General features: G+C 29.6%; 122 protein-coding genes, 2 tRNA genes and 1 other RNA gene (1 of these 125 running past the window's edge). 68 read left to right on the plus strand and 57 right to left on the minus strand.

Going from position 1 to position 115,343, the window contains the following annotated elements:
• Together L8T90_RS03915 and L8T90_RS03920 are read left to right on the plus strand one after the other, a co-directional pair.
• Positions 1-957, plus strand: a 957-nt coding sequence (locus tag L8T90_RS03915) for a hypothetical protein (RefSeq protein ID WP_263736783.1), incomplete at its 5' end; no start/stop codon positions are given.
• Positions 958-1,091: 134 nt separating this feature from the next.
• A complete protein-coding gene (locus L8T90_RS03920) occupies positions 1,092-1,364 on the plus strand; it encodes a hypothetical protein (RefSeq protein ID WP_263708419.1) in 273 nt (90 codons plus the stop codon).
• Positions 1,365-1,432: 68 nt separating this feature from the next.
• On the opposite strand, the gene L8T90_RS03925 is transcribed toward L8T90_RS03920, so the two are convergent.
• Positions 1,433-1,519 (minus strand) — tRNA-Leu (locus tag L8T90_RS03925).
• A gap of 156 nt (positions 1,520-1,675) precedes the next feature.
• On the opposite strand from L8T90_RS03925, the gene flgL reads away from it, so the two are divergent.
• The gene (flgL, locus tag L8T90_RS03930) at positions 1,676-3,910 is read left to right on the plus strand and encodes a flagellar hook-associated protein FlgL (protein ID WP_263736784.1); all 2,235 of its coding nucleotides are present in this window, start codon (positions 1,676-1,678) and stop codon (positions 3,908-3,910) included.
• Positions 3,911-4,263: 353 nt separating this feature from the next.
• Entirely contained in the window at positions 4,264-6,792 is a 2,529-nt protein-coding gene (locus L8T90_RS03935; RefSeq protein WP_412174998.1) for a DNA translocase FtsK, read from the plus strand.
• Here the strand turns inward: L8T90_RS03935 and mltG are convergent, their stop codons facing one another.
• Positions 6,793-7,746, minus strand: a complete 954-nt coding sequence (mltG, locus tag L8T90_RS03940; RefSeq protein ID WP_263736785.1) for an endolytic transglycosylase MltG — start codon at positions 7,744-7,746, stop codon at positions 6,793-6,795.
• On the opposite strand from mltG, the gene L8T90_RS03945 reads away from it, so the two are divergent.
• The 10 genes from L8T90_RS03945 to L8T90_RS03990 all read left to right on the plus strand — a co-directional run bounded on the left by L8T90_RS03945 (position 7,733) and on the right by L8T90_RS03990 (position 17,599).
• Positions 7,733-10,234: an AsmA-like C-terminal domain-containing protein gene (locus tag L8T90_RS03945; RefSeq protein ID WP_263736786.1), complete on the plus strand. Its 2,502-nt coding sequence runs from the start codon at positions 7,733-7,735 to the stop codon at positions 10,232-10,234. The two genes, mltG and L8T90_RS03945, sit on opposite strands and share 14 nt — an antisense overlap.
• Positions 10,235-10,252: 18 nt before the next feature.
• Positions 10,253-11,149: a malate dehydrogenase gene (locus L8T90_RS03950; protein WP_263736787.1), complete on the plus strand. Its 897-nt coding sequence runs from the start codon at positions 10,253-10,255 to the stop codon at positions 11,147-11,149.
• A gap of 171 nt (positions 11,150-11,320) precedes the next feature.
• Positions 11,321-11,635: a 2-oxoglutarate:acceptor oxidoreductase, delta subunit gene (locus L8T90_RS03955; protein ID WP_039668439.1), complete on the plus strand. Its 315-nt coding sequence runs from the start codon at positions 11,321-11,323 to the stop codon at positions 11,633-11,635.
• Between the two features lie 8 nt (positions 11,636-11,643).
• Positions 11,644-12,768, plus strand: coding sequence for a 2-oxoglutarate synthase subunit alpha (locus L8T90_RS03960; protein WP_263736788.1), 1,125 nt, complete (start codon positions 11,644-11,646; stop codon positions 12,766-12,768).
• A 1-nt stretch (position 12,769) separates the two neighbouring features.
• Positions 12,770-13,615 (plus strand): 2-oxoglutarate ferredoxin oxidoreductase subunit beta, encoded by an 846-nt coding sequence (locus tag L8T90_RS03965; RefSeq protein WP_263736789.1) that lies wholly within the window; start codon positions 12,770-12,772, stop codon positions 13,613-13,615.
• Complete coding sequence (locus tag L8T90_RS03970; RefSeq protein WP_039626146.1) at positions 13,612-14,169, plus strand: 2-oxoglutarate:acceptor oxidoreductase, gamma subunit; 558 nt, start codon at positions 13,612-13,614, stop codon at positions 14,167-14,169. The genes L8T90_RS03965 and L8T90_RS03970 overlap by 4 nt, the downstream gene beginning before the upstream one ends.
• Positions 14,170-14,252: 83 nt before the next feature.
• Entirely contained in the window at positions 14,253-15,962 is a 1,710-nt protein-coding gene (locus tag L8T90_RS03975) for an acetolactate synthase large subunit (RefSeq protein WP_263736790.1), read from the plus strand.
• Complete coding sequence (gene ilvN / locus L8T90_RS03980) at positions 15,959-16,426, plus strand: acetolactate synthase small subunit (protein ID WP_263736791.1); 468 nt, start codon at positions 15,959-15,961, stop codon at positions 16,424-16,426. Before L8T90_RS03975 ends, ilvN begins: the two co-directional genes overlap by 4 nt.
• The gene (lpxD, locus tag L8T90_RS03985) at positions 16,423-17,382 is read left to right on the plus strand and encodes a UDP-3-O-(3-hydroxymyristoyl)glucosamine N-acyltransferase (RefSeq protein WP_263663279.1); all 960 of its coding nucleotides are present in this window, start codon (positions 16,423-16,425) and stop codon (positions 17,380-17,382) included. Before ilvN ends, lpxD begins: the two co-directional genes overlap by 4 nt.
• Positions 17,375-17,599 carry a hypothetical protein gene (locus L8T90_RS03990; RefSeq protein ID WP_039618362.1) on the plus strand — a complete coding sequence of 75 codons (225 nt, stop codon included), beginning with the start codon at positions 17,375-17,377 and terminating at the stop codon, positions 17,597-17,599. The genes lpxD and L8T90_RS03990 overlap by 8 nt, the downstream gene beginning before the upstream one ends.
• A 1-nt stretch (position 17,600) precedes the next feature.
• Here the strand turns inward: L8T90_RS03990 and ccsA are convergent, their stop codons facing one another.
• The 8 genes from ccsA to L8T90_RS04030 all read right to left on the minus strand — a co-directional run bounded on the left by ccsA (position 17,601) and on the right by L8T90_RS04030 (position 28,454).
• The gene (ccsA, locus tag L8T90_RS03995) at positions 17,601-20,300 is read right to left on the minus strand and encodes a cytochrome c biogenesis protein (RefSeq protein ID WP_263736792.1); all 2,700 of its coding nucleotides are present in this window, start codon (positions 20,298-20,300) and stop codon (positions 17,601-17,603) included.
• A gap of 9 nt (positions 20,301-20,309) precedes the next feature.
• Positions 20,310-20,909: a SoxW family protein gene (locus tag L8T90_RS04000; protein WP_263736793.1), complete on the minus strand. Its 600-nt coding sequence runs from the start codon at positions 20,907-20,909 to the stop codon at positions 20,310-20,312.
• Between the two features lie 56 nt (positions 20,910-20,965).
• Positions 20,966-22,984 (minus strand): rhodanese-like domain-containing protein, encoded by a 2,019-nt coding sequence (locus tag L8T90_RS04005; RefSeq protein WP_412174999.1) that lies wholly within the window; start codon positions 22,982-22,984, stop codon positions 20,966-20,968.
• Between the two features lie 95 nt (positions 22,985-23,079).
• Positions 23,080-25,017, minus strand: a complete 1,938-nt coding sequence (locus L8T90_RS04010; protein ID WP_263736795.1) for a cytochrome c family protein — start codon at positions 25,015-25,017, stop codon at positions 23,080-23,082.
• 181 nt (positions 25,018-25,198) lie between these two features.
• Positions 25,199-25,834 carry a helix-turn-helix transcriptional regulator gene (locus L8T90_RS04015; protein WP_263736796.1) on the minus strand — a complete coding sequence of 212 codons (636 nt, stop codon included), beginning with the start codon at positions 25,832-25,834 and terminating at the stop codon, positions 25,199-25,201.
• Positions 25,835-25,939: 105 nt separating this feature from the next.
• A complete protein-coding gene (gene ftnA / locus L8T90_RS04020) occupies positions 25,940-26,434 on the minus strand; it encodes a non-heme ferritin (protein WP_012661514.1) in 495 nt (164 codons plus the stop codon).
• Between the two features lie 77 nt (positions 26,435-26,511).
• On the minus strand, positions 26,512-27,738 hold the full coding sequence (locus tag L8T90_RS04025) for a sensor histidine kinase (protein WP_263736797.1): 1,227 nt from the start codon (positions 27,736-27,738) through the stop codon (positions 26,512-26,514).
• A 56-nt stretch (positions 27,739-27,794) separates the two neighbouring features.
• Entirely contained in the window at positions 27,795-28,454 is a 660-nt protein-coding gene (locus tag L8T90_RS04030) for a response regulator transcription factor (RefSeq protein ID WP_263736798.1), read from the minus strand.
• Between the two features lie 85 nt (positions 28,455-28,539).
• On the opposite strand from L8T90_RS04030, the gene L8T90_RS04035 reads away from it, so the two are divergent.
• From L8T90_RS04035 to msrA, 17 genes are all read left to right on the plus strand, one after another.
• A complete protein-coding gene (locus L8T90_RS04035; protein WP_263736799.1) occupies positions 28,540-29,523 on the plus strand; it encodes a substrate-binding domain-containing protein in 984 nt (327 codons plus the stop codon).
• 14 nt (positions 29,524-29,537) lie between these two features.
• Entirely contained in the window at positions 29,538-30,452 is a 915-nt protein-coding gene (pstC, locus tag L8T90_RS04040; RefSeq protein ID WP_263706195.1) for a phosphate ABC transporter permease subunit PstC, read from the plus strand.
• Positions 30,449-31,537, plus strand: coding sequence for a phosphate ABC transporter permease PstA (gene pstA / locus L8T90_RS04045; RefSeq protein ID WP_263736800.1), 1,089 nt, complete (start codon positions 30,449-30,451; stop codon positions 31,535-31,537). Before pstC ends, pstA begins: the two co-directional genes overlap by 4 nt.
• Complete coding sequence (gene pstB, locus L8T90_RS04050; protein WP_263736801.1) at positions 31,534-32,274, plus strand: phosphate ABC transporter ATP-binding protein PstB; 741 nt, start codon at positions 31,534-31,536, stop codon at positions 32,272-32,274. The genes pstA and pstB overlap by 4 nt, the downstream gene beginning before the upstream one ends.
• A gap of 59 nt (positions 32,275-32,333) precedes the next feature.
• Complete coding sequence (locus tag L8T90_RS07880) at positions 32,334-32,876, plus strand: DUF2920 family protein (protein ID WP_318529933.1); 543 nt, start codon at positions 32,334-32,336, stop codon at positions 32,874-32,876.
• Between the two features lie 5 nt (positions 32,877-32,881).
• Positions 32,882-33,529, plus strand: coding sequence for a DUF2920 family protein (locus tag L8T90_RS07885; protein ID WP_318529936.1), 648 nt, complete (start codon positions 32,882-32,884; stop codon positions 33,527-33,529).
• 79 nt (positions 33,530-33,608) lie between these two features.
• On the plus strand, positions 33,609-34,925 hold the full coding sequence (locus L8T90_RS04060) for an MATE family efflux transporter (RefSeq protein ID WP_263736802.1): 1,317 nt from the start codon (positions 33,609-33,611) through the stop codon (positions 34,923-34,925).
• Complete coding sequence (locus L8T90_RS04065) at positions 34,901-35,566, plus strand: M48 family metallopeptidase (protein WP_263736803.1); 666 nt, start codon at positions 34,901-34,903, stop codon at positions 35,564-35,566. The genes L8T90_RS04060 and L8T90_RS04065 overlap by 25 nt, the downstream gene beginning before the upstream one ends.
• 73 nt (positions 35,567-35,639) lie before the next feature.
• The gene (gene pepE / locus L8T90_RS04070) at positions 35,640-36,461 is read left to right on the plus strand and encodes a dipeptidase PepE (protein ID WP_263736804.1); all 822 of its coding nucleotides are present in this window, start codon (positions 35,640-35,642) and stop codon (positions 36,459-36,461) included.
• A gap of 101 nt (positions 36,462-36,562) precedes the next feature.
• Complete coding sequence (locus tag L8T90_RS04075; protein ID WP_263736805.1) at positions 36,563-38,077, plus strand: hypothetical protein; 1,515 nt, start codon at positions 36,563-36,565, stop codon at positions 38,075-38,077.
• Positions 38,058-40,256, plus strand: coding sequence for a carbamoyltransferase HypF (gene hypF, locus L8T90_RS04080; RefSeq protein ID WP_263736806.1), 2,199 nt, complete (start codon positions 38,058-38,060; stop codon positions 40,254-40,256). The genes L8T90_RS04075 and hypF overlap by 20 nt, the downstream gene beginning before the upstream one ends.
• 63 nt (positions 40,257-40,319) lie before the next feature.
• Positions 40,320-41,054 carry a hydrogenase nickel incorporation protein HypB gene (gene hypB, locus L8T90_RS04085; protein ID WP_039628341.1) on the plus strand — a complete coding sequence of 245 codons (735 nt, stop codon included), beginning with the start codon at positions 40,320-40,322 and terminating at the stop codon, positions 41,052-41,054.
• Entirely contained in the window at positions 41,054-41,335 is a 282-nt protein-coding gene (locus tag L8T90_RS04090; protein WP_039618343.1) for a HypC/HybG/HupF family hydrogenase formation chaperone, read from the plus strand. Before hypB ends, L8T90_RS04090 begins: the two co-directional genes overlap by 1 nt.
• Complete coding sequence (gene hypD, locus L8T90_RS04095) at positions 41,322-42,413, plus strand: hydrogenase formation protein HypD (RefSeq protein ID WP_263736807.1); 1,092 nt, start codon at positions 41,322-41,324, stop codon at positions 42,411-42,413. The genes L8T90_RS04090 and hypD overlap by 14 nt, the downstream gene beginning before the upstream one ends.
• 1 nt (position 42,414) lies before the next feature.
• A complete protein-coding gene (gene hypE, locus L8T90_RS04100) occupies positions 42,415-43,386 on the plus strand; it encodes a hydrogenase expression/formation protein HypE (protein ID WP_263736808.1) in 972 nt (323 codons plus the stop codon).
• Positions 43,386-43,751, plus strand: a complete 366-nt coding sequence (locus tag L8T90_RS04105; RefSeq protein ID WP_039641489.1) for a hydrogenase maturation nickel metallochaperone HypA — start codon at positions 43,386-43,388, stop codon at positions 43,749-43,751. Before hypE ends, L8T90_RS04105 begins: the two co-directional genes overlap by 1 nt.
• Entirely contained in the window at positions 43,741-44,247 is a 507-nt protein-coding gene (gene msrA, locus L8T90_RS04110; protein ID WP_263736809.1) for a peptide-methionine (S)-S-oxide reductase MsrA, read from the plus strand. The genes L8T90_RS04105 and msrA overlap by 11 nt, the downstream gene beginning before the upstream one ends.
• Here msrA and L8T90_RS04115 read toward each other — a convergent pair.
• From L8T90_RS04115 to L8T90_RS04145, 7 genes are read right to left on the minus strand one after another with little or no spacing between them, the layout of a single operon-like run.
• Positions 44,244-44,444, minus strand: a complete 201-nt coding sequence (locus L8T90_RS04115; RefSeq protein WP_012661495.1) for a DUF2892 domain-containing protein — start codon at positions 44,442-44,444, stop codon at positions 44,244-44,246. The two genes, msrA and L8T90_RS04115, sit on opposite strands and share 4 nt — an antisense overlap.
• A 57-nt stretch (positions 44,445-44,501) precedes the next feature.
• A complete protein-coding gene (locus L8T90_RS04120) occupies positions 44,502-45,107 on the minus strand; it encodes a Crp/Fnr family transcriptional regulator (RefSeq protein ID WP_039628336.1) in 606 nt (201 codons plus the stop codon).
• 39 nt (positions 45,108-45,146) lie between these two features.
• The gene (gene tpx, locus L8T90_RS04125) at positions 45,147-45,671 is read right to left on the minus strand and encodes a thiol peroxidase (RefSeq protein ID WP_263736810.1); all 525 of its coding nucleotides are present in this window, start codon (positions 45,669-45,671) and stop codon (positions 45,147-45,149) included.
• 55 nt (positions 45,672-45,726) lie between these two features.
• On the minus strand, positions 45,727-47,754 hold the full coding sequence (locus L8T90_RS04130) for an ATP-dependent helicase (RefSeq protein WP_263736811.1): 2,028 nt from the start codon (positions 47,752-47,754) through the stop codon (positions 45,727-45,729).
• 7 nt (positions 47,755-47,761) lie between these two features.
• Positions 47,762-49,003: an ArsS family sensor histidine kinase gene (locus L8T90_RS04135; protein WP_087700579.1), complete on the minus strand. Its 1,242-nt coding sequence runs from the start codon at positions 49,001-49,003 to the stop codon at positions 47,762-47,764.
• Entirely contained in the window at positions 49,000-49,674 is a 675-nt protein-coding gene (locus L8T90_RS04140) for a response regulator transcription factor (RefSeq protein WP_039626094.1), read from the minus strand. Before L8T90_RS04140 ends, L8T90_RS04135 begins: the two co-directional genes overlap by 4 nt.
• Before the next feature lie 12 nt (positions 49,675-49,686).
• Positions 49,687-51,105, minus strand: coding sequence for a DegQ family serine endoprotease (locus tag L8T90_RS04145; protein WP_263736812.1), 1,419 nt, complete (start codon positions 51,103-51,105; stop codon positions 49,687-49,689).
• A 149-nt stretch (positions 51,106-51,254) separates the two neighbouring features.
• On the opposite strand from L8T90_RS04145, the gene L8T90_RS04150 reads away from it, so the two are divergent.
• The 17 genes from L8T90_RS04150 (at position 51,255) to L8T90_RS04230 (ending at position 66,223) form a co-directional block, all read left to right on the plus strand.
• Positions 51,255-52,127 (plus strand): J domain-containing protein, encoded by an 873-nt coding sequence (locus L8T90_RS04150; protein ID WP_263736813.1) that lies wholly within the window; start codon positions 51,255-51,257, stop codon positions 52,125-52,127.
• A 12-nt stretch (positions 52,128-52,139) separates the two neighbouring features.
• On the plus strand, positions 52,140-52,514 hold the full coding sequence (locus L8T90_RS04155) for a heat shock protein transcriptional repressor HspR (protein ID WP_039668403.1): 375 nt from the start codon (positions 52,140-52,142) through the stop codon (positions 52,512-52,514).
• 24 nt (positions 52,515-52,538) lie between these two features.
• Complete coding sequence (locus L8T90_RS04160) at positions 52,539-54,164, plus strand: cation:proton antiporter (RefSeq protein WP_263682260.1); 1,626 nt, start codon at positions 52,539-52,541, stop codon at positions 54,162-54,164.
• On the plus strand, positions 54,161-54,493 hold the full coding sequence (locus L8T90_RS04165) for a hypothetical protein (RefSeq protein ID WP_257396833.1): 333 nt from the start codon (positions 54,161-54,163) through the stop codon (positions 54,491-54,493). Before L8T90_RS04160 ends, L8T90_RS04165 begins: the two co-directional genes overlap by 4 nt.
• Positions 54,490-55,116: an HAD family hydrolase gene (locus L8T90_RS04170; protein WP_263679424.1), complete on the plus strand. Its 627-nt coding sequence runs from the start codon at positions 54,490-54,492 to the stop codon at positions 55,114-55,116. Before L8T90_RS04165 ends, L8T90_RS04170 begins: the two co-directional genes overlap by 4 nt.
• Positions 55,117-55,120: 4 nt before the next feature.
• Positions 55,121-55,384 (plus strand): DUF2018 family protein, encoded by a 264-nt coding sequence (locus L8T90_RS04175; protein WP_039618310.1) that lies wholly within the window; start codon positions 55,121-55,123, stop codon positions 55,382-55,384.
• A 29-nt stretch (positions 55,385-55,413) separates the two neighbouring features.
• Positions 55,414-55,821, plus strand: coding sequence for an exporting protein (locus L8T90_RS04180; RefSeq protein ID WP_263679458.1), 408 nt, complete (start codon positions 55,414-55,416; stop codon positions 55,819-55,821).
• A gap of 47 nt (positions 55,822-55,868) precedes the next feature.
• Positions 55,869-56,762 (plus strand): polyprenyl synthetase family protein, encoded by an 894-nt coding sequence (locus tag L8T90_RS04185; RefSeq protein ID WP_263736814.1) that lies wholly within the window; start codon positions 55,869-55,871, stop codon positions 56,760-56,762.
• Complete coding sequence (gene hemA / locus L8T90_RS04190; RefSeq protein ID WP_263736815.1) at positions 56,762-58,069, plus strand: glutamyl-tRNA reductase; 1,308 nt, start codon at positions 56,762-56,764, stop codon at positions 58,067-58,069. The genes L8T90_RS04185 and hemA overlap by 1 nt, the downstream gene beginning before the upstream one ends.
• A complete protein-coding gene (locus L8T90_RS04195; protein WP_263736861.1) occupies positions 58,056-59,756 on the plus strand; it encodes a proline--tRNA ligase in 1,701 nt (566 codons plus the stop codon). Before hemA ends, L8T90_RS04195 begins: the two co-directional genes overlap by 14 nt.
• Positions 59,753-60,148 (plus strand): FxsA family protein, encoded by a 396-nt coding sequence (locus L8T90_RS04200; RefSeq protein WP_263706168.1) that lies wholly within the window; start codon positions 59,753-59,755, stop codon positions 60,146-60,148. Before L8T90_RS04195 ends, L8T90_RS04200 begins: the two co-directional genes overlap by 4 nt.
• Positions 60,139-61,065, plus strand: coding sequence for a hydroxymethylbilane synthase (gene hemC / locus L8T90_RS04205; protein WP_263736816.1), 927 nt, complete (start codon positions 60,139-60,141; stop codon positions 61,063-61,065). Before L8T90_RS04200 ends, hemC begins: the two co-directional genes overlap by 10 nt.
• Positions 61,066-62,859 carry a menaquinone biosynthesis decarboxylase gene (locus tag L8T90_RS04210; RefSeq protein ID WP_263736817.1) on the plus strand — a complete coding sequence of 598 codons (1,794 nt, stop codon included), beginning with the start codon at positions 61,066-61,068 and terminating at the stop codon, positions 62,857-62,859.
• A 121-nt stretch (positions 62,860-62,980) separates the two neighbouring features.
• A complete protein-coding gene (locus tag L8T90_RS04215; protein ID WP_263736818.1) occupies positions 62,981-63,322 on the plus strand; it encodes a FlaG family protein in 342 nt (113 codons plus the stop codon).
• A 2-nt stretch (positions 63,323-63,324) separates the two neighbouring features.
• Positions 63,325-65,622, plus strand: coding sequence for a flagellar filament capping protein FliD (gene fliD, locus L8T90_RS04220; RefSeq protein WP_263736819.1), 2,298 nt, complete (start codon positions 63,325-63,327; stop codon positions 65,620-65,622).
• 17 nt (positions 65,623-65,639) lie between these two features.
• Positions 65,640-66,011: a flagellar export chaperone FliS gene (fliS, locus tag L8T90_RS04225; protein ID WP_263736820.1), complete on the plus strand. Its 372-nt coding sequence runs from the start codon at positions 65,640-65,642 to the stop codon at positions 66,009-66,011.
• On the plus strand, positions 65,987-66,223 hold the full coding sequence (locus L8T90_RS04230; protein WP_263679417.1) for a hypothetical protein: 237 nt from the start codon (positions 65,987-65,989) through the stop codon (positions 66,221-66,223). The genes fliS and L8T90_RS04230 overlap by 25 nt, the downstream gene beginning before the upstream one ends.
• Here the strand turns inward: L8T90_RS04230 and rnpB are convergent.
• From rnpB to L8T90_RS04270, 8 genes are all read right to left on the minus strand, one after another.
• An RNA gene (gene rnpB / locus L8T90_RS04235) (RNase P RNA component class A) lies at positions 66,218-66,542 on the minus strand. The genes L8T90_RS04230 and rnpB overlap by 6 nt on opposite strands.
• A 26-nt stretch (positions 66,543-66,568) precedes the next feature.
• Positions 66,569-67,108 (minus strand): hypothetical protein, encoded by a 540-nt coding sequence (locus L8T90_RS04240; protein WP_263736821.1) that lies wholly within the window; start codon positions 67,106-67,108, stop codon positions 66,569-66,571.
• A complete protein-coding gene (locus tag L8T90_RS04245; RefSeq protein WP_263736822.1) occupies positions 67,071-68,081 on the minus strand; it encodes a hypothetical protein in 1,011 nt (336 codons plus the stop codon). Before L8T90_RS04245 ends, L8T90_RS04240 begins: the two co-directional genes overlap by 38 nt.
• Positions 68,071-68,943, minus strand: coding sequence for a GTPase Era (era, locus tag L8T90_RS04250; RefSeq protein ID WP_263682272.1), 873 nt, complete (start codon positions 68,941-68,943; stop codon positions 68,071-68,073). Before era ends, L8T90_RS04245 begins: the two co-directional genes overlap by 11 nt.
• On the minus strand, positions 68,940-70,259 hold the full coding sequence (gene hslU, locus L8T90_RS04255; protein ID WP_039618284.1) for an ATP-dependent protease ATPase subunit HslU: 1,320 nt from the start codon (positions 70,257-70,259) through the stop codon (positions 68,940-68,942). Before hslU ends, era begins: the two co-directional genes overlap by 4 nt.
• Complete coding sequence (gene hslV, locus L8T90_RS04260) at positions 70,256-70,798, minus strand: ATP-dependent protease subunit HslV (RefSeq protein ID WP_039618282.1); 543 nt, start codon at positions 70,796-70,798, stop codon at positions 70,256-70,258. Before hslV ends, hslU begins: the two co-directional genes overlap by 4 nt.
• Positions 70,798-71,241, minus strand: a complete 444-nt coding sequence (rplI, locus tag L8T90_RS04265; RefSeq protein WP_263736823.1) for a 50S ribosomal protein L9 — start codon at positions 71,239-71,241, stop codon at positions 70,798-70,800. The genes hslV and rplI overlap by 1 nt, the downstream gene beginning before the upstream one ends.
• An 11-nt stretch (positions 71,242-71,252) precedes the next feature.
• Positions 71,253-72,473, minus strand: a complete 1,221-nt coding sequence (locus L8T90_RS04270) for an argininosuccinate synthase (RefSeq protein ID WP_263736824.1) — start codon at positions 72,471-72,473, stop codon at positions 71,253-71,255.
• A gap of 113 nt (positions 72,474-72,586) precedes the next feature.
• On the opposite strand from L8T90_RS04270, the gene L8T90_RS04275 reads away from it, so the two are divergent.
• The 5 genes from L8T90_RS04275 to L8T90_RS04295 are packed head-to-tail and all read left to right on the plus strand — an operon-like array spanning position 72,587 to position 75,828.
• Positions 72,587-72,835 (plus strand): RNA-binding S4 domain-containing protein, encoded by a 249-nt coding sequence (locus L8T90_RS04275; protein WP_263663320.1) that lies wholly within the window; start codon positions 72,587-72,589, stop codon positions 72,833-72,835.
• Positions 72,832-73,239, plus strand: a complete 408-nt coding sequence (gene tsaE, locus L8T90_RS04280; protein ID WP_263736825.1) for a tRNA (adenosine(37)-N6)-threonylcarbamoyltransferase complex ATPase subunit type 1 TsaE — start codon at positions 72,832-72,834, stop codon at positions 73,237-73,239. The genes L8T90_RS04275 and tsaE overlap by 4 nt, the downstream gene beginning before the upstream one ends.
• Positions 73,232-73,957 carry an LPS export ABC transporter ATP-binding protein gene (gene lptB, locus L8T90_RS04285; RefSeq protein ID WP_039618272.1) on the plus strand — a complete coding sequence of 242 codons (726 nt, stop codon included), beginning with the start codon at positions 73,232-73,234 and terminating at the stop codon, positions 73,955-73,957. Before tsaE ends, lptB begins: the two co-directional genes overlap by 8 nt.
• Entirely contained in the window at positions 73,957-75,204 is a 1,248-nt protein-coding gene (locus tag L8T90_RS04290; protein WP_263736826.1) for an RNA polymerase factor sigma-54, read from the plus strand. The genes lptB and L8T90_RS04290 overlap by 1 nt, the downstream gene beginning before the upstream one ends.
• 6 nt (positions 75,205-75,210) lie before the next feature.
• Positions 75,211-75,828: a YggS family pyridoxal phosphate-dependent enzyme gene (locus tag L8T90_RS04295; protein ID WP_263675273.1), complete on the plus strand. Its 618-nt coding sequence runs from the start codon at positions 75,211-75,213 to the stop codon at positions 75,826-75,828.
• Here L8T90_RS04295 and murG read toward each other — a convergent pair.
• The 9 genes from murG to L8T90_RS04340 all read right to left on the minus strand — a co-directional run bounded on the left by murG (position 75,821) and on the right by L8T90_RS04340 (position 82,936).
• On the minus strand, positions 75,821-76,852 hold the full coding sequence (gene murG, locus L8T90_RS04300) for an undecaprenyldiphospho-muramoylpentapeptide beta-N-acetylglucosaminyltransferase (protein WP_263736827.1): 1,032 nt from the start codon (positions 76,850-76,852) through the stop codon (positions 75,821-75,823). The genes L8T90_RS04295 and murG overlap by 8 nt on opposite strands.
• Positions 76,849-77,451 (minus strand): serine O-acetyltransferase, encoded by a 603-nt coding sequence (cysE, locus tag L8T90_RS04305; RefSeq protein WP_263736828.1) that lies wholly within the window; start codon positions 77,449-77,451, stop codon positions 76,849-76,851. The genes murG and cysE overlap by 4 nt, the downstream gene beginning before the upstream one ends.
• Entirely contained in the window at positions 77,448-79,277 is a 1,830-nt protein-coding gene (speA, locus tag L8T90_RS04310) for a biosynthetic arginine decarboxylase (RefSeq protein WP_263736829.1), read from the minus strand. The genes cysE and speA overlap by 4 nt, the downstream gene beginning before the upstream one ends.
• Complete coding sequence (gene hisS / locus L8T90_RS04315; RefSeq protein ID WP_263736830.1) at positions 79,274-80,500, minus strand: histidine--tRNA ligase; 1,227 nt, start codon at positions 80,498-80,500, stop codon at positions 79,274-79,276. Before hisS ends, speA begins: the two co-directional genes overlap by 4 nt.
• Complete coding sequence (tmk, locus tag L8T90_RS04320) at positions 80,493-81,077, minus strand: dTMP kinase (protein WP_263736831.1); 585 nt, start codon at positions 81,075-81,077, stop codon at positions 80,493-80,495. The genes hisS and tmk overlap by 8 nt, the downstream gene beginning before the upstream one ends.
• A complete protein-coding gene (gene coaD / locus L8T90_RS04325; RefSeq protein WP_263736832.1) occupies positions 81,068-81,547 on the minus strand; it encodes a pantetheine-phosphate adenylyltransferase in 480 nt (159 codons plus the stop codon). Before coaD ends, tmk begins: the two co-directional genes overlap by 10 nt.
• A complete protein-coding gene (locus tag L8T90_RS04330) occupies positions 81,547-82,125 on the minus strand; it encodes a UbiX family flavin prenyltransferase (protein WP_263663328.1) in 579 nt (192 codons plus the stop codon). The genes coaD and L8T90_RS04330 overlap by 1 nt, the downstream gene beginning before the upstream one ends.
• Positions 82,122-82,790 carry a flagellar basal body P-ring formation chaperone FlgA gene (gene flgA, locus L8T90_RS04335; RefSeq protein WP_263736833.1) on the minus strand — a complete coding sequence of 223 codons (669 nt, stop codon included), beginning with the start codon at positions 82,788-82,790 and terminating at the stop codon, positions 82,122-82,124. The genes L8T90_RS04330 and flgA overlap by 4 nt, the downstream gene beginning before the upstream one ends.
• Before the next feature lie 71 nt (positions 82,791-82,861).
• Positions 82,862-82,936, minus strand: a tRNA-Gly gene (locus L8T90_RS04340).
• 107 nt (positions 82,937-83,043) lie between these two features.
• On the opposite strand from L8T90_RS04340, the gene L8T90_RS04345 reads away from it, so the two are divergent.
• Entirely contained in the window at positions 83,044-83,340 is a 297-nt protein-coding gene (locus tag L8T90_RS04345) for an invasion antigen C (RefSeq protein WP_039668370.1), read from the plus strand.
• Positions 83,341-83,370: 30 nt separating this feature from the next.
• Here L8T90_RS04345 and L8T90_RS04350 read toward each other — a convergent pair whose 3' ends face one another.
• Complete coding sequence (locus L8T90_RS04350) at positions 83,371-84,531, minus strand: molybdopterin molybdotransferase MoeA (protein WP_263736834.1); 1,161 nt, start codon at positions 84,529-84,531, stop codon at positions 83,371-83,373.
• Positions 84,528-85,784, minus strand: coding sequence for a UDP-N-acetylglucosamine 1-carboxyvinyltransferase (murA, locus tag L8T90_RS04355; protein WP_039618249.1), 1,257 nt, complete (start codon positions 85,782-85,784; stop codon positions 84,528-84,530). Before murA ends, L8T90_RS04350 begins: the two co-directional genes overlap by 4 nt.
• Before the next feature lie 84 nt (positions 85,785-85,868).
• On the opposite strand from murA, the gene L8T90_RS04360 reads away from it, so the two are divergent.
• Positions 85,869-86,726 (plus strand): DMT family transporter, encoded by an 858-nt coding sequence (locus L8T90_RS04360; protein ID WP_263736835.1) that lies wholly within the window; start codon positions 85,869-85,871, stop codon positions 86,724-86,726.
• 2 nt (positions 86,727-86,728) lie between these two features.
• Here the strand turns inward: L8T90_RS04360 and L8T90_RS04365 are convergent, their stop codons facing one another.
• The 3 genes from L8T90_RS04365 to L8T90_RS04375 are packed head-to-tail and all read right to left on the minus strand — an operon-like array spanning position 86,729 to position 88,893.
• Positions 86,729-87,097 (minus strand): hypothetical protein, encoded by a 369-nt coding sequence (locus L8T90_RS04365; RefSeq protein ID WP_263736836.1) that lies wholly within the window; start codon positions 87,095-87,097, stop codon positions 86,729-86,731.
• Between the two features lie 45 nt (positions 87,098-87,142).
• Positions 87,143-88,210 carry a tyrosine-type recombinase/integrase gene (locus L8T90_RS04370; protein WP_263736837.1) on the minus strand — a complete coding sequence of 356 codons (1,068 nt, stop codon included), beginning with the start codon at positions 88,208-88,210 and terminating at the stop codon, positions 87,143-87,145.
• Entirely contained in the window at positions 88,210-88,893 is a 684-nt protein-coding gene (locus tag L8T90_RS04375; RefSeq protein WP_263679394.1) for an aspartate/glutamate racemase family protein, read from the minus strand. The genes L8T90_RS04370 and L8T90_RS04375 overlap by 1 nt, the downstream gene beginning before the upstream one ends.
• 94 nt (positions 88,894-88,987) lie before the next feature.
• Between L8T90_RS04375 and L8T90_RS04380 the strand changes: the two genes are divergently transcribed.
• Positions 88,988-89,185, plus strand: coding sequence for a molybdenum cofactor biosynthesis protein (locus tag L8T90_RS04380; RefSeq protein WP_263679393.1), 198 nt, complete (start codon positions 88,988-88,990; stop codon positions 89,183-89,185).
• A 421-nt stretch (positions 89,186-89,606) separates the two neighbouring features.
• Here L8T90_RS04380 and L8T90_RS04385 read toward each other — a convergent pair whose 3' ends face one another.
• Positions 89,607-90,098 (minus strand): SixA phosphatase family protein, encoded by a 492-nt coding sequence (locus tag L8T90_RS04385; RefSeq protein WP_263679392.1) that lies wholly within the window; start codon positions 90,096-90,098, stop codon positions 89,607-89,609.
• Positions 90,095-90,625 carry a rhomboid family intramembrane serine protease gene (locus L8T90_RS04390; protein WP_263736838.1) on the minus strand — a complete coding sequence of 177 codons (531 nt, stop codon included), beginning with the start codon at positions 90,623-90,625 and terminating at the stop codon, positions 90,095-90,097. Before L8T90_RS04390 ends, L8T90_RS04385 begins: the two co-directional genes overlap by 4 nt.
• A gap of 114 nt (positions 90,626-90,739) precedes the next feature.
• Here L8T90_RS04390 and L8T90_RS04395 point away from each other — a divergent pair, with 114 nt between their 5' ends.
• Positions 90,740-91,150, plus strand: a complete 411-nt coding sequence (locus L8T90_RS04395; protein WP_263663340.1) for a PepSY-like domain-containing protein — start codon at positions 90,740-90,742, stop codon at positions 91,148-91,150.
• 4 nt (positions 91,151-91,154) lie between these two features.
• On the opposite strand, the gene L8T90_RS04400 is transcribed toward L8T90_RS04395, so the two are convergent.
• On the minus strand, positions 91,155-92,123 hold the full coding sequence (locus tag L8T90_RS04400) for a DUF3298 and DUF4163 domain-containing protein (protein ID WP_263736839.1): 969 nt from the start codon (positions 92,121-92,123) through the stop codon (positions 91,155-91,157).
• A complete protein-coding gene (ybeY, locus tag L8T90_RS04405) occupies positions 92,124-92,537 on the minus strand; it encodes an rRNA maturation RNase YbeY (protein ID WP_257404513.1) in 414 nt (137 codons plus the stop codon). It abuts the gene before it with no gap.
• A 52-nt stretch (positions 92,538-92,589) separates the two neighbouring features.
• On the opposite strand from ybeY, the gene queC reads away from it, so the two are divergent.
• Complete coding sequence (gene queC, locus L8T90_RS04410) at positions 92,590-93,255, plus strand: 7-cyano-7-deazaguanine synthase QueC (RefSeq protein ID WP_263736840.1); 666 nt, start codon at positions 92,590-92,592, stop codon at positions 93,253-93,255.
• 62 nt (positions 93,256-93,317) lie between these two features.
• A complete protein-coding gene (locus L8T90_RS04415) occupies positions 93,318-93,890 on the plus strand; it encodes a YceI family protein (protein WP_263736841.1) in 573 nt (190 codons plus the stop codon).
• A 43-nt stretch (positions 93,891-93,933) separates the two neighbouring features.
• On the opposite strand, the gene L8T90_RS04420 is transcribed toward L8T90_RS04415, so the two are convergent.
• From L8T90_RS04420 to mobB, 6 genes are all read right to left on the minus strand, one after another.
• Positions 93,934-94,677, minus strand: coding sequence for a substrate-binding domain-containing protein (locus L8T90_RS04420; protein ID WP_263736842.1), 744 nt, complete (start codon positions 94,675-94,677; stop codon positions 93,934-93,936).
• Positions 94,678-94,739: 62 nt separating this feature from the next.
• Positions 94,740-95,681: a hypothetical protein gene (locus tag L8T90_RS04425; RefSeq protein WP_263736843.1), complete on the minus strand. Its 942-nt coding sequence runs from the start codon at positions 95,679-95,681 to the stop codon at positions 94,740-94,742.
• The gene (gene metG, locus L8T90_RS04430) at positions 95,682-97,568 is read right to left on the minus strand and encodes a methionine--tRNA ligase (protein WP_263736844.1); all 1,887 of its coding nucleotides are present in this window, start codon (positions 97,566-97,568) and stop codon (positions 95,682-95,684) included.
• Positions 97,569-97,581: 13 nt separating this feature from the next.
• Positions 97,582-97,776, minus strand: a complete 195-nt coding sequence (locus L8T90_RS04435; RefSeq protein WP_258108659.1) for a hypothetical protein — start codon at positions 97,774-97,776, stop codon at positions 97,582-97,584.
• A complete protein-coding gene (locus L8T90_RS04440; RefSeq protein ID WP_263736845.1) occupies positions 97,776-98,624 on the minus strand; it encodes a class 1 fructose-bisphosphatase in 849 nt (282 codons plus the stop codon). Before L8T90_RS04440 ends, L8T90_RS04435 begins: the two co-directional genes overlap by 1 nt.
• Positions 98,625-98,633: 9 nt before the next feature.
• Positions 98,634-99,113, minus strand: coding sequence for a molybdopterin-guanine dinucleotide biosynthesis protein B (gene mobB, locus L8T90_RS04445; RefSeq protein ID WP_220566249.1), 480 nt, complete (start codon positions 99,111-99,113; stop codon positions 98,634-98,636).
• 86 nt (positions 99,114-99,199) lie between these two features.
• Here mobB and L8T90_RS04450 point away from each other — a divergent pair, with 86 nt between their 5' ends.
• The gene (locus L8T90_RS04450) at positions 99,200-99,694 is read left to right on the plus strand and encodes a hypothetical protein (RefSeq protein WP_263736846.1); all 495 of its coding nucleotides are present in this window, start codon (positions 99,200-99,202) and stop codon (positions 99,692-99,694) included.
• Here L8T90_RS04450 and L8T90_RS04455 read toward each other — a convergent pair.
• Genes L8T90_RS04455 through gltX form a run of 3 tightly spaced genes read right to left on the minus strand, consistent with a single transcriptional unit; the run spans position 99,582 to position 102,804 of the window.
• Positions 99,582-101,219 carry a lytic transglycosylase domain-containing protein gene (locus L8T90_RS04455; RefSeq protein ID WP_263736847.1) on the minus strand — a complete coding sequence of 546 codons (1,638 nt, stop codon included), beginning with the start codon at positions 101,217-101,219 and terminating at the stop codon, positions 99,582-99,584. The genes L8T90_RS04450 and L8T90_RS04455 overlap by 113 nt on opposite strands.
• Positions 101,220-101,507: a YggT family protein gene (locus L8T90_RS04460; protein WP_012661430.1), complete on the minus strand. Its 288-nt coding sequence runs from the start codon at positions 101,505-101,507 to the stop codon at positions 101,220-101,222.
• A gap of 1 nt (position 101,508) precedes the next feature.
• Positions 101,509-102,804, minus strand: a complete 1,296-nt coding sequence (gene gltX, locus L8T90_RS04465) for a glutamate--tRNA ligase (RefSeq protein WP_263736848.1) — start codon at positions 102,802-102,804, stop codon at positions 101,509-101,511.
• A gap of 133 nt (positions 102,805-102,937) precedes the next feature.
• Here gltX and L8T90_RS04470 point away from each other — a divergent pair, with 133 nt between their 5' ends.
• The gene (locus L8T90_RS04470; protein ID WP_263736849.1) at positions 102,938-103,360 is read left to right on the plus strand and encodes a PepSY-like domain-containing protein; all 423 of its coding nucleotides are present in this window, start codon (positions 102,938-102,940) and stop codon (positions 103,358-103,360) included.
• 20 nt (positions 103,361-103,380) lie between these two features.
• Here the strand turns inward: L8T90_RS04470 and L8T90_RS04475 are convergent, their stop codons facing one another.
• From L8T90_RS04475 to L8T90_RS04495, 5 genes are all read right to left on the minus strand, one after another.
• Positions 103,381-103,914 carry a [NiFe] hydrogenase maturation protease HydD gene (locus L8T90_RS04475; protein WP_039625977.1) on the minus strand — a complete coding sequence of 178 codons (534 nt, stop codon included), beginning with the start codon at positions 103,912-103,914 and terminating at the stop codon, positions 103,381-103,383.
• Entirely contained in the window at positions 103,911-104,603 is a 693-nt protein-coding gene (cybH, locus tag L8T90_RS04480; protein ID WP_263736850.1) for a Ni/Fe-hydrogenase, b-type cytochrome subunit, read from the minus strand. The genes L8T90_RS04475 and cybH overlap by 4 nt, the downstream gene beginning before the upstream one ends.
• A gap of 15 nt (positions 104,604-104,618) precedes the next feature.
• Positions 104,619-106,334, minus strand: coding sequence for a nickel-dependent hydrogenase large subunit (locus L8T90_RS04485; protein WP_263736851.1), 1,716 nt, complete (start codon positions 106,332-106,334; stop codon positions 104,619-104,621).
• A 2-nt stretch (positions 106,335-106,336) separates the two neighbouring features.
• A complete protein-coding gene (locus L8T90_RS04490) occupies positions 106,337-107,476 on the minus strand; it encodes a hydrogenase small subunit (protein ID WP_263736852.1) in 1,140 nt (379 codons plus the stop codon).
• A 159-nt stretch (positions 107,477-107,635) separates the two neighbouring features.
• Positions 107,636-110,209 carry an ATP-dependent Clp protease ATP-binding subunit gene (locus tag L8T90_RS04495; protein ID WP_263736853.1) on the minus strand — a complete coding sequence of 858 codons (2,574 nt, stop codon included), beginning with the start codon at positions 110,207-110,209 and terminating at the stop codon, positions 107,636-107,638.
• Positions 110,210-110,416: 207 nt separating this feature from the next.
• Between L8T90_RS04495 and L8T90_RS04500 the strand changes: the two genes are divergently transcribed.
• The 7 genes in view from L8T90_RS04500 to crcB are tightly spaced (at most 8 nt apart) and all read left to right on the plus strand, a layout consistent with a single transcriptional unit that may run on beyond the window.
• Entirely contained in the window at positions 110,417-111,733 is a 1,317-nt protein-coding gene (locus tag L8T90_RS04500; RefSeq protein WP_318529934.1) for a S41 family peptidase, read from the plus strand.
• Position 111,734: 1 nt separating this feature from the next.
• Positions 111,735-112,448 (plus strand): phosphoribosylaminoimidazolesuccinocarboxamide synthase, encoded by a 714-nt coding sequence (gene purC, locus L8T90_RS04505; RefSeq protein WP_149062286.1) that lies wholly within the window; start codon positions 111,735-111,737, stop codon positions 112,446-112,448.
• An 8-nt stretch (positions 112,449-112,456) separates the two neighbouring features.
• A complete protein-coding gene (gene purS, locus L8T90_RS04510; protein WP_263682301.1) occupies positions 112,457-112,693 on the plus strand; it encodes a phosphoribosylformylglycinamidine synthase subunit PurS in 237 nt (78 codons plus the stop codon).
• A complete protein-coding gene (gene purQ / locus L8T90_RS04515) occupies positions 112,690-113,340 on the plus strand; it encodes a phosphoribosylformylglycinamidine synthase subunit PurQ (protein ID WP_257396888.1) in 651 nt (216 codons plus the stop codon). The genes purS and purQ overlap by 4 nt, the downstream gene beginning before the upstream one ends.
• Positions 113,334-114,539: an SH3 domain-containing protein gene (locus L8T90_RS04520; RefSeq protein WP_263736854.1), complete on the plus strand. Its 1,206-nt coding sequence runs from the start codon at positions 113,334-113,336 to the stop codon at positions 114,537-114,539. The genes purQ and L8T90_RS04520 overlap by 7 nt, the downstream gene beginning before the upstream one ends.
• On the plus strand, positions 114,517-115,206 hold the full coding sequence (locus L8T90_RS04525) for a lysophospholipid acyltransferase family protein (RefSeq protein WP_263736855.1): 690 nt from the start codon (positions 114,517-114,519) through the stop codon (positions 115,204-115,206). Before L8T90_RS04520 ends, L8T90_RS04525 begins: the two co-directional genes overlap by 23 nt.
• Positions 115,203-115,343: the start of a fluoride efflux transporter CrcB gene (gene crcB, locus L8T90_RS04530; RefSeq protein ID WP_039668336.1), read on the plus strand. 228 nt of this gene lie beyond the right edge of the window; 141 of the gene's 369 nt are visible here — the first part of the coding sequence; its start codon is at positions 115,203-115,205; the stop codon falls past the right edge of the window. The genes L8T90_RS04525 and crcB overlap by 4 nt, the downstream gene beginning before the upstream one ends.

A 115,343-nucleotide genomic window follows, 5' to 3' on the forward strand; every position in this document is an offset into this window, starting at 1 on the left:
GAATATCCGAGTTTTAAAGCTCAAGCAAAAACTATAGATTATATAGATGATTTTAGCATTAAAGTAAGTGGCTTATTACCAAATTCCACTATTGATAAAATTACTGGAAGTAATGGAGTAAAAGCTAAAAAAGACAGCTTTAATGTTAATGAAAATGGTGAAGTTGTTTTAGAGTTTAGTAGTATTGGTGATTTTAGTGTTAAAGAAACTAATATAAGTTTTTATTATGTTGAGCATGTTGGAGAACAAAAAGTAGAATTTAAATTAGATCCTATTAGGTTTTTTGAGTATAAAATAGAGATAGAAGCTCCAGAACAAGTTGTAGAAGAAGGTTTTTTTGATGTTACTTTAAAAAATGGAAAGCCAAAGGCTGAGATAGAGTGGTTGAGTAGTCCTTTAATAACGCCTACTTCGCCACGAGATAATTATTTTAATGATAAAGGTGAAGCTCATGCTAAATATCATGTACTAGAAAACACAAATAATATTCAACAAATAATAGTTAAAACTTTAGGAGGAGATTTTAGAAAAAATGTGCGAGCTGTTTATAAAAAGCGCATTCGATTGCTTTTTGCTATGCCTTATAAAAATCCATATTTGGTTGGATTTTATCAAGGAAACGATAAATATGTCATACAAAGAAAAGCCATTCCAGAAGGTGGACATAATAATTTTGAAATTTATTTTGATGGTTTTGAGGATAAATTTATAGGAAATGAAATAACTGTAGAATGGGAAGGGTTTCTCCATGGTGGAATTTGTTACGGAAGAATACATAAAAGTATTACAGGACTATTTTACGATTTAGAGGATGCACATGATATTCATACTTTGGGTAATAGTATTGATTGTTATACTTCGTCTCCAATTCAAGTTGAAGATCCTCCGAAACATTCAAAAATTGTTATAAAATACGCTGGTCATGTTCAAGAAATTTCGGTGGAAAGATGGTATTAGGTTTTTATGGATAAATGAGTGGCTTTGGAGTTCTTATTTAGTGTTGGAAATGTTATAAGAAAAGAGTAGATGATATAAATAAGGCTTTTTCTTAAATGAAGTTAACAATATAGATACGCAAAAAAAGGATTATTTTGCCATTTTACAATTTTATGCAATTTCTATCTCTGTTAGCCCAGCTTTCAGAGGTAGATATTAAAACTCTTATGGAATATAAAGATTTATTATTAAAAGCATTATCATCTTTAAATGAATTAAAAACATTTGATATAAAAGAATGCACACGACTTATTAACACTCTTGAAGAAACTTTTTTAGATAAGCTTCAAATAGAAGAAAGCAAAAAGAAAGAAATTTGCAAAAATATCATCAAAATACTAAAAAATCATTGGAAAATGTTTTTTTGAAAATCAAGCTGTAATGCAAAACTAATAAGAAATAATAAAATTAAAATAAATATAAAATAATAATTAAATGGTGCCCGAGGTCGGACTCGAACCGACACAAGGTTGCCCTTACCAGATTTTGAGTCTGGCGCGTCTACCAGTTTCACCACTCGGGCTTTTTAAGATTTTAAATTAAAAATATAGAATGTGAAATTATACTAAAAAAAAAATTAAAGCAATATAAAAATATTTATATAGTAAATTAAAATATCTTTAAAATTGGAACTTTTTTTGCTTGTAAATAATTAAAAATTTATTTGCGGAGCAAGATAATGAGAATTAGTAACCAGTATACTTACTACACTTCTATACAAAACTACACGGATGGTCAGTCTTTACTTAATAAATATAATTTGCAATTACAAACAGGTCAACTTATACAGCACTCTTGGGAAAATGCCAATACTTATATCAATGGTTCAAGATTAGAATATGAGCTAGCTAATATAGGTCAGGTGATTGAAGGAACTCAATCAGCTATGGAAATGGCAAAAAACACTGATACGGCCTTGAAAAACATCACAGAACTTTTGGAAAAATTTAAAACACTTTTGGTAAAAGCTTCTAGTGATGGAAATTCTGAAACTTCAAGAGAGGCTATAGCAAAAGAGCTTAAGCTTATAAGAGATTCTATTGTGAATATCGCAAATACTAGTATTAATGGACAATATCTATTTGCAGGATCTAATACAGCTACAAAGCCTTTTGATAAATTTGGAAATTATACAGGCAATAAAGATAATATTTTTGTAGTAAGTGGTGCTGGCACGCAAATTCCTTATAATGTGCCTGGTTGGGATTTATTTTTTAAACCTGATTCAAATATAAGTAAAATTATCTCAACAAATGTTTCTATGATTGATGGAAGATATGATGTTAATTCTAACCCTGAGCAAAAAAAATATTTAGATGAAGAATCTAAATTTTCTTATCTTATAGGACAAAATTATGTACAAAATGGTGGGCTTGATCCAGATAAAGATTTTGATTATGCGGATAGTAAATTGCCTTTTCCAAGTTCATCAATGTATATTCAAGGTGTTAGACCTGATGGGACAAGTTTTAAGGCAACGATTAACATTGGTCCCGAAGATAAAATAGGTGATGTTTTAGAAAATATTGGTAAACTATATGGCAATACAGATGCAAACAAAGTTGTTGAAGTAACTATGAATGATAGTGGCCAAATTGAAATAAAAAATTTACAAGAAGGTAATAGTTCTTTAGATTTTCATGCAGTTGCCATGACACCACAACTTCAAGACGCAGAGCAAATCAAAGCCTTAAGTGAAGCTGCTCAAAGAGAAGGTATCAGCATGGATGAAGTTACCAACCGTATTATGCAAGCAGCGCATAATGGGGATTTAAATAACACTAGAAGTCCAGTAACTGTGGAAGTTGGTGGTGAGCAATTTACTGTTGATATTTACAAAACAGACTTTATAAAAAGCAATATCAATGGTAATAAAACCAATGGAGCTGATTTTGATGTACCTTTTGAAAAAGATGGCAATACTGTTTTTGGAAATGTTTCTCAAGTGATTAAAGGCACTAGTGAGTATGCTACTGATAGTACAAAATTAAGTGAAGTCGTTGCAAATGCTAATGGTAGCATGGATGGCCAACAACTTCAAATGGAAATCACTTCTAGAAGTGGTCAAAAATATAATGTAACTATTGATTTAGAAAATTCTACTGTAAGTTATCCTGATCCAAATAATCCGGGTCAAACCATAAGTTTTCCTATTACTCATTCTCAATATAATGAAGCAACTGGAACCTCAGTGGGCATGCAAACAAGACCTGAAGATATTACTTATGGTCAGTTAAATGATATTATAGGTATGTTTGCAAGCGATAATGTTCCTACAGCAACTATTACTCCAAATGCAAACGGAACTATTAATAATAATGATTTTCAAACTATCCAACAAGACATAGCTGATTCCAAGGGTTTTGTTGAAGTTAATATGGACTATAAAGGTCGTATAAGTATTACTGATAAATTTTCAACTAATACAAATATAGGTCTTACCATCAAAGATTCAAATTCAAATAGCGGCTTTCCCCCAGCAGGAGAAGTAAGTAATGGTTCAGGTTTTGTATTTAGTGCAAATAATTCTTTAACTATCGATGATCCAAATATTGATTTGATTAAAGATTTGGACGAGATGATAGATGCAGTTTTAAATGGTAGTATGAGGGCTGATTCAGAAGGAAGTGATCCTAGAAATACAGGTTTACAAGGCGCATTAGAAAGGATTGATCATTTACAAGATCATGTTAGAAAAATGCAAACAACCATAGGAGCTTATACTAACAATATAGAAGAAACAAACAAAAGAATGACTTTTTTAAATGTTAATGTTGCTTCTATAAAAAGCGGAGTGACTGATGCTGATTATGGGCAAACATATATGATGTTTATGCAAACTATGGTTTCTTATCAAGCTATGCTTTCAGCTACTTCTAAAATTTCTCAAATGAGTTTATTAAACTACTTATAATTTTTGATATAATAGCTTTTTTCTTTATAAAAGGATGTGTTATAAAAAAAGAAGCTATTTTTATCATTTCTAATGTTTTTATTTTTTATTTTTGTTTAAGTGCTTTGATACCTGATCAAGCTTTAGTAAGTATTATAGGATACTCTTTAGCAAAACTTAGTTATTTTTTATTTGGCTCATTGACTAAATTTTATCCTTTTGTCTTTTTTTGGTTTAATTATCTTTTATATAAAAATGATTATAACTTTGAACTTATTGAGCGTAGATTTAGTGTAGCTATCTTTACTTGCATTTTTGCTTCGCTTATTTTTGCTTCAGCATTTTTGCAAGATAAAGGTTATATAGCTTCTGCTATGTTTGTGATTTTAGATGGACTTTTTGGAAAAATAGGTAGCTTAATCTTGGTGATTTTGCTTTTAGCTTTTGCTTTTAGTATTTCTTTTCCGCAAATTATCAAAGAAGTGTTTAAAATAGATCTTGATTTTGATTTTTATTTAAAACTCGAAACTTTAATTAAAAATAAAATTTTTGGCTTTTTTGGTGGTGATAAGTATGAAAATGAAACCAAAGAAGAGCAAGAAAAACTTAAGCAAGAGCTTTTAATTAAAGAAAAAAAAGAAGAACTCGTTGAGAAAGAAGAGTTGCCAAAACAAGAGGTTCAAGAAAATAAAAAATTCAATCTTGAAGATTTGAAAAATCAAGAATTAGAAGAAGTGATAATTAGTGAAGAGGATAAAAAATTAAGCTCAAGTTATATTCATGAGCTTTCAGAGCCTATTGCAAGTTTTGCTCAAAAAGCTAGTCAAATAAATATAAAGGAAGATGAAATGACCCCTGAAGAGTATTTGTCAAAATATAAAAATAATAGTGAAGATATTTATACTCAAACTTTAAAAAGTAAAAATTTAGATGAGCCAAGTTATAAAAGACGTAATATGGACTTAAATGAAAACAAAGAAGAAGTGATAGAAGAAAATTCTTTATTTGCCAAAGAGCTTAAAGAGCGTGAGCAAATGCTGCAAAAAGCTAAATTGCTAGAAGAGTATAAAGCTTTACAAAAAGAAAAAATTTTAGAAGAACTTAATGAGGATTTTAAAAAAATTGAAGAATTAAATGCTATAGAAGCACAAAAAGAAGCTGAGTTTAAAAAAATTCAAAATAAAACTAGCTTTTTAGGGGTGAAAGATTTTAAAGATGAAGATTTTATTCCGCAAAATGAAGTAAAAGAACTTGATTTTAGTGAAGATGATTTTGCTAAGCCTGTTAGTATAGAAGAACTAAGAGGTAAAAGAAACTATGAAAGTCCTTTTGTGGTAGAAGAAGTACAAATTGAAGTTAAAGAAGAAAAAGTTCCATTTGAGATTACCCAAGAGCCTATAGTGGAAGTAATAGAAAACAAAACACACCATTCTATCGCTAATGAAGTGAGTGAAAATAAAGCCTTGTTGAAAGATCTTGACTTTGGAAATTTTGAAAAACCAAAAGATTTTTCTTTACCACCTTTAGATTTTTTAACCATGCCAAAAGAAGGTAAAAGTGAGATAAATGAAGAAGAGATTGATAGAAAAATTTATGATTTATTGGAAAAATTAAGACGTTTTAAAATAGGTGGTGATGTAGTTAGAACCTATACAGGTCCTGTTGTAACTACTTTTGAATTTCGTCCAGCAGCAGATGTTAAAGTAAGTAAAATTTTATCATTACAAGATGATTTAGCTATGGCTTTAAAAGCTCAAACTATAAGAATTCAAGCTCCGATTCCAGGTAAAGATGTAGTAGGGATTGAAGTACCAAATGAAAAAATTGATACGATTTACTTAAGGGAAATTTTAGAAAGTGAGGTATTTAAAAATTCTAGCTCACCTTTAACTATAGCTTTGGGTAAAGATATAGTAGGTGATCCTTTCATCACAGATCTAAAAAAACTTCCTCATCTTTTGATAGCAGGAACTACAGGAAGTGGTAAAAGTGTGGGTATAAATTCTATGCTTTTATCTTTGCTTTATAGAAATTCGCCAAAAACCTTAAGACTTATGATGATAGATCCTAAAATGCTTGAATTTAGTATTTATAATGATATTCCACATTTACTTACACCGGTAATTACTGATCCTAAAAAGGCGGTAAATGCTTTATCAAATATGGTAGCTGAAATGGAACGCAGGTATCGTTTGATGGCTGAAGCAAAAACTAAAAATATAGAAAATTACAATGAAAAAATCAAAGAACAAGGTGGAGAAATCTTACCATTTATTGTAGTGATTATCGATGAATTGGCTGATTTAATGATGACTGCGGGTAAGGATGTGGAGTTTTATATAGGTCGTTTAGCGCAAATGGCAAGAGCAAGTGGAATTCACTTAATCGTAGCTACACAACGCCCTTCAGTGGATGTTGTTACTGGGGTTGTAAAAGCAAATTTACCAAGTAGAATTTCTTATAAAGTAGGGCAAAAGATAGACTCTAAGGTTATTTTAGATTCTATGGGTGCTGAAAGCTTACTAGGGCGCGGGGATTGTTTATTTACCCCTCCTGGTATGAGTGGTTTAGTGCGTTTGCATGCACCTTTTGCAAGCGAAAATGAAATTGAAAATATAGTAGAGTTTTTAAAAGCTCAACAAGTAGTAGAATATGATGAGAGTTTTTTAAAAGATGACAGTCAAGATGGAGTTTATAAAAGAAGTGAATTTGATGATGGGGATTTAGATGAGCTTTATGAAGAAGCAAAGGCTGTGATTTTAGAAGATAGAAAAACTAGTATTTCTTATTTGCAAAGACGTTTGAAAATAGGCTACAACCGCGCAGCAAATATCATAGAACAACTTTCACAAACAGGTGTTTTAAGCGAACCTGATGCAAAAGGCCAAAGAGAAATTTTATAATCAATTTCTTATTGCCTTGTTATGATCTTTTAAAGTAGAGGTAAAAATATGCTTATTGGTTTTTTTATCTCTTACAAAGTATAAATATTCTGTTTTAGCAGGAAAAATAGCTGCCTTAATAGCTTCAAATGAAACATTACATACAGCTTCTTTTGGTATGCCATTAAATTTATAAGTATTGTAAGAACTATTATCTGATCTTATTCTTTGTGGAGTGATTTTTTCATGAGAGTATTTTCCATAATTTAATGTTCCATCCATTTGAAGCTTCATACCTTTTCTTAAACGATTTCTAATTACAGATGAAACTATAGGCATTTCTTCATTATTTGCTGCTTCTTTTTGTATAATGGAAGCTATGATGATATACTCATGCCATTTTTTTTCATTATATTCTCTAAAAATTTTATAAGAAAGTTTTTTAAATTCACTTACAGAGTAAGCCAAAAGATATTTTACCAAAAGCTCTTCTGTGATACCTTTTGGAATTTTATAAGTTTCAGGAAAAAGCATACCTTCTTTAAAAGGACTTTGTTTGTAAAATTCCTGCATTAAGATTTTAACATTTAAATTTAACTTCGGTGCTAATTCTTCAAAGAAAATTTCAGTCGTTTCTCCAGGAATTAAAGTAATAGTTTCAAGCGCTGCCTTAGCGACGGTAAGCTTATGTAAAAATTCAGCTCTATTTAGTTCTTTTGTGCCTATATTTATCCAGCCAGATTGTGGATGGCCCAAAAAATATAAAGTATATTTATCAATACTGCTCATTTTATAGTTATTTTTATCTAATTGCGTTATAATCTTGCTAACAGAACCTTGTGGTATAAAAACTACAGAGTTTGTTTTTATAGGTAAAAGTAGATAATAAAAAATGGATAAAAGAAAAATTAAAATCAAGTCACAACATATTAAAAAAATTCTTAAATTTTTAGCATTACCTATGATACTTTTCATTGCTTTGTTTATTTACCTCAAAAATGGAATTTATATAGAAAAATTAGAATTTTCTTCTATTAATTTAGAGAAATTATATATTAAATTAGATAAAAAACTCATTTTAAATGCTAAAAAAGTCGTAGTAAATTCTCAAAGTCAAAGTGCTCAAAATGAAACTAGCGCAAGTAAAGCTGTGCAGCTTACTAAAGATGTAAAATATATTTATTGGTTTTTTCAAGAAATCAATATTGATGAAATGTTTGTCAATAACTATCCTGTGGAGTTAATTTATAAAAATAATTTATTTTTTGTAAACAGCAAAAATCTTTTAGTAAAAGTGAATTTAAAAATTAGTGATAAAAATATACAAGCTAATATTGATAATTTTCTTTTAAAAGATCATAATCTTAGCATAATTGGCTCCTTGCTTATTAATCCTAAGACAAAATTTTATACTTTTAAAGGTAAAATCGATAGTGATTTTTTAAAAAGTGATGTTAAATTTTCACTCAAAAGAGAAGAGATTGCTTATGAATTAGAAAATATCAGTTCAAATAATATTTCGCAAATTTTTGATATTTTAGTAGAAAATGGAGTACATTTGCCTTCTAATCTTGCTCTTTGGGTGGGTGGTAAGGTAAAGGCTGATTTTTATTTTATAGAAAAATTAAGCGGTTTTGCAGACTTTGGAAAGCATAGATATTATTTAAACGATATCAATGCCAAAGGTTATGTAAATAATTTAAAAGTAGTTTTAGATAAAGGCATAGATCCTATCGTAAGTCCTTTTGTAAGACTTGAATTTACTAAACAAAGACTTGATTTTATTTATGATGATTTGCGTTTTAATAATTATGATTTAACTCAAAGTCAAATTTATATAGATAATATGTTAAATGAAAAAGCAGGAATTTATATACGTATTAAAAGTGATAATGCTAGAGCTGATTATAGGGTTAATAAAATTTTGCTTCTATATGATATAAAATTACCATTTTTACAAAATAATGGTGTCGCAAAGACTGATTTAACACTGAAAATTCCTTTTGATCATCCTGAGAAAATTACTTATAATGGTAGTTTTAATATTATTAATTCAAATATAAATATAAGTGATTTTAAGATAACTCAAGCAAATCTTACTTTAAAAAAAGATAAGCTAGATATACAAAATGTAAGCGTGCAAAGTAGTATGATTAATGGTGATTTTAATGCAAGTGTTGATTTGAAGCAAAAAAAAGGTGATTTTAAAACCTTTATAACAAACTTAGAACTACCACAAGAGAGCTTAAAAATGGAAAATAAATTTCTTGATTTAAGCCTTGATTTTGATAAAAATATTAGTTTATATAATAAAGAATTTACCACAACTTTAAATTTTGATCAAGGTATGTCTGTTTATGTTGAAAAACTTGCAAAATATAAAAATTATTCTAAATTAATGCAAAAAAATAAAGTGCATGATGGGGAATTATCTTTAAATACTTTAAATTTCCAAGATTTTAATGTAGATATTAATAATACTACTTTTGAATCATTTTTGCTCTATAAAGATAATAATCCTTATGAATATGATAGTTTTAATATAAAAATAAAAGGTAATGATTTTAATTTAACTAGTGTAAGTGGTAGTATTTTTGCACAAAAAGACAATGATGATGTAAATATTACTTTAAATAATATTAATTTATTGATTTCTCAGCAAGATACAGAAAATACTTTAGATACTCTTGAAAATTCAACTTATAATATTAGTGGTAAAAATATAGATTTGATTTTAAAAGATTTTAATAAAACCTTAGATTTTGATCAATTTGACGCTAAAATTAAAAAAGATTCCGTAAAAGCTTGGGCAAATAGAAATGAATCTAGATTTGATTTTTTGTTTAAAGAAAATCAAATGCAAATTAGAGCTTTAAAAATGGATGATGATTTTCTAAACACCTTTATGCGCCAAAATGTTTTTGAAAAAGGTGAGTTTAATCTTTATGTAGATGGCAATAGTACTGATTTTTTCAAAGGTAAGTTCTTATTTAAAGATACTTATTTAAAAGATTTGAAATTTCATCAACAGCTTTTAAGTTTTATTGATACCATACCTAGTTTAATTTTATTTAAGGCGCCTACCTTTAATGAAAAAGGCTTTAGTGTTGAAAATGCTGGTATAAGTTTTAATCGTAAAAAAGATCTTTTTGAAATAGACGCACTTAATTTTAATGGTGATAGTGCAGATGTGTTAGGTCAAGTTAAAATCAATTTAAGAAGCAATCAAGTGGATGGTTTATTAGAACTTAGAACGCTAAAATCAGCCAGTTCGGTTATTTCCAAAGTTCCAATTATCAATCAAATTATATTAGGTAAAGATAGGCAAATTAGTACACAAATTAAATTAAGCGGAACAGTGGATGAACCTGAATTTAAGACCCAGCTTATTGCACAAAGCTTGCAACTTCCTTATCATTTAATTAAAAATATTTTTGAATTACCAGCTAATTTAGTGAAATAAACGCAAAAAGGAGAAAAAATGAAAATCACTATCATAGGCGCAGGAAATGTTGGTGTAAGTACTGCTTATGCTTTGATTTTAAGAGAGTTGGTTGATGAGCTTGTTTTGATTGATATTAATAAAGATTTGCTTTTTGCTAGAGAATTGGAATTAAGTCAGAGCATAGCTGCTTTTAATTTTGATATTAAAATAACTTGCACGGATGATTATGCGCACTCAAAAGATTCTCAAGTGGTTGTTTTTAGTGCGGGAGTAGCTAGAAAAGAAGGTCAAAGTAGGGATGAGCTTTTTGCTATTAATGCTAAAATTATGCTTGAGTGTGCCAATAATATTAAAAAATTTAACAACGATCCTTTGTTTATTATAGTAAGCAATCCTGTAGATTTTTTACTGGATGCTCTTTATGAAAGTAAATTATTTTCATCAAAGAAAATCATTGCTATGGCAGGCGTTTTGGATAATGCTAGATTTAAATATGAAGTGGGTAAAAAACTAAATATAAAAACTTCTTATATAGATACTAAGCTTATAGGTTTTCACAATGATAGCATGGTTTTAGTAAAATCTCAAAGTAAAGTTCAAAACAAAGCATTAAATGAGGTTTTAAATGAATATGATCTTGCTCAAATAGAACAAGAAGTTAAAACAGGTGGTGCTAAAATTATAAAATATTTAAAAACTTCAGCATATTTAGCCCCTGCAAGTGCTTGTGTGAGGATGATAGAGGCTTTAAAAAGTGGAGAATTTTTACCAATATGTGTGATTTTAGATGGAGAATACGGCATAAAAGAAAAAGCTTTTGGTGCTATGGCAAGGATAAGTCTTGATGGGGTGCTTGAAATTTTGGAGTTAAAATTAGACGATCAAGAACAAATTGCATTAGAAAATTCTCTCATTCAATATAATTATAAATAATTTTTAGGAGTTTTTTACTCCTAATGTTACTTTGCGTTATAAATACCTATTTGTTTTACTTTATATCTTAAATAATATTTACTCATGCTATAAATTCGCTATAATAAAAAGTTTGTTTTAAAAATAACTTTTGATAAAAAATCATTAAAAATAACAAAAAATTAGAAAGGAATTTTAATGGTAGCCCCAGAAAATACACCGGTTTGGGTTGATGAAGCAAGATGTAAAGCTTGTAATATCTGTGTTAGCTATTGTCCAGCTGGAGTTTTAGCAATGAGAGATGAAATCAGTGCAGTTTTAGGACAGATGATAGAAGTGGTTCATCCTGATTCTTGTATAGGCTGTAGTGAATGTGAAAGTCACTGCCCTGATTTTGCAATTTTTGTTGCAAAAAGAGATGAGTTTAAATTTGCAAAGCTTACGCCAGAAGCCAAAGAAAGAGCACAAGCTGTTAAAGAAAATAAATATAAAAAATTAAACGCATAGGAAAAACAATGAGAGAAGTGATATCAACAGGTAATGTTTTAGTAGCAAAAGCTGCGATTGATTGTGGCTGTAAATTTTTTGGTGGTTATCCAATTACCCCAAGTTCTGAAATAGCACATGAATTAAGCCATATGCTACCAAAAAATGATGGTACTTTTATACAAATGGAAGATGAAATTTCAGGTATTAGTGTGGCTTTGGGTGCTTCTATGAGTGGTGTTAAGTCTATGACAGCAAGTAGTGGACCTGGAATTTCTTTAAAAGCTGAGCAAATTGGTTTGGGTTTTATAGCTGAAATTCCACTAGTAATTGTAAATGTTATGAGAGGTGGTCCATCAACTGGTCTTCCAACAAGAGTTGCACAAGGAGATTTATTTCAAGCAAAAGCTCCAACACACGGAGATTATGCAAGTATAGCTTTAGCTCCTGCTTCATTGGAAGAAGCTTACACTGAAACTATTAGAGCTTTTAATTTAGCTGAAAAATACATGACTCCGGTATTTTTGCTTTTAGATGAAACCATAGGACATATGAATGGTAAGGCTAAATTACCTGATTTAGAAGAATTAGAAATTATTAACCGTAAAAAATTTACAGGAGATAAAAAAGATTATAAACCTTATGCGGCAGGGGAAAATGAAGCTGCTACACTAAATCCTTTCTTTGAAGGTTATCGTTATCATATCACAGGACTTCATCATGGAGATATAGGTTTTCCAACCGAAGATGGAGCGATAGTAGATAAAAATATGAAAAGATTGTTTGGTAAGATTAAAAATAATACCGATGAAATTTGTACTTATGAAGAGTTTATGTGTGATGATGCGCAGTTTTTAATCATTGCTTATGGAAGCGTTGCAAGATCTGCTAAAGAAGCTATCTTAAGACTTAGAGAAGAGGGTTTAAAAGTAGGGCTTTTTAGACCTATCACACTTTATCCAGTAGCTGAGAAAAAAATAGCTCAAGTGGTATCTAAATTTGAAAAAGTTATGGTAAGTGAGCTTAATATGGGGCAATATTTAGAAGAAATTCAAAGAGCAAGCAAAAGAGATGATTTTATTAGCTTACACCGTGCAAATGGTCGCCCTATAACCCCAAGTGAAATTATTGCTAAAGTAAAGGAGAATATGTAAAATGGCTTTTAATTACGATGAATATTTAAGAGTGGATAAACTTCCAACACAATGGTGCTGGGGTTGTGGGGATGGAGTTGTTTTAAAAGCTATTATTAGGGCCATTCAAAAACTTGGCTGGAATATGGATGATGTTTGCTTAGTTTCAGGTATAGGTTGTAGTGGTAGAATGAGTTCTTATGTAAATTGTAATACAGTGCATACTACCCATGGTAGAGCTATTGCTTATGCAACAGGGATTAAACTGGCAAACCCTAAAAAACATGTAATCGTAGTAAGTGGAGATGGTGATACTTTAGCAATTGGTGGAAATCACACTATCCATGGATGTAGAAGAAATATAGATTTAACTCATATTTTAATTAATAATTTTATTTATGGTCTTACAAATTCACAAACTTCACCAACTACTCCACAAGGCTTTTACACTGTTACTGCTCAAGCGGGTAATATAGATCCAAATTTTGACGCTTGTGAGCTTACTAAAGCTGCTGGGGCTTCTTTTGTAGCAAGAACAAATGTTATTGAGGCAAATAAACTTGAAAATATCATTTTTAAAGCTTTATCACACAAAGGTTATAGTTTTGTAGATGTATTTTCAAACTGCCATATTAATCTTGGTAGAAAAAATAAAATGGGTGAAGTTGTAAGCATGCTTGATTGGATTAAAAATCGTTGTGTGGATAAGTCTAAATTTGAACAATTAGACTATGAGCAAAGAGCAGATAAATTCCCTACAGGAATTTTGCATCAAGATGAAAGCAAGGCAGAATATTGTGAGGCTTATGAAGAAGTTAGAAGAGCCTTGAAAGAAAAAAGAATGGTTGATTTAGGAGCATTAAAATGAAATATCAATTAAGATTTTGCGGTGAAGGTGGACAAGGGGTTATCACTGCAGGTGAAATTCTAGCTAAAGCCGCCATTAAAGAAGGGCGCAATGCTTTTAAAGCTTCTACTTATACTTCTCAAGTTAGAGGTGGACCAACTAAGGTTGATATTATCATTGATGAAAGTGAAATCTTTTTTCCTTATGCAGTAGAAGGTGAAGTTAGTTTTATGCTTTCAACTGCTGATAAGGGTTATCATAGTTTCAAAGATGGTGTTTGTGATGGTGGAGTTATAGTTGTAGAGCCAAATTTAGTTCACCCAAGCAAAGAAGATTATGCTAGATGGAAAATTTTTGAAATTCCTATTATTACTATAGCTAAAGAAGAAGTAGGTAATGTAGCCACTCAATCAGTTGTTGCTTTAGCTATAGCTGCTTATATGAGCAAATGTATTGATATTGATGCATTAAAACAAACTATGCTTGATATGGTACCTGCAAAAACTAAAGAAGCAAATGCAAAAGCTTTTGATTTAGGTATAGAATACGCTAAAAAAGCACAAGTAGTTTCTTGATTTTTCAAGAAACTCTCCTTATAAAATAATATTTATTAAATTATCGTTATAATATTTTCCATTTTAAGCAAAAAGGTAAAATAATGAAAGAGCTAAATGGCTCGCAAATGATTTGTGAAGCATTAAAAGAAGAAAATGTTAAAGTAGTTTTTGGTTATCCTGGTGGTGCGGCTTTAAATATATATGATGAAATTTATAAGCAAACTCATTTTAAACACATTCTAGTTAGACACGAGCAAGCAGCCTTGCATAGTGCTGATGCTTATGCTAGAATGAGTGGTGAGGTTGGTGTGGCAGTAGTTACAAGTGGACCTGGTTTTACCAATACAGTTACAGGCTTGGCTACTGCTTATAGTGATTCTATACCTTTAGTTTTAATTTCAGCTCAAGTTGCAAATTCTTTAATAGGAACCGATGCTTTTCAAGAAATCGATGCTATAGGTATTTCAAGGCCTTGCGTAAAACATAATTATTTAGTAAAAAATATTGAAGAATTACCTAAAATTTTAAAAGAAGCTTTTTATATTGCAACCACAGGTAGAAAAGGGCCTGTGCATATTGATATACCTAAAGATGTTACTGCAGCTATAGGTAAATGGCATTATCCTAAAGAAATTTCTATGAAAACTTACAAGCCAACCTATAAAGGAAATATTAAGCAAATTAAAAAATTGGTAAGTTTGATTAAAAATGCTCAAAAACCTTTATTTTACCTAGGTGGAGGTTGTGTAGCTTCTAATGCTAGTGATGATTTAAGAGAATTAATTCATTTTTGTCAAATTCCTGCAGTTGAAACCTTGATGGCTTTAGGGACTTTAAGAAGTGATGATGAGCTTAATTTAAAAATGGCAGGTATGCATGGGAGCTATTGTGCAAATATTGCTTTAAGTGAGTGTGATTTGCTCATTGCTGTGGGTGCTAGGTTTGATGATAGGATTACTGGTAAAACAAGTGAGTTTGCCAAGGGTGCAAAAATCGTTCATATTGATATAGATCCAAGCTCTATTTCTAAAATCATCGAAGCGCATTTTCCTATAGTTGGGGATATTAAAAGTGTTATTTTAGATACCTTAGAAGAATTAAAAAAAGAAAGTTTTGATAATACAAAATACCAAGAATGGTTTAAAACTTTACAAAGATATCAGCAGTTATATCCTTTAATCTATGAAGATAGTGATGAAGTTTTAAAACCTCAATGGGTTATAGAAGAATGCGCTAGATTAGCTCCTGATGCAAGGATAATTACTGATGTAGGACAACATCAAATGTGGGTAGCGCAATTTTATCCTTTTAATTATGCAAGACAACTTGCAACAAGCGGTGGGCAAGGAACTATGGGTTATTCTTTACCAGCTGCACTTGGAGCTAAATTAGCTGTGGGTGAAGAAGTGGTGGTAAATTTCGTAGGCGATGGTTCTTTTTTAATGAATATACAAGAGCTAATGACAGCAAGTGCTTATGGAATTAAAGTGATTAATATCATTTTAAATAATTCTTTTTTAGGCATGGTAAGACAATGGCAAAGTATGTTTTATAAAGAAAGATTTTCTAATACAGATTTAACAAGTCAACCTGATTTTATTACTATTGCTAAAGGTTTTCATTGCGAGGGTTGCAATGTCTCTAACAAAGAAGAATTTCAAAAAGCTTTCAAAGCAGCCTTAGAATCTAAAAAAACTTGTGTTTTAAATGTAGCTATAGATCGTTATGAAGATGTATTGCCTATGGTACCTGCAGGTGGAGCTATTTATAATATGATTTTACCTAGCTATAAAAACAAGGATAAAAAATGAAAAGAAGAGTAATTTCTGTCATTGTGTTAAATGAGCATGGGGTATTATCACGCGTTGTTGGACTTTTTTCGGGGCGTGGTTATAATATAGAATCTCTTACAGTTGCACCACTTGATGATAAAGAATTCTCAAGGATAAATATCGTTACTTTAGGCGGTGAAAAAGTTTTTGAGCAAATCATAAAACAACTTCACAAACTCATACCTACTTATAAGGTAATTGATTCTAGTGATTTTATAGAAAAAGAAACAGCTTTGGTAAAGATTGCTTTAAATGAAAATTTTGCAGGCTTAGATGCCATATTAAAAGCTTATAATGGCAGTGTAACTTATAGTGATGATGAGTTTATTATAGTAATGGCAAGTGATGATGCAAAAAATATCGATAACTTTTTAAAAACTATGAAAAAGTATAATCCTATTAGTGTAGTTAGAAGTGGTTCTATTTTAATGGAGGTAAAATGAAAATTAGTGAAATTGCTAAATTTTTAGGTATAGAATATTGTGGAGAAGATATAGAAATTACAGCTTTAAATTCATTAAATAATGCAAGTTTTACTGAACTTAGTTATTGTGATGGAGAAAAAAACTCTAAAAAAATCGCAAGTAGTGGAGCTGGGGCTATATTAATCTCAAAAGAATTTGAAAATTTAGTTTCAAAAGATTGCATTAAGTTAGTCGTTGATAATCCACATTTATCTTTTGCACTTTTAAGTAAGCTTTTTGCTAAACCTTTAATTTCTAGTGAAAAAAAACAATCAAATATTGCCAAAAGTGCTAAGATTATGCCAAATGTTTATATAGGCGAAAATGTCCAAATAGCTGATCATGTAGTGATAATGGCAGGTGCTTATATAGGCGATAATGTAAGTATAGGTGAATATACTATAATCCATCCAAATGTTGTGATTTATAATGACACTAAAATAGGTAAAAAATGCCATTTGCTGGCAAATTGTGTTATAGGTAGTGATGGTTTTGGTTATGCGCATACAAAAAATGGCGAGCATTATAAGATTTATCATAATGGAAATGTTATTTTAGAAGATTTTGTAGAAGTTGGAGCTTGCACGACTATTGATAGAGCAGTTTTTGAAAGTACTATCATAAAGCAAGGTACAAAGATTGATAACCTCGTTCAAGTAGGACATAATTGTGAAATAGGGGAGAATTGTCTTATAGTAGCTCAAAGTGGAATTTCAGGCTCAAGTATTTTAGGTAAAAATGTTACTATGGGTGGACAAAGTGCTACAAGCGGGCATTTAGAAATAGGAGATTTTGCTACCATAGCCGCAAGAGGCGGGGTCACTAAAAATTTAGAAGGTGCTAGGGTTTATGGTGGTTTTCCTATCATGCTTCAAAAAGATTGGCTAAAATTTCAAGCAAAAATTATCACAGCTTTTAGGGATAAACATGAGTAAAAAAGTATTTAAAACTATAGAATTACATGGTAGTAAAAGTGGAGAAATAAGCCTTTGTAATCTTTCTAATCCTTATGGTATAGGAAGCAATGATGTCTTAAGTATAGGTGTGGCTTTAAAAAAGGAAAATGGAATAGATTGGAAAGTTCATATTCCTTATGAAAATTTAAAAGATCTTATCCTAGCACTTCAAGAAATAGAAAAAAGCAAAGCCTAGTTTAGAAACTAGGCGTATTTAAATCCCGTTTTCTTCCTGCGCTAATAATTAAAACAAAATTAAGCACAATCAAAACATATATAAAAGTTGGTATAGGGAAGGCGTCGCCATTTGCATAAGAATGAAGTCCAGAAAGGTAAAAATTTACTCCAAAATAAGTCATTAATATACTATAAAAGGCTAAAACGCTAGCACTTGCAAAAACAAAAATAAAATAAGTTTTGAAAATAAATCTTAAGTGTAATACCATGGTATAAACTACAATAGAAATCAAAGCCCAAGTTTCTTTTGGATCCCAACCCCAATATCTTCCCCAGCTTTCATTAGCCCAAACTCCGCCTAAAAAATTTCCTATTGTAAGCATTGCAAGCCCTATTATCATAGACATTTCATTAACGCAGTGTAGTTTGGTGATATTTAAATCTATATTTTTATTTTTACTTCTTAAAGTAAAAAGAATTAAACTCAAAATCCCTATAATAAAACAAAGTGCTAAAAATCCATAGCTTGCTGTTATAATCGATACATGAATATTAAGCCAATATGATTTTAAAACAGGTATTAGATTTCCAATTTGAGGATCCATAAAGCCAAGATGAGCTACAAAAAGTGAAATACCTGCTAAAAAGCTCGCACTACATAAAGCCAAAAGTGATTTTTTAAAAAATATCACAGCGCTTATCGCACAAGCAAAAGCTATGTAAATCATACTTTCATAAGCATTACTCCAAGGAGCATGCCCACCTACATACCAACGAATGATTAAAGCTAGCGCATGTATGATTACACACATACTTAAAATGATGTAAAAAAATCTATACACAAAGGCAGATAAAGAAATATTTTTTAATATAGTATAAAAACTTAAAAAGAAAAAAACTAACGCAAAGCTAATATAAACAAAAGTTAGATTATCAAAGATATTATAATGATTAAGCAGTATTTCAAGATCTAATCTTTCTTTTGGTGGTAAAACACTGCTTCCATAATGATTTTGAAAGTCTTTTAAGGATTGTAAAATTTCATTTGCATCTTGCCATTGATTATTTTCAACACCATTACGAACTTGTAAAAAATAGCTAACTAAAAGCATTTGTAAACGCTCTACATCTTCTTTTGCAAAAGGTAAAATTTGCACCGGAGAATACCACTTTAAACTTTGCTCATTAATATCAGGAAAAATAGTTAAAGCTTGACCACTATAAATATAATATGTATGATTTATTTTTTCATCTAAGGCTAGCAAATCTTTATCAAAGCTAGTTCTTAGTGAGGGCTTTTTGCGGTTAGCTTCCTCAACATAATTACTCAGTTTATATATCCCATTATCAAACACATCATCAAATGCTATGTATTTTTCGTTTATATCTGTGCCTATTAATTCTCTTAGCTTGCTTGTTTTTGTAGCTATCATTTTGATTTTTCTAAATTCTTTAGGATAAATCATCATTGCAAGAAAAATTTGATCATAGTGAAGATTTAAAAATTTTTCTTTTTGAGTGATTTTATAAACAAATTCCATTGCCAAAGTATCTAAAGGTTTGATTCTACCATTATGATCTTGTACAAGTAATTTTGCAAAATTTAAAGAATGTTCATAGGAATTTTTTTGCAAATTTGAGATTAAATTTAAAATTTCATTTTTATTTTCTTGTGCAAAAAGTGGAGTTTGTAAATTTGCAAAAAGCAAAATAAACAATACAAAACTTTGGCCTTTTTTTAAATAAACACTTAAACGATGAAATCTTGAGTTTTTGTCAAATAAAACCCATAAAAATCCTAAAATTAATAAAGTATAACCTATATAAGTAGGAATTTTACCAGGATCTTTATTGACTGAAAGTATGGTGCCTTTCTCATCTTGATCATAAGAGCTTTGAAAAAATCTATATCCACCATAATCAAGAACATTATTCATAAAAATATCATAATCTAACTCAATATTGTTTTGCTTATCTATGATTTGAATTTTTGAAGTATAAGAAGATGGACTCATAGAGCCTAAATAACGCTCTAGTATAAAATCTTTTAAGTGTAATGCAAAAGGAAGTTTGATTTCTTTGGGCCCCCAATTGATAGTAAAATCTTTTCCCTGTAAGTTAAAATGCACTACTTGTTTGTTTGTAAAATTTGGATTTAAGATTATTTGTGTATTTGCTTTTTGATAATTAATGTTTAATTTTAAGCTAGCAGGTGTGATAGAGTCTTTTTGTGGAGTGTATTTGATAGAGCTTATGATTAATTTTTCGCCATTTAAGTCTATAGTTTTTTCAAAATGCTTTTGAGTTAGTGGGGTAAAGCTAATAGGAAATTCAAAACTAGCATTAGTATCAAAATCAGTAATTTTTATAAATTCTTCTCTAGTAACTATGGTGTTAGAATTTTGATTTTCTCTTATATGCATTCCACCTTCTAAGCCAAAATATCTAGTAAGTCCAGCACCGATTAAAATCACTATAAAAGATAAATGCAAAAGCAAGATAGAGTATTTTTTCTTTTGAAAAAGCTTGTTATAAAATATCACTCCGATTAAATTTAAACCTAGTAATAAATGCAACATATCAAACCAAGCATTATTATAAATCAAAGCTTTAGCTGCGCTAATACCAAAATCATTTTCTATAAAGGTCGCCACAGCACAAGCTATGGCGTATATGCTCATTAGTAAAAAACTCATCGCAAAAGAAAAAAAATACTGCATTTTTAACCTTTAAATATTATTTTCTTTATAAAAATGTATAAGTTTTTGCGCTATGGCTGCTTCGTCTAAATTTTGATTTTCTTTTTGGTTTAAAAACTCCATTGTAGCGCTTAATCTTTTTGCGCTAATAAAACCAGGATAATTTAGCAAAGTTTGACTGTTTTTGTTTAAAATTACAATAGTAGGGGTGGCTACTATATCATAAATACTAGAAAGTTCAGCTGTACTTAAGTCGCTTTTGTGGTTTTTATAAAATGTATGAATTTTTTTATAGCTTATATTTATATAATATGAGCTGTATTTTTCTTTTATAAGTTCTTGTATTTTTTTATCATTTTTAATCTCTTCTTTTAATTTATCACAATAAAGACAATGATTTGCGCTGAAAATGATTAAAATATTTTTATCACCACTTTTTATATTTGTATTATCTTTAAATAAATGAGCTATTTCTTCATAAGATTTTTTATCTAAATCATTTGCTTTTTGTAAATTTTCTTTAGAAAATTGTGTACCGCTTGAGATTAAATTAGAATCAAGTTTTTCTTCATTAGAACATGCTATAAAAAAAATACTTAAAAAACTAAGTGTGAGTATTGTTTTAAACATTTAAAATCCTTGAAAAAGTTAGGAAAAGTCCTTATTCGCTATTATAGCGAATAAGGTTATAAGATAGTGTTAAAGAAAGTATAAAGCATTAAAAATAAAAACACCAAACCAGTGATTAGCATTGCAAATCCTGCAAGTTTAGCTAGCCATTGATATGCTTTAAAATTACTTTTATTTTCATATAAAGTGTTTAATTTTCCACTTTCTTTTAAGCGTTTATACCATACGCTTCTTTCTTGTTTAATCTCTTCTTCACTAACATTTCCTGAGAAAATCACCATATCCATAGGGAAGCGATCTGCTCTAAAATGTGTATTAAAGAAGTGAATTGCAAAAATAAATCCTGTAGCAAGTAAAGCTTCGTCAGAGTGAAGTAGGGTTGCTAAGTTGATTGCTTCACCTGGTAAAAATTTACCAAAGAAAGCAGGAAACCATAAAATAAGCCCTGAAATACCAATGATAAACATACCCCAAAATACTGCTAGATAATCAAATTTTTCCCAATAAGTCCAGCGGTCAAATTGTGGTCTTGGCCCAAAACCAAAGAACCATTTAAAATGATCTTTCATATCTTTAAAATCTTGCCAATTTGGCATTAAAGAATCAGGCCCAAAAGTAGCTTTTAAAACTTTCATAAAGCTTATTTTACCAGTGATTGGATCCCTTGCTACATCACGGCGTTTCCAATTTACAATGATGATTTCTCCAATGTGAGAGAAAAATACTGCAAACATTACTATGGCTGAAATATGATGTATGGTTGCTGCATTAATGATATCTCCACCCATTAAATCAATCATAGGTTTAGCCCACGCTGAATCATAGAATTTTTGCGGTAAGCCTGAGAATGCAAGACCCAAAAAGCTAGCTGCCATAAAGAAATGCTGAATTCTATGGAAAGTACTGAATCTTCTTACTCTTACTTTATCTTCATGTGCTGCTTTTCTTGCTTCTTTCCATTCTTTAGGATATTTTATACGCATAGCAATTAAGCGCAAGCACCAAAGTATAGTATGAGCTCCAAAGAAAACAAACACAGAAATCACTAAAATAGTCATAAATATATAAGCACCATGTAATCCAGGATATTTTTCGCCATCGCTATGATCAGCATGTGCCATCCAATTTGCGAAATTTTCATTTGCATTTGGGTGACATGTTTTACAAGTTTGAACACGGTTAATTGGCGAGAGGGTTGAGCTTCTTTCGCTTGATTTTAAAATATTGTGTTTGCCATGACAATCAGAGCAAGTAGCAACACTTGGAGTTTCACCTGGAGTGCTTAAAAACATACCTTTACCATGGAAAGTCATATGAAAAGTCATGCTTTTTTGTTTATGACATTGTGCGCATTTTTGATCGACTAATTGTTTTTGTGAATAAATTCCTGAATGTTTTGGAGTAATATGAATAGAGTGACAAGTCGCACAAGATGGTTTTTCTTTTTTCTTTTGCATATCTTGAGCAGGTAAGAATTTTTCTACCCCATGAGCGCTTTTTGCTAAAGCATTGCTTGCTTTTTCATGGCAAGTTGCGCATTTTTGATTGATTAAGTTTTTACTTGCTGCAATATCAACTCTAATGCCTTTGCCTTTTTGAGCATGACAATCACGACAAGATGGGGTATTGCTAAATTTAAATCTTGAGTGAATAGTATCTTTAAATTCGATAATTTCTTTAGCTTTTTCCCATTTAACTGTGTCTATTTTTTCAACTTTTCTACCTGAAGTTATCCATGATTCAATGCCATCAAGCATTACAACAGAGTTCTTATAGCCAAGTTCTATAGCAACTGCAGCAGCTTGAGAAGCTTCAAATCTAAAACGATTTAAACCATAAAATACTAAATTTGCATTTTTATCATTAGGTAGTAAATTTTGCCAATTTTCCACATAGGTTGATATGGAATTAGGTATATAGCCATTAGCTTGTCTATCTTGCTCTGAATTGACATCAAAAAAATAAGTATTGTTTTGATCTAGCATTTCTTGAGCTTGCGCTAAGCTAATGCTTTTTACACCTTCTATTGAGCCTATTTCTCCATTAGCCTCAGCAAAAATAAATCCTGATGGCATAAAAAGAGTAAAAAGGACAATAAAAAGTCGAGTGATTAAATTTTTCAAGACTAGCTCCTTATTTTAAGGAAGAATTTTTCATTCTTCCTTTGTTTTTATTTACCATTTAGGATATTTTGTGCTTCTTGGATATAAATTAAAGCTTCTTCTATGATTTTCTTAGAATAAGCAGGTCCATGAACACCCCAAGAACCATCTTTTTCTAGTCTATCAGCTATGGCTTGAGCTTGATTAGTTAAGATTAGCACTTTTGATTTTTGCTCTACTGAAAGTTTGGTTTTTTCAGCAAAAGTTTTATCAATATTTGCTATGCCTTTTCTAATTTTCTCATAGCCTTCTTTAACAGGGTTTTGCCACTGCATTACTTTATCATAAATCATTTCTTGATTGCTAAAGTGAAGTTTTTCAGGCAAGGTTGATTGCACAGGGCTATGACAACCACTTGCACCAGGACCCATTAGATTAATATCACTAAAACTAGTTCTACCACAACTCCACATTAAATCAAGGAAAAATCTACCTTCATCATCTCTAGCTATAGTCCAACCACCAACTTTAGGTGATCTTTCTTTGCCTTCTGGTGGGTTAAGTGTTTTTGCGGTTTTGTCTACTTTGATATTCCATATATGAGAGGCTCTAACATTATCAAATCCACCTTTGTCAGGGTTTTGAACTGCTCCAAAATTTTCACAACTCATCATATTTGGCATGTGACAAGCTGTACAGCTATCTTTTGCGTGAATTCCACCTTTTTTAAAAAAGCTAGCTTGGGTTTCATGGCAATCTTTGCAAGTTTTTTTAAGTTTTGTTTTAGTATAACCGCTTTTCCAATCATTAAAAGTTACTTCATGTGGATCATGACAAGTATTACATCTCATACCCTTATCATAGTGCGCTGAAGAATACATTTGAGCACCTTCTGTTCCACATGCAGGACAACTTGATTTAAAATACGCATTGAAAGGTTTTCTAGGATTGATTTTAGCCTCGGTTTCATTATATGAAAATCTTTGATGACATCTTTCGCAATTTGATGGCATACCCGCACCTCTTGCTCCATAAAGATGCGCTCCAGCCCCGTGGCATTCCTCGCAAGTAATACCTTTTGAGATGGTATGTTTTTGAAGTTCTTTTGGATTACCTAGTGCTTTGTAAAATTCTTCCTTATTTTTAAAGTCAAATTTAAAAGTATGACAGGTTTCACAATATGCAGTTGCAGGCTGGAAAACTGCTTTTTCTTTATAAGTTGCAGCATAAGAGTTTGTTCCCCATACTTGAGAACCATTTCCTCCAAAATCTTCCATTTTGGTAGGAAAACCAGGTGCAAATGCAGCTATCTTTTGTGCCATTTCAGGGGTTAAAAACTCACTCCAAAGTCTTGAAAATTGATTGCCTCCAGCGGTTAATTTACCACTTAAATCACTCAAATTTCCATCTTCAACATGGTATGTTCCACGCACAAGCCATCTATCTATAAAACCATATTTTGTTCTTGGTGTTCCAATGAGAGCATAAACATCATTTGGATAAATTCCATCAGGTAAAATAGTAGCTTGAGAGTTATACATAGGTTTTTTCAAGCCTTCAGCTCCACCAACTTCTTCCATTTCATGCGGAAAACGCACGGTTTTTGCATGGCGAGAACGCTTCCAAGAAGCATATTGAGCAGGATGGCATTCGCCACATTTTTTTGGACCCACAAATTTGTTTGGAAAATCCAAAAAAGATTCATAAGGCAAGCGATAAGTAATAGAAGCTTGTTTTAAATCATGCTCAGTAGCAAATTTAGCCCCATTTTGATTTAAAACCCAGTTTTCTGTTCTATCACTATGAGTAAATTTACCTACCAAACGCCCTTCTTTTTCATATTTAAAAATAGGGTGATGTTTGTAAAGATAGTCAAAAAATGCATCCTCTTGAGCTACATAACCATCAAGAGTTCTAGGCTCTGAAGAAGCAAAAGCTTGCGAACTTAAACTTATACCTAAGGCTAAACAGGCATAGGTAGCAACCTTAGCTAATTTGTGTTTCATAACTTCCCTTTCGCGTGTTTTGTTAAAAGATAAAAATACTCTTATTTATTATCTATTAACTATTAAAGTATAATTGTGACTATTTTTTAATAAAAATTAACTTAAAATATATTTATATTTATTTTTTATTAATTTAAATAATAAAAATTATCATATAGAAAAAGAAGTTATTTGCTAAATACTAAATTCTACTTATAGTCCCCACTACCTTACCCACGATTAAAAAATCGCCATTTTGATAATGTACATCTGCATAACTTAGATTAAAAGAGTGTAGATAAACCCCGCCTTTATTACTTTTAAAAATTTGTTTGATAAATAAACCATCTCGAGTATTTACTGCAAAAACTCCGCCTTCTTTAAAGCTTTTACTTTTATCTACTAAACACAAAGAATCATCTTTGATTTCAGGCTCCATACTATCGCCTATACAAGGGATGATATCACAATCTTTTGAGTCAAAAAAATCACTTAGTTTTTCATCTATAATCACTTCTGAAAAACTCACATTATCATTTAAAGCTCCACCTCCCATAGAAGCATTAACATCATAATATTTTAAGACATTATAGTTTAAATCAAGTGCTGGAGTATTGCTCTCAAGGGAATCTTCATAAAAAAATGCATTGATATTGATATTTCTTTCATTTAAAAAATGAAGTATTTGCTTATAAGGTATGGAATTTCTAAATTTCATACTATAAAAGGTATCAGGATTGATATTTAGCATTTTAGCCACATCAGAATCTTTGGCGTTTTTTATACCTTCTTTTTGGAGTATAAATTTAAGTTTATCAGTAATTTCATTCATTTGCATAAAAATCCTTTTAAATAAAAAGTATTTTAGCAAATTTACTTTTATTTTGCAAGAATTCTTTTAAATTAAAAGATATTTAGCTTCCAAATTTACGGAAGCTAAATATTATTTATTAATTAAGCTTTTGATGTATTGATCTACCATATATAAGCCATTGCCATTATCGCTTATGAGTTTGATTTTATCTACTATACCTCTAAAAAGCGCTTCTTCTTCGTGCTGTTCGCTTACGTACCATTGCAAGAAATTAAAAGTTGAATAATCTTTACTTGAAAGCATAAAATCTACAAGATTATTAATAGAAGCGGTAATGCTTTGCTCATGCTCGAAAGTTTTTTCAAATACATCAAGTAATGATTTAAAATCACTATCAGGTTTTTTAACTTCTTTTAATTCTACTTTAGAATCAGTTTCATTTAAATAAGTGATGAGTTTTCTTGCATGATCACTTTCTTCTCTTGCATGCTCAAATAAAAACGCCCCAGCACCATCAAAACTATGCTCATAGCACCATGAACTCATACTCAAATACAAATTTGCTGCATACATTTCTTTATTGATTTGCTCGTTTAATAAAGCCACTACTTCTTTAGATAGCATTTTTTCTCCTTATGAATTATTTTTGTTATATTAGTTAGAACTACATTAAAAATACATTAATAAGCGTATTCATAAAATTATAAATTAATACTAAAAGAAAAAACACTACCTTTTTGCGGGTTAGATTGAATTTTTAAAGAACTTTTGTGTAAAGTGAGTATTTTTTTAACTAAAAATAATCCTAGTCCAAAAGAGTTGTTGTGTGTTGAGTTTGCTTTGTAGAATTTTTTTGTTATAAATTTAAGGTGTTTTTCTTCTATGCCTATACCTTGGTCTATGATAGTAAAATTTTGATTTTTTATGATGATTAGTACCTCTTTTTTACTGTATTTTAGAGCATTATCTATTAGATTAATGATAACTTGTTCTATGAGAAATTTATCCGCTTTGATAAAGCTTGTTTGGCCTTGAAATTTCAACCTATCATCTCTAAAACTTTCTAATAAATTTTTACTTAAAGCATATAGATCGAATTTTTCTAAATTTAAAGAATCAAAATTAAGATTAAAAACAAAATTGAGTTTATGTGTTAGTTGGTTGATTTTTACGCTTTGTTTGTGAATTTTTTCAAGTAAAAATAATTTCATATTTCCATCATTAGTTTCTTTTAAAGATTGCAAGCTCAAATCTATAACGCTTATAGGGTTTTTAAGCTCATGTGATATAGCGCTGATTACATTGCTTAATTGGGTGTTTTTGGTTTGAATTTTCTTAGCTTGTTTTTTGTTTTTTAATTCTTGCTTGATGAGTAATTTTTTAATTTTCAATAAGCGTAAATTTAAATTTTTTAATTCATAAACGAAATTATATTTTAAAATGAAATTAGTATTTGATTTTATACTTTTAACAAACAATAATAATTCTTGAAAATAATTTTTGAAAAAATAAAACACAATAAAATAAAACACAACAAGTACAAGTAAAAAGAAAGAAAAAATAATAATATTTTTAATCCAAAAATTTTGCACCAAAGAATGTATTTTAGGATATACAATAATGATGTATTGATAGTTTTTATAAGCATAAGCTTTAAAATAAATTTCTTTTTGCTTATAAAAATCATGGGTAAAATTAGACTTAAAATGTTTTAGAAAATAAGAATAATCTTTTAATGATGAAAAAATATCATCATTTTGTTTAATGATAAAATCTGCTCTAGTATTTTGAGCAAATTGCTTGATATTATTGGAATTTAGTGTATCTAATAACTGAAATTGTAAAACATCATTGAGTGTTTTTAGTTTTTGCTCATAAGTATTTTTTACCGTAGTATTGATATAGCTTTCATTGAAAAAATAAAACAATATAAAAAAAGCAATACAAAAAAATCCAAGTGTAAAAAGGAAAAATGTTTTTATTTTTAGCACAATTTATAACCCACCGAGCGCACTGAAATGATATTTTCCTTAATTTGTGGAATTTTTTGTTTTAATCTTAAAATAGCTGTATTGATTGTCTTATCGCTTGTTGTGTCATTTTTCCATACTTGCTCACTTAAAAATTGACGGCTTAGAAGTTGATTTTTGTGATTAAAAAAACACTTGAGTAATTCCACATCTAGGGTTGATAAATTTTCAAATGTATTTGTTTTATAGGTTAATTTTCTCTCTTCTATATATAAGGTAAAATCTTGATAAGAAATTTGTTCTTTTGGAATTTTATTTCTTTTAGTTACAGCTTTAATTCTAAATAAAAGCTCATTAAAATCAAAGGGTTTACATATATAATCATCACAGCCTTGCTCAAAACCTTCTAAAATATCTTTTTGTAAAGTCTTTGCGCTAAGAAAAATCACAGGCTCCATATAACCTTTTTTTCTTAATTGTTTTATCATCTCTACACTATCACCACTTGGTAAATTTCTATCCATGATGATTAAGTCTATTTCGTTTGTATCTAGAAAATATTCTAAGTCAAAAAAATCAAAATAACTATAAATTTTTATATTTTCTTGGCTAAGTCTTAGTGTGATTAATTCGTTTAAGTCTTTATCATCTTCTATCAAAATAATATTTAACATATAAAAATTATATCAAAAAATACATGTATCCAAAATGTTTCCAAGTTTTTTTAAATTTTCATTACTTTTTAACTAAGGAGAAAAAATGAAAAAACTTTTAGCTTTAAGTATGGCTTGCTTTGTTAGTTTAGAAGCAGTAGAATTAAAAATAGCAGGTTCATCTACTGTCTATCCTTTTACTTCTTTTGTTGCTGAAGAATATGCTGTTATAAAAAATACAAAAACACCTATAGTTGAAAGTCTTGGCACAGGCGGTGGTTTTAAAGTGTTTTGCGAGGGAATTACTGATATTTCTAATGCTTCAAGAGCAATTAAGCCAAGTGAATTTGAAACTTGTAAAAAATCAGGTGTGAGTGATATAGTCGGGATTATGATAGGTTATGATGGCATAGTTTTAGCTCAAAATAAAATCAATGCTCCGTTAAATATAAGCTTACATGAGTTATTTTTAGCTTTGGCTAAAGAAATTCCGCAAGATGGAAAATTAGTCCCAAATCCTTATACAAATTGGCAACAAATCAATAAAAATCTACCAAATAGAAAAATTACAATCTATGGTCCCCCATCAAGTTCAGGAACAAGAGATAGTATAGAAGAGCTTGTAATGGTAGATATTTCTAAAAAAATTCCTGAATATAAAGGTGCATATAAAACTATACGCCAAGATGGAGCATTTATACCAAGCGGTGAAAATGATAATTTAATTGTTTCAAAACTTTCTGTTGATAAAGAAGCTTTTGGGCTTTTTGGATACGGATTTTTAGCTAGCAATGATGATAAGATTAATGCTGCTTACATTGATGGTGTAAAAGCTGATGAGAAGAATATTTCCGAAGGAAAATATAAACTAGCTCGTTCTTTGTTTATATATATGAATGCTAAGAAAAATCCAGAAGTATTTGAATTTGCAAAAATTTACATGAGTGGTGATTTAGCTAAAAGCGGAGCAGAATTAGAAAAAATAGGATTAGTTCCTTTGGATGAAAAAACTTTAGAACAAACCCAAAAACATATAGAAGAAAAAGGTTTATTAACTGATGAGCTTGTTAAAGCAGGGAAAGTTTTTTGATTTAGGATGAAAAATTGATAAAAGAAAAAATAATAAAATTAACACTTTTTCTTTGTGCTTTTGTTAGTGTAGTAGTAAGCTTTGCTATTATGCTAACGATTTTAATCGAGGCATTAAAATTTTTTCAAAAAGAAAGTGTATTAACTTTTTTATTCTCAAGTCAGTGGGCAGCAGATGCTGCATTTGTAGGTGCTGATGGAAGTAGTAAGCATGGGGTTTTTGGTGCTTTGAGTTTATTTTGGGGAACTTTTTATATTTCATTAATAGCAATGCTAACAGCCTTACCTTTAGGTGTAATGTGTGCTATTTATCTTGGAGTATTTGCAGGTAAAAAATCTAAAAACTATTTAAAACCTATTTTGGAAATCATAGCAGGAATTCCTACTGTAGTTTTTGGATTTTTCGCAGCCATAGTTGTAGCTCCTTTTATAGTGTGGTTTTTTTCTCTTTTTGGTATCAAAGCTAGTTTTCAAAGCGCCCTAGGTGCAGGTTTTATCATGGGTATTATGATAGTTCCTATAGTAGCTTCACTCTCACAAGATTGCATTGAAGCTGTAAGTTCAAAAAGGATAAATGGAGCTTATGCTTTAGGTATGACTAAAAAAGAAGTCGTATTTGCAGTAATTTTACCAGAAGCAATGCCAGGTATAGTTGCAGCTTGTCTTTTAGGACTTTCAAGAGCTTTAGGTGAAACGATGATTGTTGTTATGGCTGCTTCATTGCGTCCAAATTTAACAATGAATTTTTTAGAAGATATGACAACAGTGACTGTAAAAATAGTAGAAGCATTAAGTGGTGATCAAGCTTTTGATAGTTCTTTAGCTTTAAGTGCATTTTCTTTAGGGCTTGTGCTTTTTATTATCACATTAATCATTAATATTTTTAGCGTTTATTTGATAAATCGCTTCCATAAAAGGAAAAATTTATGAAAAAACTTTTTAAACAAAGAAAAAAAGCTTCAAAAAATTTCAAAAGATTCTGTAAAATGGGGCTTTATATAAACCTTATTTTTCTTTGTATTTTTTTATCAAGTGTAGGGTATCTTGGGATAGGAGCTTTTAAGCAAACTTACATTTATGCCCAGGCTGATAGAAATAGCCCTTCATATGAGCTTTTATCGCGTGCTGAACAAAGGAAAATAAGAACGGGTCAAATCAAAGAAAAATCTTGGCTTTTAGCAAATTCTGAAGTTGATCAATATATGAAAAAAAACTACAATAAACTAAGCGATGAACAAAAAACTTTAGTTGATGAATTAGTTCAAAAGCAAGAAATCAAACTAAGTTTTAACACAAATTTTTTCCTTAATGGAGATTCTAAATCACCTGAAAATTCAGGAATCTTTGCTTCTGTGGTTGGAACTTTACTTGTGATGATAGTTTGTATGGTTGTAAGTATCCCAATAGGAGTTGGAGCAGCTATTTATTTAGAAGAATTTGCTCCGCAAAATGTATTTACGCATTTTATAGAAGTGTGTATTAATAACCTTGCAAGTATTCCTAGTATTTTATTTGGACTTTTAGGACTTGGGGTGTTTATTAATCTTTTTGGGATGCCTCGTTCTAGTGCTTTAGTTGGAGGATTAACTTTGGCTATTATGAGCTTGCCTATTATTATTGTTTCAACTAAAGCTGCCTTAAAAAGTGTGGATATTAATATGAAAAATGCAGCATATGCTTTAGGCATGACTAAAATTCAAATGATAAAAGGCATTATGCTACCTTTGGCAATGCCTATGATTTTAACAGGTTCTATTTTAACTTTAGCTCAAGCTATTGGCGAAACCGCACCTTTGATGATTATAGGTATGATAGCTTTTATACCTGATGTGGCAAATAGTGTTTTTGCGCCAACAAGTGTTTTACCTGCTCAAATTTTTTCATGGTCAGCTATGCCAGAGCGTGCATTTTTAGAAAGAACAGCAGCAGGGATTATAGTACTTTTATCTCTTTTGGTGATTTTAAATTTAGCAGTAATACTTTTAAGAAGATATTTTCAAGGAAAATTAAAATGATAGCAAAAACAACAAATCTAAATTTATTTTATGGTAAAAAACAAGCTTTATTTGATATTAATATGGAAATTCAAAAAAATAAAATCACAGCTTTAATAGGTGCTTCAGGCTGTGGAAAATCCACATTTTTGCGTTGTTTTAATAGGATGAATGACAAAATAGCAAAAGTAGATGGACTTGTTGAGATTGATGGCAAAGATGTTAAAAATCAAGATTTAGTTGTGCTTAGAAAAAAAGTCGGAATGGTATTTCAACAACCTAATGTTTTTGTAAAAAGCATTTATGATAATATTTCTTATGCACCAAAACTCCATGGGATGATCAAAAACAAAGATGAAGAAGATGCTTTGGTGGAAGATTGTCTTAAAAAAGTAGGGCTTTTTGAAGAGGTTAAAGATAAACTAAAACAAAATGCTCTAGCACTTTCAGGTGGTCAGCAGCAACGCCTTTGTATTGCAAGAGCTTTGGCTATAAAGCCAAAATTATTACTTTTAGATGAACCAACTTCTGCACTTGATCCTATATCTTCAAGTGTTATAGAAGAGCTTATTAAAGAATTAAGTCATAATCTTTCCATGATCATGGTAACACATAACATGCAACAAGCTAAGCGCGTGGCTGATTATACTGCGTTTTTTCATTTAGGAGAGCTTGTAGAATTTGGAGAGAGTAAAGAATTTTTTGAAAATCCTAAAGAAGAAAAAACAAAAGCTTATTTAAATGGAGCTTTTGGATAATTTTTATTTATTTAGAAATTTTGATGATATAATTAATCAAAATTTCTAAAAGGCTTAATATGCTTAAAAATGAAACTTATTTCATAGACACTTGTGATGATGTAGAACTTGGTATAAAAAGAGAAAGTAAATTAGAATACAAAATCACTTATGATGATAGTAAGCAAATGAAAGCTATTGTTTGTATTATTTCTGGATTTGGAGATGATGCAAATAGTGATTATAGAAGACATTTAGCTGAAACCATTTGTAGTAATTTTGATGTAATTGTGCTTAGTGTTGAATATCATTGTATTGGTTCAAGATTAAATAACGGTGCAAAAATAGTATTTGATAATATAGATGAATTTATACTAGAGCATTCATGCAAAGCTTTTGGTGTAAAATGGAAAGATTTTTCCTATGATGGTTTAAAATATATAGACCAGCAGATGATTGAATTAAAATCAACAAACAAAATTCACAATCAAAGTAAAATTCAACTTAGTGCCACTTTAAAACCAACTAAAAATGAGTATCAAAATTTTGGCATCATGCAAGCAATAGATATATCTAATGCTATATTACATGTGGAAAAAAATATGGGGGGGGTGTACCAGTAATTTTAATTGGTAGTTCTCATGGGGGATATTTAGCAAATTTATGTGCTAAAATAAGTCCTTGGGTTGTAGATGCCATAATAGATAATTCCTCTTATACTCTTACACCTCTTGCATATTTGGGTTTTGCCAAGGAAATTGATTATGTTAAGAATTATGAAAATTATATAAATTATTCTGAAAATATTGATTTGTTTTTATTTACTAAAAGTTTTTGGACATCCAATCAATACTCTCCTTGTTATTTTTCTAATGCAAGAAAAAATATTAGAGATATTTTAAATTATGAACATTTAAAACTTCAATCAAGTTATAGAAAAATTCCTTATATTAGTTATCATAGTATATATGATACTATAGCTCCATTTAAAGATAAGAAAGAATTATATGGGTTTTTAGGTGAATTAGGATTTGATGTTTGTTTATATGAAATTAATTGTGAAAAACAAATAGATGGTAGATTGATTAAAAATTTAAATCACGGATTAGGAATGTCAATAAAAACTTTAGTCAAAAAACACTTACCACAAATTCTACAAGAACCTTTAAAAGATAAAACTTGTAAAAAAGAAATCTCATATAAGTGTGATGATTTAATATATACTTTTAAAGAGGAAAATGAGCAGATTGTTTTAAGTATATTAAATTCAAATTAATATTATTTATTTTGTAAAAAGTAATTTTTAAGTAAAATTACTTTTTACTTTCAAAAGATTATTATCAAAAAGAGTATTCATGGCAAGCAAACAACTTTCACTCAAGCATCTTAGTATGCCTATATTACTTGAAATGTTTTTAAGATATTTTTCTTTGATTATCAACACTGTGATGGTTTCGCAGTATTCTAACTTTTTAGTTGGAGCCATGGGTGCGGGTAATCAAGTAGCAGATTTATTTATCATTATTTTTAGTTTTTTAAGTGTAGGTTGTAGTGTAGTGATTGCTCAAGCTTTAGGAGCTAAAGATTACACTTTAGCAAGAAAAGCAATTCATCAAAGTTTATTTTTAAATGCCTTGCTTGGTTTTGTCTGTGGAAGTTTGATTTTATGGCATGGAGAGTTTTTACTCTATCTTTTGCAAATTCCAAATGAGCTTTTAAAAGATAGTGCGATTTACTTGCACATGCTTGGAATTTGTCTGTTTTTTGACGCTATGGGTATAGTTTTGGCTGCTATTATTAGGGTGTATAATATGGCTTATTGGGTTATGTTTACTACCTTATTGATGAATGTTGTGATATTTATAGGAAATTTTTATGTATTACATTTTACAAAGTTAGAGCTTTTTGGAGTAGGGCTTAGTAATATACTTGGGCGTTTGGTAGCCTTTAGTATGCTTATAGCAATACTTAGTTTTAAGCTCAAAATTCATCTTAAAATCAAAGAGATGATAAACCTTGAAAAAGTAGTACTTAAAAAGATTTTTAATATCGGTGGTTTTGCAGCAGGAGAGCATTTGATATGGTTTATACAATACACCATAGCTTTTGCTTTTGTAGCAAGTTTAGGTAAAGAAAACTTAAGTGTTCAAACAATTTATTTTCAAATTTCTTTACTTATCATGCTAGTAGGACAAGCCATAAGCGTGGCAAATGAAATTATCATAGGTAAATTAGTCGGCGCAAAATACTTAAATGTAGCCTATAAACATACTTGGATAGCTTTATATTTTAGCGTGATAGCAAGTGCTTTTGTAGCTTTGCTTAATTATGTTTTGCAAGATTTTACCATGGGTGTGGTAAAGCTTGAAGAAAGTTTAAAAGAACTTATGATACCACTTTTTACTCTTTCAATTTTCTTAGAAATCTCAAGAACTTTTAATATAGTCATGGTGAATTCGCTAAGAGCAAGTGGTGATGCGAGATTTCCGTTTTTAAGTGGAGTGGTGTTTATGCTCGGGGTTTCTTTACCGGTTGGTTACGTGCTTTGTTTTTATGCTGGACTTGGAATTTTAGGAGTTTGGATAGGTTTTTGTGCAGATGAGTTTTTGCGCGGTATTGTAAATTCATATAGATGGAAAAGTAAAAAATGGCAAGGCAAATCACTAGTATAAAAGGAATTTTAGAATTTAAAGAATTTCGTTTTGCTTTTGAAAAGAAAAAACTTAAATATCTAAGACTTAGGATAGATAGGGATTTAAATTTCAAACTTAGCATACCGCTATATTATGAACAAAGAGATGTTTTAAGATTTTTAGAAAAAAATGAAAGCTGGATTAGAGCTAAAGAAAAAGAACTTTCTTTAAAAAGAGTAGTTTTAGCAAGTGATGAATTGTATTTTTTAGGTAAAAAATACAAGCTAGTTTTTAATGAAAATCATAAAAAAGTTCTCATAAAAAAAGATAAAATCTTTGCAAAAAATCAAAAAGCCTTAGATCTTTTTTTAAGGCGTAGTGCTAGGGTGATTTTTGAATATCTTATAAAAAAATGGCAATTTATCCACAAGAGAAAGGTGCAAAGAATTTGTATTAAAGAAATGATTTCAAGATGGGGTTCTTGCAATCATCAAAAAGCATATATAAACTTAAATTTAAAACTCATGCAAAAACCTATAAAAGCTATAGAATATGTGATTTTACATGAACTTACACATTTAATCTACCCACATCATCAAAAAGAATTTTATGATTTTTTACATAAATTAATGCCTGATTACAAGACAAGAGAGGTTTTTCTAAAAAGTCTTATTTTTTAACAAAAATTTATTTTAATTTAAAAAATCATTTATTAAAATAAATTGTTTTTAAATATCTTTTAAAGGAAAAACAATGAAAAGAAGAAATTTGTTAAAAGTAGGTGCTCTTGGTTTAGCTGCTATGCTTTTTAGCGGTGTGGCTTTAAATGCTAATGATGTGGTTAATTTTCCAAAAGATAAGCAAAAAGCTTTATTGCTCTCAAGTTCAGGCTATAAAGACACTGGGTATTTAAACCATGCTTTACCTTGGCTTAAAGAATTTGTTGAAAAAAATAACTTAAAAGGCAAAAAAGTAGCATTTATACCTTATGCAGGTGTTAGAAAAACTTATGAACAATATGAAGCACAAGTTGCTAAAGCTTTAGAAAGTTTAGGACTTCAAATAATTAGTGTACATAGAGGTAATGCTGTTGATATTGTTAAAAGTGCTGATGCTATTTTTGTAGGAGGCGGAAATACTTTTGAACTTGTAAATCAACTTTACAATAATAACCTAGTTGAACTCATCGCAAAAAGAGTAAGTGAGGGTGTGCCTTATGTTGGTTGGTCAGCAGGCTCAAACGTAGCAGGTGTAACTATGATGACAACTAATGATATGCCTATAGTCGAACCAAAATCATTCAATACTTTTAATATCTTCCCTCATCAAATCAACCCACATTTTATCTCAGGCAAACCAGTAGGACACAATGGTGAAAGTCGTGAGGAAAGATTAGAAGAGTTTTTGATTGTTAATCCTAAAGTAGTTGTTTATGCTTTGCCTGAAGGTGTTGCATTATTACTTGATGGCAAAAAAGCAAAAGTTTTAGGTATGGATAAAAATACTCCACTTTTAAAACTTGAAAACAAAAAAGAAATTCAAAAAATCGCTATCGGTTCTGAATTTAACTACTAAAATAACAAGCTATCTATATTTTAGATAGCTTGTTTAAGCTTTCCTTAGAATTAAAATTGTTATATTTATGCTTTAAAAAATTTAATTTTAAGGTTTTTAACTTGCTTTTAGAAATTACTTTTGATTATAAATCTAAAAACGATATTTTTGAATATTTGTTAGCTTATTATGCTAAAGATTATGTGTATGATTATGAGCAAAAAGATGAAAAAATCATCATTAAGATTAAAGGCGAAAAAGATGAAATTCAAGCCTTTTGTTCTAATTTAGAAAATATCAGCCATAGTGTTTTTTTAAACAAATTTGACTTAAAAGTTATAGAAGAAGATTTTACACCTATAAAAAAAGAAAAAACCTTCACCAAAAGAAGTTTTTTAACAAGACTCAATGCAAATGCTTATACTAATGGCGAGCTTGTAGAAAATGAATGGGATGTTTTTGTAGAAGAAGAGTTTAAGATAGAAGAGGATTTTATAAAAATCACTAAAGAAAATTTCTGCGATAATTTAAAAAAAGCCTTGGAAAAATTAAAAAACAAAGAAAAAATATATTTTAAAAGCTCAAAAGGAGTATATGCTTTTGAAATTTTTAATGAAGCATTAGATGATTTTTTAATGCCAAGTGATCCAAAACATATCAATGCATTTTTTTCCTGCAATAACGAGCAGTTTAAAATCTTAGCAGGGGTTGAAAAGCCTCTAATAAAGCTTAAATTTAATGCTATTTTTAGGCAAAATCATCAATTAAATCATGAGTATTTTAAAATAAAAATATACGATAATCTTTTCTTGTTTGCCTTATGTTTTGAGCTTGAAAAAGAGGGAATTAAGTTTTTAAATTTTAAAAAGTTAGAACATTTTGAAGATGATTTTGAAGTGGCTTTAATCGAAAATGAGCTAGTAGTTTGTAGGGGTTATGATTATATTTTACCTGAGTTTAAAAATTTGATTTTTCAAAAAGAAGATAAAAATTTTGCAAGAATTTCTTGTATATTGTCTGATTTTAAAGACAAAAAGCCTTTGCTTTTAGAACTTAGTAAAAAATATGATGATATTATTTTACTCGATAAAGAAATCAATCTTTTAAAACTTTGCTTGCCAAAAAGCTTTGATGAGTTTTATGAAACTATAAGTCAAGATGATGTTGCTAAGAGATTATTAGCTAATTATGAAAAAGAATTTATCCTAGTGCGAAAAGAACTAAACATGGCTAATAATTTTTTTAATCTTTTTGGCATGGTAGGGATGATTTTAGAGCTTGGTGAAGACGAGAAAAAAGCAGCATTAGCGCTTTTAGCTTTAGCAGATGAGAGTAAAATGGCAAAAGGTGTTAGGATAGATTTTAAGCTTAATGAGCAAAAAGAATTTGATTATACTAAGACCTTAAGAAGCGTGATGAGTTTTAAGCTTGCTGGAGTAGAAAATCAAATCATAGCCTTAGGTGTTGTTGAGAGTTTGGCGTATTTTTTAAGAGATTTATTTGATGATTTAAAGGCTAAAGAACAAGTTGATTGTGCCGTGCTTAGTGGGAGCTTGTTTGAACATAAAAGCCTTAGTAAAAATGTATTTAAACACATACCATTTTTTAAGTTAAGCGATGTCCCACTTTGGATATGAAATTCATATTAAAGGGTTAGTGCAAGGCGTTGGCTTTCGTCCTTTTGTTTTTAATATAGCTAAAGAACTTAATTTAAAAGGTGAAGTTTATAATAATAGCTTAGGTGTTGTTATAATCCTTGAGTGTAGTAATGATGAATTAGAAATTTTTAAAGAAAAACTTTTTGCTAATTTACCACCTTTAGCTAGGATAGATGATTTTAATTTTTCTTATAAAAAACTTCAAAAAACTTATAATGAATTTAGTATAAGTACTTCACAAGATAGTGAAAAATTTAGCCCGATTTTAAGCGATTTTGCTCTTTGTGAGGATTGTTATAATGAATTTTATGATGAGAAAAATCCGCGTTTTAAATACCCTTTCATCACTTGCACAAATTGCGGGCCAAGATTTTCTATTATAAAAAAACTTCCATATGATAGAGTTAATACGACTATGGATGAGTTTAAAATGTGTTCTTTTTGTCAAAGCGAGTATGAAGATCCTGTTAATCGTCGCTTTCATGCTCAGCCACTCTCATGTCCAAAATGCAAAATTACTATTTTTTTAAAAGATAAAAATCAAAATATTTTAGCCAAAGATGAAAAAGCTTTTATCTTGCTTGCAAAGCTTTTAGAAGAAGGTAAAATCATAGCTTTTAAAGGTATGGGTGGGTTTCATTTAATTTGTGATAGTACAAATGAAAATGCTATAAATGAACTTAGAATACGCAAAAATCGCCCTAAAAAGCCTTTTGCTATCATGGTAAAAGATCTTAAAATGGCTCAAGAATTAGCTTTTATTAATGAAGCTGAAGCAAAACTTTTAACTTCAAATTTAAAACCCATAGTTATTTTAAATAGCAAAAATATCCATAAAAGCTTAGCACCAGATACCAATAAAATAGGTATTATGTTAGCTTATATGGGAACACATTTAATGCTTTTTGAACATTTTAAAAAACCTATCATTGCAACAAGTGCTAATTTAAGCTCACAAAGCATTATTTATGAAGAAACAAAACTTTTAGAGCAACTTAGTGATGTATTTGATTTTTATCTTGATTATGATAGAGCAATACACAATTCAAGCGATGATAGCATTGCTCAAGTTATTGGTAAAGAAGTAATGTTTTTAAGGACTTCAAAGGGTCTTAACCCACTTTATATCAATACAGCAGATATTTTTAATGCAAAAGAAAATATTCTAGCTCTAGGAAGTGAGTTAAAAAACGAATTTGCATGTTTTTTTAAAAATCAAATTTTTATTTCTCCTTATATAGGCGATATGAAAAGTTTAGACATACAAGAGAGATTTTTTAAAATTTTAACTTTCTTTCAAAACTCTTATAAACTAAATTTTGATCATATTTTAAGCGATAAACACCCACAATTTAACTATGTAAAAGAATTTAAAGATTATAAAAATTTTCGCGTGCAACATCACTATGCACATTTGTGTGCTTGTTTATTTGAACACAAAATTTACAAAAATAATGTTTTAGCCTTTGTTTTTGATGGAACAGGTTATGGAGATGATGGAAAAATTTGGGGTGGGGAGATTTTTAGAGCGAATTTAAAAAGCTATGAAAGGCTAAATCATTTTAAAAATTTCAAACTAATTAATGCAGATATTAAAAATATCGCAAATTTAGCTTTAGCTTTGATTTTTGATTTTAATTTAGAAAATAAAGCTAGCGAGTTTTTAGCTAAATTTTCTCAAGTAAAATTAAACAATCTTAAAAAAATTCACACTCAAAGCTCTTTATATACGAGTTCTCTTGGTAGGATCATCGATGCTTTTGGCGCTTTTGCTTTTGATATACAAAAGCTTGATTATGAAGCACAAATTGGACTTTTGATGGAAAAATACTATGATAAAAATCTTGATTATAGTTACAAATTTGACATCAAAGAAAAAGAAATTTGCTTTAAAAATGCTTTTTTACAAGCTTTAGAAGATAAAGATAAGGTTAAAATTAGCACAGGTTTGCTTAATGGCATTGCAAATTTAATTATAGAATATTCAAAAGATTTTAAAGAAGAAGTGCTTTTGTGTGGTGGGGTATTTCAAAATAAAACCTTACTTGAAATTTTAGATCGAAAAAAATTCACTTATAAAACTTCTTTACAATTTCCTTGTAATGATAGCTCTATTGCACTTGGGCAACTTGTGCATTATTTATCTTTAAAAACTTAATAAAACTCATATTTTTTTAATACTTTTTTATATACAATAAAATAAAAATATAAAGGAAAGATTATGTGTAAAGATTGTGGCTGTTCTATTAATGGACATGAACATCATCATGATCACCATCATGAAAATCCAGCTTTAAAAGATGAAAAAACTATTAATGTTATTAGTAAAATTTTATCAAAAAATGATCATCAAGCAGCTCATAATAGAGAGCATTTTAATGAGTATAATACTCTTTGTATTAATCTAATGAGTTCTCCAGGAAGCGGTAAAACAACACTTTTAGAAGAAACTATAAAAACTTTAAAAGATGATTTAAAAATAGCCGTGGTTGAAGGGGATTTAGAAACTAATAATGATGCAAATCGCATTATCAAAGCAGGAGGCTTAGCTCATCAAATTACCACAGGACAAACTTGCCATTTAGATGCTTTTATGGTGCATGAAGCTTTACATCATTTCAAACTTAGTGAGCTTGATATAGTATTTGTTGAAAATGTGGGAAATTTAGTATGTCCTGCAAGTTATGATTTAGGCGAGCATTTAAATGTAGTTTTACTTTCAGTAACAGAAGGTAGCGATAAGGTAGAAAAATATCCAGTGATGTTTAGAAAGGCTGATTTATTAGTCATTACTAAAGCCGATTTAGCTCAGCATTTTGACTTTGATTTTAAAGCAGCTTCTATGGCTGCTAAAAGGCTAAATCCTAAAATAGATATTATGATTTTAGATAGCAAAACAAAAACAGGGTTTGATCTTTGGATAAATTATCTAAAAATGAAAAAGGAGCTTAACTAATGTGTCTTTCTATACCTTCTAAAATTTTAGAAATTGATGAGCTAAATTCAGCCATAGTAGAAACTTTAGGGGTTAAAAGAAGGGTGAGTTTAGACTTGATAAGCGAGCCTTTAAAGGTAGGCGATTATGTGCTTATACATGTGGGTTTTGCTATGGAAAAAATCGACACTCAAGCTGCGCAAGAGAGTTTAAAAATTTATACAGATATAGCAGAGAAAATGCAAAATGGGCAAATCGATGAAAATGAAGGCGATATGGGGCTAAAAAATGGATTTAATTAATGATTTTAGAGATAAAGAAAGAATTTTAGCCCTAAAAGAACTTATTGCTTCTAAAATTACTAAGCCTATTAATATCATGGAAATTTGCGGTGGACATACGCATAGTATTATGAAATTTGGTTTGCCTGATTTATTACCAAAAGAAATTAATTTTGTTCATGGCCCAGGCTGTCCCGTGTGTGTTATGCCAAGAGAGCGTATTGATGTAGCTTTAAAGCTTGCAAGTATGCCAAATACTATCTTTTGTGTATTAGGCGATATGCTTAAAGTGCCAGGAAGTTATGAAAGCTTAATTGATCTTAGAGCCAAAGGAGCTGATATTAGAGCACTTTATACACCTTTGGATGTGATAGATATAGCCATAAAAAATCCTGAAAAAAATATAATCTTTTTTGCCATAGGTTTTGAGACAACTACGCCTATGAGTGGGGTGATTATAGAAAAAAGTATAGCCTTAAATTTAAAAAATTTATTTTTTCATATTAATCATGTATTAGTTCCACCCGCAGTAGAAACTATCATGCAAGATGAAAATGTAAAAATTGATGCCTTTTTAGGACCTTCTCATGTAAGTGTTATCACAGGATCAAACATTTATGAACCTATTGCTAAAAAATACCAAACACCTATAGCAGTGAGTGGTTTTGAGCCAGTTGATATAATGCTTAGTGTGTTAAATATAGTAGAGCAAATGAATACAAATACTTTTGAAGTTTATAATGAATATCACAGAGTAGTTAACAAAGAAGGAAATTTAAAAGCTAAGGCTTTAGTAGAAAAATACTTTGAACCTTGTGATTTTGAATTTAGAGGTCTTGGAGTGATTGTAAATGGTGGGCTTTGCTTAAAAGATGAATTTGTACACTTAGATGCTAGCAAAGTGTTTGATTGTAAAGTGCAAAGTAAAGATGAAAGCAAGGCTTGTATTTGTGGTCAAATTTTAAGAGGCTTAGCTAAACCTTATGATTGTAAGGTGTTTGCAAAAGCTTGCACTCCAAAAAATCCCATAGGTAGCTGTATGGTTTCTAGTGAAGGAGCTTGTGCGGCTTATTATAAATACTATCAAGATAAGGCATAAAATGGAACAAATTACTCTAGCCCACGGTGGTGGTGGCGAAGAAATGAATGCTTTAATAAATGAAATTTTTTCTATTTTTGAAAATGATGTTTTAAAAGAAGCAAATGATGCTGCTATTTTAGATGATTTGGCTTTTAGCACCGATTCTTTTGTACTAAATCCTATCTTTTTAAAAGATATAAATATAGGAAAATTAGCAGTTTGTGGTAGCGTAAATGATGTATTAATGGTGGGAGCAAAACCGCTATATTTATCACTAGCTTTGATTTTAGAAGAGGGTTTTGAGATAGAAAAGTTAAAAATTATACTAAAATCTATAAAAGAAGAATGTGATAAAGCAGGAGTAAAACTAGTTTGCGGGGATACTAAAGTTGTTCCTAAAAATAAAGGCGATGAAATATATATTAACACTTCATGTATAGGTAAAAATATACAAAAAATCAATACCAAAGACTTAAAAAGTGGTTGTAGTATCTTAGTTTCAAGGGATATTGGAACTCATGGTTGTGCGGTTTTGATTGAAAGAAATAATTTAGAGGCAAATATCCAAAGTGATTGCAAAAGCTTAAAAGATGAAGTTTTAGCACTTTTAAATGCAGATATTTCTATAAAAGCAATGCGTGATGCTACGCGTGGTGGGCTTAGTGCGGTTTTAAATGAATGGTCTAAATTGAGTAATTTAGAGCTTTTAATATACGAAGAAAAAATTCCAGTTTGTAATGAAGTTTTAGGGGTTTGTGAGCTTTTTGGATATGAGCCTTATGAGCTTGCAAATGAAGGAACTTTTATTGTTTGTGTAGATAAAAAAGATAAGCAAAAAGCATTAGAAATTTTAAAACAATTCAATGCTAATGCAGCTATTATAGGTGAAATCACAGCTAATGAAAAAGCAAGAGTGGTTTTAGAAAATGCTTATGGAGCAAAACGCATTTTAGAGGCTCCAAAAGGCGAACTTTTGCCAAGAATTTGCTAATGCATGAGTTAAGTATTACAGAATCATTACTAGAGCTTTGCGAAGAATATGCTCAAGGAAAAATTATTGAAGAAGTGCATGTTAAAATAGGACGCTTAAGCGGGGTTGAACCTCCACTTTTACAAAGAAGCTTTGAAACTTTTAAAGAAAATAGTCCTTTGTGTAAGAATGCTAAATTTATTATGCATATTCAAGAAGTAGTAGTTGAATGTCAAAAATGCCATTTTAGCGGAGTGCTTGAAAATAATATCTTTTGGTGCCCAAAATGCGAAGATAAAGATCTAAAAATCATAGATGGAGAAGAACTTTATCTTATGCAACTTGTTTTAAAAGAAAATGAGGATTTAGAAAATAATGACAAATAAAGAAATTATCTTAGGTGCGGGTTGTTTTTGGTGCACTCAAGCTGTGTTTGATGAAATTAAAGGCGTAGTTTATACAGAAGTAGGTTATAGCGGTGGTAAGCCAAATCCAAGTTATGAAAGCGTAATAAATGGCGATGGAAATATAGAAGTAGCTAAGATAATTTATGATGAAAAACAAATTTCATTAGAAAAAATCTTAGAAATTTTTCTCAAAATGCATGATCCAACAAGCTTAGATAAACAAGGTGCTGATGAGGGGATACAGTATAGATCAGTTATTTTTTATCCAACTAATGAGGAGTTAAAAATCATTAGTGATTTTTTACAAAAAGCACAAAAATATTACACTAAAACTATAATTACACAAGTTTTAAAATTAGAAAAATTTTATAAGGCTGAGGATTATCATCAAAAATATTTTAAAAATAATCCCAGCCAAGCTTATTGTAGATTTGTCATTACACCAAAGCTAGAAAAACTAGCAAATTATTCCTAATTTTTCTTTTTAGAAATAGGGCAAACCCCAAGTGGACAAGCTTGTTTTCCACTAAGCACTCTTATGGGACAAACAGCAAAAATACCTGTTAATAAAGGAATTAAACCCAATAATCCCCACCAAGTTGAAAAATAAACTCCCAAAGAAAACGCCACTATGGCTAAAGCTATTCTTAGCACTCTTTCTAATTTACTCATAATTTCTCCTTTTTGTTGATATTATAAATAAATTTTAAAAGTATTTCTGTGATAAAGTTACAAAGAAATTAGTATTATTTTAGATCTTTCAAGTTTGATTTTACCTTCTTTTTCTAATTCTTTTAAAATTCTTGAAACGGCTTCTCTGGCGCTTCCTAAGTGATTAGCTAAAGCTTCATGGGTAATTTTTAAAGTATTGTTGCTAGCATTTTCTTTCAAAAAATCACAAATTCTAGAAGATAAAGGCATAAATAAAGCTTGTTCTAAAACTTTGATTAAGGTATTAAAACGCTTGGTGATTAAACTTAAAACATAATTATTAATTTTTGGATATTTTTCTTTTAAAATTTGAAAAATTGATGAGGGGATGATGGCTATACTTGTATTTTGAGTACTTTGTATAAAAACATCATAAGATATGCCATCCATATTACACTCAGAGCAAATAACACATTCGTCATTTTCTTTAAGGTGAAAAAGTGTTATTTCTTTTGCATTTGGGGTTAAAATAAAAGCTCTAAGCTCACCTTTTAAAATTTTTATAAATCCTAAACATTTATCATTGACCTTAAAGTCTTTTTCGATGTTTATTATTTGTAAGTGCTCTTGTATAAGTTTGAGATCTTGTTTTTCTATTTCAAAATGAGAAAGAAAATTTTCCATGTTTTTAAGTTTTAAAAGCCTATAAAAGGCTTTTAAATTTTAGTGGCAACCACAACCACCACATCCACAACTTTGACCAAAGAAGCTTTCTAGAGCTTGCATATTTGGAAGTTCTGTTACTTCATTTACCAATTCTTTATAAGCAACCATACCATCTTTAACTACAAACACTGCTCTAGCTAAAATTCCCTCAAGTGGACCATCAGCCATTAAAACACCATATTTTTCACCAAATTCTTTAGAAACAAAATCACTTGCAACAGTTAAATTATCTATACCTTCAGTTGAGCAAAAACGACCCATAGCAAATGGTAAGTCCATGCTAACTACGATTACTTCTACACCACTTGCTGCTGCTTTTTTATTAAATTCTCTAGCTTCAGTTGCACATACTGGAGTATCAAGGCTTGGCACGCTGATAATAATTTGAGTTTTGCCTTTTGGGGCAATTTCAACACCTGAAAGATCTTTAGCTTTTAAGGTGATATTTGGAGCCATATCGCCAACTTGGATGTTGTTTCCTTTTAGATTTACTTTATTTCCTTTGAATAATACACTATTCATTTTTTTCTCCTTGAATGATTTTTATTAATCATAATATAAAAAGATTAATAAAGTCTTATTTTTGTTCTTCTTTGCACATACCTGCTTCGATTAGAAAACACGAGGGTTGATAATTGCTTTTTTTAATCTTGTCATATTTTGCATAGCTTAAGTATAAAGTATCCTTAGCTCTAGTTACAGCTACATAAAAAAGCCTTCTTTCTTCTTCCAAACTTCCACCCATGCTCATGAGTTTTTGATTAGGAAATCTTCCTTGTGCAAGATCAATTACAAATACAAGCTCAAACTCAAGACCTTTGCTAGCATGTATGCTTAAAAGATTAACCCCACTACCACTACTCATTTCACTAGCACCAAGAGTAAGAAAATTATAATATTTATAATTATCACTGTAATTTTTAGCAAGTTCTTTTAATACAAACATTTTTGCGTTGATTTTTTCTAAAATTTCATTTTTTTTATTTAAGTCAACATTGGAGTTTTTATTAGTCGCTCTTTTGGTTGCTAAAATATCACAAATTTCTTTAAAATAATCATTTTCTAAGATCAAATTTACAAGCTGAGTTGAAACTTTACACTCACTTGCTTTTTTAATAAAAAGATAAATTTTTTCAAGATTTTTCGCACAAAGCTCGTTGATTTTAGGAAGGCTTAAAATAGGGTGGGTGTTAAATTCACTTTTTAGATTAAATCTTGAAGGCGAGGCTAGCTCCTCAATATCATCAAAAAGTCCTAGTTGGTAACTTTGTTTTTTGTATTTTTTTAAACTCACACTACTATCAGGATTTAAAAAACCTTTAATCAAACTAGAATGTCCTAATTTTAATAAAGCATCAAAAATATCTTTTGCTAAAACCCCACCAACTCCTTTGGTATATTCAAGTAAGTGTATAAAAGCCATGATATCTTTTGGATTAAGCACGATTGCAAGCATAGAGCAAAAGTTTTTAACTTCCAAGCTTTCAAAAAAACTTCCCCCGCCTTTTCTTTTGCTTGCTATACCAAGTTCTCTCAAGGCAACTTCTACTCCATCTGCACTAGAATTGTTTCTAAAAATAACAGCGATTTCATCAAGATTAACTCCACTTTGTAAGATTATTTTTGCTATGGTGGAGTATTGATCAAATAATTCATTGAAAGTTAGCAAACTTGGTGCTTTAAAATCTCCTTCTCTAGTTACAATCAATTCTTTAGGATATAATCTTTCATTGTTTAAGATTACCTTATTAGCTAGCGCAAGTATATTTTTACTAGAACGATAGTTTTTATTTAAAGTAAAAATATTTGCATCGATAAATCTATCTTTAAAACTTCCTATAATAGAAATATCAGCTCCATTAAAAGCATAAATACTTTGGTCATAATCCCCCACACAAAATAAACTTTTACTTTTAAAAGCATCAATTAATGAACCTTGTAAAGTATTAGTATCTTGGTACTCATCTACTAAAATCTCATCAAATTCAAAATGATGTGAAGCTAAAACATGTTTTAATTTGATCAATAAATCATTAAAATCCACATAATTAAAACGTGCTTTTTCTTCTTCGTATTCTTTTAAAATATCTTCATAAATCTCAGCATAAACAGCTTGTTCATCATAATTTTGACAAAACCAATTATAAAATTCATCTAAATTTGCATTAGTATTTTGAAATAAAGAATACACATCATACAAATAACTTGACATATAAGGTTTAGTGTCGCTTAAATGATGAAAAGTGCGTTTTTCAAAAATGGAACGTAAAAGAATTTTAAGCTCACTAGCAGGTTTTAAAATAATATCATGATTTAACTCTTTAAGTAGGGAATAAGCAGTGCTATGAAAGGTTCCTGCTGTGATTTTTGAAGTAATACTTTTATCAAAATACCTGCCAAGTCTTTCTATCATTTCTTTACTAGCTTTGTTTGTAAAGGTTAAAAGCATAATTTTTTCAGGCTTTATACCATTTTGAAGTAAAAAGGCTATTCTTGCAACTATGGTCGAAGTTTTACCTGTGCCTGCACTTGCTATGATTAGATTGTGTCCAAAAGGAGCGCTAGCAGCTTTGTATTGTTCTTCATTTAAACGCGATAAGGGCATGAGCTTCCTAGTTTAAAATTATATTTTGTATATCATTAAAATAAAAATGATTGATACCATCTTTATATTCATAATAAAGCGTAAGTTTATGAGAATCTAAAATAGTCTTAACAATATATAATCCAAGTCCAAAACTATCTTTGTTTTTCTTTCCTTGCGTAAAAGCTTGAGTGTAGTATTTCAAGTCTTTATCTAAGGCTTTTCCTTTGTTTTTAAAGCAAAGATAATCTTTAGTTATTTCTATGGTAACGCAATTTTCATCAGAGTATTTTGTTGCATTATCTATCATATTTTTCATCGCAGTAGTAAAAAGTTTAAAATCCACATTAACACTAAAACTTTCTTTGATACTAATTTTTACCTTTTCATCATCACTCATAGCTATATCTTTAGCTTCATCTAAAAGATCTAAGATATTGTATTTTTTTAAATTAATTAAACCAGCACCCGAAGTAATTTGTTCAATGGCTGCAAATTCATTAATCAAAATTTCTAAACGATTAAAAGCACCCACTAATCTTTCTTTATATTTGCTATCTTCAAGCATTTCTAAAGTGATTAAGCCTTTAGTAATAGGGGTTTTTAACTCATGCATAATATTTCTTAAGAAAAACTGCCTTGAAGTGTTTAGTTTTTGAATTCTTAAAATAGACTCATAAAAGGCTGTTGCTACTTGAGAAATTTCATCATTTCCCTTGCTAACATTTTGAATTTCATTGAGTTTATTTTCGCCAAATTTATCTATTTGTCTTTTTAAAGCTCTAAGTGGTTTTAATTTTCTAATGATAAAAATATATAAAATCAATAAAACCATTACTACTATACTAGCAATAAGCTTAATCACAAAATAACGATAACCTTGATATTCTAAATCTTTGTACAAATAAAGCTTACCATCAAAAATGATTTTTAAATACACATTATCTTCTAAAGTAATGATTTCAACTACACCCGTGCTAGTTTGAGCGCGTGCTATGGTTTCAGCTTTGTAGATGATTTTTCTTATAGAAGATGGGGTCGTTAGTTCTATCATTTTGTAATTTTTTGTTTGCTCATAAAATTCTTTTTCGCTAATTACATGGTTAAAATACAATAATCTTGCATTAGCTATAAAAGAATATTTCGCATTAAGCTCATTAGTGTAATTTTGCTGATCATATTTTATAAGCCATAAAAATGCCAAAATCACACTAACGCTAGCAAGCAAAAAAACAAAGGTTATGGTATAAAAAATTGATGATTTATTCATTGAGTTAATTTATACCCTATACCTCTGATTGAATGAATGTATTTTGGAGTTTTAGGATCATCTCCGATTTTTTGTCTGATTCTGCTAATGATTACATCTATACTTTTATTACTAGAATCTTCACTAATAGAGCTACAATTATACACAAGCTCTTCACGACTTACCACTCCACCTTCTTTTTTAATTAAATAACTCAAAATATCAAATTCAGCATTAGTAAAGCTAATTTCTTGATCTTTCATAGTGATAGTATGTTTGTATTTATCATATACAAGATCTTTTTTAACTTGAGCTTGAGCGGTTTTTGTATTTGAAATTCTTCTTAAATGACTTTTAATCCTTGCTTGAAGCTCTTGAGGATTATATGGTTTTGGTAAATAATCATCAGCACCCAAATCAAGAGCTGCAACCTTATCACTAATATCATGTCTTGCACTTGAAATGATAATGGGTGTATCATATTTTTTACGAATTTCCTCGCATACTTCAAGTCCATCAAGTCCAGGCAAGCTTAAATCTAAAATGATTAAATCATAAGGATTTAAAGCAAGTCTTGAAAGACCTATATAAGGTTCATGAGCAATATCTACTTTCATATCAAATTGCTCTAAATATTCAGCTATAATCTCTGCCAATTCTAAATCATCTTCTATCATTAAAATATTTGTCATTTTTTTCCTTTCTTAAAAAAGTAAAGCTCTAACCATACCGCCTCTATTAATCCAAATTTTAACATATTCTTTGCCTTTATTTAATTCTAAAGCCTTAGATAATTCTTTAAAATTTGAAACTTCATATTGATCAATACCTATAATAATATCACCTTGCTCAAAGCCTATTTTTTCTGCTTTTGATTTTGGAGTAACTTCAGTGATTAAAATACCACTAATATTTTCAGGTATGCGGTATTGTTGTTTATTTTTAGAATCAAGCTCTACTAATTTTAAACCATCAATATAACCTTTTTCATATTGTAGCGATTTTTCATCTGTTTTTAGCATAAATTTAGCTGTTTTAACTTTATTATCTCTTTCATAAGTTACCTCTATAGTTTGTTTTGGATCAATACTTCCTATATAATTTTTTAAATCCATAGGGCTTTTAATCACAGTTTTATCTACTTTTATAATCAAATCACCTCTTTTTAATCCCGCATTATAAGCTGCTGAGTCTTTTTGAACTTCTGTTATTAAAGCTCCTTCTTGATTGGTATAAGCTTTTTTAATGTCTTGAGTTAAAGCTCCTATAACTACACCTAAATATCCTCTTTCTATTTTTCCATGCTCGATAAGTTTTTGTGCAATAGATTTTGCCATATTAGAAGGGATTGCAAAGCCTATACCATTATTTCCTCCACTTCTTGAAAGTATGGCTGAATTTATCCCAACTAGAGCCCCTCTGCTATCTACTAAAGCCCCGCCTGAATTTCCAGGATTAATTGAAGCATCCGTTTGAATGAAATTTTCATATTGATTTAAACCTATATTGTTTTTATTTAAAGCTGAGATAATCCCACTTGTAACACTACTTCCAACACCAAAAGGATTACCCAAGGCAAATACTACATCACCTTCTAATAATTTATCCGAATCAGCAAAAATCACAGCAGGTAAGTTTTTTGCTTCTATTTTTATCACTGCTAAATCTGTTTTAGGATCAGCTCCGATTAATTTAGCTTTATATTCAGTACTTGAATCAGGTAAATTTACAGTAATTTTTTCAGCATCTTCTATAACATGATTATTTGTTATAATATAACCATCGCTTGAAATAATTACACCAGATCCAAGCGAACTTACTACTTCTTTTTTATTTTTTTTACTTTTTGGAGCTTGTGGAAAATCAAAACCAAAAAATTGTTTAAAATAAGGATCATTGAAAAAATCATCAATCCCAAAGGAATTACTTTGAACGGTTTTAGAAGTTGAAATATTCACAACTGAATTTTTAACTTTTTGTATAGAATCATGATAAGAAAGTATAGAATTTTGATTATCAGTTGGTAAAGATCTTTTTACATTATCATCTGCTTGTTTAAAATCAATACTAGCACTAAAAAGACTAGTTGCTAATGCCAAAGAAAGAACCATAGTTTTTTTCATGTATTATCCTTTGTAAAATCAATTTACACAAGTATAAAATTTTATTTTTACGCAATTGTAAATAAAACCTTTAGTTTTAAAACTTATAAAAGTTGATTGACTAAGACTAAAGTTTATGGTATAATCTTATAAAAAATAAGGAATAAAAAATGAGTAATAGTTTATATGAGACACTAGGTGTTTCGCAAAATGCTAGCGCAGATGAAATAAAAAAAGCTTATAGAAAATTAGCAAGACAATACCACCCAGATATCAATAAAGAAGCAGGTGCTGAGGAAAAATTTAAAGAAATTAACGCCGCTTATGAAATTTTAAGTGATGAGAAAAAAAGAGCTCAATATGATAGATATGGTGATTCTATGTTTGGTGGGCAAAGTTTTCATGATTTTTCAAGAAATGCAGGCGGAGCTGATATCAATGATATTTTGAATAATATTTTTGGCGGAGGCTTTGGGGGTTTTGGCAGAGGCTTTAGCTCTAGTAATAATTTTAGAAGTGGTTTTGGGGGTTTTGGTGGCTTTGAAGAGGATCTGGATTTGCAAGCAAGTGTTAAAATTCCTTTTGAAAAAGGAATTTTAGGTGGTGAACATACTATAAATATCAATAACGAACAAGTTAAAATCAAAATTCCACATGGCATAAAAGATGGCGAAAAGTTACGCATACGAGGTAAGGGAAAAAGCTTTCAAGGACAAAAAGGAGATTTGATTTTAAAAGTTGAACTTGAAAAAAGTGATAAATATGAAAGAGAAGATGATGATTTATACAAAAAGGTTGAAATTAGTTTAAAAACAGCACTCTTTGGAGATAAAATCAGCGTACATACTCCAAGAAAAGAAGTTAAAATCACCATACCGCCAAATTCAAAAAACAATCAAAAAATCAGACTTAAAGGTTATGGGGTACAAAATAGAAAAACAGATCTTTATGGAGATATGTATTTAATTTTAAATGTAAAAATACCTGATATTAATAGTCTTGATCCTGAATTTGTAAAAATTTTAGAAGAAAAATTACCTTAAAAGGAGTATGCAATGGAGCATAGTTATGATGAACCGGTGTATCTTATAAGTGTTGTTGCAAAGGTTTTAAGCATACACCCACAAACTCTAAGACAATATGAAAAAGAAGGTTTGGTTGAACCAAGTAGAACCGATGGTAAAATGAGACTTTATTCTCAAAAAGATATAGATAGAATCAAAATGATTTTACGCTTAACAAGAGATCTTGGAGTTAATTTAGCTGGTGTTGATGTGATTTTAAAACTAAAAACAAAAATTGATGAGTTTGAAAATACCATTGAAGAATTAAGATTAGAACTTGATAGAAGAGATAATCCTTCAAAATCAAGAGCAGTAGTAAAACACAGAAGCAATTTTGACTTAATTTTTTTAGAAAAAATAAAATAATAAAACATTACAAAAGGTTGGTGAGTGGATGCTTTTATAACTTTATTTTTAACTGCAGTAGCAGTTGCTGTCGTACTTAATGTTATACTTAAAAAATTTGGAATTCCAACCATTATAGGCTATATAGCTACAGGTTTATTTGTGCGTGAATTTTATGGTTTTAGCACCAATGAAATCATTATCCATGTGGCTGAGTTTGGTATAGTTTTTTTAATGTTTACCATAGGGCTTGAATTTTCATTTAAACACCTTTTAGCAATGAAAAAAGAAGTGTTTTTAAATGGAAGTTTACAAATGCTAACTTGTGGCTTGGTTTGTACTTTGCTTGTAACTTATATTTTAGGTATAGCAAACCATATAGCAATGATAGCAGGTTTTGCCCTAGCTTTATCCTCTACAGCTATAGTTTTAAAAATACTTAATGATAGTGGTGATATCAATGAAGAATATGGCCGAAAAGCTTTGGGAATTTTGCTTTTTCAAGATATTGCTGTGATACCACTACTATTAATGATTGATATATTTAGCTCTCAAAATGCTGATATTTCAAAGCTTTTATTCACAACCTTAGTCAGTGCTGTGATTTTACTTGTTTTACTTTATTTTATAGGCAAATACCTTTTTACTTATGTTTTAAAATTTATCATTAAGACCAATGCAAATGAAATTTTCATCGCTACCATACTTTTTACCGTAATAGGAGCAAGCTTTTTAGCACATTCTTTTGGTTTTTCTTACTCGCTTGGAGCATTCATAGCTGGAGCTTTGATCGCTGAAACTAAATATAAACATAAAATAGAAGCAGATTTGGTTCCTTTTAGGGATTTACTTTTAGGGTTTTTCTTTATCAGTGTTGGCTTGCAAATTGATTTTCATATAGTTTTTGAAAATTGGTTTTTGATTTTTGTTTTTGTAAGCTTGGTGTTATTGATAAAATTTGTAGTAATTTATGGTCTTTTAATCCTTTATACGAGAAAAAGAGTAGCTTTAAAAACTGCTTTGAGTATTTCTCAAATTGGAGAATTTGCTCTAGCGGTGTTTTCATTAATGCAAGTAAATTCGCTTATAGATGAAAAAACAGCACAAATTTTTATTATAGTTTCTATCATCACTATGGTTGCAACACCTTTTATTTTAAATAATCTTAGAAAAATAGCCAACGCAGCCGAAGGTGAGCAAAATGATATGGCTAAATTTTATCTATGTGATCAAAAAATGAAAGATCATTTTATCATTTTTGGTTATACAAGATTAGGTCAAGAAGTGGTGCAAAAGATCAAAAAAACAGGTATTCCATATCTAGTTTTAGAAAGTGATTTAAATTTAGTTGAACTTGGGCGTAGCAGAAATGAGAATGTTTTTTTTGCTAGTGTAGCGCAAGTAGAAACATTAAAAGTAGCTAATATAGAAGAATGCTCAGTTGCTATTATAACCATAAGCAATGAAGCTAAACTTGATATGCTCTATCAAGTGCTTTCTGGTTTTAACAAACCTATACAAACAGTTTTAAAGACAAGTGGTACGGGTGCTAAGATCATTTTTCCACATACTGATAAACATTTACACATTGTAGATGCTGAAGCTTCAATAGCTAGAAATTTAGTACAAGAAGCATTACAATGTAGAATCAATACAAGTGCAGCAGAATGAAAAATGATGAAAAAGCTTTGAGAGTTAAGTACGTAAGAGCTTTAGAAAAATTTACCAACTCTGCTGTAAGTGCTTTAAAAAGGGAAGATTTTGATTTAACACTTTTTAGAGAAAGAATGCAAAAAAATGCTAAAATCTTTGAAAAAGTTCAAGCGGTGTTTTTGGATTCTACTTATACTAAGGCTTTAGAGCTTTTTGTAAATGAGTGTTTAGATGAGAGTTTGGATCAAAAAACCCTAGCTTCAAAAGCCAATGCCTTATATAAGCTAAAAAATAATCAAAGTTATAAAAAAGACAAACATAAAATTAAATTTAAGGATGAATATTGATAAATGTAATTTTTGATATGGATGGCACGCTTATAGATAGTGCTAATGCTATAGTATGTGCGGTAAATGAAATAAGAGTGGATTTAAATTTAGAACCTTTAAAAAGAGAGTTTATTTTAGATACTATCAATACTCCTGGGCAAAATTATGCTAAGATTTTTTATGGGGTTGATACTTACTCACATACTAGTTTTAAAGAAGGTTATGAGAAATATTTTATTAAGCATTATGATCAAAGTGTGGTGCTTTTTGATGGTGTGCTTGAGGTTTTGGAATTTTGTAAAAAAAACGATTGTTATCTGGCTATAGCTACTAATGCACCTCAAGAAAGCTTGGTGCCTATTTTAAAAAAACAAAATATTCTTTCATATTTTGATAAAATACTAGGTGTTAGTTATGGTATAGAAGCTAAGCCTGATCCTATGATGCTAAGATTAATTGCAGATGAAGCAAAATATGAAAAAAGTATTTTTATAGGCGATAGTTTAAAAGACAGACTTTGTGCTAAAAATGCTAAGATGGATTATATACATATTTCTTGGCAAAAAGAAACTAAAGACTTAGATGAAGTTAACGATAAAACTACTTTAATAGAAAAAATTCAAACTCACATGAAAGGTTAAAAAAATGGATATTTTTGATGAAATGTTTGCAAAAAGCCCTAAAGAAAAATTTATTGAAACAATAAAATATGCAAATTTAGGTGCATTGGAAAATGTTTTAGAAAAATTATTAGCCGATCATATCGCTATGATAGAGCTTTTAGAAAAAAATAATTTAAATGAAAGCGATGTAGCGCAATTTCAAATGGAAAATTCACTCTTAATAGATGAGAGAAAAAATGATTTTTACATAGGCTTAAGTGCTGAAATTTTAGGGCATGAGGGTTGATTTTGCGTTTACTTTTATCTTTATTTTTGATGTTTAACTTTTTAAAGGCTGAAGTATTTTTTGATTATACTTATAAATTTACCCTGAGTAAAGATGAAAAAGCAAGTGTAAAAATAAAAGAAATTGACTATCCTGATGAGATTTATTATTTTGACTTCTCATGGACTTTATTTGATCAAACTAATATCATTGTTCATTCAAAGTATAAAAAATACCCTAGACAATTTGTGATGTCTTTAAGAAGAAATTTAAACTGGGTTGATCAAACCTTAGTGCCTGATTATAAAAATCCTCATATAGATAGAGCAAGATTGATACTTGAATTTAGTGATTTTAAAAAAGGTGAGGCTATTTTTACTGTGTATATAGAAGATAGAGATAAGAAATTAGAAGTAGAATTTTTAGACCCTAGAAAAGCCACTCTTAATCAAAACTAAAGTAAAATTTAATAAAATATAATTATAAGAAAACTAAGGAAAGCATAGTGCAAAAGATCGATCAGTATATGCATGAATTTTTATCTGAATTAAATTATGAGCCTATTTTAACCATGAGTTCAAAACTTCAAGGTGGTAAAAAATTACGCTCAAAACTACTTTTAAAAATAGCTGGGGAAAGTGATATTAGCTATAAAATCTGTGCTATTATAGAGTTAATTCATGCTGCAAGCTTATTGCACGATGATGTGATTGATGAAGCAAAATTAAGAAGAGGTGTAAAGTCTATCAATGCACAATTTGGAGCTAAAAATGCCATCATGCTTGGAGATATTTTATACTCAAAAGCCTTCTATGAGCTTTCTTTGATTGATTTAAAATTAGCAAAAATCATTTCTAATGCCGTTGTAATGCTTTCTGTTGGTGAATTAATGGATGTAAATTTAAGCGAAACTTTCAATACTAATAAAAACGCTTATTTACAAATGATATATAATAAAACAGCCATTTTAATCGAAGCTAGTGCAAGGTGTGGGGCAATACTTGCTAATTTAAATGAAGATGATTTTGCAGAATATGGTAAAAATTTAGGTTTAGCTTTTCAAATTGTAGATGATATTTTAGATATCAAAGGTGATGAGCAAACTTTAGGTAAACCTGCTATGAATGATTTCAAAGAAGGTAAAACCACTCTTGCTTATATGTATTTACATGAAAAATTAAATCCACAAGATCAAGAAATACTTAAGTCTTATTACAAGAAAGATTTAAGTGTGAATGAGCTTGCTTGGATTAAAAATAAAATGCAAGAGCATGAAATTTTTAATCAAGTTGGCCAAGAACTAAACACTTATGCAAATAATGCACTAAAAGCTATAAAAAAATACAATATAAAAGATTTAGAGGATATTATTAAAAGCATGATAGAAAGGGAATTTTAATGCATTATTACTGCATCAGTTTTACACATAAAAATACAGATATTGCTACTAGAGAAAAACTTTCCTTTTCTAATGAAGACAAAAAAAGAGAATTACTAAAGCTAATCCATACTAATAATAAAATTTTAGAAAGCTTAGTGCTTAGTACTTGCAATAGGGTTGAAATTTTTCTTTTTGTTGGGAATGTTGAAAGCATTAATGAGCATATTTTAAAAACACTTAGTTTGCTTTGTGGAGTTGATAGAGAAAATTTAAGCATCAAGGCTGATTTTTACGAAGATAGCGGAGCCATTCATCATTTATTTTCTGTGGCAAGTTCGCTTGATAGCTTGGTTATTGGTGAAACACAAATTGCTGGACAATTAAAAGATGCTTATAAATTTGCCCTGCAAGAGCAAAGATGTGGTGTGCATATAACTAGAGCAGTGCATTATGCTTTTAAATGTGCGGCAAATGTTAGAAATCAAACTGAAATTTCTAAAAATCCTATTTCAGTTGCTTCAGTGGCGGTGGCAAAAGCTAAAGAACTTGTAAATTTAGAAAATAAAACTGCTGTTGTAGTAGGTGCAGGGGAAATGAGCGAACTAGCCTGTAAGCATTTATTAAATGCCAAGGCTAAAGTATTGATATTAAATAGAGATATACAAAATGCCCAAAAGCTTTGCGAGGATTTAGGTGAAAATGCAAGCTATGAAAGTATTGCAAATTTAAAAGAAGTACTAAATCAATATGAGATATTTTTTAGCGCCACAAACGCTCCGCATGCTATCATAACCAATGATTTATTAGAAGAAAAAGATTATAAAAGATATTTTTTTGATATAGCAGTGCCTAGGGATATTGATGTAAAAGCAAATGAAAAAAATATAGTTTATGCTGTTGATGATTTAGAAGAAGTTGTAAGAAAAAATTTAACTCTAAGAGAACACCAAGCCCAAATTGCTTATTCCATAGTAGGTACTATGACAAATGAGTTTTTTCAACATCTAAGCAAACTAGCAACCTTGCCTTTAGTTAAGCATTTACGCTTACAAGCTGATGAAATCGCTAAAGAACAATTACAAAAGGCTATAGATAAAGGATATTTAAAGCACTCAAACCATGAAGAAGCAAGAAAGCTTATAAGACAAGTAATGAATGCATTTTTACATCATCCTAGCGTAAATTTAAAAAAACTAAGCGGAACTATGCAAAATGATTCAGTAATTAATGCTATGCGTTATGTGTTTGATTTAAAAAATGAAAATATGGAAGGTTTAAACCTTTATAAATGTGAATTTAATTTGGAGAATAATCATGAAATTTAGTAAATTTTATGCCATAAGCACAAAAGAAAATCCAAAAGATGCTACTTTACCAAGTCATATATTTTTAGTTAAAGGTGCCTTTGTAGAACAAATTGGAAGTGGTTTGTATAATTTTTTACCTTTAGGAAAAAGAGTTTTAGATAAGATTAAAAATATCATCAAAGAAGAAATGGATAAAGCAGGGGCTTTAGAAGTAAATTTAAGTTTTAATACCCCAGCTGAACTTTGGAAAGAAAGTGGGAGATTTAATGTTTTTGGTAAAGAGCTTTTACGCTTTAAAGATAGAAAAGAAAATGATTTTGTTTTAGGGCCAACCCATGAAGAAGCTATGGTAGCTTTAGTAAGAAATAAAATAAATTCTTACAAACAACTTCCTTTGCATTTGTATCAAATAGGACTTAAATTTAGAGATGAAGCTAGACCTAGATTTGGACTTTTAAGATGTAGGGAATTTTTAATGAAAGATGGCTATAGCTTTCATGCTAGCGAAGCTGATTTAGACAAAGAATTTAATCTTATGCATGAAACTTATAGTAAAATTCTTACAAGATTAGGACTTGAATTTAGAGCTGTTGAAGCTGATAGTGGGGCTATTGGTGGCAGTGGTTCAAAAGAATTTATGGTTTTGGCTAAAAATGGCGAGGATGATATATTATTATGTGAGCATTGTGATTATGCTGCAAATATTGAAGCAGCAAAAAGAGCTAAAAAAAGTTGTGAAGATGAAAGGCCAGAAGCTGACTTTGCTACACAATTTCACACTCCAAATGTAAAAACTATAGAAGAATTAGCGGAATTTTTTAAAATTAACCCTTACTATACTATTAAAGCTATTGCTAAAAAAGCTATTTATGAAAATGAAGAAAAAATTGTAGTATTTTTTATACGCGGTGATGATGAATTACAAGAAGTTAAAGCACTAAATGCAGCAAATGCACTAGAATTGGCCGATGTAAGTGAAGAAGAATTAGAAAAAGCAGGTTTGGTACCAGGATTTATCGGCTTTGTAGGATTAAATGGCGTTGATTTTTATATTGATCATGAGCTTGAAAATGAAACAAATATGATTATTGGAGCAAATAAAAAAGATTATCATTTAGTCGGAATCAATGTTGTAAATTTAAATAAAGAACGCTTTAAAGATCTTGCGGCAGTTAAAGAACATGATCTTTGTCCAAAATGTCAGCACAAGCTTAAGCAAAGCAAAGGTATTGAAGTAGGGCATATTTTTAAACTTGGAAATAAATACTCAAAAGCAATGAATGCAAGCTATTTAGATGAAAATGGTAAAGCTCAATTTTTCACTATGGGTTGTTATGGTATGGGTGTTAGTCGTTTAGTAGCTGTTGCCATAGAAGCAAGTCATGATGAAAAAGGTTGCATTTGGAATAAAACTCTAGCTCCTTTTGTTTTAGATATTATCGTTTCTAATATAAAAGATACAAAAGCTATGGAATTTGCTGAACAAATTTACACACATTTTAGTGATAAAGAGATTTTATTTGATGATAGAAATGAGCGTTTTGGTGTAAAGATTAATGATTTTGAATTAATGGGCTTTCCTTATGCTTTAGTTATAGGTAAGGGCTTAGAAAATGATGAAGTAGAGTTGATCCATAGAAATACCTTAGAAAAACAAGTTTTGAAAACCCAAGAAGTAATTTCACACTTAGAGAAAATTCTATGATGGTAAAAACAAATTTAAGTGCATTTTTGATTTTAGAATTAATCGCTAGTATTTTATTTATAGCCTTTTTTGGTTTTTTAAATTTTTTTATGATAGTTTTTGCAAGTATGTTTTTAGGAGCAATGTTTTTAGCAAAGACTTGGACAAATCTCATCACTATGCAAAATACCAATACAAATTTATTTGGTATGATTAAATTATTTTCTTTAACTATAGTAGGAATTTTGCTTTTAATACCAGGAATTTTAAGTACATTTTTAGGAATTTTACTCTTATTTTTCATGATGATATTAAAATTATTTACAAAACAAAAAAGAAAATATCATCAAACGAACAACGAAGAAGAAATCATAGATGTAGAAATCATACAGGAGCATAAAAAATGCAATTAATCATCGCAACAAGAAAAAGCCAACTTGCATTATGGCAAAGCGAATATATAAAAAACAAATTATCCCAAACACATCCTGAATTAGAAATTTCTTTAGAGGGTTTTAAAACTAAAGGTGATGTTTTACTTGATTCACCTTTGGCTAAAATAGGCGGAAAAGGACTTTTTACAAAAGAACTTGAAGAAAGTATGTTAAGAGGCGATTCGCATTTAGCTGTGCATAGCTTAAAAGATGTGCCGAGCTTCTTTCCTGATGGCTTAATTTTAGCTGCTATTTCAAAAAGAGAAGTGGTAAATGATGCTTTTTTAAGTGAGTATTATGAGAGCTTAAATGCTCTTCCAAAAGGTGCAAAAGTAGGCACTACAAGTCTTAGAAGAAGAATGCAACTTTTAGCGTTAAGGCCTGATTTAAACATCATTTCTCTAAGAGGTAATATCAACTCGCGCTTAGAAAAACTTAAAGCTAAAGAATTTGATGCTATTATTTTAGCTCTAGCTGGCATTAAACGCTTAGGTTTAGATAAAGAAATAAAATACATTAGAGCTTTTGAGCTTGATGAGATGATACCCGCAGCTTCCCAAGGAGCTTTAGGTATAGAAAGCATTGATGATAAACAAATTTTAAAATACCTTGAATGCTTAAATGATGAAAATGCCTTTATAGAAACCCATATAGAAAGAGATTTTATAAAAACTCTAGAAGGTGGCTGCCAAGTACCTATAGGTATTAATGCAAAAATCATTGATGAAAAAATAGAAATTCGCGCCATAGTAGGCTTACCTGATGCAAGTAAAATTCTCAAAGAAAAAAGAATGATTGATAAGCAAAATTACGCAAAAGCGGGCGAGCTTTTAGCTAAAGAAATGATAGCAAAAGGTGCAAAAGAAATTTTAAAAGAAGCAGAGAGTATGATATAAATGCAAAAATTCGTAGAGCTTTTAGAAAAAAATAATTTATTAAAAACCATTCATGAACCCGTTGATGTTGATCTTGAAATGGCACATTTAGCTTATATAGAAGTTAAAAAAGAAGACTCAAAAGCCTTACTTTTTACTAATGCAGTAAAAAATGGTAAAAAATACGATTATCCTGTTCTTTTAAATACTTTTTGTAATGAAAAAGCTTTAAAATTAGCATTTGAAAAAGACTATGAAGATATAGCTAAAGAAATTAGCTCTTTACTTAAAATGCATATACCACAAAGCTTTGGTGCAAAATTAAATTTTTTCAAAACCTTGCTTGATTTAAAAAATATCCCACCAAAACGCATTAAAAAAGATGGAGAATTCAACTATAAAAGCTTAAATTCATTATATGATATGCCTATTTTAAAAACTTGGGAAAAAGACGCTGCGCCTTTTATCACCATGGGACAAGTTTATACTCAAAGTATAGATGGAAAGCAAAATAATCTTGGAATGTATCGTTTGCAAGTAGTTGATGAAAAAACCTTGCTTATGCATTGGCAAATTCACAAAGATGCGAGCCATTTTTTCCATGAGTATAAAAAAGCAAATCAAAAAATGCCAGTAAGTATAGCCATAGGTGGAGATCCTTTATATATTTGGTGTGCTCAAGCGCCTTTACCAAAAGGAATTTTTGAACTTTTACTTTATGGTTTTATCAAGAAAAAACCTGCCATTTTGGCAAAATGCAAAAGTAATCATCTTTATGTGCCTTATGATAGTGATTTTGTGATTGAGGGCTTTGTAGATCCAAATGAATTCGCACCTGAGGGACCTTTTGGAGACCATACAGGTTTTTATACCCCTGTTGAACTTTGTCCTATTTTAAAAGTAGAAAAAATCTTTGCTAAAAAAAATGCGATTTATCAAGCTACTGTTGTAGGAAAACCACCCTTAGAAGATAAATACATGGGGCTTGGAACAGAAAGAGTTTTTTTGCCTTTACTTCAGACAAATGCTCCTGATTTGATAGATTATAACATGCCTGAAAATGGGGTTTTTCATAATCTAATCTTGGCCAAAATAGAAGCAAAATACCCAGCTCATGCAAAACAAGTCATGCATACTTTTTGGGGAGTAGGGCAAATGAGTTTTGTAAAACATGCTATTTTTGTTGATGAAAATGCGCCTTGTTTGAAAGATTATGACAAACTCATACCTTATATACTCAATCGCTTTGATGAAGAAAAATTACTTATTAGCGAAGGAATTTGTGATCAACTCGACCATGCTTCAAGCACTTATTGTTATGGTGGCAAAGCAGGGCTTGATGCATGTGGTGATGAGAAAAAAGTTGAACTTGAAATTCTAAGCGATGAGGCTTTACTTTCACTTTTTAAAGAAAAAGATCAAAGTATTTTAAAATTAAAGCAATTTTACACTCAAACCTTTGCTCCAGTTTGCGTGATTTTGATAGATAAAAAAGAAAAAATTGTTCAGGTTTTTGAAAAATTACAAACCTGTAAAAAGCATTTTAGAATTTTAGTTTTTTTAGATACAGATGCTATTTTAGAAAATCCTTATATGCTAATTTGGCGTGTGGTAAATAATATAGATGCAAAAAGAGATATATTTATCAAAAAAGATTGCGTTGCGATTGATGCAACAAATAAAGGATCATTAGAAGATTATCATAAAGAATGGCCTTTAATGACAAATTGCTCTAAAGAAGTCATAAATAGACTTATTACAAGAAATTTACTTCCAAATGATGAAAAATTATTCAAAAAGTTTGAAATTTTTTAATTTTAAGCTTTTTGAGAACACTTTTTGCTTATTAATAATATAGAGATTTTTAATCTAAATGTTAAGTTTTTTTAAATTATGTCGATAGAGTATTTTAAAGTCTTTTAAAAAGGAGTTTAAAATGGACATTGGAAATATTCAAAGGGATGCAAACACAGCACAATTTAATACAAAAAGTACTGGAAAAGTATCTCAAGAAAATCAACAGCAAACTAATTTAAATAATCAAGATGAGAATTTAAATGAAAAATTGAAAAATGCAACAGAAAAACTTAATAATCAAATGGAAACACTAGGTACAAATGTACGTTTTGCTTTTAATGATAAGATTAACGAGATGTATATAAATGTAACAGAAAAGGATACAGGAAAGCTTATACGTAAAATTCCTAGTGAGGAAGCAATGAAGCTAATAGAGCATTTTAAAGGTGTAATTGGTACTATTTTTGATAAGGAGAGTTAATTATGGCAGTAGGTAGTTTAGGAAGTTTAGGGATAGGTTCAGGAGTTTTAACAAGCGATACACTTAATAAACTTAAAGAAGCGGAGATGAATGCGAATTTAAAATTTTATAATTCGCAACTTGAAACAAATGGTTTAAGACAAAAAGATTTAGCTGAGTTAGAAGCCAAACTACTTGCCTTCCAAACTGCTGTAAATAGCTTAGGTGATGCAACACAGTTTAATCAAAAAAAAGTGTCGCCTAGTGTAAGCGGAGATAGTGCAGCTGCTGGTTTAACAGTAGGATCTTTATCTTCAATAACAAACATGAAAGTTATAGTTGATCAACTTGCACAAAAAGATGTGTATCAAAGTAACGGATTTAAAGATAAAACTTCATCTGTGTTGCAAAGTTTAGGTTTAAGTGGTACCAAATCTTTTACAATTACACAAGATGGAAAAGAATATAAAATAGATATTGATCAAAGCACTACCGTATCTCAACTTGCTGAAAAAATAAACTCTGCTACAGGTGGAAAAGTAGAAGCTAAAATAGTCAATACAGGAGATAGAGATAATCCCTATCGTTTAGTAGTGCAAAGTACTGAAACAGGAACTCAAAACAACATCTCTTTTTCTGGCGATGAAGATCTTTTAAAAGGGTTGGGATGGGAGCTTGATAAAAATAGCATTAGCGCTGGTGGTTTATTTGGTTTTAGACAAGAAGGAAATAGTGATAAAACTCAAATTAGCGGAACACTTTCATCCAAACCAAATGGTTCTGATAAATTATTAAATCCTGGCGATGGTAAAACTTCCTTAACTTTTGTAGTTAAAAACGGCGATACTTATGATAGATATACTATAGATATTGATGAAAATACTACTTATGATAGTTTAGCTGAGCAAGTTAGTAAAAAAACTAATGGTAAGGTTAATTTGGAATTAACAGATACTGGAGCCACTTTCAAAACAACTAATGGAGCTGAGCTTGGAATTTTTGATGGCGGTTATGCTGTAGATGAAGATGGTAATATTGACAATGCTAATTACACCAGAGATGATAAAGCTACAAAACTACTAAGTGAGAAATTTGGTATCACATTAGATACTAGTACACCTCAAGGTTATAACATCTCCAAAGATAGTGAAAACCACATACAAAAAGGAATGGATGCTATTTTTAGCGTAGATGGTGTTAAGATGACAAGATCAACTAACACCATCAATGATATAGCCCCAGATACCACATTAGAACTTAAGCAAAAAGGTGAAATAAGTTTTAATGTAACACAAGATACCGAAGCCATATCGCAATCTTTAGAAAATTTAGCTACAGCTTATAATGATTTAATGCTAAATCTTACAGCTGCAACAAAATACGATCCTGATGCAGGTACAAAAGGAAATTTTGTAGGTGTAAATGCTATTTCCAATATTAAATCTGAAATTAATAACATTTTGCTTAGAACCATAACAGTAGATGGAACAATCACGGTTGGCGATAGTGAAACTTCAGAAGGAACAAAAATATCATCTAAAGTAAGTTTATCTTTAGCTGATTATGGTCTTACTATATCTAATGGGACAATGACTTTTGACTCAGCTAAATTTAATACCAAATTCAATGAAGATCCTGAAATGGCTGAAAGATTTTTTGTAGGAAGTAATGGTTTTGAAGATATTAATTTAAGCGGTGAAAAGGTTGGAGGTTTTGCTAGTAAAAATCCAGATGGTATTGATTTTAAAGACTCTGAATTTAAAATTATCTATAATGAAGAAACTATAGATTTAACCAAAACAAAAAATGGTGATCCTTTTATACTAACAGGAAGTACAGATGAAGAAATGGCTCAAAATTTGGTTGATCATATTAATAGTTTTGGTTTAGAAGGTTTAGAAGCTAGTTTTGAAATTATCAACCAAGGAAGTCCTGATCAAAAAATTCAATTTAAAATCAAAGGAACTTCAGGAAGTGATTTGGAAATTCAAGGTAAAGAAGACTTTTTAAAACAATTTGGTTTAAGTCCTAAAACCATGTATTCAAACTGGAAAGAAGAAACTGGAACTTTTGGTGTACTTAAAAACACTATGAGAGAAATGATGAGCTCTGAAGGTTCTTTTGGGGGTTATAAGGCCTATTTAACAAAAGAATCAAAAAATCTAAACGAGACCATAGAAACTACTAAAAGTTCTATTGATGCAAAATACGATACGTTATGGTCAACATGGGCTGCATATGATAGCATTATCGCTAACTTAAATAACCAAGCAAGTGTTATTGCAAATATGATTAATGCAGCAAATAATCAAAATTCTTAAAAAGAAAGGAATTTTAAATGGTAAATAGTGCAGTTTATAGTGCATATTCACAAAACCAAGTAGGCGTTGAATCTCAAGAAAAACTTATAGAAATGTTATATGGAGGAATTCTGCGCTTTGCTAGTAGGATAAAAATAGCTATACAAAATGAAAATATAGAAGAGAGAGTATATTATGTAAAAAGAGCTAGTGCTATTTTTGTTGAGCTAATTAACTGTCTTGATTATGAAAAAGGTGGGGATGTAGCACATTATTTAAGTGGCTTATACACTAGAGAATTACAACTTCTTTCTTTAGCAAACATAGAAAACAGTGAAGCAAGAGTAGATGAAGTAATAAATGTAGTAAAAGGCTTATTGGAAGCTTGGAGAGAAGTACACCAAAAATGAGTGAAAAAAAATGGATTGATGAGTTTAAACTAGCTGTTTATACTGAAGATGTAGAAAAAATAGTTAAACTTATGGAAAAACCGGATTATAAAGATTGTCCCAATGAGGCTTTAGCACTGACTAATGAAGCGATAGCTTTTATGAAAAAAAAGCAAGATGAAATAGCTGTTAATTTACAAAAACTCAAAAAAGCTTCTGCTTATATAAAGTAAAACATGGCTATAAGCCGAGTTCTGTCAAGAACGATCATTTATCTAGACTTGTTTTTACAAACAAGTTCAAGCGAAGGGTTATATTATAAGACAAAAACCACCCCTTCTTGCTGCAGATTGGGTTTACATAGCTAGCTTTGTTACCAAAGCTACTGGTAGGCTCTTACTCTACCGTTTCACCTTTTCCATATAAAATATGGTAGTTTTCTTTCTGTTGCACTTTCCCTTAGGTTGCCCTAGCCATCCATTAGATGGAATCTTTGTCTTATTGCAGCTCGGACTTTCCTCTTCAAAAAGAAGCGATCGCTTGCCATGTTTAGACAAATTCTACCAAAAAAATTATTTTTATACCAGAGCAAAAACAAGATTTAATGTAATTTTTAATTTATTTTCATATTTTACAAGTTCTAAATTTTTAACTTTTATATAAGGATCTAATTTTTGCAAAAACTGCGTTAAAAAAATAAAATCGCCAACAAAACTTAATCTTAATTCATAATAAGCAAAATATTCATCTTGACTTTTGTAACTTTGAATTTGCAAAGATTGAACTCCATTAAGATTCTTTTCTATATCCTTTAAAATACTTTGATAATCTTTATTTATGCTTAAAAACGAGCGATCATTATAAGATATATTTTCATCTTCTTTTAAATCAGAAATCACTTCTTGTTTTTGCTCGTATTTTGTTTGTAAATTATATAGTTCATCTTTTGACAACTTCATTTGTTTTTCAAAATAGCCAAAAACACCCATATAAACCATGAAAAAACCAAAAACAAAAACAACTATCAAAGACAATATAAATTCACGCTCAGATAACTTAGCAAAGATATTTTCTAAATTTTTATAAAGATTTTTCAAAAACAAGAGTGATTTTTCCATTATTAACTTCTTTATTTTTTAATACAAAATGATGCTTTTTAAAATCTTCATAAAATTCATAGTCATTTTTAAGCTCTATAATAAAATCATTATTTTTAACATGCAAAGCCTCTATATGAGCTTGATGAGAATTTAAAACTTTTAAAAAATCATAAAAATCTTTATAACAAAATGTATTTGCATAAAATTTTTGCAACAAATCAACCTTTAACTCATTTTCTTCTTGTAGTTTTTTAAACTCTTGATTTTGCTTTTGATTAATTTTTACCTGTTCTAAAATATCATCTTGCTTTTTTATTAAATTTTCATATTTTGTTTTCTCATTTTCATAAAATGATTTTTGTGTATACAAATACAAAGGATAAGCTAAAGCTAGTAAAACTCCACAAACAAAAGCCAATAAAATCTTAAAACTAAAAGATTTTAAATGATTTATTTTTTCTTTGTTGGTAAAATTAATCTTGACTTGATCGCAATTTTTTAGTAATTTTTGATAAAAAATATTACTATTAAATTTATCAAAACTACTAAGATTTTGAGTATCATCTATGCTTATAATGTGCTTATAAGTATTTTTTAATTTTTCTTCATATATTTTATCATAAACATTTAATGGTATAACTTTACAATTTTGAAAATCACATCCTAAATACTCCACTAAAACTATATATTTTTCTTTAAATAATAATGCAAGATTTTCACTATTTACATCGTTCTTAAAATACACTTCAAAAAGCAGGGGTTCTGGTATTATATAATCGATATCTAAAATATCTTCATACTTGCACAAGAATACATATGCAAAAGATTTATCTTGAAAATACTTTAACTTATAAGAAAAATCATCTTTAAGACCAAGCTCCTCAAAGCTCTTTTTTAAAATTTCATCTTCACTAATAGGATTTGCAAATTTAATATATAAAAGCTTTTCATAAGCAAGAAAATCTTTTAGAATAGTTTTCTTACTCATCATAAAGTATTTTCTTAAGGTTTTGCTCGTTTTTGTGCCAATTTTTCTCAAGTTGAACGAATAATTTTAACATTATCTTTTTTTGTGCTAATTTTTCTATTTTCACTCTAGCTTCTTTACCTATACGCTTAATTGTAGCACCATCTTTACCTAATATCATTCCTTTGTGAGAATTACTATCTGTAATGATAGTGGCATTGATATAATAAATTTGCTCTAGTTCTTTGATTTTTTCTATTTTGACTTCAGTGCTATAAGGAATTTCATCACTTAAATTTTCATATATGGCTTCTAAGATAAAATCTCTATAAATATCCTTTTCATTTGTTGTAGTAATAAACTCAGGATCAAAATAATACGGGTGTTCAGGCAAATACTTAACCATCTCATCTAAAAGAATTTTTTTATAAAATTTTTGCTTAGCAGAATAGGGGATAATAGCACTAAAATGTGAGCTAAACTGAGAATACTCACTTAATTTTTTAAGCAAAACCTCTTTTTTTACTAAATCAACCTTATTGATTAATACAATATGTGGCACTTTAGGGTTTAAACTTAAAAAATTTTCATAATCTTTAATATCATCATAAATACTAGCTACAAATAAAATCACATCACAATCAGCAATGCTTTTAATCGCTAAATCAATCATAAGCTGATTCATAGCCTTAGAGCTTGCATGCAAACCTGGTGTATCTATAAAAATAAGCTGATGATTTTCATGCATTATGATCGCATTAATCTTTCTTCTTGTAGCGTTTTGCTTATGAGAAACCATAGCAACTTTTTCTTCTAATAAAGAATTTAGGATAGAACTTTTTCCCGCATTAGTTCTACCCACTATGCTTATAAAGCCACTTTTCACAAGATGTACCTAGCTAAATCTTTATTTTCTATGATATCTCCAAGCTTAACTTGCACTTTAAAATCATCTATTTTATATACCTTACCTGCATATTCATCTGCTTCAAAACTAATATCTTCTAAAAGTTTTTCCACTACTGTATGTAAACGTCTTGCACCAATATCTTGCATTTCTTCATTGGCCTTGCTTGCTATTTTTGCTATTTCTCTAATGGCCTCATCTTCAAAAACAAGCTCTACATTTTCAGTTTTTAAAAGCTCAATGTATTGTGTTAGTAATGAATTTTTAGGTCTTGTTAAAATAGCATATAAAGCATCCTCATCTAATGAATCAAGCTCAACTCTTAAAGGAAAACGCCCTTGAAGTTCAGGGATTAAATCACTTGGCTTACTTAGATGAAAAGCACCTGCAGCGATAAATAAAATATGATCAGTTTTTAAAGGTCCAAATTTAGTTTGTATAGTACTACCTTCAACTATAGGAAGTAAATCTCTTTGCACCCCTTCTTTACTTGGATCTTGGCGGTTTGAATTGGAGCTTGAAACTGCTACTTTATCTATCTCATCGATAAAAATAATCCCTTCATTTTCAGCTCTTCTTAAAGCCTCGCCTTTAATACTTTCCATATCAAGAATTTTCTCACTTGCTTCTTGAGCTAGAGCTATTCTTGCATCTTTTACTTTCATTTCTTTTTTAACTTTTTTATTACCCACACCAATAACTTTTACTATATCTTGCATAGCACCCATTTCAGGTGGTAAATTTGGATTAGTATCAAACACGCTTTGTGAAATTTCAACTTCTATCGTGCTATCATCTAAATCACCAGCTTTTAATTTCACGCGCATTTTTTCTAAAGAATTTTGATATTCTTCTTGTTTTTCTTCGCTAACACCCTTTGGTAAAGGTGGTAAAAGTTTTTCTAAAATCTTATTTTCTATAAATTCATTAATCTTTTCTTTGTTTTTTTCTTTTTCTTCATTTTTTACTAAATTTAAAGCAGCATTAGCTAAATCTCTAACCATACTTTCTACATCACGTCCAACAAAACCAACTTCAGTATATTTACTTGCTTCAACTTTTACAAAAGGAAGTCCCATCATCTTAGCAAGGCGTCTTGCAATCTCTGTTTTACCAACCCCAGTTGATCCTATCATTAAAATATTTTTTGGCATGATATCATCTTGAAGTTCAGGACTAAGCTGCATTCTTCTATAACGATTTCTTAAAGCAATTGCTATGATTTTTTTAGCATTTTTTTGTCCAATTACATAATCATCTAAAAATTTTACAATCTCTTTTGGAGTTAAATTCATTTATCATCCTCAATTACATAAGTTTTAATATTTGTATTAGTATAAATGCAAATTTCACCAGCTATTTGCAAGCTTTCTTTGACTAATTCCTCTTCATCTAAACTTGAGTGTTTAGCTAAAGCTCTTGCAGCAGAAAGTGCATAATTACCCCCACTACCAATAGCTGCTATAGCGCCATCTTCAGGCTCAACTACATCTCCAGTTCCTGAAAGTAAAAATATATGATTTCTATCTAATACTAACATCATTGCTTCAAGTTTTCTTAGGTATTTATCTTTACGCCATTCTTTTGAAAAATCTATCGCAGCTTTTAATAAATCACCCTTAGAACTAGAAAGTAGTTTTTCAAACATATCAAAAAGATTAAAAGCATCAGCAGTGCTTCCTGCAAAGCCTGCTAATACTTTTCCATTGTTTAATTTTCTAATTTTAACTGCATTATTTTTTAAAACAGTATTTCCAAAACTTACTTGTCCATCTCCGCCAATTACAGACTTATTTTTACCTTTATAAGCTAAAATTGTAGTTGCGTGAAACATTATTCTCCTTTAACTTCTAGCTTAAATACAGCATGAATCGCATGGCCTAATTTTGCTGAAATTTCATGCACACCAAGCTCTTTTATAGTATCACATTCTAAGCTTTTTTTATCAAACTCTATGCCTTTTTGCTCTTTTAGCGCATGTGCGATTTCATCCTTAGTAACCCCACCAAACAAGCTTCCATTAGCTCCTACAGGCTTAGCTATGCAAATAGTGATTTTAGATAATTCCTCTTTTAATTTTTCCAAATTTGCAAGCTCAAATCTTAAATTTTCTGCCTTTTTCTTTTGCTCTGCTTCATACTGTTTTAAAACTTCATGTGTAGCAGCTTTGGCAAAACCTTTGGCAATTAAAAAATTTTGTCCATATCCATCTTTTACTTCTTTAACTTCTCCTGCTTTTCCTAAGCTTTTTACATCTTTAATCAATAATACTTTCATTGTTTTCCTTTTTAAAATTTTCTTCCATTTTTACCTGCGATGATAAATCTCAAAGCATTTAATCTTATAAAGCCTGCTGCATCTTTTTGATCATACACAACATCTTCTTCAAAAGTACAATAAGCCTCACTAAATAAACTATCATTCACACTTTCTCTGCCTATTACCATTACATTACCTTTGTACAATTCAAGTTTAACTTTACCATTTACATATTTTTGTGACTCATCAATTAAGGCTTGAAGCATTAATCTTTCAGGCGAGAACCAATAGCCATTATAAATTAAACTTGCATATTTTGGCATTAATTCATCTTTTAAATGCGCTGCTTCTCTATCAAGAGTGATACTTTCAATAGCTCGGTGTGCTTTTAAAAGTATACTTCCACCTGGAGTTTCATAACAACCTCTACTTTTCATACCCACATAGCGATTTTCGACAATATCAAGACGACCTATACCATGTTTTGCACCAAGTTCGTTAAGTTTTGCTAAAAGCTGTGCAGGAGTCATTTTTTCTCCATTAATAGCACACAAATCACCTTTACTAAACTCAAGCTCTATCACTTCGCTTTCATTTGGAGTTTCTTTTAAATCTTTCACCCAACGCCACATATCCGCTTCAGGTTTAGCCGCAGGATCTTCAAGCACTAAACCCTCATAAGAAATATGCAATAAATTTGCATCCATAGAATAAGGTGATTTACCTGGCTTTTTAGCTATATCAATACCATGTTTTTGTGCATAAGCTAAGAGTTTTTCACGGCTATTTAAATCCCATTCTCTCCAAGGAGCAATAATGGCTAAATTTGGATTTAGCGCCAAAGCACCTAATTCAAAACGCACTTGATCATTTCCTTTGCCTGTTGCACCATGGCTAATAGCATCTGCTTTTGTTTTATTTGCTATTTCTACTAAAGCTTTTGCTATTAAAGGTCTTGCTATACTTGTGCCTAGTAAATATTCTCCCTCATAAATAGCATTTGCTCTAAACATAGGAAATACATAATCTTTTACAAATTCATCCTTTAAATCTTGAATAAAAATATTTTCTTCTTTTACACCCAAAGAAAGTGCTTTTTTTCTAGCAGGCTCAAGCTCTTCACCCTGCCCAATATCTGCTGTGAAAGTTACCACTTCACATTTATACTCATCTTGTAACCATTTTAAAATTATACTTGTATCAAGTCCACCAGAATATGCTAAAACCACTTTTTTGATATCTTTTTTCATTGTCTTTCCTCTTTGTAAAAATAATTTTAAAATTTAACGAATTTAGCTTAATATAATGTAAAATATTTAGACATTTTATAACATTTTCTTGTATTTTTTGATAAAATATTTTTATGAGAATAGATAAGTTTTTAAATGTAGTTAATATTACTAAGCGTCGTGCTGTTTCAGAGGATATGTGCAAAAGTGGCGTAGTAAGTATAAACAATCAAGTGGTTAAAGCTAGTAAAGAAGTAAAAATTGGCGATGAAATAAGCATTAAATTTATAGAGTATACTAATATCTATAAAGTTTTAGACATACCAACAACCAAAAGCATACCAAAAGCTATGCAAGAAAAATATGTGGTAAAAATTCAATGAAAGAAATGATTTTAAGTCAAAATGAGCTTTATAAGCTTTGTGAAATTTTACCTAAAAATGGAGTTATTTTACTTCAAGGGGATTTAGCAAGCGGTAAAACTACTTTGGTGCAAAATTATGCTCAATTTCTTGGAGTAGAAAAAACGCTTAATTCTCCTACATTTTCTATCATGCAAGCATATAATTTTCAACAAGGTAAAATATATCATTATGATATTTATCAAGAAGGTTTTGATGGACTTTTAAAAAATGGCTTGATTGAAAATTTTTTTGAAGAGGGTTTGCATTTGGTAGAGTGGGGTGATGAAAAATTAAAAAAATACTTAGATAAATATCAAATTTTGAATATAATTTTACAAATCATTCCTTATGAAAATAAAAGAAAGTATATAATACATGAGTAAGCTAGAAGCTAGAAATTTAGAAAAAATCATTAAAAAAACAAAAATCATACACGATGTTTCACTAGAAGTACAAAGTGGGGAAGTTGTGGGGCTTTTAGGGCCTAATGGAGCAGGAAAAACTACGAGTTTTTATATGATATGTGGGCTTATTTTGCCAACAAGTGGACAGGTGTTTTTAGACTCACAAGATATCACAAAAGAACCACTTAATAAAAGAGCAAAGCTTGGCATTGGGTATTTACCTCAAGAAAGTAGTGTTTTTAAAGACTTAAGCGTAGAAGAAAATTTACTTTTAGCCGCCCAAGTAATATATAAGGATAAAAATTTATTAGAACAAAAGATAGAACAAATGCTAGAATTACTTAGCATAGAACCTATTAGACACAGAAAAGGTATGAGTTTAAGTGGGGGTGAAAGAAGGCGTTGTGAGATAGCAAGATCGCTTATGTGTGATCCTAAATTTTTACTTTTAGATGAACCATTTGCTGGGGTTGATCCTATCGCAGTGAGTGAAATTCAAAGCTTAATTAATGATTTAAAAGCTATGAATATAGGTGTTTTAATCACTGATCATAATGTAAGAGAAACTCTAGCAATTTGCGATAGAGCTTATGTAATTAGAAGCGGAAGGTTGCTAGCTAGTGGCAATGCTAATGAAATTGCACATAATGAAGATGTTAAAAAATACTATCTTGGAAGTGAGTTTAGACTTGAATAATGCTTAAACAAAAAACCTCTATAACGCAAAAAGCAAAACTATCACAAACCTTAAGATCTTGGCTTCCTATATTGCAAGCTAACATTGAAGATCTAAAAGAAAGCTTAGATGAATTTGCTAAAGAAAATCCTTTTATAGAAATCAAAGAAAACTCAAACATTACAAACAATCAAAACAAGTATTATCAAGAATATTTTAGTAAAAATACCACCATGCAAATGATTGACGCAAAAAGCTTGGAAGTAAAAAATGTGTATGAACTTTTAAGTGAGCAAATCATACCACCATTTTTTCCTACTAAAAAATCCCAAACCATTGCTGAAAAAATCATAGAATGTTTAAATCATGAAGGTTATTTTGAGTATGATGAGGAAATTTTAGGTGAATTTGATCCTTTAGAAGTAGAAAAAATCAGGCAAAGATTTAAATATCTTGATCCCGTTGGAGTAGGGGCAAAAGATAATCAAGAAGCTTTTATTTTTGCATTAGAGCATTTTGACTTAGATGATGAGCTTTATGAGTTTTGCAAAATGTTGATTTTAAATTTAGAAAATGCAAAAGATTTTATCAAAGATCCTTTGTATAAAAAGGCTATAGCGATAATTAAAAAAATCTCTATTCCGCCTTTTTTAGAGTATTTTGAAGAGAGCATGGAAATCATTCCTGATATATTTATTTATCAAGAAAATGGTGAAATTAAAATTAAAATTAATGATGATTATTACCCTGAAATTGCTTTTGAAGCAGATGGTTTAGATCATGAGTTTTTAAGTGCTTATTTAAAAGATGCTAAAAATTTAATCGATGCATTAGCTATGCGTAAAGCTACTCTTTATAAACTAGGGCTTATGATTATAGAATATCAATATGATTTTTTCATGGGCGGAGATATTAAACCTATGCAGCTTAAAGACTTAGCACAAGATCTTGAAAGAAATGCTTCTACCATCTCAAGGGCAATTGCAAATAAATACTTAAGTTGTGATAGAGGTTTAATACCCTTAAAGTCTTTCTTTACCACCGCAGTTGATGATGGTGAAACTTCTAATGCAACTATTAAAGATTTTCTTAGTAATTTAATTAAAAAAGAAAATCCTAAAAAACCTTTGAGTGATTTGAAAATTCTTGAACTCACTCAAAAAGAATTCCCAAGTGTGCAACTAGGGCGCAGAACTATCACTAAATATCGTATGCAACTTGGTATAGGAAGCTCAAGTGAGCGTAAAAAATTATATGAATTAATGTAGGAAAAGATGAATTTAGAAAGTATTTTTGAAAAAACCATAAAACAAAATGTGCGTTTAGTAGCAGCTAGCAAGTATGTTCAAGATGAACAAATTCGAGAGCTTTTTAAGCAAGGTGTTGTAGAGTTTGGAGAAAATCAAGTCCAGGCTTTAGCTTTAAAAAAAGAAAAACTTCAAGATTTAGAAATCAAGTGGCATTTTATAGGTAATCTTCAAAGCAATAAAATCAACCTTTTAATCAAACAAAACCCGTTACTTTGGCAATCTTGCAATGGCTTAAAAAGTGCCAAAGCTGTAGATAAAAGACTTGATTATAAATTAGATACTTTATTAGAAATAAATACTGCCAATGAAAGTTCTAAAAGTGGCATAGAGCAAAATAAGGCCATAGAAGAGTATTTGCAAATACAAGAAGAGTGTAAAAATTTAAACCTTATAGGTATTATGTGTATAGGTTCTATGGATGAGGAAAAAGTTCAAGAAAGTTTTGAGCAAACTTTTAAAATCTATGAAAATTTACAAAAACACGGGGCAAAAATTTGCTCTATGGGTATGAGTGGGGATTTTGAACTAGCTATAAAATGTGGTTCAAATATGGTGCGTTTGGGGAGTATTTTATTTAAATAAACCCCATTTGCTTTGCTTTTTCTATCATAAAATCTGCACCATTTTCACTTTTTAATTCTTGCAAGGCTAAAGATTTTTCTTCTAGTGAGAAATTTTCTACCAAATTTAAAAATTGATGTTTTTCTTCTTGGGTTAAAATTTCACATAAATTACGCTCTTTTAAATACAAAGCATTGAAGTATTGATGATTTTTAGCCGCATATGGATAAGGAATGAAAATACAAGGAAGTAAATTTGCGCTAAGCTCAAAAAGACTACTTGCACCTGATCTTGATATGGCTAAATCTGCTTTAGAAATTTTATCTATAATGTTTTTATCAAAGTCAAAAAGCTCTACATTGACATTTAAATCCTCATAAGCTTTTTTACATCTTTCATAATCATTCTTACCACATTGGTGAATGATATTTATGCCTTTTTCTTTAAAGTATAAAGCATTTTCTAAGGCAAGATCATTTATAAATTTAGCCCCTTGAGATCCACCAAGAAAAATAATATTTTTTAATTCTTTTCTCACTCTTGCTTTTTGTGAAAAAATTTCACTAATAGGATAAGGACAAAAGAAAGTATTTGCTTTATTAACTTGATCATCAAAAGCAGTAAAAAAAGCTTTAGAAAAAGGCTTTAAAAGTGAATTTAAACTTCCCATTTTTGAATTTTGCTCATGGATTAAAAGTGGGATATTTGCCATTAAAGCACCAAAAGCGCCTGGAGCACTGCTATATCCACCCACACTAAAAACTACTTTAATATTATGTTCTTTTAAAATTTGTTTTGTTTTTCTTGCAAGTTTTACAATATGCAAAAACGATTGAACTTTAGCTAAGCCTTTTTTATTAACAACGCCTTGAGAGCTTAGAAAATATTTTTTATAAAAACCATTTTCATTTTCAAACCAAAGTCTATCTTGGCCATTTTCACTTCCTATGTAAATACATTCTATGCCTTGTTTTCTTGCACTTTGCAATAAACATCTAGCTATAGCCAAATGCCCTCCCGTGCCTCCACCTGTAATTGCTATCATTTGTCCTCTTTATTTAGTTTTTCTTCTAAAAATTTAATTCTTTCCTCTAGTTTTTGAATTCTCTCTTTTTGGCTTATTTGAAATTCTTTAATATAAGCAGGTATACCAATAGCTGTTAAATTTGGCTCAACATCTTTTAATACAACTGCATTTGAACCTATTTTTGCATTTTTACCTATGGTAATATTGCCTAAAATTTTAGCACCAGAACCTATGATCACGCCATCTTCTATAGTAGGGTGTCTTTTGGTATTTTTATCTAAACTCGTTCCACCCAAAGTAACACCTTGATAAATCAAAACATCATCACCTATAATAGAAGTCTCACCAATCACAACCCCACTTGCATGATCTATAAATATCCTTCTACCTAAATGCGCTCCAGGGTGTAAATCAACTCCGGTAAAAAACTGCGAAATTCCACTAATAATCCTTGCTATTTTTTTAAAACCTTTTTGGTAAAAAAAATGTGCAAAGCGATAATTTACCACAGCCCAAACACCAGGATAGTTAAAAACTAATTCCACGCAAGATCTATATGCAGGATCTTTTTGCTTTGGCATAGAAAAATCTTCTTTGATTAGTTTAAAAATATTCATTTAGAACCTATGCTTTTTAAATATCCATTATCATTTAAAAATAAATAAATTTCACCCAAAATATGCTTTTTTTGATTTTCATTAACAAGTTTTGAAGCATAAATTTTTTCATTAATATTATCCATAATTGCATGAATATCATAATCAAGATCTTCTAAGGTATCTAAAATAGATTGAGCCTCTAGTACGCTTTCTACTTCAAAACCCTTTTCATTAATACTTATACAAGCTTCGGTTGGATGTGTAAAAAGATTATGCTTCATACCAAGGACTTCTTGATAAGCTCCCACTAAGAAAAATCCTAAAAAATAATCTTCAGCTTCTACATCAATATCATGTAAAAACAAAGGATTATCTTTAGAATAAGAAATTTCTCCATCGCTATCACAAGTTATATCCCATATGCTTGCGCTTCTTGTAGGTTTTTTATTGAGTCTATCAAGTGGCATGATAGGGAAATTTTGCTCTAAACCCCAAAAATCAGGCAAAGACTGAAATACTGAAAAATTCACTAAATATTTTTCTTGCACTTCATTTTGTAAACTCGATAAATCAGCTTGATCACCCACCAAAGAAATGGCTTTTCTCATAATCAAATGCACTAAAATTTCACTATTAGAGCGATCTTGTAAATCCACATAACCCAAATCAAACAAGGTTAAAATACTCTCCATATGATCAATACTATCATGTAAATACTCAAGCGCATTAGAAGCTTTAATGTTTTTATACAAATCATAAAGTTCATCAATAAGTTTTGGATTTTTATCTTTTAATAAAAGCTTGCTTTCTGTGTATTCTTGAGAAAAAAGCTCTAAAACAGGCGCTACCAAAACAGCATGATTAGCCGCTACAAAACGCCCACTTTCTATAAAAATATCAGGCTCTAAATCTTTTTTTTGTTCTGCTATGCTTTTTAAAATAAATACAACATCGTTTGCATACTCACTTAAGGTGTAATTTCTGCTTGTTTCGTTTTTAAACTGAGAGTATTCTACTGCTAAACCCCCGCCAAGATTAATAGCTTTTAAATTTTTTGCACCCATTTTTCTAAGCTCAGTGTAGATATTACCCGCTTCATTTAAAGCTTTTTTCAAAGGATGAATTTCAGTAATTTGTGAGCCTAAATGAAAATGTATCATAGTAAATTGATCTAAAAGCTTATTAGCTTTTAAAAGACTTACCGCTTCAATAAGCTCAGTAGAAGTTAAACCAAATTTTGAATTTATACCTCCACTTTTTGCCCAAATTCCTACTCCAGCTGAATGCAAACGCACCCTTAAGCCTATATTTGGCTTTGGCTTAAAACGATTTTTAGCAATTTCAATCATTGCTTCAAGCTCATTAAGCCCTTCCATAGTTAAAGTGATATTATGACCCATTTCACACGCTATAAAGCCCATATTTATGAGTTCTTTATCTTTAAAACCATTGACTGTTATAGGAGCGCCTTCATTATTATAAGCCATAGCTAGTAAAAGCTCAGCCTTACTTCCTGCTTCTAAGCCATAGTTATATTCTTTACCTAGATTAACTAAATTTTTTACAAAACCTGGGTATTGATTGACTTTTAAAGGATACACAGCATTAAAAGAACCTTTATAGTTAAATTCTTTTTTTGCTTTAGCAAATTTATTATAAATTTGCTCAATTTGCTTATGGATTAAATGAGGAAAACGAAGCAATAATGGCCCCTTATAACCATCATCGCGCAAAGTATTTACTATATCTATAATGGCAGGTTTTTTACCATGATTTACACATACTTTGCCATTTTCGATGATAAAATTATTTGCACCCCAAATATTAATACCATAATCAATCATAACTCATTCTCCAAATTTGCTAATTTTATATTTTTATTTTCTTTACTATCTAAATTTTTATAAAAAATCTCTTCTTTTTGCATTTCATCTTCACCTATACATAAAAAGATTTTAGCATTAGCATTATCTGCTTGGTTTAAATGCTTTGCAAGTTTTTTTGCTTCATAACTTAAATATACTTTATGTTTTTTTCTTAAAGTATTTGCTAATTTAAAAATAGTATCTATATAAGCTTCATCCATAGCACAAAGATAAATTCCTTCTCTTGATTTTACACTTTGTTTTTGCTCTAAAATAGCCATAATCCTTTCTATACCCATAGCAAAACCCACGCCATAGCCACTTTTACCATCTAAGTATTCAATCAATCTATCATATCTTCCACCACCTGCCACAGCAGCCTTTGCTCCGATTTCATCACTAACAAACTCAAATGCACTTTTAGAATAATAATCAAGTCCACGCACTAATTTCTCATCACATTCAAACTCAACATCATTTTCTTTTAAAAGTTTTTGTAATTTTTCATAATTTTTTTTACAACATGGGCATAAATTTTCACTTAGTTTTGGCGCATTTTCGATTAAACTTTGACAATGATCATTTTTACAATCAAGCACTCTAATAGGATTTAAGTCTTTTCTTCTTAAGCAATCCTCACAAAAACCTTCTTTAGAATTTAAAAAAGCTATGAGTTTTTCTTTATATACACCCATACATTCTTTACAGCCTAAAGAATTAATTTTCAAGCTTGTATGAATTTCTAAGCGTTTAAAAATTTCATTTAGCATTAAAATAATACTCGCATCCTCATATACACTTGCTATGCCAAAGCTTTCTACACCAAATTGATGAAATTCACGCAATCTTCCTTTTTGTGGCCTTTCATAGCGAAACATAGAACCATGGTAAAACCATCTTTTAACACTTTGAGCCTTATCCATTTTAGCTTCTATGTATGATCTTACCACTCCAGCTGTCCCTTCAGGCCTCAAGCACACATCATTGCCTGCTTTATCAATAAATTCATACATTTCCTTGCCAACTATATCAGAACTTTCCCCAACACTTCTTTTAAAAAGCTTAGTAAGTTCTAAATGCGGACAATTAATAAAAGTAAAACCATAGTTTTTAGCTACTTCTTCACAAGTTTTTACTACTTTTTCATAAAGAACAGCTTGGCCATCTTGTAAATCTTTCATTCCTTTTAAAGCATTAATCATCTATAAATTCCTTAATCTTTTCATGTAAATTTTCAATACTCAAAGAAGCATCTAATTTTAAAATTTTTATATCTATTTTAGTTTTTAAAAACTCTAAAGTTTCTTCTAAAGCTTTTTGTATATTTAAAAAATACCCAATCCCTCTTTTTTCAATACTATCTAGATCTTTTTTAGAAAGTCTTTGCTCAATAAGCTCTTTAGAACCATGCAAAAATACAACCTTTTGTGGAAAAAGTCCACCTGTGGCAAAAGAATTTAACTCAAATAAAATATTTTGATCAAAATCACATCTTGCATAAGCCATATTAGAAATAAAACTACGATCTGAAATGATAAGTTTGTTTTTATTTTGCGCTAAATGCATGTCGATTAAATTTGCTCTATCTGCTAAAAAAAGCAAAAGCTCAGCCTTCTTAGAAAATTGCATTTTACTTTCTAATAAAATTTTTCTCAAATGCACTCCAAGCTCACTTCCACCTGGTTCTTTAGTAAAAAATGCATTATGAAAATATTTTTTTAAAAGCTCTATTTGCGTGCTTTTACCAACACAATCAACCCCTTCAAAAGCTATATACAATCTCTCTCCTTTAATAAAGGTATAATTTCTTTTGGCACAAGCTTACTCACATCGCCATTATACATACAAATTGATCTTACTATAGAGCTTGAAATAAAAGAATTTTTTAAATTTGGCATAAGATATATGGTTTCAAAATCTTCCCAAAGCATGTGATTTACATAACCAAGTTGCAATTCATACTCAAAATCACTCACCGCCCTTAAGCCTCTTATAATGATATTTATTTGCAAATTTTTAGCAAGATCTACTAGTAAGTTATCAAAAGTTGTAATTTTAACATTTTTTAAGTCTTTTGTAGCAATTTTTACCATTTTTTCTCTATGCTCTAAGCTAAACATAGGCTTTTTATTCTCACTTTTAGCTATGGCAACGATTACTTCTTCAAACATCTTGCTAGCTCGAATGATCACATCTAAATGTCCATTAGTGATAGGATCAAATGTCCCTGGGTATATACAACTAGCCATCATTGCCACCTTTGGTATAAATTATGCTCAATATTTGCTAGATCAAGCCATTTTCCTATGATAAATTCATATAATTTTTCCAAATTATCAATCTTAGCATAACTTGCCATTACAGGAGGAGCGATGATAACTCCGTAGCTAGAAAGTTTAGCCATTTGTTCTAAATTTAAAGTAGAATAGGGCATTTCCCTTACTCCAAGTATGAGTTTTTTGCGTTCTTTTAAAGCCACTCCTGCAGCTCTTGTAAGTAAAGTATCATTTATACCACAAGCAATTTTTGCCAAAGTATTAATCGAGCAAGGCGTGATAAAAGTTGTTTCTATGCCAAAAGATCCGCTTGCAACGCATTGACTAATATCTTCATTATCTAAAAAATTTACATGTTCAAGCTCAAATTTATCTTTTATGTGTTGCAAAAAGTCTATATTTTCTAAAAGAGAATTTTCTTTTGTAAAGCTTATTTTTGCATTTTTACTTATAATGGCATAAATTTGCCCTTTTTCTTTTAAATGTTTTAATAATAAAAAACCAAGTTCACAAGAACTAGCCCCGCTAATACCTACTAAAATTTTTCTCATTTTAGCTCCACATAATTTTTACTAATAACTTTACCATGCACGACTTTTCCATCTTTATTTTTAAGGCGAATTCTTTGGTTTAAATTCCCGCTTTGCAAGGCTTTTAATTCTATTATCATGCTTAAATCCCCATCTTTGATAACCCCATAAACAGAATCATTTCTTTGTATAAGGGTTTTGGTTTTAAACATATTATATTTTAAAATCATATTTTCTCTTATATTGCTTTTGGCTATTAAATTTGCGATTTCATCTTTTTTTAATACACCTTGAGGAGCTTTATCAAAAGGAATTTTTAAAATTTTAAAACTAGCAGGACTTAAATTTTCATTGCGCGCAATAGGGCGCGTGGTTTGCAAAACTTCTAATTTTGCCTTTAAAAAATACTTAAAAAATATATTTTTTTTATATTGCTCTGGAGTTTTAAATTCAGCCTTTACAAAACCATCTGCTCTATCAAAATTATGATTACCCAGCTTTAAAAAAATATATTGATTAAAATCAGCAGGCAAACTTGATTGAGTGTTAAGATCTAAAGAAATGATTTCTAGTTGTGGATAATTTGTCTTAAATTCTTTAATCAAAGCTAATTTTACTTCATCAAAATTCGAAGCAAAGCTTAAAGTATAGAAAAATAAAACTAGAATGATTTGCTTAAAAAACAATACAACGACCTTTTATAAAAATATATTAATCGTATAATACATTAAAAAAGTTTGATTTTAGTTAAAAGAAGTGGAGCGGGAAACGAGATTCGAACTCGCGACCCCAACCTTGGCAAGGTTGTGCTCTACCCCTGAGCTATTCCCGCATTTTGAAAGTAGAGTGTGATTTTATCAAAACTTTATTTTATTGTCAAGTTTTTAAAATTAAGGAATGTTTTTTGCTTATAGTTATTAAATTTTAAAAGGAGTTCTCATGCAAGTAAATGATAAAAATAGTCCGCTAGCCCTAAATAATATGACAAAAATCAAAGAAAAAAACACATCTTCAGATGAATTTCAAGCTACACTTAATGCACTTAAAGACAAAGAAGAAAAAGAGTATAAAAAAGATAGCAACAATGCTTTTAGTAATACAGATTTAAATATAGGTTCGATTTCTAAAGATTATAGTGTATATGCTTGGGAGAAATTACGCCAAAGCAAATACCAAAAAAATGAAGAAAATATCTTAAACAATCTTTTTAAAACCTTAGATAAAGCAAGAAGTTAATCATTCAAAATAGGGTAGTGTAATACCCTATTAAATTTTTAAAACTTTAACTTCTTGATCTTTTGCTAATTTTATGTCATCAATTTGCGTGATTAAAATATGTGTGTTTTCACATAAAGGTTTTAGCATACCTGAGCCAAATTTAGCTTCACTTGGTTTAAAATACCCATCGACTAATTTTCCAAAAGCAAAATCATTTCTTTGGCCTTTGAAATTTAAATCTTTAGTCAATCTTGCTTTATCAAATTCCAAAAGTTCTTTACCATAAAGTAAATTGAGTATATTTTTTGCAAAAATATGCGTTGAAACTAAAGAAGCTAAAGGATTTCCTGGTAGGGCTAGAAAAAGCGTATCGCTTTTGCTAAAAAGTTTTACATGCTTGCAAAGTTTAGCATTTACTTTTTCAAAAATAGGGCTAAAATCACACTCAAGCAAAGCTTGTTTGATAAAATCAGCCTCACCCACGCTAGCCCCACCACTGCTTATAAGCATATCAAATTCTTTATTTTTTAAAAGCTTTTTATATGCATTTAAATCATCTTTTATAAGTCCTAAATACTCAACATCAGCATAATCTTGCAAAATAGCATAAATTCCAAAAGCATTTGCATTATATATGCTGTATTCATCAGCATTTTCCCAAGGCTCTACAAGCTCATCTCCACTTGAAAAAATCCCAACACGCAATTTTTTAATGACTTTTAGCTCATAAATTCCTTGAGCAGCAAGCATAGCTATCATACCTGAAGTGATTTTTTGTCCCTTTTTAAACAAAAGTTCTCCAAGCTTTGCTTCCTCACCTTTAAAACGAATGGCATTGTTTTCTTTAGCGTTTTTAGCGTTGAGTTTTTCATCTTCAAGCAAAGCTTCTTCAAACATTAAAATGGTATTTGCATTTTGAGGAATTTTAGCTCCTGTCATAATCTTATAGCATTCATTTTTTTCTATAATATAATCATTTTTATCGCCTGCTAAAATGCTTCCTTTTATTTCTAGCAATTCATTTTTATGTGTATAATTTAATGCATAACCATCTAGGGCGGAATTATCAAAAGCAGGTAGGTTTTTTTTCACAAAAACATCTTCATATAAAATACACCCCAAAGCTTGCGTCAAATTTACTCTTTGAAATTCATTTTTTGCTTTGATTTGTTCTTTTAAAAAATCTAAAGTTGTAAAAATATCTCTCATTCTTCTAGCCTTCTTATACTTGCACCTAGTTTTTTAAATTTTTCTTCTAAATTTTCATACCCTCTATCAAGATGATAAATTCTATGAATTTTACTTGTGCCTTTAGCTGCTAAAGCCGCTAAAATCAAAGCAGAAGATGCACGCAAATCAGTAGCCATAACATCAGCACCCAAAAGCTCTTTAGTGCCATTTATAGTAGCAATATGCCCGTTTAATCTTATATCGGCTCCCATTCTTAAAAGCTCGCTTACATGCATAAAACGATTTTCAAATAATCTTTCATCAATAATGCTTGTACCATTTGCTTTTAAAGCTAAAGCCATAAATTGTGCTTGCATATCCGTTGGAAAACCTGGATATTCGCTAGTTAAAATTTCAACTGGTTTGATTTCTTTAGCAGGATTTATACTAATACTATCTTCATTAATATCAAAGCTAAAACCCATTTGCTCTAGCTTTGCCAAAACTGCGCTAAGATGGCTTGCATTGACTTTTTTTAGAGTGATTTTTGAGTTAGTGATAGCCCCTGCACACAGATAAGTTCCTGCTTCAATACGATCAGGAATGATTTCAAAAGGTTTAAATTCTAAAAGCTCTCCACTTGTGCCATAAATTTCAAGCTCAGAAGATCCTATGCCTTGTATATCAAGCCCAGCTCTAGCTAAAACCTCACAAAGTTGCACTACTTCAGGCTCTTTAGCAACATTTAAAAGTCTAGTTTTACCATGAGCTAGAGCTGCTGCCATGATGATATTTTCACTACCTGTAACAGTGATTTTATCAAACATCACATCAGCACCCTTAAGCTCTCCACTAGCTACTACATAACCTTGTTTAATCTCAATATTAGCTCCCATTTTTTCTAAAGCTAAAAGGTGTAAATCAATAGGGCGTTGGCCTATAGCACAACCTCCAGGTAAAGAAACTTCGCAATTTCCAAATCTAGCTAGTAAAGGCCCTAAGGTAAGTATAGAAGCACGCATTTTACGCACGATGTCATATTTTGCTATGGTTTTATTTAAATGTTTTGTATTTATTTTTGCAAAATTGTCTTTAAAAGTATAATTTGCTCCTAAATTTTCAAGCAAAGAAAGTAGGGTGCAAATATCTGCTACATTTGGTAAATTTGAAATTTGAACTTCATTTTTAGCTAAAATACTTGAAGCTATCAAAGGAAGTGCTGCATTTTTTGCACCGCTTATTATCACTTCTCCATTTAATTTTTCAACACCATCAATCTCTAAATAAGTCATTAATTTTCCTTAAAATATATACATAATGATATAATAATATTTTACTACAAATATTATATAAATTAATAAGATTAAAGGTGTTTTTTGGGAGTTTTTCTAGTCATACTTGGTGGGATATTTTGGGCTATAAGTGGGGTTTTGGCTGAGTATTTGTTTAAAAATCATTATTCTGCTGAATGGGTGAGTTTTTATCGTTTGCTTTTTACCGGCATTATTTTAATAATTTTGGGTGTAAAAAATTTCAAACTAAAATTACTAAAGCAAAAACAAGAACTTAGCTCTCTTTTGATTTTTTCTATCTTTGGTTTATTGATAACTCAATATGGTTATTTTAAGGCTATTTATTATACCGATGCAGGAACCGCCACGATGATACAATACAACGCACCATTAATCATAATGCTTTTTATGTGTTTTAAAAATAAAATTTTACCTAAAAAAATAGAGCTAATCGCTTTGCTTTTAATACTTTTTGCCTTATTTTTACTTATAACAAATGGAGATATTAACAACTTAAAACTTGATATAAGAGGTGTTATTTGGGCTTTTTTTGGAGCTCTTGGAGTGGCGTTTTATTCTTTGAGTGCTAGGCTTATCATAGCAAAATATGGCTTATTTTTAATCATGGGTTTGGCTAGTTTATTTGCTTCTTTTTTGCTTTTTATATTATTACAAGGAAATATCCCAAAACATGATTTTTCTTTAAATTCCTTTTTGGCTATGAGCGCGATTGTATTTATAGGTACAATAGGGGCTTTTTGTTTATACTTAAAAGGAGTTGAATTAATAGGAGCTTTTAAAGCTAGTATGATAGCTTGTATAGAACCTGTGGCTGCTGCTTTTATGAGTTTTTTATTTTTAGGAACTATTTATAGTGTGATTGATCTTTTTGCTTTTGCCTTAATCATTCTTAGTGTGTTTTTAAATGCTAAAAAACATTAAAATCATTGCATACTTTGCATAGCTTGAGAAAGTATTTGCATGATTTGACCATATATACTTTGCATTTGTGCATTTAAACTTTGAATTTGAGAATTAATCATTTGAGCTTTTTGCGGATCTTGACTTGATTGTAATTTTGCATTTAATTCTGCAATTTTAGCTTGTATCTTAGCTAACTCGCTATAAAGCTTGCTTAATTGATCTTCAGATTCACTGTTATTTTGATTATCTTTAACACTTTTTTCAAGCTCTTTCACACCTTGTGTAAACCTAAATTCTATAAAATTCTTATTCTCTTTACTTTCTTTTTCTTCTTTTTGAGTGTTTAAAATATAAGGATTAATTTTACTAGCATAATCATTTATTTGCATGATATATCCTTTCTTTAAGGATATATCGGATTTTTTTATAAAAATTTAAGTTCTATCGTGAAGTTTTTTTGCTACTTCTGCAGCTAATTTTAGTTTTTCATTGTCAAAGTGTGTGTAAATTCTTGAAGTATTTAAACTTGCATGGCCTAGTGCTTCTTGGACTAAAACTAAATCTTTTTGTTTTTTATAAAGTAGGGTAGCAAAAGTGTGTCTTAGCATATGAGCTCCGTTTTTTTGCTTGCGAATTCCTGCTTTAAATAAAATTTGTTCTACTATACGCGAAACATAAGCTTGGGTTAAGGCTTTGCCATTGCGATTGACAAATAAAAGTCCATCACAAGAAAGATAATTTACTCTTACATCTTTTAAAAGATGTTCTATAAGCTCTTTTTTAATCATCACAACGCGGTATTTATTGCCTTTAGCTCTAATACGTATGATATAAAGATCATTTTCTTCGCTAATGTCTTTTAATTTTATATTAATAGCCTCGCTAACCCTAATTCCTGTAAAAATGATGATTTTAATAATCAAACGATTGCGTATAGTGTTGCTTTTAAAATCTGTATTATCAATAGCATCTAAAAATTTACTCACTTCATCTTCGTTCATATATTCAGGCAGTTTAACTCCTTTAGAACCACTTATACCTGCCCAATTTTTAAGATTAATATCAAAAATATGCGCTTTTTGATCTTCTTCATTTTGTTTATCTAAAAATGCAAAAAAATTAATCACAGCTATGCGATAATTTTTCTTACTCGCATCAGATAAAGAAGCACTAATACTTGCTAAAATTTCCACTAAAAGCTCTTCATCAATTTGTTTTAGCGAATAAAGCTTATAAAATAACAAATACTCATAAAGTTTTTTCAAAGGATTAAAATACGTATTTACACCGCTAAGTCCTGCATTTCTTACTTTTTTTACATAAGCATCAAGTTCTTGTATATTTTTAACACCCTTGCTTAAGGCTAAATTTACTACAGCCAAAGCTTGAGGGTCTTTTAATTCCTTATTTGATAAAGAATTAAGCTTAAATTTCACATATCTACAAAGCCAAAATAAAAAGGACTTTTCAAAATTTTCTTCACAATCTAGAGGATATTTCATCACTCATTCTCCAAGGCTTTCAAAGTAGCCATTTTTGCATGAATATATGCGCTATCAAATAGCTTTTTAGAGCTTTCTTTTACAATTAAACCAAGTTCAGTACAACCCAAAATTACTCCTTGAACCTCCGGAAATTGAGCAATCAAATCATCTAGATATTTTTTTGAGTCTTTATTTATAATACCTTTGCAAAGCTCATTAAAAATAATATCATTAAGCTTTAAAATATCATCATTTTTGGGAATAAAAACTTCGATCTTTGAGTTAATTAAAAGTTGTTTATAAAAATCTTCTTGCATAGTGTATTTTGTCCCTAACAATAATACTTTATTGATATTTTGCTCTTGAAGCTCTAAAAGCATAGCTTTAGCTATATGTAAGATAGGAATTTGAATGTTTTTTTGTATATTTTCATAACATTTATGCATAGTATTAGTACAAATTAATATAAAATCAACTCCGCATTTTTGCAAAAGTAGGGCATGTTGGGTTAAAATTTCACTTGCTTTTTGCCAATCATTCTTGCGTTGACATTCTTCTATTTCTTCAAAATCAACGCTAGTTAAAACTATCTTAGCGCTGTGTAATTTTCCCAATTTTTCATTTGTTAATTTATTGATTATTTCATAATAGCTAAGTGTGCTTTCATAACTCATTCCACCTATTAAACCTATGGTTTTCAAACTTTTTTTCCTTTAAAATTAATATAAAAATTATAAAAAAATATTACTTAAAAAATATCAAGCTATAATTATAAAAACAAAATAGGGTGATAATATGTTTTTTAAGAAAAAAACCGCGCAAAAGCAAGCAAACCAAAGCAATACCTCAAAACAAAATAATACTTCAAATGACTTTGCACAAGAAAAAAGACTTTATGAATTTAGAGAAAATATGAAAAAACTTAGCAAAGATGAAAATAGTGCCAAACTTTTAGCAAGACAACTTTCAAGATTAATCCAAAAATCCAAATAAAACCAAAAATTCCATACAAGCTAAACTTTTATATTTATTTTCCTTTTTACTCATCATTTTAGCTTTTTTAGTCTATAAAAATATTTTAACTTAAACTTAATATATATGTAAAATTATATGATAAATAGTAAAATCTTGAAATTATATATATTTTGTATTGAAAACTATAATTTTCAAACTTTTATATTTATCTGTTCTTTCATAAGTAAAATGTATTTTAAAACACATATAATATAGTATTTTAAAGCATTTTAATTTTTGAGTGAAAATAACTTATCCATAAAAAAATAAGTATAATTTTTTGAAAAATATTATAAGTTATTTTATGTAACTATGAAAGACTAAAGATGTATATTTTTTATTTCAACTAAATTTTAGTTTGTATTTTTGCTTAAATAAAATTGAAGTTTAAAAATGTAGATTAGTTATTTTCTTGACTTTTAGGATAATCAAAAAACACAACTTCCCCACTGTGTTCTTTTATATCTTTAAATTCTTTTATATCAAATTGCATACATAAAATAGCAGAAGTTGGAAAGTTTTCTAAATCTATATGAGCTAAATATTCACAAAGTTCTTGCAATAAAGGATTATGCATAATTAGCACTACCCTACTCTCTTTTAATTCTTTTATAAAATTTAATACATCTTCTAAATTACCATCATAAAAGTTTTTTTCTATCTTGATATCTTTTTCTTTTAAAGAAAAACTTTTGCAGAGTTTTTGCGCTGTTTTTATGCAACGCCTAGCAGGACTTGAAAAGATACTTTGGGCTTTAAATTCTAAATCTTTAATCCTATAAATCATAGTTTTTAGATCATCTTTTCCACTAGAACTAAGCTCTCGTTGTAAATCTTGTTCGTAGTTTTCTTTTTGAGCCTTAGCATGACGGATAAAATAGATATATTTCATTTTATAACCTTAAATTTACCCAAAAGATATCCGCATATAAAGCCAAAAATATGTGCATACCAAGCTATATTTACACCCATAAAAATAGGTATAAAACTCATTAATAATATAGCTACGATAAGTCCTTTAGTGGCGGTTTTATCCAAATATGCATAATATCCCATTAAAACACATATGGCACCACTTGCGCCCACTACGTTTACAAAACTACCATCAAAGCTTAAATACACATAAAAAACACTAAGCAAAGAGCAAAGAATTCCGCCAATTAAGTAAAGCAAAGCAAATTTAAAGCTTTTTAAGTATTTTTCCAGCATAGAGCCAAATTGAAAAAGCACTATCATATTTAAAATCAAATGAGGCCAATTTCCATGCATAAACATTGAGCTTAGAATTTGCCAGTAAAATCCTTGGAAGAAAAATAAATTTAAACCTAAAATAGCATCTAAATTTAAGGATCCAAAATAAAGATAATTCACAAAGACAAATATCACAATATTTAAAGCAATTAGAAAAGAAGCTATCATTACCCTACTTTGTATTTTTAATAATTATAACAAAAAGCTATTTAAATTCTAGCTTACACATAAAATTCACACTAATAAGATACAATATCGTCAAAAAATAAAATAAGGTTAAAAATGAAAAAACTAGCTTTTGCTTTTTTGATCACTCTAAATACCCTTAATGCAGGTATAGTTATAGCACCTGATTCTTTACCGGTAAATATCAAACAATTTATCAAAGATTATTTTAATGCAGAAATAGGCCTAGTAGAACAAGATGGTTATTCTTATGAGATTTATTTAAGCGATGGAAGTGAGATTGAGTTTTCACTTAATGGAGAATTTAAAGAGGCTGAAAATTTTAGCTCGTTAAATTATGCGATTTTACCTTTAACAATACAAAATACCATCAAAAATATCTACCCTAATACAGCAATCATAGAAATAGAAAGAAAAATTTCTTATTATAAAATCAAACTAAACAATCAAATGAAGCTTTACATAGACGATAATGGAACAATTTTAAGACAAAAATTTGATGATTAAATGCTTATTTGATTTTACTCAAATAAGCAAGTTTTGAATTTTTCTTCCAAAAAGGTTTTAATTCATCAAAACTTATAAAAACTTCAACTGCTCCTGTTGAATATGGAGCTATCTCATAAGGTTCCCATATAAAATTTAATCCATCTTTTCTTACTTCAAAAATTTCACTCATTTTAAGTTCTTTAATATCAAATAATTCATTTTCACTGTATAAACTTAAAATCTTTTGCTTAATCATATTCTGAAAATCTTCACTTTCTATTTTTAACTCATTTTTTATATTTATAAGTTTCATATCATCAATACTATAAGTTTTTCTTAAAAAATTAGTCATACCATGAGCACCACCTTTATATTCATAAATATTTTTTCCTAAAGAGATAATATGCTCATCTTGATAAAACATATAAGCTTGAGAAAAAAACTCATTATTAGAAATGTTTTCTTTACTCCATTTTTCAAAGCTTTCTTTTGCTTTTTGTTTTAACGAATTTTTATCTAAATTCTCATTAAAGTCATCAATAATTTTATTTAATTTTTCATTTTTACTTGTTGATTTTAAAATATCTTCACTAAAGTCAAATTCTATAGTTTTATTAGCATCTAGTTGTTTTTGTTCTTTAAGTGATAGCTGATTAATCATCGTATTTGTCTTGCTGGCTAAAAAACTAAATTCTTTTTTTGCTTCATCTATTTTACATAAAGCATCAAATTTATTTTTATGCATATCTTTTAAAACGCAAGTTCCAAAATCTGCTATATCTATATAATATTCATCATTCTTAGCACTACCCCAAAAACTGTATTGTTTTTGTTTTGTTTGGACAAAACCATAACTAGTGTTACTTTTAATGGAACTATATAAGTGAATATCAAATTCCTTTCCTTCTAAAATATTTAATGTAAATGTATTTTCATTATATGCATATAAACTCGCACATAAACCTAAATTTAATATTATTTTTTTAATCATTCAATCCCCTTCTTGTGTTCTTATAATTAAACTTTTTGGTAGTTTAAAATACTCAATCCATTCTTGTTCTTTTTGTCTCATTTGTCCTTGATCTACCTCATGATCATAACCTTGCAAATGAAGCATAGCATGTATAAAAAGCAATGCCATCTCTTCTTCATTGCTGTGTTTATATTCCATTGCTTTTTTACTTACTTCATCTAAATTTATCACAATACTGCCAAGCAAATTTTCACAATTTTGCACTAAAGGAAAAGACAAAACATCTGTAGTTTTATCTACTCCTCTTTGGTTAAGATTAATTTCATGCATGGTTTTTTCATCTACCAAAACAAGTTCTATATTTTGATCACTCATTTTTTGAGCAATTTTTTCAAGAAAAGAAATATCCATTTCTTCTTCGCAAAAAATCATTATTATCCTTTTGATTTTATAATTTCAAATTATATCAAAATTAAGGAAAAGTATGAAAAAAGCTCTTTGTATTATAAGTGGTGGTATGGATAGTACTTTATGTGCATATTTAGCCAAAAAAGAAGGATATGAAATCATTGCTTTGCATTTTGATTACAATCAACGCACCATGCTTAAAGAAAGAGAATGTTTTAATAGAATTTGTGAAAAACTTAATATAAAAACAAAATATATTTTAGATGTTTCATTTATAGCAAATATTGGTGGTAATTCTTTAACGGATTTAAATTTAGAAATTCCCAAAGAAAAGCTACACGAAAAAGAAGTTCCAAATACTTATGTTCCTTTTAGAAATGGCATTTTTTTATCTATTGCAGGAGCCATAGCTGAAAAAGAAAAATGCGAAAGTATTTTCATAGGAGTAGTGCAAGAAGATAGCAGTGGTTATCCTGATTGTAGTGCAAATTTCATACAAAAAGCAAGTGAGTTTATCAATGAAGGCACAACAAAAACTTGTAATGTTACAATTAAAACCCCATTAGTTCATCTAAGCAAAGGACAAATAGTTGAATTATCCTTAAAAGAAAAGGTAGCCTTAGAATACACTTGGTCTTGCTATGAAAGAGAAGATAAAGCTTGTGGTAAATGTGATAGTTGTTTATTAAGATTAAAAGGCTTTAAAGAAGCCCATATGAAAGATTTTATAGAGTACATTTAAAATTTACTTTCATTTTATTTTTGTTTGTATAATAGATTTTACAAATTAAAAAAGGAGAATTAATGAAAAAAATACTACTTGGTTCATTTTTAGCTGCTTCAATTTTAGCAAGCAATGCTTTAAGTAAAGAATTTATTCTAGATAAAGCTCATACAAATGTAGCTTTTAAAATCAAGCATTTACAAATTAGCAATGTAAATGGAAATTTTAAAGACTATGATGCAGTGGTTGATTTTGATAGTACTAAATTTGAATTTAATAAACTTCAAGCAAATGTAAAAGTTGCTTCTATAAATACTGAAAATAAAGCAAGAGATGCCCATTTACAACAAGATGATTTTTTCAAAGCAAAAACTCACCCAAACATCACTTTTACTATGAGCAAATATGAAAAAATTTCTAATGAAAAAGGTAAGATGTATGGCTCTTTAAATATTGCTGGTGTAAGTAAAGATATTGTTTTAGATACTGAAATTGGTGGGGTTATTAAAACAGATAGTGGTAAAGAAAAGGCAGGATTTACTTTACAAGGACAAATTAAAAGAAGTGATTTTAAATTTGCTCCAGATACCTCTAGCTTAACACTTAGCGATGAAGTACAAATTAGCATCGAAGCAGAAATTAACGAAAAATAATTTAAAAAGCATTTTACATTAAAGTAAAATGCTTTAACTTAATTTATTTAGCTAACCAACCTTCTTTTTCCCATACTTTTTGCGCTTCTTTGCTTTGTGTAAATTCTATAAATTCAGTTACTTTTGGATTTTTTAAACCTTTTTGTGTTGGTACTATTTCAGCAGCTCTATAAATAATTGAGCTTTTATCTGCTTTTATAAATTTATTTTCTTTCTCACCAACTGCTTTAATCCAATGTGTCCAAATAATTAAAGCATCGATATTTGGATTATTTTTCCACTCATCAACTGCTGCTTTTGAATTCTTAGCATACACTTTGATGTTTTTTCTAAGTTTTTCTAGGTTTTCGATTTTTCCTGTTTTTAAAGCCATATCTTCATACAAGCCAACCTGCCCTGCTCCATCAACTACCATAACATTAACACCATCTTTTAAAAGGTCTTCAAATTTTTTAATTTTTTTAGGGTTATTAGCTCTTACTATCATACCTGAACCTCTAGCATTTAAAACTTGAACATCTTGTATTTTGATTTGTTTTGACATAGCTTTAACAAATCCATCCATCATAGATGTGTTACCAGAATAAATGATATCAGCATCCATTTTGGCTTGTTTGATCCATTTAGGTGTTGGCCCTGCATTAACGATAACTTTTTCTCCGCTTTTTGCTTCAAATTGTTTAGCAAGTTCTTTTAAAACAGGAGCTGGACCGCCTGGGCCATAAACTAAAATTTCAGCATTCAATGCAGCTGCAGCAAATAAACTTAAAAATAAAAATTTTTTCATATTTTTTCCTTTAAATTAATAAAATAAAATTAGAAATATAGCTTTTTAAAGTATATATTTTTTTAATCAAATAAATTAATATTTTTTTCATAGACAAAAAAACATTCCAAAAAGTCTTCTATGTTTTCTTTTATCAAGCAATATCTAAAGTCAAGAAAATTTTTTAATTCTTTTAAATTTGTATAAGAAAAATCACAAAATAAAGAATTTTTTAATGCAGTTTTAAAACCCTTAGTGTCTTGAAGTTTTTGTGCTATAAAGTCAAAATCCTCATCATTTTCCACGAGTAAAATCACCCTAGAGCTACCTCCAAAAGCACAAATTTCATTTTTTGAGTTTAAAAAATAGGCTTTAAAAAGTTCTAATTTTTTATCATTAAAACTAAAGGGTAATTTTTGACTTTCTATAAATTCAATAAAACTAGCAAAAATATCTGCATAAAAAAATGCAAATTTTAAATCCTTAAAATACAAATTTTTACAAAGCAAACTCGTTTGAAATAAAGATTTTGAACCTAAAATTTCATATTTACAAGCTTTTAAGGTATGAAAATTTGATTTTAATTTTAAAATAAATTTTTCATCATCAGAGCAAAAGAAAGTTTTTTCTTTAGAATTTTTTAAAAGATCAAAATCTAATAAAATATTTGAATTTAAGGCTTTAAAATTAAAGGCTTTTGCAAATTTTAATTCTACATGATTGCAATATATAAATTCATAAGATTTTTCTTCACATAAAAATCTAAAAAGCCTAAAAATAGCTTCTTCAAGATCATCAACTTGAAGATAAAACACATCTTTATCTTCAAGATTTAATTTCTCCTCGCTTACTATAACATAAGCTCCAAGTTTTATAGCAAAACTAGCTTGTTCATTATTCTTAGCAAAAAATACACTTGCTTGTTTGACTTTGTTTAAATCTATACTAAAATCATAAACACTAGAAGTTGCTCCATAGTTTAAAACTTGGGCATTAACAAGCTCAATAAAATTAGAAATATTCATCTAGCCTATTAAAGCTCCATTTTCGATAAAGCTTTGTGGGCTAATTAAAACTAATTTACCATTTTTTTCTGCACTTAAAATCATACCTTGGCTTTCATGGCCAAAAATTTTAGCTTTTTTTAGATTGGTAATGACACAAACTTGCTTACCTATTAACTCACTAGCTTTATAAAATTTAGCAATACCCGAAAGCACTTGTCTTAGTTCGCCATTTTCAAGTTCAAGTTGAAATTTTAAAAGCTTTTCACTGCCTTCTATATTTTGACAATCTTTTACTAGTGCTACTTTAATTTCAATTTTTTTAAAATCATCAATTTTAATTTGAGCTAAACTTGGCTTCTCTTCTACTTTTTCTTCTTTTTTGTTTTCTTGTGTTAATTCAACTTTTGGAAATAAAGCTTCACATGCACTTGATTTTAAATCGCATAATTGATTATTTAAAATTAGTTTTTGATAGTTTTCGTTTGAAATTTCAAAATTTAAAGCTTTGGCGATTTTTAAAGCTGTTTTTGGCATAGCAGCCGAAAGTAAAATAGTAACTTTTGTTAAAATATTAGCACATAAAGCTACTAAGGCATTAGCTTTTTGCATTTGATCATTTTTAATTAAATTCCAAGGCTCATACTTACTAATACTTAAATTTGCTAAAGATAAAGCCTTAAAAAGCTCTTCTAAATAGCGATTTGGCTGGATATTTTCTAAAGCATTGATTGCATTATCTAAATACTCTTTACATTCACTTAATTCTTGATTAAAATACAAATTCACATCTTTACAATCAATAATATTTTGAGAATACTTAGCGCTCATGCCGATAATTCTATTTAATAAATTTCCAAGCTCATTACTTAATTCTGCATTGATTCTAGTGATTAATGCTTTTTGTGAAAAATCCCCATCATTGCCAAAAGGAACTTCTCTGAGTAAAAAATATCTAAAAGCTTCTAAACCAAAAGTATCTGCTACTTCTTTAGGTGCTACTACATTACCTTTAGATTTGCTCATTTTTTCACCATCTTTAGTCCACCAGCCATGTGCTGCTACAAATTTAGGCAAAGGGAGTTCTAAACTCATCAAAAACGCAGGCCAATACACCGCATGAAAACGCAAGATATCTTTACCTACAAAATGAATATGAGCAGGCCATAGATCCATATTTTTATCATCAAGTCCATAACCCAAAGCACTCACATAATTCATCAAAGCATCAAGCCAAACATATACCACATGTTTTTCATCATTTAGTTCTTTTGGAAGCTTTATACCCCATTCAAAACTCGTTCTTGTAATAGAAAGATCTTTTAAACCACTTTCTACAAAGTGGATTAATTCATTAGCCTTATTTTTAGGTAAAATCGGCTCTTTTTCTTTATACCATTTAAGAATTTGATCTTGATATTTAGAAAGCTTGAAAAAATAACTTTCTTCTTTTAAAAGCTGTGTTTTTTTACCACAATCTGGACAATGACACTCATTTACAAGCTGAGTTTGGGTAAAATAACTCTCACAAGAAACACAATAAAAGCCTTCATAAGTTCCTTTATAAATATCACCTTTATCAAACATTTTTTTAAATGCTTTTTGCACACTTAATTTGTGATTTTCATCTGTAGTTCTAATGAAATAATCATAAGAAATTTCAAACTCATCCCAAAGTTTTTTGAACTTAGAACTAATTTCATCTGCATATTCTTTAGGGGTAAAATTTCTAGCACTAGCAGCTTGCTCTATCTTTTGGCCATGTTCATCTGTACCTGTTAAAAAGAATGTTTTTTCTCCTTGCAAGCGATAAAATCTAGCCAAAGTATCTGCTATAATCGTAGTGTAAGCATGACCTATGTGTGCTACATCATTTACATAATATATCGGAGTAGTAATATAACGCATTTTAAACCTTTAATTAAAAATCAAATCCACCTTCTTTACCTTTAGACATACTCTTATAAACTGCATCAATATACTCTTTTCTTAAAGAGCATTCAAAAACCATAGAGCAAGGTAAACAAGATTTTAAGTTTTTATCGTTTTGACAAGTTTGAAGTTCGTTTTTTTTAACTTCCAAAGCTAGTTCAAATTCATCTTTAACTTCAGCCATTAAAGCCCTTTATAAGCTTGTTTTAGTTTTTCAATTTCATATTTTGAACCCAAAAAGCATGGCGTACTTGCATGGATTTTTTCAAATTCTAAATCAAGCAAAGAATCATTTTCTCCATTAGTAGAAAGCCCTCCTGCTTTTTCAAAAATAAAAGCAAAAGGAAATACCTCAAAATATGCTCTTAATTTTCCATTTGGTGCATCACTTGTTGCAGGATATGAAAATAATCCTCCACCTTTGAGTAAAATTTGGTGTAAATCACTCACCATAGCACCTGAATATCTTAAGCGATATCCTTCATCAAATAAAGCTTTTATAAAAACTCTATGAGTATTTGACCAATTTTTTTGTGTCCCACCACTTGCATTTAATTTGCCTTTTTCGTTTAATTTTAAATCCTTAACAAAAACAAATTCATCATTTTCATTTAACCTATAAAGCTTAGGAGTATCTATGCATACTATAAGCTCTAAACGCACACCATAAATAGCATAAACTGCCGCTTTTAGATTTTTTGCACTAGCCTTTTGCTCATAAATAGCAAAAATAGAACCTATAGCAAAATTCACATCTACCAAAGATGAGCCATCTAAAGGATCATAAGCAACAACATATTTTTCATTTTTATTAATTAATAATTGCTCTTGTTTTTCCTCACTAATTAAGCTTTTTATACCTTTGCTTTGCTTTAAAATTCTAGTAATGATCTCATCGCTTTTTACATCAAGTTTTAATTGATTATCTCCAGTGGCATTTTGAGAAGTAGTATAATCAAAATCTTTTAAATATCTAAGTTCTTTTGAAATTTCAATCACTGCTTTTTGTATATCGCTAATTAATTCTTGCATATTTTACCCCTATACTTTTTTTGAATTTTTTAATATAAAATCACAAATACTTTCTAAATCATCCAAATAAAGCCAAGTTAAATTTTTATTTTCGATTTTTTCATAGCTTGCAATAGCCTTAGAATAAGCAAAATAGCTCTCATCTACTTCTTTGCAAAAAACACTAATTCTTGGCATATCTAAGGTTTTTAAGCCCTCTATAAATAAAAAATCAAATTCCCCTAGTTTGGAAATAGCTTCATCTAAAGTACTTGGAGAATGTGTAAATAAAGTTGTCCTTGTAGGGCTTAAAACCATTACATCAGCACCACTTTGAAAAAATTTAAAACTATCTTTTTTTGCTATATCAAAACTTGCTTTATCTTTTGGATCATGTTTTATAATACATACTTTATAATTTTGTTCCATAAAATATTTAGCAACTTGAGTTATTAAAGTTGTTTTACCTGAATTGGAAGGCCCACTAAAAGCCATTGCTAATCTTTTCATAACTTCCTTAAATCAAAAAAAATAAACAAAATTATATCTTTTTAAAAGTTAAAAGCTTATAATTATAAAAAAATTAGGAATAAAAAATGAAAAAAATTTATATGATTATTTTTTTAACACTTATTTTTACTGCATGCTCAAATAAAACCCAAAAACAAAGTGAAATCGATTTAAAAAGTCAAACTCTTATGTATGCACAAAAAATCAATTTTAATTATAAAGATAATAGAGTAGTAGCTTTGTTAAGTTATCTAAATCCTGTATTAGATGAAAAAAGCCAAAAAGAAGTTTTTGTGCTTAGTTTTTTACCAAATATCAATATCAAACAAGAACAAATTTCAATACTCATTGATGGAGAAAAAACTAACTTAAAAACCTTAGATAAAAACGATGAGTTGTTTAAATATATCATCAAAAGTGATTATGCAAGTTATTACAAAATCACCCTTGATGAGTTGGTACAAAAACCTATTTTAAAACTTGATTTGTGTTTTGAGAATCAGTGTTTTGAGTTAAAGTTTCAAAAAATTTCGAAATCGGTGTATTATCGTTCAGAAGATGCAAATACACAATATAATTAGCTAAAACCTTTTTAGCATACACCCTACTTTCTGCATAAGGAACAAGTTCCATAGATAAAAATGGCTCGTACTTTCCTGCTCTAAACATATCTTCTCTTTTAAGCATTCTAGTGGTAAATCCTATACCTCCATTATAAGCATAAGCCACAAATACCGGAGAATTAAGTTTAGATTCTAAATAATCTAAATGATGATTTGCAAAAGTATAAGCTGTTTTTGGGTCAAAAAGCATATCTTGGTCAAAATTTGGAATTTGCAATTCTTTATTGCCTATATGATTAGCTAAAAATGGAATAAATTGCATAATACCTAAAGCATAAGAGGTTGAAATAGCTGTTGGGATAAAACGGCTTTCTTGTCTAGCTAAAGCTAAAATCATAGCCTTTCTTTGTGTAGAATAATCTTTTAAATACTCAAAATAAGGCATAATAAAATAATGTTTTTTAAAACCCTCAGCTCTTTCTTTAATATAAGCATAAATAGCGATATTTTCTTTAGTATAAAAATCTTTTGCAAGCTTTTCTAGCTCATTAGGAGCACCTTTTGCAATTTCTTTTGCAAGTTTTTGCCAAGCAAAAGGATCTTTCATATCAAAGTCATTTTTTTGTTTTTTTGGCTTTAATTTTTCTATTTTAGGCAAAGGCAAGCCTTTTAACTCTCTTGCATAAAGACTATAAATATTTAAAGAATCACTTTGAGCAAGCTCATCAAGATACTTTTTATCTTGAGTGATTAAATAAATCCAAAAATTTGCATTATCTACTAAAGGCTTACTTTTAAAAGTATCTTTTGCTACTTGGAAAAACTCTAGTGCTTTTTTATCGTCATTTTCTAAAATAGCATTCACTCCCAGATAAAAAGCATTATCTTGAAAAGTTAAATTTGCATCCACATTGACCAAAGATTTTCTTATCAATGGACTTTTTTTCTTAATGATAATTTCTTTTACAAAATTTGTAAATTCTTTTTCTTTTGCTAACTCATCAACAAAATCTTTTTCTAAGAAAAAATCCTTTTTATCTTTTAAAAAGCCATAAATTTTATAAAAATTTGCACTATCATAATTTAAAACCGCATAACTTAGAGGATCTTTAGCATTAAAAGCTTCTAAAAGCTTTACTAAATTTGGATTATCTTGCGGGATAATTTTTTTCATCTCATTACGCGTTGAAGTATTAAGATCTTGTATAAAAGTTAAACTGTTTAATCTTATAAGCTGACAAGTAGCATTAGCATCTAAGATATTTTGCGTATTAAATTTATAACAAGCTTCATATTCTTTATTATATCCCAAAGGTGGAATAATCGTTTCAATAGCATTTTTAATACGCCCTGCATAACGATAAATATGCTCTTTTAAACCTTCAACTTCTTCTTTTTTAAATTCATTTTTTTCTAATAAACGATATAAATAATAATCCTTAGCTAAAGAATTTGGTCTTTGCTCTAATTCTTTGTAAGAATACATCGCACTATTTGCAAAAACTACTCCGGCTAAAAGTAATACCACGCTTTTTTTCAACACTTATAAACTTCCTAAAATTAAATTTGATAAAAATATTTGGATAAATTTTAATCCTAAAATAATAATCAAAGGTGCTAAATCAATACTTCCTATAGTAGTAGGGATAAATCTTCTTACAAAAGCATAAGCAGGATTAGTTAAACGATATAAAATTTGTACTATAGGATTATATGGATCAGGCCTTACCCAAGAAATTAAAGCAGCAATAATTATAATCCATACATAAATTTCAATCACTAAAGAAAAAATTTGCACCAAAGATACAATCAAACTTGTTCCAACTCCCATTTTACTCCTTTATAATTTCTTTAACAAAAGGCTTGATTAGAGTATAAATTTCACTCATTTCAGGTCCATGGGTAACCCCTGTTAATACTAAACGCAAAGGCATAAAGAAATTTTTACCTTTTAAATTTGTTTTTTCCATCAAAATCTTTTTAAACTCATCATATTCTTGAGGTAAATCCAAATCTTTTAAAATCTCTTTAATCAACTTACACTCATTTTCAAATTCATTATAATTTTTAACTGCAAAAATGGCTTGTATTTTTTCTCTTATCTCATTTAGTGTGCTAGCTTCTTGAGTATAAAATTTTGCAAGCTCCGCTACATCTTTGCCTAAATTTAACAAAGAATTTAATTTATCATTATCAAGCATTTTTATATGCTCACGATTAATTTGCATTAAACGCTTAGTATCAAATCTAGCAGGAGATTTTGAAACTTTTTTCAAATCAAACCATTCTATAGCTTCTTCTAAAGTAAAAATCTCTTTTGGAGTTTTATTGCCTAAAAGGATTAAATAATTTGCAATAGCACTTGCTAAATATCCATTATCAAGCATCCATTTTACACTAGAATGAGCCTCTCTTTTACTCATTTTAACACCCTCTTCATTTAAGATGATAGGTAAATGTGCATAAGTCATGCTTTTATCATAACCCAAACTTGCTCTAATATGCTCTTGCTTAGGAGTATTTGAAACATGATCTTCTCCCCTTATAATACAAGTAACACCTTCTAACATATCATCAACCGCACAAGCAAAATTATAAGTTGGGGTTTTATCCGCTCTCATAATCACAAAACTATCAATATCTTCAGGATTAAAACTAATCTCACCTTTAATATAATCAGTAAATTTCATTTGAGATTGAGGTTTTTTAAGACGAATTACAAAAGGTTTCTCACAATTTAACACATCAATATCTGCTAATTTTTCACAAGTGCCATCATATCTATATGCTTGATTTTTACTTTTAGCTAATTCTTTTTTATGCGCTAACTCATCCTCAGTACAAAAACAAGCAAAAGCTTTTTTTTCACTTACTAGCTTTAAAGCCATTTGACGATGAAATTTCAAATTCTCACTTTGTACATAATAATGCTGCCAAGTTATACCAAATTCTTTCAAAATAGCTTTTATTTCTTCTTCTTTTCCAGCAATATTTCTAGCATTATCCGTATCTTCAATACGCAAAATAAAATCTGTATTTTCTTGTCTTGCTTTAATATAATTAAACAAAGCTGCTCTTAAATTTCCAATATGCATATCTCCAGTAGGCGATGGTGCAAACCTATACATTATTTATCCTTTTAAAACTTTTTTATCATTATACAATTAAATACTTGCTATTTATTTTAAAAAAACAAAGTTCACACAAAATTCACTCAATATTTATATGATTTCACAAATAATTCAATTTAAAGGATAAAAAATGAAATTAAAAATAGCTTTAATGGCATTAGCTCTAGCAAGTTATGTTTTTGCAAGAGATATGGTTGTAGGTGTAAATGCTTTACCGGCAAATTCTAAAAATTTTATACAAAAACATTTTACAGGCTCAAACATAGCTTTAGTTAAACAAGATATTGATAGTTTTGATGTTTATTTAGACAATGGAACTGAACTTGAGTTTTTTATCAATGGAGATTGGAAAGAAATTGATGCAAAATACAGACCGATTGATACTTCTTTTTTAAGTCCAAATGTTTTAACAACGATTAAGAAAATGCACCCAAATGCAAGTATAATTAAAGTTGAAAAAGAAATTCAAGGTTATAAATTTAAACTAAATAATATGATGGAAATTTATACTGATGTAAATGGAAATTTCTTAGGACAAAAATTTGATGATTAAAAATTAAGCTAAGCTTTTGCTTAGCTTTTATAAGAATTTAGAGCAAGCTCTTGTATATTATAATTAGCAACTCTCTCATAAGTAAAGCCTTTTTTCTCTAAAAAATCAAGTAAAATTTTCTCCATTTTTTCTAAAGCATTCAAGACTTCTTTTGAAAGTTCAAAACTCAATGGTTCTATGCGCTTTGGCACACAGGCTAAAATTTGAGTTTTAGGCAAATCTCCCATAAGCTCCATGTATTGTAAAGTTTGAAGCATTTCAACCTCATGTGCACTACCACTCCAATTAACTTTTTTGGGCATTGCATCATAAGGAAAGAAAAAAATATCTCCGATCTTAGCATCATCTGCTGCAATACAATCAATCACAACCATTTCATCATATTCAGCTATAATATAACTAAGTTGTAAAGCCAAAGTTCCACCATCTACAAAGCTCACTGAGTCTTTTTCGTGATAAAACTTATAATTTTTTTCTAAAAGTTTGCAAAGATGAACGCCTAAGCCCTCATCTGCAAACATAATATTACCAATACCTAAGATTAGAAGTTTCAATGATTTTCTCTTACAAATTTATAACCACTAAAGATAGCATCTAAAGCACCATCTTTACCTTTAACTGAGTTAAACACAGCCATATAAATATGCACTGGAACAAAAATCAACACAATCCACATTAAAATTCTATGGTAGGTTCTAACATCGGCCAATCCACCTAACATTACTTCAATAGGTCTTAAGATGTTATATAAAAATCCACCCAAGCCTTCATGATATACATGCATATAAAGGATTAATCCTGTTAAGATAAGTCCAAACATAACAAGATAAAAGAAAAAATAAGTTACAAATTGCAAAGGATTATATACACCTTGCAAATGCGGGTGCTTTCCTAAGAAAATGTAAAATTTAACCTGCTCTATCCATAATTTTACATTAAAAATATCTTTTATGCTTTTTCTCTCACCATCACTTTTTGAATCAAAAAAGAACAAATATGTTTTAAAAATCACACAAGCTATTAAGATAAATCCAAAAATTTGGTGTACCATACGGTATTTTGCCTGCATAAATAAAGTTGGTTCAGATGAAATAGATGGAGATTGAAACACATAAGAAATATAATATCCAGTCCCTACTAAAATCACGATCGCAACTGCTCTTAACCAATGTGTAAAACGAAGGCCAATACTGAATTCGTATTCAGCCTTTCTGTTTGATTTTAAGGAATGTTTAGAATCCATACTAAAGTCCTTTCCTTATAAATTTACATTAACTTTATACTCGCTAAGATTATTGCCTTTAGTATCCATTACATGCACAGCACATGCTATACAAGGATCATAAGAGTGAATAGCTCTTATTACTTCTAAAGGTTGTTTAACATCAGCTAGTTTCATACCGATAAGACATTGCTCATAGCTACCGCCTACTCCATTTGCGTCTTTTGGACTTGCATTCCAAGTAGAAGGTACTACTGCTTGCCAATTTTCAATTACACCATTTTTAATTCTGCACCAATGACTCAACGCACCACGAGGCGCACTTCCCATAAATCTACCTTTGTATTCTTTATTTTTATCGATTACATAAGTAGCACAAGTACTTTCATCTGTTTTTAAATTTTCGACTAAAGAATTAAATGCTTTTAAACCATGATCAGCAATGATTTTAGCTTCAATCGCTCTAGCACCTGTTCTTCCTAAAGTACTCATAAGTGCTTTAAGTGGTAAATTTGTGGTTTTTAAGAATGAATCAACCGCTTCTACTACGATTTTATTACCCTTAGCATAATTTACTAAAATATTTGCTAATGGTCCAACTTGCATAGGTAAATTTTCATATCTTGGAGCTTTAATCCAGCTGTATTTACCTTTAGTATCAAATACCTTACTATGAACCATATTACCTTTATCATCAATGCTTTCACCATCAATTAAGCCTGTATAGTTTGGATTAGTTTTGCCATCATAAGGATGTAAAGCTTCATTGTCTGCATACCATGATCTTGTAGCTTCTTCAGTGATTTTAGCTTCATCTACTTCTTCAACCTTACTCAAATCACCATTTCTAATAATACCACCTTCAAACAGCCACTCATCGCTAGAAACTTGGAATTCTTTTTCGGTGTAGAAATTATTTACCCCTACATCATTTAACACACTTGCTTCTTTAGAATAAGCTTTTGCAGCCATTATGATATCTGGATAATAAGCACGATTAATAAAATCAGCTACTTCTTGGAATTTAGTCATATATTCAGCCATTCTTGATGGGTTTAAAAGATCCATAACACAAGTCACACCACCTACTGTTAAGCTTTGTGGATGAGGATTTTTAGCACCAAAAATCGCCATAGCTTGAGCTATTGTTCTTTGAATTCTTAAACATTCTAAATAATGTGAAAGCGCAATAAGGTTTTGCTCAGAAGTAAAGCGATAAGTTGCGTGTCCATAATAAGCATTTGCAAATGGTCCAAGATTTCCTTTATCTACAAAGGTTTTTAGTCTTTGCTGTACTTCTAAAAGTTTATCTGCACCTGTTGCATAAGGCATATCGGTATATTTAAATGCTTCATCACTTGCTTTTTTTACATCAGCACTTAAAGCACTTACAACATCAACAAAATCAAGCCCATGAAGTTGATAAAAATGCACCACATGATCATGCATGTATAAAGCTGCATTCATTAAAGTTCTAGTTAAAACAGCATTTAATGGTGGGGTAATACCTAAAGCATTTTCTACCGCAATAATCCCTGCTCTATAGTGTGAAAAAGTACAAACACCGCAAATTCTTTGAGTTAAAAAGCCTGCATCTCTTGGATCACGACCTTTTACAATAGTTTCCAAACCTCTCCATAGAGTTGATCCTGAATATGCTTCTTTAATGACATTATTTTCATCAACCACCACTTCAACTCTTAAGTGTCCTTCTATTCTAGTAAGTGGATCTATAATAATTCTTTTTGACATTCTTAATCCTTATTCTTTTCTAATGAAGCAATTACAGCGTGCACAGCAACAGCAACACCTGTTACACAAAGCACACCTATACCAATTTTATCTGAAATACTATCAGCACCCAAACCATAAACAGTATCAAATAATCTTCCTGCCATCACTTCTTCAAAAGGCCCCATAGTATCCCAAAAATCTGGTTCAGAACAACCTATACAACCATGTCCAGCTTGGATTGGCCATGAAGTATGCTGATTAAATCTTTCTCTTGAGCAATTATTAAAAGTATAAGGTCCTTTACAACCTACCTTATAAAGACAATATCCTTTTTTTGCTCCCTCATCACCAAATTGTTGCACAAACTCACCCGCATCAAAGCGTCCTCTTCTTTCACAAAGATCATGAATTCTTAATCCATAAGCCCATTTTGGTCTATTATAAGCATCAAGCGCTGGCAATGTTTGATACAATATATAATGAATCACATTACCTATAATGTTTTTCTCGCTTGGAGGACAACCTGGAACGTTAATAACTGTTTTATTTGTAACTTTACTTAAACTCACAGCATTACTTGGATTAGGTCTAGCAGCTTGAATACCACCAAAAGCCGAACAGGTACCTATAGCAAAAATAGCCAAAGCATTATCACAAGCTTGAACTGCTATTTGCTTACCTGTTTTACCGTGTGGTCCTATGGTTAAAAAGTTTTCTGTAGCACCTGTTGGTATACCACCTTCTACCATTAAAATATATCTACCTTTATATTTTTCCATAGCAGCTTCAAGATTATGCTCAGCCTGCCAACCTGCTGCACCCATTATAGTTTCATGATATTCTAAAGAAATATGATCAAAAATTAAACTATCAATAGTAGGAGCATCACTTCTTAATAAACTCTCAGAACATCCTGTACATTCAGCCATATGAAGCCAAATCACTGGAAGTCTATCACTAAGCTCAGCAGCTCTTGCAACTACTGGAGTAAAGCTAGCAGGTAGTGCCAAAAATGCAGTCATTGCACTAGCCCATTTCATAAAATCTCTTCTTGAAAAACCTGATTGTTCTAAGGCTTTAGAGATAGAAATCTCATTTTTCAAAAGAGGAAGTTTTTCTAATGCGTCTAAACGGCGATTAAAAATATCTAAATCACTCATTTGTTGTTCCTTAAATATAGAAATATCATTAAAGATTTTAAAACATTTATTGTTAAGAATAGATAAAAAATAATATTTTTTTAAACAAATATACGAAGTATTTACAATTTAATGTTAATAGGATAATTTTACTCTAAAATAAGCAAGTATTGCACTTGCTTATTGCTTAATGATGACAATCTCATCATCTTTAGAATCTATAATAATCTCATCATTTTCATTTAATTCATCAGATAATATCATATCACTTAATTTATCTTCTACCATGTCATATAAGGCTCTTTTTAATGGTCTTGCGCCAAAATCTACATCAAAACCAACCTTTGCTATTAACCTAGCAGCATTATCGCTCAAACTTGCCTTGATACCTCTATTTTCAAGACTTTTTTGCAAGGTATTAAAAAGCAATTTAACTATTTTTTCAGCCTCACTTTCTCCCAAAGGATTAAAAGTAATGATATCATCTAAACGATTTAAAAACTCGGGTCTAAAAAAGCCTCTAAGGGCTTCTTTGATAGCTTTTTCTCTTTCTTCGCCCTTTAACTCCATGATAAAATTTGCACCTATATTAGAAGTTAAGATAATGATAGTATTAGTAAAATCAACCGTTACACCTTTACTATCTGTAGCTCTACCATCATCTAAAATTCCCAAAAGTATATTAAATACATCTTTATGAGCTTTTTCTACTTCATCAAACAAAATCACACTATAAGGCTTTCTTCTAACAGCTTCGGTTAGCTCCCCGCCTTCTTCATGCCCTATATATCCTGGAGGTGCACCTAAAAGTCTTGATATGCTGTGTTTTTCCATAAATTCACTCATATCAAAACGCACCATAGCTTTTTCATCATCAAATAAAAATTTAGCCAAAGCCTTAGCACTTTCTGTTTTACCTACTCCAGTTGGCCCTAAAAACAAAAAGCTTCCTATAGGCTTAGTTGCTTGATTTAGCCCTGCTTTATTACGCTTAATAGCTTTAGCCAAGGCACTTAAAGCCTCATCTTGCCCTATGACGCTTTCTTGTAAATACTCTTGAATGTGTAAATATTTTTGCTTTTCAGAAGTAAGCATTTTTTGCACGCTAATACCTGTCCATTTACTTAAAATACCAGCTACTAAATCCTCATCTACTTGGTTTTTAAGCAAAACTCCTTCTTGGGTCATTTGTTTCCATTTTTCCTCTAAATTTAATACCTCTTTTTCGCACTCTAAAATTTTGCCATATTCTATTTCAGCAGCCTTTTGGAAATCTCCTTTATTTTTAGCTAAAATAGCTTCATTTTTTAAAGTATCGATTTCTTTTTTCTTTGCACTTATGCCATTAAATACTGCTTTTTCATTTTCAAATTTAGCATTAAGTTTGATTTGCTCTTCTTTTAAATTTGCTAATTCTTTTTTAATCTCTTCTAATCTTTTTTCATTAGTTTCATTTTCTTCCATTTTTAAAGCTTCATTTTCTACTTCTAAGCTTTCAATTTGTTTTCTAACCTTTCTTAAAGAATTTGGCTCACTTTCTATTTGCATTTTTAATTCTGCTGCGGCCTCATCAATTAAATCAATCGCCTTATCAGGTAAAAATCTATTAGCTATATAACGCTTAGATAGTTTTGCAGCTGCTACCAATGCACTATCATTAATAGTTACATTATGATGAATTTCTAATTTCTCTTTTATACCTCTTAACATTGCTAAAGCTTCATTCACGCTAGGTTCAGCTACATTTACAGGTTGAAATCTTCTTTGCAAAGCCGCATCTTTTTCAAAATATTTTCTATATTCTTTTAAGGTTGTAGCGCCTATAGTATGAAGCTCACCTCTTGCTAAAGCAGGTTTTAAAATATTTGCCGCATCCATACTTCCTTCATTTGCACCTGCACCTACAATGGTGTGAATTTCATCTATAAATAAAATTATATTTTTGTGTTTTATTACTTCATTTACAACAGCTTTTAATCTATCTTCAAATTCACCTCTGTATTTTGCTCCTGCTATTAAAGCACTCATATCCAAGGCTATGACTTTTTTATTTTGCAATGAAGTAGGAACATCTTTTTTTACTATTCTTTGTGCTAAAGCTTCTACTACAGCAGTTTTTCCTACCCCTGGCTCACCTAATAAAATAGGATTATTTTTAGTTTTTCTGATTAAAATTTGCATTAATCTTTGAATTTCTTCTTCCCTGCCTATGACAGGATCAAGTTCATTGTTTTTAGCTTTCATAGTCAAATCAATACCAAATTTAGACAAAGAATCAAGCGTTTCATCGCTTGTTTTGGTTTCTATTTTAACTCCAGCTCTAATAAATTCTAATTCTTTTTTAAATTCATTTAAATCTACAAATTTAGATAAAAGTTCTTTAATAACCCCACTCGTACTTTCTGAGACAAGCCACATATCCACAGCCAAATAGCTATCTTTGTTTTCTAAAGCCAAGCCTTTTGCTTTTTCTAAAGAATTAATAAATTCATTTGAAAATTTAATATTATCTTTATTTACATTTGAGCTAGTAGGAAAAGATGAAATTTTACTTTTTACTTCTAGCTCAAATGCCTCTTTAGAAACATTTAATTTATTAAAAACTTGATTTAGCAAGCTTGAACTATCAACACTTAAAGCCCATAATAAATGCAAAGGTTTTATTTCGCTATTCTTAGAATGAATGGCCAAAGAAATCGCACTTTCTATATTTGAAAGCATAGAATCTGTTAAAAAATCTTGTATATTTGCCATTTTTACTCCTTTTTTACTTTTATATGAGATGTATTATATAACTTTAGTCTATTATTGTCAAGTTTATTTAGTTATATTTATAAATAATTTTTTATATATACACACTAATATCATAAAAAGATTTACTTTATTTACGATTTTTTAAGCAAAAATAACTAAAATTAGATAATTATTTTATGAATTCATATTTATTTTGGAGTTTTTCCTTTGAAGACAAAAAGAAATCTTATTATCGCAGCTGGCGTTTGTAGTTTAGTAGCCGCTTCTTTTATTTTTACTAATTTACAAGCTAAAAACCCCGCTCCTAGTGAAGCAGAAAAGAAAATAGAAGCTTTATCTAAACTCACAAGAACCATGTCCATCATAGAACAATACTATGTTGATGATGTTAATTATACAGATTTGGTTGATAAATCCATAGCAGGCTTACTAACAAATTTAGATGCTCATTCTTCTTTCTTAGATGAAAAAGGTTATAAAGAACTTAAAGAGCAAACTAATGGAGAATTTGGTGGACTTGGCTTTACTATTACGCAAAAAGATGGAGCAATTAGCGTTGTAGCTCCTATAGAAGGAAGTCCAGCAGATAAAGCAGGTATTAAAACTGATGATATTATCTTAAGAATTAATAACGAATCAACCTTAGGTATGACTTTAAATGAAGCTGTTTCTAAAATGCGCGGAGAACCTAAGACAAAGGTTACTCTAACTATCTATAGAAAAGGCGATGCGAAACCATTTGATGTCAATTTAAAAAGAGATATCATAAAAGTAGATAGCGTTTATACAAAATTAATCGAAAATGAAAATTTACTTTATTTAAGAGTGACTAATTTTGATAAAAATGTCGTAGATGAAGCTAGTAAAGCTATCAAAAAACATTCTAATGTAAAAGGAATTATACTAGATCTTAGAACCAACCCAGGTGGCATTTTAAATCAAGCCGTAGGCTTAGTAAATCTTTTTGTAGATAAAGGAGTCATTGTCTCACAAAAAGGAAAAATAGAAAATGAGAATGTAGAATTTAAAGCAAATCCTAGTAAAAAAATCACCAACGCACCTTTAGTAGTGCTTGTAAATGGTGGTAGTGCTAGTGCAAGTGAGATTGTAAGCGGAGCTTTACAAGATTTCAAACGTGCTATTATCATAGGCGAAAAAACATTTGGAAAAGGTAGTGTACAGCTTATATTGCCAATGGATGAAAAAGGTAAAGAAGGCTTAAGACTTACTATAGCAAAATATTATCTACCAAGTGGTAGAACTATACAAGCTGTCGGGGTTAGTCCTGATATAGAAGTATTCCCAGGAAAAGTAAGTAAAGAAGAAAATCATGGCTTTGAAATCAAAGAAAGTGATCTAAAAAAACACTTGCAAGCTGAACTTGACAAAATCGGACATCAAGAAAAGAAAAAAGATAATAAAGAAGATAAAAATATCATCACCAAAGAACAAATTGATAATGATATACAATTAAAAACTGCAATAGATGCAATCAAAATTTTAAACATCACAAAAGGAGAGTAAAATGGCAACAAAACTAGATCTTTTATACGAGGGAAAAGGTAAAAAAATGTTTAAAACTGATGATGAGAATTTACTCATCACGGAATTTAAAGATGATTTAACTGCCTTTAATGCAGAAAAAAGAGGTAATGAAGCAGGAAAAGGTGCGTTAAATTGTAAAATTAGTACTGAAATTTTTCATCTTTTAGAAAAAGAAGGTATTAAAACACACCTAGTAGAAACTATCAGCGATAAAGAACAAATTGTTAAAAAATGCAATATTATACCTATTGAAGTTATTACTAGAAATGTAGCTACAGGATCTTTAACAAAAAGATTAGGCATTAAAGAAGGTACGATTTTACCTTTTGCTGTAGTTGAGTTTTGTTATAAAAATGATGATTTAGGTGATCCTATTATCAATGATGAGCATTGTTTGATTTTAAATTTAGTAAAAAGTGAAAAAGATTTAGAATTAATAAAAAACATTGCAAGACAAATCAATTCTATCTTGGTTAAATTCTTTGAATCTAAAGGTTTAAGATTGATTGATTTTAAATTAGAATTTGGTATTGATAGTGAAGGAAATATGATACTAGCTGATGAAATTAGCCCTGATAGTTGTAGATTTTGGGATAGCAAAACTAATGAAAAATTAGATAAAGACCGCTTCAGACAAGACCTAGGTAATGTAAAAATGGCCTATGAAGAAGTATTAAAAAGAATTTTAAGTTAGGAAAAATAATGAAAGTAACTGTAAATATCACACTAAAAAATGGGGTTTTAGATCCTCAAGGCAAAGCCATAGAAAAGGCTTTGCATTCTTTAGATTTTAATAACATATCAAATGTTAAAACCTCAAAACAAATTAGTTTTGATATAGCTTGTAATAATAAAGAAGAAGCTTTAAAACATGTTGATTTAATGTGTAAAGAATTGCTTGCAAATACTGTGATAGAAGATTATGAGATAATATTATGAAAGTAGCTATTATTCGTTTTCCCGGAACTAATTGCGAGTTTGATACAGCTTATGCTTTTGAAAAACTAGGTGTAAAAACTGAAATCATTTGGCATGAAAGACAAGATTTTAGCGCAGATTTAATTGTTTTACCAGGTGGATTTTCTTATGGAGATTACTTAAGATGTGCAGCCATTGCAAAACTTGCTCCTGCTATGAAAACACTTAAAGAACATGTACAAAAAGGTGGATATGTCCTAGGTATTTGCAATGGTTTTCAAATTTTATTAGAACTTGGTCTTTTAAAGGGAGCTATGAAACATAATAATAGCTTAAGTTTTATTTCTAAAATGCAAGCATTGCAAGTAGTATCAAACAATAATGCTTTTTTGAAAAATTTCCAAAAAAATGACATTATAGAATTGCCTATTGCTCACGGAGAAGGAAATTATTTTAATAGCGAAGATGGTATTAAAATGCTAGAAGATAAAGATATGATTTTATTAAGATATATCAATAATCCAAATGGCTCCTTAAACGATATAGCTGGAATTTGTGATGAGAATAAAAAAGTTTTTGGACTTATGCCACACCCTGAAAGAATGTGTGATGATATACTTGGCTCAAAAGTAGGACTTAAAATGTTTGAAGGATTTTTAAATTGCTAAAAACCTTCAAAGTTTTTTGTGTTTTTTTACTAGCGTTTAATTTATATGCTCAAGAAAATAGCGTTTTTGAAGATTATAACACCCTAGAAAAAAATTACAATCAATTAGACGATCAAGCTAAGCAAATTTATCAAACTATCGCTCCAAGTGATGAGAGTAATTATGAAAGTAAAATCAATGATGAAAATTTTATTCCTCAAGGTTCTTTAGTATTAAACGCAAAAGAATACACTGATGAAGCTTACATAGATGAAGCTTTTGCTATAGATCTTGAGGTTATCACCACAACTAATGTAAGTTTTGATTTAAATGTGAGCTTTGAAAAAAATGACGATATGCTTTGGATTAATCCTAATCCTATTTGGGAGCAAAAAGCTAATTCATATCATACAAAATTATGGTTTGAAGCAAAAAGTTTAAATGCCAATTTAAATAAAATCATCGTTTCTTTAAGCAGAAATGATCATATTTTTCAAAGCTCATCACTAATTATAAAACCTATTAAACTTAAAAAAATCGACGCTCCTTCTAACAAATACTCACACATAGTTGCAAGTAATTTAGAAGTAAAACAAGTAAAAGCAAGCCATTTTGATAATGATAATATGATTTTATTTATAGAACTTGCAGGAGAAAACACAAACCTAGCAAGTTTTAATATAAAAGATATTCAAAAACAAGGCGTAGAGGCTATTAAAGGTGATTTTGAAAAACAAAGTGGGTTTTATTATGCTATTTTAGATAAAAGCAAAACACGTTTTGATTTTTCTTATTTTAATTTAAATTCTAAAGAATTAAAAGATTTTTCTTTAAAAATAGAACTTAAAGAAGATAGCATAAGCACGCAAAGTGATTTAAATCCAAAAACTAATGACTTTAATTTTTACAAACAAGTATTTTTGTGGAGCTTGTGTGGTATTTTTGCTTTATGGTTTGTATTTAAGAAAAGCTATGTAGCTTTAGGCTTAGCAATTTTGGCTCTAATAGCAAGTTTTTTAGCCCAAAATAACATATACAAAGCCATATTAAAGGCTGAAAGTAAAGTGCAAATTTTACCAACTCTTAACTCAACTCATTTTTATTCTGGAAAATATAACCAAGAAGTAGAAGTGTTAGATTCAAGAGATGAATATAAAAAAATTTTATTTAATAATGGAAAAATAGGCTGGGTAAAAAGTGAAGATTTATCAAAGATTTAAAGCTTTAGTATTTTGGATTGAATTTATTTTATCTATTATATTTTTATACATTGCCTTTTTATTATTACAATCACAAGAAAAAATTTGGAAAATCAGAAAAGCATGGTCAAAATTGCAAAAATATGTAATAAATTATAAAATCCAAACTCAAGGTTCTATACACCCTCAAGCTAATTTACTTTTAATCAATCATCAAAGCTTGTTAGACATAGTTGTTTTGGAAGATCTATGTCCAAAAAATATATCTTGGATAGCAAAAAAAGAACTTGGTGAACTCCCTATTTTTAAAACTTTGATTAAAAAACCTAAAATTATTTGTATAGATAGAAGTCCAAAAGGTCTAGTAAAACTTTTAAAAGAAGCCAAAGAAAGACTAAAAGAAGATAGAATTTTGGCTATTTTTCCAGAAGGTACAAGATCTAAAACACAAAAACTTTTAAAATTTAAAGTTGGAGCTAAAATTTTAAGTGAAAAACTTAATCTAAAAGTCCAACCTGTTGTAATTGTTGATTCAGCTAAAATTTTAGACACACAAAACTTTAGTGCAAATAGTGGCGTTTTAAAAGTAGTATTTCTTGATCTTGTTGATATAAGTAAAGATGATTGGCTTGAGCAAACTAGAGAAAAAATGCAAACAATCTTAGATAATGAAAGGTCAAAAGCTTGATTAGTACGGTTTTGGCTGTAGGTTTTGGTGGCTTTTTAGGGGCTATATCTAGAATGCTTACTAGTAGCTTTTTTAATAAAATCATTCCACATGATTTTCCCTATGGTACTTTACTTGTTAATATCATAGGATCTTTT

This window comes from Campylobacter sp. RKI_CA19_01121 (assembly GCF_025771295.1).
GTDB lineage: Bacteria > Campylobacterota > Campylobacteria > Campylobacterales > Campylobacteraceae > Campylobacter_D.

What these genes read in the sequence shown, in the direction of transcription:
- L8T90_RS04425 (WP_263736843.1), bottom strand. Translation starts at nt 95,681, where the DNA reads ATGAATATTTCTAATTTTATTGAGCTTGTTAATGCCCAAGTTTTAAAC.
- fliS (WP_263736820.1), top strand. Translation starts at nt 65,640, where the DNA reads ATGGTAAATAGTGCAGTTTATAGTGCATATTCACAAAACCAAGTAGGC.
- L8T90_RS03975 (WP_263736790.1), top strand. Translation starts at nt 14,253, where the DNA reads ATGAAAGAGCTAAATGGCTCGCAAATGATTTGTGAAGCATTAAAAGAA.
- ftnA (WP_012661514.1), bottom strand. Translation starts at nt 26,434, where the DNA reads ATGCTATCTAAAGAAGTAGTGGCTTTATTAAACGAGCAAATCAATAAA.
- L8T90_RS04380 (WP_263679393.1), top strand. Translation starts at nt 88,988, where the DNA reads ATGTTTTTTAAGAAAAAAACCGCGCAAAAGCAAGCAAACCAAAGCAAT.
- L8T90_RS04000 (WP_263736793.1), bottom strand. Translation starts at nt 20,909, where the DNA reads ATGTTTAAAACAATACTCACACTTAGTTTTTTAAGTATTTTTTTTATA.
- gltX (WP_263736848.1), bottom strand. Translation starts at nt 102,804, where the DNA reads ATGTATAGGTTTGCACCATCGCCTACTGGAGATATGCATATTGGAAAT.
- L8T90_RS04290 (WP_263736826.1), top strand. Translation starts at nt 73,957, where the DNA reads ATGCTTAAACAAAAAACCTCTATAACGCAAAAAGCAAAACTATCACAA.
- L8T90_RS04180 (WP_263679458.1), top strand. Translation starts at nt 55,414, where the DNA reads ATGTTTAACTTTTTAAAGGCTGAAGTATTTTTTGATTATACTTATAAA.
- L8T90_RS04155 (WP_039668403.1), top strand. Translation starts at nt 52,140, where the DNA reads ATGGAGCATAGTTATGATGAACCGGTGTATCTTATAAGTGTTGTTGCA.
- L8T90_RS04090 (WP_039618343.1), top strand. Translation starts at nt 41,054, where the DNA reads ATGTGTCTTTCTATACCTTCTAAAATTTTAGAAATTGATGAGCTAAAT.
- L8T90_RS04365 (WP_263736836.1), bottom strand. Translation starts at nt 87,097, where the DNA reads ATGCAAATAAATGATTATGCTAGTAAAATTAATCCTTATATTTTAAAC.
- rplI (WP_263736823.1), bottom strand. Translation starts at nt 71,241, where the DNA reads ATGAAAGTATTATTGATTAAAGATGTAAAAAGCTTAGGAAAAGCAGGA.
- L8T90_RS04065 (WP_263736803.1), top strand. Translation starts at nt 34,901, where the DNA reads ATGGCAAGGCAAATCACTAGTATAAAAGGAATTTTAGAATTTAAAGAA.
- queC (WP_263736840.1), top strand. Translation starts at nt 92,590, where the DNA reads ATGAAAAAAGCTCTTTGTATTATAAGTGGTGGTATGGATAGTACTTTA.
- L8T90_RS04440 (WP_263736845.1), bottom strand. Translation starts at nt 98,624, where the DNA reads ATGCAAGAATTAATTAGCGATATACAAAAAGCAGTGATTGAAATTTCA.
- L8T90_RS04390 (WP_263736838.1), bottom strand. Translation starts at nt 90,625, where the DNA reads ATGATAGCTTCTTTTCTAATTGCTTTAAATATTGTGATATTTGTCTTT.
- L8T90_RS04270 (WP_263736824.1), bottom strand. Translation starts at nt 72,473, where the DNA reads ATGAAAAAAGATATCAAAAAAGTGGTTTTAGCATATTCTGGTGGACTT.
- L8T90_RS03960 (WP_263736788.1), top strand. Translation starts at nt 11,644, where the DNA reads ATGAGAGAAGTGATATCAACAGGTAATGTTTTAGTAGCAAAAGCTGCG.
- L8T90_RS04005 (WP_412174999.1), bottom strand. Translation starts at nt 22,984, where the DNA reads ATGCCATCAGGATTTATTTTTGCTGAGGCTAATGGAGAAATAGGCTCA.
- hypF (WP_263736806.1), top strand. Translation starts at nt 38,058, where the DNA reads ATGTCCCACTTTGGATATGAAATTCATATTAAAGGGTTAGTGCAAGGC.
- L8T90_RS04140 (WP_039626094.1), bottom strand. Translation starts at nt 49,674, where the DNA reads ATGACAAATATTTTAATGATAGAAGATGATTTAGAATTGGCAGAGATT.
- L8T90_RS03935 (WP_412174998.1), top strand. Translation starts at nt 4,264, where the DNA reads ATGTTTGTGATTTTAGATGGACTTTTTGGAAAAATAGGTAGCTTAATC.
- L8T90_RS04035 (WP_263736799.1), top strand. Translation starts at nt 28,540, where the DNA reads ATGAAAAAACTTTTAGCTTTAAGTATGGCTTGCTTTGTTAGTTTAGAA.
- pepE (WP_263736804.1), top strand. Translation starts at nt 35,640, where the DNA reads ATGAAAAGAAGAAATTTGTTAAAAGTAGGTGCTCTTGGTTTAGCTGCT.
- L8T90_RS04130 (WP_263736811.1), bottom strand. Translation starts at nt 47,754, where the DNA reads ATGCCCTTATCGCGTTTAAATGAAGAACAATACAAAGCTGCTAGCGCT.
- L8T90_RS04215 (WP_263736818.1), top strand. Translation starts at nt 62,981, where the DNA reads ATGGACATTGGAAATATTCAAAGGGATGCAAACACAGCACAATTTAAT.
- L8T90_RS04145 (WP_263736812.1), bottom strand. Translation starts at nt 51,105, where the DNA reads ATGAAAAAAACTATGGTTCTTTCTTTGGCATTAGCAACTAGTCTTTTT.
- L8T90_RS03990 (WP_039618362.1), top strand. Translation starts at nt 17,375, where the DNA reads ATGAGTAAAAAAGTATTTAAAACTATAGAATTACATGGTAGTAAAAGT.
- msrA (WP_263736809.1), top strand. Translation starts at nt 43,741, where the DNA reads ATGACAAATAAAGAAATTATCTTAGGTGCGGGTTGTTTTTGGTGCACT.
- L8T90_RS04400 (WP_263736839.1), bottom strand. Translation starts at nt 92,123, where the DNA reads ATGATTAAAAAAATAATATTAAATTTAGGTTTATGTGCGAGTTTATAT.
- L8T90_RS04120 (WP_039628336.1), bottom strand. Translation starts at nt 45,107, where the DNA reads ATGGAAAATTTTCTTTCTCATTTTGAAATAGAAAAACAAGATCTCAAA.
- cysE (WP_263736828.1), bottom strand. Translation starts at nt 77,451, where the DNA reads ATGAATATTTTTAAACTAATCAAAGAAGATTTTTCTATGCCAAAGCAA.
- pstB (WP_263736801.1), top strand. Translation starts at nt 31,534, where the DNA reads ATGATAGCAAAAACAACAAATCTAAATTTATTTTATGGTAAAAAACAA.
- hemC (WP_263736816.1), top strand. Translation starts at nt 60,139, where the DNA reads ATGCAATTAATCATCGCAACAAGAAAAAGCCAACTTGCATTATGGCAA.
- pstA (WP_263736800.1), top strand. Translation starts at nt 30,449, where the DNA reads ATGAAAAAACTTTTTAAACAAAGAAAAAAAGCTTCAAAAAATTTCAAA.
- murG (WP_263736827.1), bottom strand. Translation starts at nt 76,852, where the DNA reads ATGATAGCAATTACAGGTGGAGGCACGGGAGGGCATTTGGCTATAGCT.
- purS (WP_263682301.1), top strand. Translation starts at nt 112,457, where the DNA reads ATGAAAGTAACTGTAAATATCACACTAAAAAATGGGGTTTTAGATCCT.
- L8T90_RS04370 (WP_263736837.1), bottom strand. Translation starts at nt 88,210, where the DNA reads ATGAAATATCCTCTAGATTGTGAAGAAAATTTTGAAAAGTCCTTTTTA.
- coaD (WP_263736832.1), bottom strand. Translation starts at nt 81,547, where the DNA reads ATGGCTAGTTGTATATACCCAGGGACATTTGATCCTATCACTAATGGA.
- tsaE (WP_263736825.1), top strand. Translation starts at nt 72,832, where the DNA reads ATGAAAGAAATGATTTTAAGTCAAAATGAGCTTTATAAGCTTTGTGAA.
- fliD (WP_263736819.1), top strand. Translation starts at nt 63,325, where the DNA reads ATGGCAGTAGGTAGTTTAGGAAGTTTAGGGATAGGTTCAGGAGTTTTA.
- ccsA (WP_263736792.1), bottom strand. Translation starts at nt 20,300, where the DNA reads ATGCAGTATTTTTTTTCTTTTGCGATGAGTTTTTTACTAATGAGCATA.
- ybeY (WP_257404513.1), bottom strand. Translation starts at nt 92,537, where the DNA reads ATGATTTTTTGCGAAGAAGAAATGGATATTTCTTTTCTTGAAAAAATT.
- L8T90_RS04135 (WP_087700579.1), bottom strand. Translation starts at nt 49,003, where the DNA reads ATGAATAAATCATCAATTTTTTATACCATAACCTTTGTTTTTTTGCTT.
- hypB (WP_039628341.1), top strand. Translation starts at nt 40,320, where the DNA reads ATGTGTAAAGATTGTGGCTGTTCTATTAATGGACATGAACATCATCAT.
- L8T90_RS04105 (WP_039641489.1), top strand. Translation starts at nt 43,386, where the DNA reads ATGCATGAGTTAAGTATTACAGAATCATTACTAGAGCTTTGCGAAGAA.
- L8T90_RS04240 (WP_263736821.1), bottom strand. Translation starts at nt 67,108, where the DNA reads ATGGAAAAATCACTCTTGTTTTTGAAAAATCTTTATAAAAATTTAGAA.
- L8T90_RS04350 (WP_263736834.1), bottom strand. Translation starts at nt 84,531, where the DNA reads ATGAGAGATATTTTTACAACTTTAGATTTTTTAAAAGAACAAATCAAA.
- L8T90_RS03970 (WP_039626146.1), top strand. Translation starts at nt 13,612, where the DNA reads ATGAAATATCAATTAAGATTTTGCGGTGAAGGTGGACAAGGGGTTATC.
- L8T90_RS04420 (WP_263736842.1), bottom strand. Translation starts at nt 94,677, where the DNA reads ATGAAAAAATTTTTATTTTTAAGTTTATTTGCTGCAGCTGCATTGAAT.
- mltG (WP_263736785.1), bottom strand. Translation starts at nt 7,746, where the DNA reads ATGAAAAGTATCATAGGTAATGCTAAAAATTTAAGAATTTTTTTAATA.
- L8T90_RS04395 (WP_263663340.1), top strand. Translation starts at nt 90,740, where the DNA reads ATGAAAAAACTAGCTTTTGCTTTTTTGATCACTCTAAATACCCTTAAT.
- L8T90_RS04485 (WP_263736851.1), bottom strand. Translation starts at nt 106,334, where the DNA reads ATGTCAAAAAGAATTATTATAGATCCACTTACTAGAATAGAAGGACAC.
- L8T90_RS04415 (WP_263736841.1), top strand. Translation starts at nt 93,318, where the DNA reads ATGAAAAAAATACTACTTGGTTCATTTTTAGCTGCTTCAATTTTAGCA.
- L8T90_RS04460 (WP_012661430.1), bottom strand. Translation starts at nt 101,507, where the DNA reads ATGGGAGTTGGAACAAGTTTGATTGTATCTTTGGTGCAAATTTTTTCT.
- L8T90_RS04490 (WP_263736852.1), bottom strand. Translation starts at nt 107,476, where the DNA reads ATGAGTGATTTAGATATTTTTAATCGCCGTTTAGACGCATTAGAAAAA.
- L8T90_RS04175 (WP_039618310.1), top strand. Translation starts at nt 55,121, where the DNA reads ATGGATATTTTTGATGAAATGTTTGCAAAAAGCCCTAAAGAAAAATTT.
- purC (WP_149062286.1), top strand. Translation starts at nt 111,735, where the DNA reads ATGGCAACAAAACTAGATCTTTTATACGAGGGAAAAGGTAAAAAAATG.
- L8T90_RS04200 (WP_263706168.1), top strand. Translation starts at nt 59,753, where the DNA reads ATGATGGTAAAAACAAATTTAAGTGCATTTTTGATTTTAGAATTAATC.
- L8T90_RS03945 (WP_263736786.1), top strand. Translation starts at nt 7,733, where the DNA reads ATGATACTTTTCATTGCTTTGTTTATTTACCTCAAAAATGGAATTTAT.
- L8T90_RS04165 (WP_257396833.1), top strand. Translation starts at nt 54,161, where the DNA reads ATGAAAAATGATGAAAAAGCTTTGAGAGTTAAGTACGTAAGAGCTTTA.
- L8T90_RS03965 (WP_263736789.1), top strand. Translation starts at nt 12,770, where the DNA reads ATGGCTTTTAATTACGATGAATATTTAAGAGTGGATAAACTTCCAACA.
- mobB (WP_220566249.1), bottom strand. Translation starts at nt 99,113, where the DNA reads ATGAAAAGATTAGCAATGGCTTTTAGTGGGCCTTCCAATTCAGGTAAA.
- L8T90_RS04330 (WP_263663328.1), bottom strand. Translation starts at nt 82,125, where the DNA reads ATGAGAAAAATTTTAGTAGGTATTAGCGGGGCTAGTTCTTGTGAACTT.
- tpx (WP_263736810.1), bottom strand. Translation starts at nt 45,671, where the DNA reads ATGAATAGTGTATTATTCAAAGGAAATAAAGTAAATCTAAAAGGAAAC.
- L8T90_RS04435 (WP_258108659.1), bottom strand. Translation starts at nt 97,776, where the DNA reads ATGGCTGAAGTTAAAGATGAATTTGAACTAGCTTTGGAAGTTAAAAAA.
- L8T90_RS04450 (WP_263736846.1), top strand. Translation starts at nt 99,200, where the DNA reads ATGAAAAAAATTTATATGATTATTTTTTTAACACTTATTTTTACTGCA.
- metG (WP_263736844.1), bottom strand. Translation starts at nt 97,568, where the DNA reads ATGCGTTATATTACTACTCCGATATATTATGTAAATGATGTAGCACAC.
- flgL (WP_263736784.1), top strand. Translation starts at nt 1,676, where the DNA reads ATGAGAATTAGTAACCAGTATACTTACTACACTTCTATACAAAACTAC.
- hslU (WP_039618284.1), bottom strand. Translation starts at nt 70,259, where the DNA reads ATGAATTTAACTCCAAAAGAGATTGTAAAATTTTTAGATGATTATGTA.
- L8T90_RS04495 (WP_263736853.1), bottom strand. Translation starts at nt 110,209, where the DNA reads ATGGCAAATATACAAGATTTTTTAACAGATTCTATGCTTTCAAATATA.
- hslV (WP_039618282.1), bottom strand. Translation starts at nt 70,798, where the DNA reads ATGTTTCACGCAACTACAATTTTAGCTTATAAAGGTAAAAATAAGTCT.
- lpxD (WP_263663279.1), top strand. Translation starts at nt 16,423, where the DNA reads ATGAAAATTAGTGAAATTGCTAAATTTTTAGGTATAGAATATTGTGGA.
- speA (WP_263736829.1), bottom strand. Translation starts at nt 79,277, where the DNA reads ATGATTGATTATGGTATTAATATTTGGGGTGCAAATAATTTTATCATC.
- L8T90_RS04115 (WP_012661495.1), bottom strand. Translation starts at nt 44,444, where the DNA reads ATGAGTAAATTAGAAAGAGTGCTAAGAATAGCTTTAGCCATAGTGGCG.
- L8T90_RS04345 (WP_039668370.1), top strand. Translation starts at nt 83,044, where the DNA reads ATGCAAGTAAATGATAAAAATAGTCCGCTAGCCCTAAATAATATGACA.
- L8T90_RS04470 (WP_263736849.1), top strand. Translation starts at nt 102,938, where the DNA reads ATGAAATTAAAAATAGCTTTAATGGCATTAGCTCTAGCAAGTTATGTT.
- L8T90_RS04015 (WP_263736796.1), bottom strand. Translation starts at nt 25,834, where the DNA reads ATGCAAATGAATGAAATTACTGATAAACTTAAATTTATACTCCAAAAA.
- hisS (WP_263736830.1), bottom strand. Translation starts at nt 80,500, where the DNA reads ATGATTAATGCTTTAAAAGGAATGAAAGATTTACAAGATGGCCAAGCT.
- L8T90_RS04245 (WP_263736822.1), bottom strand. Translation starts at nt 68,081, where the DNA reads ATGATGAGTAAGAAAACTATTCTAAAAGATTTTCTTGCTTATGAAAAG.
- purQ (WP_257396888.1), top strand. Translation starts at nt 112,690, where the DNA reads ATGAAAGTAGCTATTATTCGTTTTCCCGGAACTAATTGCGAGTTTGAT.
- L8T90_RS04295 (WP_263675273.1), top strand. Translation starts at nt 75,211, where the DNA reads ATGAATTTAGAAAGTATTTTTGAAAAAACCATAAAACAAAATGTGCGT.
- L8T90_RS04150 (WP_263736813.1), top strand. Translation starts at nt 51,255, where the DNA reads ATGAGTAATAGTTTATATGAGACACTAGGTGTTTCGCAAAATGCTAGC.
- hypE (WP_263736808.1), top strand. Translation starts at nt 42,415, where the DNA reads ATGGAACAAATTACTCTAGCCCACGGTGGTGGTGGCGAAGAAATGAAT.
- L8T90_RS04060 (WP_263736802.1), top strand. Translation starts at nt 33,609, where the DNA reads ATGGCAAGCAAACAACTTTCACTCAAGCATCTTAGTATGCCTATATTA.
- cybH (WP_263736850.1), bottom strand. Translation starts at nt 104,603, where the DNA reads ATGGATTCTAAACATTCCTTAAAATCAAACAGAAAGGCTGAATACGAA.
- murA (WP_039618249.1), bottom strand. Translation starts at nt 85,784, where the DNA reads ATGACTTATTTAGAGATTGATGGTGTTGAAAAATTAAATGGAGAAGTG.
- L8T90_RS04210 (WP_263736817.1), top strand. Translation starts at nt 61,066, where the DNA reads ATGCAAAAATTCGTAGAGCTTTTAGAAAAAAATAATTTATTAAAAACC.
- lptB (WP_039618272.1), top strand. Translation starts at nt 73,232, where the DNA reads ATGAGTAAGCTAGAAGCTAGAAATTTAGAAAAAATCATTAAAAAAACA.
- L8T90_RS07880 (WP_318529933.1), top strand. Translation starts at nt 32,334, where the DNA reads ATGCTTAAAAATGAAACTTATTTCATAGACACTTGTGATGATGTAGAA.
- L8T90_RS04030 (WP_263736798.1), bottom strand. Translation starts at nt 28,454, where the DNA reads ATGTTAAATATTATTTTGATAGAAGATGATAAAGACTTAAACGAATTA.
- L8T90_RS03950 (WP_263736787.1), top strand. Translation starts at nt 10,253, where the DNA reads ATGAAAATCACTATCATAGGCGCAGGAAATGTTGGTGTAAGTACTGCT.
- L8T90_RS04275 (WP_263663320.1), top strand. Translation starts at nt 72,587, where the DNA reads ATGAGAATAGATAAGTTTTTAAATGTAGTTAATATTACTAAGCGTCGT.
- hemA (WP_263736815.1), top strand. Translation starts at nt 56,762, where the DNA reads ATGCATTATTACTGCATCAGTTTTACACATAAAAATACAGATATTGCT.
- L8T90_RS04010 (WP_263736795.1), bottom strand. Translation starts at nt 25,017, where the DNA reads ATGAAACACAAATTAGCTAAGGTTGCTACCTATGCCTGTTTAGCCTTA.
- L8T90_RS04385 (WP_263679392.1), bottom strand. Translation starts at nt 90,098, where the DNA reads ATGAAATATATCTATTTTATCCGTCATGCTAAGGCTCAAAAAGAAAAC.
- hypD (WP_263736807.1), top strand. Translation starts at nt 41,322, where the DNA reads ATGGATTTAATTAATGATTTTAGAGATAAAGAAAGAATTTTAGCCCTA.
- ilvN (WP_263736791.1), top strand. Translation starts at nt 15,959, where the DNA reads ATGAAAAGAAGAGTAATTTCTGTCATTGTGTTAAATGAGCATGGGGTA.